Annotated in this window: 116 protein-coding genes and 2 tRNA genes (2 of these 118 cut by a window edge); 38 read left to right on the forward strand and 80 right to left on the reverse strand. The window is 34.8% G+C overall.

Features of this window, described 5'->3' with window-relative positions:
• The 4 genes from KBF89_00315 to KBF89_00330 form a co-directional block, all read left to right on the forward strand.
• Positions 1-327: the end of a MerR family transcriptional regulator gene (locus KBF89_00315; GenBank protein MBP9114771.1), read on the forward strand. Its footprint begins 753 nt before the window's first position; only the last 327 of its 1,080 coding nucleotides appear in the window; the start codon falls outside the window, past its left edge; its stop codon occupies positions 325-327.
• Between the two features lie 41 nt (positions 328-368).
• On the forward strand, positions 369-887 hold the full coding sequence (locus KBF89_00320) for a bifunctional nuclease family protein (protein ID MBP9114772.1): 519 nt from the start codon (positions 369-371) through the stop codon (positions 885-887).
• Between the two features lie 88 nt (positions 888-975).
• Positions 976-1,437 (forward strand): MerR family transcriptional regulator, encoded by a 462-nt coding sequence (locus KBF89_00325; protein MBP9114773.1) that lies wholly within the window; start codon positions 976-978, stop codon positions 1,435-1,437.
• 6 nt (positions 1,438-1,443) lie between these two features.
• Positions 1,444-1,875 (forward strand): hypothetical protein, encoded by a 432-nt coding sequence (locus tag KBF89_00330; GenBank protein ID MBP9114774.1) that lies wholly within the window; start codon positions 1,444-1,446, stop codon positions 1,873-1,875.
• Here KBF89_00330 and KBF89_00335 read toward each other — a convergent pair.
• Complete coding sequence (locus KBF89_00335) at positions 1,865-3,493, reverse strand: DEAD/DEAH box helicase (protein ID MBP9114775.1); 1,629 nt, start codon at positions 3,491-3,493, stop codon at positions 1,865-1,867. The genes KBF89_00330 and KBF89_00335 overlap by 11 nt on opposite strands.
• 134 nt (positions 3,494-3,627) lie before the next feature.
• On the opposite strand from KBF89_00335, the gene KBF89_00340 reads away from it, so the two are divergent.
• Positions 3,628-3,966, forward strand: coding sequence for a hypothetical protein (locus KBF89_00340; protein ID MBP9114776.1), 339 nt, complete (start codon positions 3,628-3,630; stop codon positions 3,964-3,966).
• Positions 3,967-4,132: 166 nt separating this feature from the next.
• Here KBF89_00340 and KBF89_00345 read toward each other — a convergent pair whose 3' ends face one another.
• The 10 genes from KBF89_00345 to KBF89_00390 all read right to left on the reverse strand — a co-directional run bounded on the left by KBF89_00345 (position 4,133) and on the right by KBF89_00390 (position 14,071).
• Positions 4,133-4,513 (reverse strand): hypothetical protein, encoded by a 381-nt coding sequence (locus KBF89_00345; protein MBP9114777.1) that lies wholly within the window; start codon positions 4,511-4,513, stop codon positions 4,133-4,135.
• A gap of 94 nt (positions 4,514-4,607) precedes the next feature.
• Positions 4,608-5,177 carry a hypothetical protein gene (locus KBF89_00350; protein ID MBP9114778.1) on the reverse strand — a complete coding sequence of 190 codons (570 nt, stop codon included), beginning with the start codon at positions 5,175-5,177 and terminating at the stop codon, positions 4,608-4,610.
• Positions 5,159-6,658: an apolipoprotein N-acyltransferase gene (gene lnt / locus KBF89_00355; protein ID MBP9114779.1), complete on the reverse strand. Its 1,500-nt coding sequence runs from the start codon at positions 6,656-6,658 to the stop codon at positions 5,159-5,161. Before lnt ends, KBF89_00350 begins: the two co-directional genes overlap by 19 nt.
• Positions 6,659-6,760: 102 nt before the next feature.
• Positions 6,761-7,210 carry a DUF4193 family protein gene (locus tag KBF89_00360; protein ID MBP9114780.1) on the reverse strand — a complete coding sequence of 150 codons (450 nt, stop codon included), beginning with the start codon at positions 7,208-7,210 and terminating at the stop codon, positions 6,761-6,763.
• 365 nt (positions 7,211-7,575) lie between these two features.
• Positions 7,576-9,189: an FAD-dependent thymidylate synthase gene (locus KBF89_00365; protein MBP9114781.1), complete on the reverse strand. Its 1,614-nt coding sequence runs from the start codon at positions 9,187-9,189 to the stop codon at positions 7,576-7,578.
• A gap of 86 nt (positions 9,190-9,275) precedes the next feature.
• Positions 9,276-11,831: a DEAD/DEAH box helicase gene (locus tag KBF89_00370; protein MBP9114782.1), complete on the reverse strand. Its 2,556-nt coding sequence runs from the start codon at positions 11,829-11,831 to the stop codon at positions 9,276-9,278.
• 26 nt (positions 11,832-11,857) lie between these two features.
• Positions 11,858-12,538, reverse strand: coding sequence for a hypothetical protein (locus tag KBF89_00375; protein MBP9114783.1), 681 nt, complete (start codon positions 12,536-12,538; stop codon positions 11,858-11,860).
• Positions 12,535-13,293 (reverse strand): twin-arginine translocase subunit TatC, encoded by a 759-nt coding sequence (gene tatC, locus KBF89_00380; GenBank protein MBP9114784.1) that lies wholly within the window; start codon positions 13,291-13,293, stop codon positions 12,535-12,537. The genes KBF89_00375 and tatC overlap by 4 nt, the downstream gene beginning before the upstream one ends.
• Before the next feature lie 2 nt (positions 13,294-13,295).
• Positions 13,296-13,625 carry a twin-arginine translocase TatA/TatE family subunit gene (locus KBF89_00385; protein MBP9114785.1) on the reverse strand — a complete coding sequence of 110 codons (330 nt, stop codon included), beginning with the start codon at positions 13,623-13,625 and terminating at the stop codon, positions 13,296-13,298.
• An 89-nt stretch (positions 13,626-13,714) separates the two neighbouring features.
• Positions 13,715-14,071, reverse strand: a complete 357-nt coding sequence (locus KBF89_00390) for a hypothetical protein (GenBank protein MBP9114786.1) — start codon at positions 14,069-14,071, stop codon at positions 13,715-13,717.
• 171 nt (positions 14,072-14,242) lie between these two features.
• On the opposite strand from KBF89_00390, the gene KBF89_00395 reads away from it, so the two are divergent.
• Entirely contained in the window at positions 14,243-14,764 is a 522-nt protein-coding gene (locus KBF89_00395) for a hypothetical protein (GenBank protein ID MBP9114787.1), read from the forward strand.
• Here KBF89_00395 and lepB read toward each other — a convergent pair.
• From lepB to KBF89_00460, 13 genes are all read right to left on the reverse strand, one after another.
• Positions 14,761-15,360, reverse strand: coding sequence for a signal peptidase I (gene lepB / locus KBF89_00400; protein MBP9114788.1), 600 nt, complete (start codon positions 15,358-15,360; stop codon positions 14,761-14,763). The genes KBF89_00395 and lepB overlap by 4 nt on opposite strands.
• Before the next feature lie 71 nt (positions 15,361-15,431).
• On the reverse strand, positions 15,432-16,376 hold the full coding sequence (locus KBF89_00405; GenBank protein ID MBP9114789.1) for a WYL domain-containing protein: 945 nt from the start codon (positions 16,374-16,376) through the stop codon (positions 15,432-15,434).
• A 2-nt stretch (positions 16,377-16,378) separates the two neighbouring features.
• On the reverse strand, positions 16,379-17,269 hold the full coding sequence (locus KBF89_00410; GenBank protein MBP9114790.1) for a WYL domain-containing protein: 891 nt from the start codon (positions 17,267-17,269) through the stop codon (positions 16,379-16,381).
• Positions 17,270-17,278: 9 nt separating this feature from the next.
• Positions 17,279-18,331 (reverse strand): DUF3866 family protein, encoded by a 1,053-nt coding sequence (locus KBF89_00415; GenBank protein MBP9114791.1) that lies wholly within the window; start codon positions 18,329-18,331, stop codon positions 17,279-17,281.
• A 142-nt stretch (positions 18,332-18,473) separates the two neighbouring features.
• A complete protein-coding gene (locus KBF89_00420) occupies positions 18,474-19,856 on the reverse strand; it encodes an alpha/beta hydrolase (GenBank protein ID MBP9114792.1) in 1,383 nt (460 codons plus the stop codon).
• A gap of 102 nt (positions 19,857-19,958) precedes the next feature.
• Positions 19,959-20,624, reverse strand: a complete 666-nt coding sequence (locus tag KBF89_00425; protein ID MBP9114793.1) for a hypothetical protein — start codon at positions 20,622-20,624, stop codon at positions 19,959-19,961.
• A complete protein-coding gene (locus KBF89_00430) occupies positions 20,618-21,016 on the reverse strand; it encodes a hypothetical protein (GenBank protein MBP9114794.1) in 399 nt (132 codons plus the stop codon). Before KBF89_00430 ends, KBF89_00425 begins: the two co-directional genes overlap by 7 nt.
• Before the next feature lie 91 nt (positions 21,017-21,107).
• Positions 21,108-22,466, reverse strand: a complete 1,359-nt coding sequence (gene pafA / locus KBF89_00435) for a Pup--protein ligase (protein ID MBP9114795.1) — start codon at positions 22,464-22,466, stop codon at positions 21,108-21,110.
• A gap of 74 nt (positions 22,467-22,540) precedes the next feature.
• Entirely contained in the window at positions 22,541-23,224 is a 684-nt protein-coding gene (gene prcA / locus KBF89_00440; GenBank protein ID MBP9114796.1) for a proteasome subunit alpha, read from the reverse strand.
• Positions 23,224-24,033, reverse strand: a complete 810-nt coding sequence (gene prcB / locus KBF89_00445) for a proteasome subunit beta (GenBank protein ID MBP9114797.1) — start codon at positions 24,031-24,033, stop codon at positions 23,224-23,226. Before prcB ends, prcA begins: the two co-directional genes overlap by 1 nt.
• A 5-nt stretch (positions 24,034-24,038) precedes the next feature.
• Complete coding sequence (locus KBF89_00450) at positions 24,039-24,893, reverse strand: hypothetical protein (GenBank protein ID MBP9114798.1); 855 nt, start codon at positions 24,891-24,893, stop codon at positions 24,039-24,041.
• 8 nt (positions 24,894-24,901) lie between these two features.
• Entirely contained in the window at positions 24,902-25,102 is a 201-nt protein-coding gene (locus KBF89_00455) for a ubiquitin-like protein Pup (protein MBP9114799.1), read from the reverse strand.
• 138 nt (positions 25,103-25,240) lie between these two features.
• Positions 25,241-26,740, reverse strand: a complete 1,500-nt coding sequence (locus KBF89_00460) for a proteasome accessory factor PafA2 (GenBank protein ID MBP9114800.1) — start codon at positions 26,738-26,740, stop codon at positions 25,241-25,243.
• 201 nt (positions 26,741-26,941) lie between these two features.
• On the opposite strand from KBF89_00460, the gene KBF89_00465 reads away from it, so the two are divergent.
• Genes KBF89_00465 through KBF89_00475 form a run of 3 tightly spaced genes read left to right on the forward strand, consistent with a single transcriptional unit; the run spans position 26,942 to position 30,489 of the window.
• The gene (locus KBF89_00465; protein ID MBP9114801.1) at positions 26,942-28,174 is read left to right on the forward strand and encodes an argininosuccinate synthase; all 1,233 of its coding nucleotides are present in this window, start codon (positions 26,942-26,944) and stop codon (positions 28,172-28,174) included.
• A 13-nt stretch (positions 28,175-28,187) separates the two neighbouring features.
• Entirely contained in the window at positions 28,188-29,675 is a 1,488-nt protein-coding gene (gene argH, locus KBF89_00470; GenBank protein MBP9114802.1) for an argininosuccinate lyase, read from the forward strand.
• Positions 29,668-30,489, forward strand: a complete 822-nt coding sequence (locus KBF89_00475) for a hypothetical protein (protein ID MBP9114803.1) — start codon at positions 29,668-29,670, stop codon at positions 30,487-30,489. The genes argH and KBF89_00475 overlap by 8 nt, the downstream gene beginning before the upstream one ends.
• 5 nt (positions 30,490-30,494) lie before the next feature.
• Here the strand turns inward: KBF89_00475 and arc are convergent, their stop codons facing one another.
• Positions 30,495-32,297: a proteasome ATPase gene (arc, locus tag KBF89_00480; GenBank protein ID MBP9114804.1), complete on the reverse strand. Its 1,803-nt coding sequence runs from the start codon at positions 32,295-32,297 to the stop codon at positions 30,495-30,497.
• A 167-nt stretch (positions 32,298-32,464) separates the two neighbouring features.
• Here arc and KBF89_00485 point away from each other — a divergent pair, with 167 nt between their 5' ends.
• Positions 32,465-32,695: a ferredoxin gene (locus KBF89_00485; protein MBP9114805.1), complete on the forward strand. Its 231-nt coding sequence runs from the start codon at positions 32,465-32,467 to the stop codon at positions 32,693-32,695.
• A gap of 210 nt (positions 32,696-32,905) precedes the next feature.
• Here KBF89_00485 and KBF89_00490 read toward each other — a convergent pair whose 3' ends face one another.
• From KBF89_00490 to KBF89_00515, 6 genes are all read right to left on the reverse strand, one after another.
• Complete coding sequence (locus KBF89_00490; GenBank protein ID MBP9114806.1) at positions 32,906-34,210, reverse strand: L,D-transpeptidase; 1,305 nt, start codon at positions 34,208-34,210, stop codon at positions 32,906-32,908.
• Between the two features lie 144 nt (positions 34,211-34,354).
• A complete protein-coding gene (locus KBF89_00495) occupies positions 34,355-35,125 on the reverse strand; it encodes a tRNA (adenine-N1)-methyltransferase (GenBank protein ID MBP9114807.1) in 771 nt (256 codons plus the stop codon).
• A 6-nt stretch (positions 35,126-35,131) separates the two neighbouring features.
• Positions 35,132-35,338: a hypothetical protein gene (locus tag KBF89_00500; protein MBP9114808.1), complete on the reverse strand. Its 207-nt coding sequence runs from the start codon at positions 35,336-35,338 to the stop codon at positions 35,132-35,134.
• Position 35,339: 1 nt separating this feature from the next.
• The gene (locus KBF89_00505; protein ID MBP9114809.1) at positions 35,340-35,585 is read right to left on the reverse strand and encodes a hypothetical protein; all 246 of its coding nucleotides are present in this window, start codon (positions 35,583-35,585) and stop codon (positions 35,340-35,342) included.
• Entirely contained in the window at positions 35,585-35,899 is a 315-nt protein-coding gene (locus KBF89_00510) for a hypothetical protein (GenBank protein MBP9114810.1), read from the reverse strand. The genes KBF89_00505 and KBF89_00510 overlap by 1 nt, the downstream gene beginning before the upstream one ends.
• Positions 35,900-35,940: 41 nt before the next feature.
• A complete protein-coding gene (locus tag KBF89_00515) occupies positions 35,941-37,308 on the reverse strand; it encodes a D-alanyl-D-alanine carboxypeptidase (protein ID MBP9114811.1) in 1,368 nt (455 codons plus the stop codon).
• A 107-nt stretch (positions 37,309-37,415) separates the two neighbouring features.
• On the opposite strand from KBF89_00515, the gene KBF89_00520 reads away from it, so the two are divergent.
• The 7 genes from KBF89_00520 to KBF89_00550 all read left to right on the forward strand — a co-directional run bounded on the left by KBF89_00520 (position 37,416) and on the right by KBF89_00550 (position 45,070).
• Positions 37,416-38,162, forward strand: coding sequence for a glycosyltransferase family 2 protein (locus tag KBF89_00520; protein ID MBP9114812.1), 747 nt, complete (start codon positions 37,416-37,418; stop codon positions 38,160-38,162).
• Complete coding sequence (locus KBF89_00525) at positions 38,163-38,537, forward strand: hypothetical protein (protein ID MBP9114813.1); 375 nt, start codon at positions 38,163-38,165, stop codon at positions 38,535-38,537.
• A gap of 19 nt (positions 38,538-38,556) precedes the next feature.
• Positions 38,557-40,590, forward strand: coding sequence for a transketolase (gene tkt / locus KBF89_00530; GenBank protein ID MBP9114814.1), 2,034 nt, complete (start codon positions 38,557-38,559; stop codon positions 40,588-40,590).
• 13 nt (positions 40,591-40,603) lie between these two features.
• A complete protein-coding gene (gene tal / locus KBF89_00535) occupies positions 40,604-41,677 on the forward strand; it encodes a transaldolase (protein MBP9114815.1) in 1,074 nt (357 codons plus the stop codon).
• Between the two features lie 13 nt (positions 41,678-41,690).
• Positions 41,691-42,902, forward strand: a complete 1,212-nt coding sequence (gene cofG, locus KBF89_00540) for a 7,8-didemethyl-8-hydroxy-5-deazariboflavin synthase CofG (GenBank protein ID MBP9114816.1) — start codon at positions 41,691-41,693, stop codon at positions 42,900-42,902.
• Positions 42,903-42,919: 17 nt separating this feature from the next.
• Positions 42,920-43,903 carry an adenosine kinase gene (locus KBF89_00545; GenBank protein MBP9114817.1) on the forward strand — a complete coding sequence of 328 codons (984 nt, stop codon included), beginning with the start codon at positions 42,920-42,922 and terminating at the stop codon, positions 43,901-43,903.
• 129 nt (positions 43,904-44,032) lie between these two features.
• A complete protein-coding gene (locus KBF89_00550; protein MBP9114818.1) occupies positions 44,033-45,070 on the forward strand; it encodes a TIGR00730 family Rossman fold protein in 1,038 nt (345 codons plus the stop codon).
• Here KBF89_00550 and KBF89_00555 read toward each other — a convergent pair whose 3' ends face one another.
• Together KBF89_00555 and KBF89_00560 are read right to left on the reverse strand one after the other, a co-directional pair.
• Positions 45,071-45,289, reverse strand: a complete 219-nt coding sequence (locus KBF89_00555; protein ID MBP9114819.1) for a hypothetical protein — start codon at positions 45,287-45,289, stop codon at positions 45,071-45,073.
• A gap of 76 nt (positions 45,290-45,365) precedes the next feature.
• Positions 45,366-45,719, reverse strand: coding sequence for a co-chaperone GroES (locus tag KBF89_00560; protein ID MBP9114820.1), 354 nt, complete (start codon positions 45,717-45,719; stop codon positions 45,366-45,368).
• Positions 45,720-45,773: 54 nt separating this feature from the next.
• On the opposite strand from KBF89_00560, the gene KBF89_00565 reads away from it, so the two are divergent.
• Both KBF89_00565 and KBF89_00570 read left to right on the forward strand, forming a co-directional pair.
• Positions 45,774-46,718, forward strand: coding sequence for a heme o synthase (locus tag KBF89_00565; protein MBP9114821.1), 945 nt, complete (start codon positions 45,774-45,776; stop codon positions 46,716-46,718).
• Positions 46,719-46,725: 7 nt separating this feature from the next.
• Complete coding sequence (locus KBF89_00570; protein ID MBP9114822.1) at positions 46,726-47,244, forward strand: TlpA family protein disulfide reductase; 519 nt, start codon at positions 46,726-46,728, stop codon at positions 47,242-47,244.
• A 15-nt stretch (positions 47,245-47,259) separates the two neighbouring features.
• On the opposite strand, the gene KBF89_00575 is transcribed toward KBF89_00570, so the two are convergent.
• The gene (locus KBF89_00575; GenBank protein MBP9114823.1) at positions 47,260-47,976 is read right to left on the reverse strand and encodes an ABC transporter permease; all 717 of its coding nucleotides are present in this window, start codon (positions 47,974-47,976) and stop codon (positions 47,260-47,262) included.
• Positions 47,966-48,874, reverse strand: coding sequence for an ABC transporter ATP-binding protein (locus tag KBF89_00580; GenBank protein MBP9114824.1), 909 nt, complete (start codon positions 48,872-48,874; stop codon positions 47,966-47,968). The genes KBF89_00575 and KBF89_00580 overlap by 11 nt, the downstream gene beginning before the upstream one ends.
• Before the next feature lie 78 nt (positions 48,875-48,952).
• On the opposite strand from KBF89_00580, the gene KBF89_00585 reads away from it, so the two are divergent.
• Both KBF89_00585 and KBF89_00590 read left to right on the forward strand, forming a co-directional pair.
• Positions 48,953-49,651: a lycopene cyclase domain-containing protein gene (locus KBF89_00585; GenBank protein ID MBP9114825.1), complete on the forward strand. Its 699-nt coding sequence runs from the start codon at positions 48,953-48,955 to the stop codon at positions 49,649-49,651.
• A gap of 35 nt (positions 49,652-49,686) precedes the next feature.
• A complete protein-coding gene (locus KBF89_00590; GenBank protein MBP9114826.1) occupies positions 49,687-50,130 on the forward strand; it encodes a hypothetical protein in 444 nt (147 codons plus the stop codon).
• 48 nt (positions 50,131-50,178) lie between these two features.
• On the opposite strand, the gene KBF89_00595 is transcribed toward KBF89_00590, so the two are convergent.
• From KBF89_00595 to KBF89_00605, 3 genes are read right to left on the reverse strand one after another with little or no spacing between them, the layout of a single operon-like run.
• Positions 50,179-51,090 carry a phytoene/squalene synthase family protein gene (locus KBF89_00595; GenBank protein ID MBP9114827.1) on the reverse strand — a complete coding sequence of 304 codons (912 nt, stop codon included), beginning with the start codon at positions 51,088-51,090 and terminating at the stop codon, positions 50,179-50,181.
• Positions 51,083-52,567, reverse strand: coding sequence for a phytoene desaturase (crtI, locus tag KBF89_00600; GenBank protein ID MBP9114828.1), 1,485 nt, complete (start codon positions 52,565-52,567; stop codon positions 51,083-51,085). Before crtI ends, KBF89_00595 begins: the two co-directional genes overlap by 8 nt.
• A complete protein-coding gene (locus KBF89_00605; protein MBP9114829.1) occupies positions 52,564-53,634 on the reverse strand; it encodes a polyprenyl synthetase family protein in 1,071 nt (356 codons plus the stop codon). Before KBF89_00605 ends, crtI begins: the two co-directional genes overlap by 4 nt.
• A 22-nt stretch (positions 53,635-53,656) precedes the next feature.
• Here KBF89_00605 and KBF89_00610 point away from each other — a divergent pair, with 22 nt between their 5' ends.
• Positions 53,657-53,923 (forward strand): hypothetical protein, encoded by a 267-nt coding sequence (locus tag KBF89_00610; protein MBP9114830.1) that lies wholly within the window; start codon positions 53,657-53,659, stop codon positions 53,921-53,923.
• Here KBF89_00610 and KBF89_00615 read toward each other — a convergent pair.
• From KBF89_00615 to KBF89_00625, 3 genes are read right to left on the reverse strand one after another with little or no spacing between them, the layout of a single operon-like run.
• Positions 53,906-54,754, reverse strand: coding sequence for a transglutaminase family protein (locus tag KBF89_00615; GenBank protein MBP9114831.1), 849 nt, complete (start codon positions 54,752-54,754; stop codon positions 53,906-53,908). The two genes, KBF89_00610 and KBF89_00615, sit on opposite strands and share 18 nt — an antisense overlap.
• Positions 54,754-55,683, reverse strand: a complete 930-nt coding sequence (locus KBF89_00620; GenBank protein MBP9114832.1) for an alpha-E domain-containing protein — start codon at positions 55,681-55,683, stop codon at positions 54,754-54,756. Before KBF89_00620 ends, KBF89_00615 begins: the two co-directional genes overlap by 1 nt.
• A gap of 9 nt (positions 55,684-55,692) precedes the next feature.
• Positions 55,693-57,228, reverse strand: a complete 1,536-nt coding sequence (locus KBF89_00625; protein MBP9114833.1) for a circularly permuted type 2 ATP-grasp protein — start codon at positions 57,226-57,228, stop codon at positions 55,693-55,695.
• 165 nt (positions 57,229-57,393) lie between these two features.
• Between KBF89_00625 and KBF89_00630 the strand changes: the two genes are divergently transcribed.
• Together KBF89_00630 and KBF89_00635 are read left to right on the forward strand one after the other, a co-directional pair.
• A complete protein-coding gene (locus tag KBF89_00630; GenBank protein MBP9114834.1) occupies positions 57,394-58,431 on the forward strand; it encodes a TerC family protein in 1,038 nt (345 codons plus the stop codon).
• Positions 58,432-58,520: 89 nt separating this feature from the next.
• The gene (locus KBF89_00635; protein MBP9114835.1) at positions 58,521-60,053 is read left to right on the forward strand and encodes an AAA family ATPase; all 1,533 of its coding nucleotides are present in this window, start codon (positions 58,521-58,523) and stop codon (positions 60,051-60,053) included.
• Between the two features lie 141 nt (positions 60,054-60,194).
• Here the strand turns inward: KBF89_00635 and KBF89_00640 are convergent, their stop codons facing one another.
• From KBF89_00640 to KBF89_00655, 4 genes are read right to left on the reverse strand one after another with little or no spacing between them, the layout of a single operon-like run.
• Entirely contained in the window at positions 60,195-61,067 is an 873-nt protein-coding gene (locus KBF89_00640) for a heme A synthase (protein MBP9114836.1), read from the reverse strand.
• Between the two features lie 21 nt (positions 61,068-61,088).
• The gene (gene msrB, locus KBF89_00645) at positions 61,089-61,490 is read right to left on the reverse strand and encodes a peptide-methionine (R)-S-oxide reductase MsrB (protein ID MBP9114837.1); all 402 of its coding nucleotides are present in this window, start codon (positions 61,488-61,490) and stop codon (positions 61,089-61,091) included.
• Between the two features lie 59 nt (positions 61,491-61,549).
• Positions 61,550-61,912 carry a cytidine deaminase gene (locus tag KBF89_00650; protein MBP9114838.1) on the reverse strand — a complete coding sequence of 121 codons (363 nt, stop codon included), beginning with the start codon at positions 61,910-61,912 and terminating at the stop codon, positions 61,550-61,552.
• 30 nt (positions 61,913-61,942) lie between these two features.
• Positions 61,943-63,394: a glycine hydroxymethyltransferase gene (locus KBF89_00655; GenBank protein ID MBP9114839.1), complete on the reverse strand. Its 1,452-nt coding sequence runs from the start codon at positions 63,392-63,394 to the stop codon at positions 61,943-61,945.
• Between the two features lie 107 nt (positions 63,395-63,501).
• On the opposite strand from KBF89_00655, the gene lysS reads away from it, so the two are divergent.
• Complete coding sequence (lysS, locus tag KBF89_00660; GenBank protein MBP9114840.1) at positions 63,502-65,046, forward strand: lysine--tRNA ligase; 1,545 nt, start codon at positions 63,502-63,504, stop codon at positions 65,044-65,046.
• A gap of 46 nt (positions 65,047-65,092) precedes the next feature.
• Here the strand turns inward: lysS and KBF89_00665 are convergent, their stop codons facing one another.
• Positions 65,093-65,881 carry a hypothetical protein gene (locus KBF89_00665; protein ID MBP9114841.1) on the reverse strand — a complete coding sequence of 263 codons (789 nt, stop codon included), beginning with the start codon at positions 65,879-65,881 and terminating at the stop codon, positions 65,093-65,095.
• 20 nt (positions 65,882-65,901) lie between these two features.
• Here KBF89_00665 and KBF89_00670 point away from each other — a divergent pair, with 20 nt between their 5' ends.
• Positions 65,902-66,372, forward strand: a complete 471-nt coding sequence (locus KBF89_00670; protein MBP9114842.1) for a hypothetical protein — start codon at positions 65,902-65,904, stop codon at positions 66,370-66,372.
• Between the two features lie 46 nt (positions 66,373-66,418).
• On the opposite strand, the gene KBF89_00675 is transcribed toward KBF89_00670, so the two are convergent.
• The 8 genes from KBF89_00675 to KBF89_00710 all read right to left on the reverse strand — a co-directional run bounded on the left by KBF89_00675 (position 66,419) and on the right by KBF89_00710 (position 74,798).
• The gene (locus KBF89_00675) at positions 66,419-68,065 is read right to left on the reverse strand and encodes an alpha-amylase (protein ID MBP9114843.1); all 1,647 of its coding nucleotides are present in this window, start codon (positions 68,063-68,065) and stop codon (positions 66,419-66,421) included.
• A gap of 67 nt (positions 68,066-68,132) precedes the next feature.
• Complete coding sequence (locus KBF89_00680) at positions 68,133-69,140, reverse strand: glycosyltransferase family 4 protein (protein MBP9114844.1); 1,008 nt, start codon at positions 69,138-69,140, stop codon at positions 68,133-68,135.
• 427 nt (positions 69,141-69,567) lie between these two features.
• Positions 69,568-70,230, reverse strand: coding sequence for an arylsulfatase (locus KBF89_00685; protein MBP9114845.1), 663 nt, complete (start codon positions 70,228-70,230; stop codon positions 69,568-69,570).
• A gap of 252 nt (positions 70,231-70,482) precedes the next feature.
• Complete coding sequence (locus KBF89_00690) at positions 70,483-71,580, reverse strand: DUF2971 domain-containing protein (protein MBP9114846.1); 1,098 nt, start codon at positions 71,578-71,580, stop codon at positions 70,483-70,485.
• 48 nt (positions 71,581-71,628) lie between these two features.
• The gene (locus KBF89_00695; GenBank protein MBP9114847.1) at positions 71,629-73,371 is read right to left on the reverse strand and encodes an HNH endonuclease; all 1,743 of its coding nucleotides are present in this window, start codon (positions 73,369-73,371) and stop codon (positions 71,629-71,631) included.
• 71 nt (positions 73,372-73,442) lie between these two features.
• Complete coding sequence (locus tag KBF89_00700; GenBank protein MBP9114848.1) at positions 73,443-73,937, reverse strand: hypothetical protein; 495 nt, start codon at positions 73,935-73,937, stop codon at positions 73,443-73,445.
• Positions 73,912-74,577 carry a hypothetical protein gene (locus KBF89_00705; protein ID MBP9114849.1) on the reverse strand — a complete coding sequence of 222 codons (666 nt, stop codon included), beginning with the start codon at positions 74,575-74,577 and terminating at the stop codon, positions 73,912-73,914. Before KBF89_00705 ends, KBF89_00700 begins: the two co-directional genes overlap by 26 nt.
• 38 nt (positions 74,578-74,615) lie before the next feature.
• On the reverse strand, positions 74,616-74,798 hold the full coding sequence (locus KBF89_00710) for a helix-turn-helix domain-containing protein (protein ID MBP9114850.1): 183 nt from the start codon (positions 74,796-74,798) through the stop codon (positions 74,616-74,618).
• A gap of 72 nt (positions 74,799-74,870) precedes the next feature.
• On the opposite strand from KBF89_00710, the gene KBF89_00715 reads away from it, so the two are divergent.
• From KBF89_00715 to KBF89_00735, 5 genes are read left to right on the forward strand one after another with little or no spacing between them, the layout of a single operon-like run.
• On the forward strand, positions 74,871-75,812 hold the full coding sequence (locus tag KBF89_00715; protein MBP9114851.1) for a hypothetical protein: 942 nt from the start codon (positions 74,871-74,873) through the stop codon (positions 75,810-75,812).
• Between the two features lie 9 nt (positions 75,813-75,821).
• Positions 75,822-76,991, forward strand: coding sequence for a site-specific integrase (locus tag KBF89_00720; GenBank protein MBP9114852.1), 1,170 nt, complete (start codon positions 75,822-75,824; stop codon positions 76,989-76,991).
• 52 nt (positions 76,992-77,043) lie between these two features.
• Complete coding sequence (locus KBF89_00725) at positions 77,044-78,732, forward strand: copper resistance protein CopC/CopD (protein MBP9114853.1); 1,689 nt, start codon at positions 77,044-77,046, stop codon at positions 78,730-78,732.
• A 51-nt stretch (positions 78,733-78,783) separates the two neighbouring features.
• Positions 78,784-79,776, forward strand: a complete 993-nt coding sequence (locus tag KBF89_00730; protein MBP9114854.1) for a cation transporter — start codon at positions 78,784-78,786, stop codon at positions 79,774-79,776.
• Between the two features lie 2 nt (positions 79,777-79,778).
• Positions 79,779-80,393 (forward strand): cation transporter, encoded by a 615-nt coding sequence (locus tag KBF89_00735; protein ID MBP9114855.1) that lies wholly within the window; start codon positions 79,779-79,781, stop codon positions 80,391-80,393.
• Here KBF89_00735 and KBF89_00740 read toward each other — a convergent pair whose 3' ends face one another.
• From KBF89_00740 to uvrC, 16 genes are all read right to left on the reverse strand, one after another.
• Positions 80,394-80,876 carry a hypothetical protein gene (locus tag KBF89_00740; GenBank protein ID MBP9114856.1) on the reverse strand — a complete coding sequence of 161 codons (483 nt, stop codon included), beginning with the start codon at positions 80,874-80,876 and terminating at the stop codon, positions 80,394-80,396.
• Positions 80,877-80,899: 23 nt separating this feature from the next.
• The gene (locus tag KBF89_00745; GenBank protein MBP9114857.1) at positions 80,900-81,349 is read right to left on the reverse strand and encodes a hypothetical protein; all 450 of its coding nucleotides are present in this window, start codon (positions 81,347-81,349) and stop codon (positions 80,900-80,902) included.
• Positions 81,350-81,520: 171 nt separating this feature from the next.
• Positions 81,521-81,604, reverse strand: a tRNA-Leu gene (locus tag KBF89_00750).
• 59 nt (positions 81,605-81,663) lie between these two features.
• Positions 81,664-83,202 (reverse strand): hypothetical protein, encoded by a 1,539-nt coding sequence (locus KBF89_00755; protein MBP9114858.1) that lies wholly within the window; start codon positions 83,200-83,202, stop codon positions 81,664-81,666.
• A gap of 75 nt (positions 83,203-83,277) precedes the next feature.
• A complete protein-coding gene (locus KBF89_00760) occupies positions 83,278-84,327 on the reverse strand; it encodes an ATP-binding cassette domain-containing protein (GenBank protein MBP9114859.1) in 1,050 nt (349 codons plus the stop codon).
• Positions 84,320-85,345, reverse strand: coding sequence for an ABC transporter ATP-binding protein (locus KBF89_00765; protein ID MBP9114860.1), 1,026 nt, complete (start codon positions 85,343-85,345; stop codon positions 84,320-84,322). The genes KBF89_00760 and KBF89_00765 overlap by 8 nt, the downstream gene beginning before the upstream one ends.
• On the reverse strand, positions 85,342-86,241 hold the full coding sequence (locus KBF89_00770; protein MBP9114861.1) for an ABC transporter permease: 900 nt from the start codon (positions 86,239-86,241) through the stop codon (positions 85,342-85,344). Before KBF89_00770 ends, KBF89_00765 begins: the two co-directional genes overlap by 4 nt.
• The gene (locus KBF89_00775) at positions 86,238-87,284 is read right to left on the reverse strand and encodes an ABC transporter permease (protein ID MBP9114862.1); all 1,047 of its coding nucleotides are present in this window, start codon (positions 87,282-87,284) and stop codon (positions 86,238-86,240) included. Before KBF89_00775 ends, KBF89_00770 begins: the two co-directional genes overlap by 4 nt.
• Positions 87,285-87,365: 81 nt before the next feature.
• Positions 87,366-89,072, reverse strand: a complete 1,707-nt coding sequence (locus tag KBF89_00780) for a peptide ABC transporter substrate-binding protein (protein MBP9114863.1) — start codon at positions 89,070-89,072, stop codon at positions 87,366-87,368.
• Positions 89,073-89,106: 34 nt separating this feature from the next.
• Positions 89,107-89,346 carry a preprotein translocase subunit SecG gene (secG, locus tag KBF89_00785; protein ID MBP9114864.1) on the reverse strand — a complete coding sequence of 80 codons (240 nt, stop codon included), beginning with the start codon at positions 89,344-89,346 and terminating at the stop codon, positions 89,107-89,109.
• 74 nt (positions 89,347-89,420) lie between these two features.
• Entirely contained in the window at positions 89,421-90,191 is a 771-nt protein-coding gene (locus KBF89_00790) for a triose-phosphate isomerase (protein ID MBP9114865.1), read from the reverse strand.
• A gap of 32 nt (positions 90,192-90,223) precedes the next feature.
• Positions 90,224-91,414, reverse strand: coding sequence for a phosphoglycerate kinase (locus KBF89_00795; protein MBP9114866.1), 1,191 nt, complete (start codon positions 91,412-91,414; stop codon positions 90,224-90,226).
• 85 nt (positions 91,415-91,499) lie between these two features.
• Positions 91,500-92,537 carry a type I glyceraldehyde-3-phosphate dehydrogenase gene (gene gap, locus KBF89_00800; protein MBP9114867.1) on the reverse strand — a complete coding sequence of 346 codons (1,038 nt, stop codon included), beginning with the start codon at positions 92,535-92,537 and terminating at the stop codon, positions 91,500-91,502.
• A 97-nt stretch (positions 92,538-92,634) separates the two neighbouring features.
• Entirely contained in the window at positions 92,635-93,513 is an 879-nt protein-coding gene (locus tag KBF89_00805) for a YvcK family protein (protein ID MBP9114868.1), read from the reverse strand.
• Positions 93,513-94,394, reverse strand: coding sequence for an RNase adapter RapZ (rapZ, locus tag KBF89_00810; GenBank protein MBP9114869.1), 882 nt, complete (start codon positions 94,392-94,394; stop codon positions 93,513-93,515). Before rapZ ends, KBF89_00805 begins: the two co-directional genes overlap by 1 nt.
• 8 nt (positions 94,395-94,402) lie before the next feature.
• Positions 94,403-96,238 carry an excinuclease ABC subunit UvrC gene (gene uvrC, locus KBF89_00815; protein ID MBP9114870.1) on the reverse strand — a complete coding sequence of 612 codons (1,836 nt, stop codon included), beginning with the start codon at positions 96,236-96,238 and terminating at the stop codon, positions 94,403-94,405.
• 28 nt (positions 96,239-96,266) lie between these two features.
• Here uvrC and nadA point away from each other — a divergent pair, with 28 nt between their 5' ends.
• Positions 96,267-97,385, forward strand: a complete 1,119-nt coding sequence (gene nadA, locus KBF89_00820) for a quinolinate synthase NadA (protein MBP9114871.1) — start codon at positions 96,267-96,269, stop codon at positions 97,383-97,385.
• A gap of 28 nt (positions 97,386-97,413) precedes the next feature.
• On the opposite strand, the gene KBF89_00825 is transcribed toward nadA, so the two are convergent.
• From KBF89_00825 to coaE, 4 genes are all read right to left on the reverse strand, one after another.
• Complete coding sequence (locus KBF89_00825; protein MBP9114872.1) at positions 97,414-98,322, reverse strand: DUF2510 domain-containing protein; 909 nt, start codon at positions 98,320-98,322, stop codon at positions 97,414-97,416.
• 21 nt (positions 98,323-98,343) lie between these two features.
• On the reverse strand, positions 98,344-101,214 hold the full coding sequence (uvrA, locus tag KBF89_00830; protein MBP9114873.1) for an excinuclease ABC subunit UvrA: 2,871 nt from the start codon (positions 101,212-101,214) through the stop codon (positions 98,344-98,346).
• A gap of 85 nt (positions 101,215-101,299) precedes the next feature.
• Positions 101,300-103,303 carry an excinuclease ABC subunit UvrB gene (uvrB, locus tag KBF89_00835; GenBank protein ID MBP9114874.1) on the reverse strand — a complete coding sequence of 668 codons (2,004 nt, stop codon included), beginning with the start codon at positions 103,301-103,303 and terminating at the stop codon, positions 101,300-101,302.
• The gene (gene coaE / locus KBF89_00840) at positions 103,300-103,899 is read right to left on the reverse strand and encodes a dephospho-CoA kinase (protein ID MBP9114875.1); all 600 of its coding nucleotides are present in this window, start codon (positions 103,897-103,899) and stop codon (positions 103,300-103,302) included. Before coaE ends, uvrB begins: the two co-directional genes overlap by 4 nt.
• Positions 103,900-103,962: 63 nt before the next feature.
• Between coaE and KBF89_00845 the strand changes: the two genes are divergently transcribed.
• Both KBF89_00845 and KBF89_00850 read left to right on the forward strand, forming a co-directional pair.
• The gene (locus KBF89_00845; protein MBP9114876.1) at positions 103,963-105,624 is read left to right on the forward strand and encodes a GAF domain-containing sensor histidine kinase; all 1,662 of its coding nucleotides are present in this window, start codon (positions 103,963-103,965) and stop codon (positions 105,622-105,624) included.
• A complete protein-coding gene (locus KBF89_00850; protein ID MBP9114877.1) occupies positions 105,621-106,289 on the forward strand; it encodes a response regulator transcription factor in 669 nt (222 codons plus the stop codon). Before KBF89_00845 ends, KBF89_00850 begins: the two co-directional genes overlap by 4 nt.
• 104 nt (positions 106,290-106,393) lie before the next feature.
• On the opposite strand, the gene rpsA is transcribed toward KBF89_00850, so the two are convergent.
• The 3 genes from rpsA to KBF89_00865 all read right to left on the reverse strand — a co-directional run bounded on the left by rpsA (position 106,394) and on the right by KBF89_00865 (position 111,147).
• A complete protein-coding gene (rpsA, locus tag KBF89_00855) occupies positions 106,394-107,611 on the reverse strand; it encodes a 30S ribosomal protein S1 (GenBank protein MBP9114878.1) in 1,218 nt (405 codons plus the stop codon).
• A 282-nt stretch (positions 107,612-107,893) separates the two neighbouring features.
• Positions 107,894-110,566 (reverse strand): DNA polymerase I, encoded by a 2,673-nt coding sequence (gene polA, locus KBF89_00860; GenBank protein ID MBP9114879.1) that lies wholly within the window; start codon positions 110,564-110,566, stop codon positions 107,894-107,896.
• A gap of 5 nt (positions 110,567-110,571) precedes the next feature.
• The gene (locus KBF89_00865) at positions 110,572-111,147 is read right to left on the reverse strand and encodes a response regulator (GenBank protein MBP9114880.1); all 576 of its coding nucleotides are present in this window, start codon (positions 111,145-111,147) and stop codon (positions 110,572-110,574) included.
• Positions 111,148-111,328: 181 nt separating this feature from the next.
• On the opposite strand from KBF89_00865, the gene KBF89_00870 reads away from it, so the two are divergent.
• Positions 111,329-112,489: a peptidoglycan DD-metalloendopeptidase family protein gene (locus KBF89_00870; GenBank protein MBP9114881.1), complete on the forward strand. Its 1,161-nt coding sequence runs from the start codon at positions 111,329-111,331 to the stop codon at positions 112,487-112,489.
• Here KBF89_00870 and KBF89_00875 read toward each other — a convergent pair.
• From KBF89_00875 to fabZ, 3 genes are all read right to left on the reverse strand, one after another.
• Entirely contained in the window at positions 112,466-113,083 is a 618-nt protein-coding gene (locus KBF89_00875) for a Type 1 glutamine amidotransferase-like domain-containing protein (GenBank protein MBP9114882.1), read from the reverse strand. The two genes, KBF89_00870 and KBF89_00875, sit on opposite strands and share 24 nt — an antisense overlap.
• A 281-nt stretch (positions 113,084-113,364) precedes the next feature.
• A tRNA-Leu gene (locus tag KBF89_00880) sits at positions 113,365-113,448 on the reverse strand.
• A 37-nt stretch (positions 113,449-113,485) separates the two neighbouring features.
• The gene (gene fabZ / locus KBF89_00885) at positions 113,486-113,938 is read right to left on the reverse strand and encodes a 3-hydroxyacyl-ACP dehydratase FabZ (protein ID MBP9114883.1); all 453 of its coding nucleotides are present in this window, start codon (positions 113,936-113,938) and stop codon (positions 113,486-113,488) included.
• A 94-nt stretch (positions 113,939-114,032) separates the two neighbouring features.
• Between fabZ and KBF89_00890 the strand changes: the two genes are divergently transcribed.
• The 3 genes in view from KBF89_00890 to KBF89_00900 are tightly spaced (at most 21 nt apart) and all read left to right on the forward strand, a layout consistent with a single transcriptional unit that may run on beyond the window.
• Positions 114,033-114,938, forward strand: a complete 906-nt coding sequence (locus KBF89_00890) for an ACP S-malonyltransferase (protein MBP9114884.1) — start codon at positions 114,033-114,035, stop codon at positions 114,936-114,938.
• Between the two features lie 2 nt (positions 114,939-114,940).
• Positions 114,941-115,201, forward strand: coding sequence for a hypothetical protein (locus tag KBF89_00895; protein ID MBP9114885.1), 261 nt, complete (start codon positions 114,941-114,943; stop codon positions 115,199-115,201).
• A gap of 21 nt (positions 115,202-115,222) precedes the next feature.
• Positions 115,223-115,343 carry the 5' portion of a hypothetical protein gene (locus KBF89_00900; protein ID MBP9114886.1) on the forward strand. 197 nt of this gene lie beyond the right edge of the window, so 121 of the gene's 318 nt are visible here — the first part of the coding sequence; it begins with the start codon at positions 115,223-115,225; its stop codon lies off the right edge, out of view.

Below are 115,343 nucleotides of genomic sequence, written 5' to 3' on the forward strand. Positions count from 1 at the left end.
CCAATACTTAAAGAACTTGTTAGGTTCTCAATATTGGATGCGACGGGTGAAGGTAATTCAATGGTTTTCGATAAAAGTCAGATAGATATAGCTGAAGTTGCATCAAAACTAATGGGATTAGGAATAGAACCTAGATTATTAAAAACATATGTATTATTTGCTGGTCGAGAAGTGGGATATTTAGAACACGTAATACAAGATGATCTTAGAAAACGTAATCCAGGGGCTAGCGAAATCGCAAAAGAAAAAGCTATTGAATTTATTAGACAATCAGCAGCATTAAAAGAATTAATGTTACTTCGTGCTTATGAGAATGATACCCTATAATTGTTCTATAGATAATATCCATTACATAAAAGATTTGAGCTATGCCTGAAGAAAATAAGGATATAAACTTACCAAGTATTGAAGTTGATTTTGTTGGTATTCGTATTGAAGTACCAAGCAATATTCCGATGCTCTTGTTTAAAGAAAATGGTACTAATAAATATCTTCCAATATCTATAGGTATGCCTGAAGCTACATCGATTATGACGATATTGCAAAATCAAATATTGCTAAGACCACTCACACATGACCTTTTTAATGATTTCTTGAATATATCAGGTTATGGTATTTCTAAACTGAATATTACAAATATAGACAATGGGACTTTTTATGCAGACATAGTTTTTATAGAGAGAAATATTGATAAGGAAATTGTTATGTCATGTCGACCTAGTGATGGAGTAGCACTTGCGATAAGAAACGATACTCCTGTTAAAATTTTTATAAATAGAGAACTTTTTGAAGAAAATTATATAGAACTCGACGCAGATAATGCAGAAGAAGAAATAGAACAATTCAAATCATTCCTAGATGAAATATCACCAGAAGATTTTGTTTAAAAAATAAATTAAAAACCTAACAACCTGGTAGATCGAATTATTTATTTAATGTTTGTTATTCTTAACATTTTAGTTGTATCCTGTTGATGTGCAAAATCAACAATCATTTTCTTCGAAAGAAACATGTAAATTAGTTTCTATAACTTATCGCCAACTTGATTATTGGGCAAGAGAAAACATATTCGTACCGACAGTTGAAGCAAAAGGATCTGGGTCTTCACGTGAATATTCATTCACAGATTTAGTTGAGCTGAGAGTAATTAAAAAAATGTTAGATTCAGGAATGAAACTAAGTGAAGTTCGTAGGGCAACAGATTATTTACATGAAGAAGGTCTAAGTCTTTCACAAGCTGATCTTGTCATGACCTCAGATTCAGTATTTCTAAATGATCCTTCAAATCCAAAATTATTGATAGATATAATTAAAGGTGGTCAAGGTGTATTTACAATTGTTGCTTTAAGTCAAGCTGCAGACGAAGTTCGTAAAAAGATTAACAACAATACAAGTGGTGCAGATGCGTCGGTTGAATCTAACTTTGCGATAGCATAAATGTTAATGAAAAAAACTGAGAAAAAAAAGGGTAAAACTGTTGTCTATTTCGTATTATCTTTCATACTCATAATTTCATCTTTATTATTGCTTAGATGGCATGTAAATGAACAAAGTTATAGGGCTCGAATCAAACAAAACGGTGTCAAAATTCGTGCGTTAGTAATTTCTCGCAGTCAAGTACAATACCCGACGTCTGAGGGTATAGTTAAAATAACGCCCATAGTTTCGCCATCGCAAGGTACCTTAAAACGTTTTAGTGAAGTTACGGTTTATTACGATAAGTCAAATGTTAGGAATGCTGTATTGGATCAAGATGATGGTGCTTTTAACATTACAATATTTGTAGTTTGTGTAAAACTTTTCGTTGTTGGTGTTCTGCTACTTTATTTTGGTCTCAACCGTACAAGAAAATATTCAAATAAAGTTAAGTCCTAATCTTTTTCATTAGTTTATTTGCGTGATTTAATCGCTCTTCTAGTTGTTCAATACTTGCTTTAGTAATCGATGTGATCCCGACAAGTTTATTTAGATTTGAGTTAATCTGGGCATACTGTTCTCCGGAGTATGTAGCTAAAGTTCTTACTCGTTCTGTATTTAAATCCCTTAAAGCTTTTTTGGTTCTACGTATTTTTCTTAAATCTATATCATTATGCTTAACTTTAATATTTGAGTAGGGTAGAGGTGGTAGTTCAATTTCAATACCTTCAAAAACACTCTGAGTCAAAATAGAATTTAATTTCTTAGACATTGGTGAATCTAAAATGTCATCTTGTGAATGTATTGGTGTAGAACTTAGTACTTGGAACATTGAAAGTTGTTCATCGTCTTTCCAGGTTTGTTCTTTTTTTTCTTCGTCGAATAATATTGAATCTGTGTCATCGTCGTCATTTCTTTTTAGGTTGTGGACTCTTGACTCAGCCATACTTTGAGCGTGAGCGACTATACGAGGATCATTAGGTATAAACATCATTGCTTCTTCGCCATGATTTCTCAAACGCACAAATCTACCAACTGCCTGACGAAAAAATAATTCTGTAGTGGTATTAGTTGCAAAAACTCCAACACGTAATCTTGGTATGTCTACTCCTTCAGAGACCATACGAACGGCCACCAACCACTCACTATTACCATTTGCAAAATCAGCTATTTTATCTGATGCATTTGAATCATCACTCAGAACTGTTGTTGGCTCTACACCTAACTTTCTCAATAATGAGGAAACTGTTTTCGCGTGTTCATGATCAATGCAAATTACTAATGCGCCAGCACTAGGATCAATCTTTCTTAGTTTTTTTAAATATCGATTAGCACGTGATAATGAATTTGATAAAAAGGCACCATCCTTATTAAGTGCAACATTTAATCTTTGCTGAATACGTTTAGTGTCGATCGCTTGAGCAAATGAAAATGAATTAAATTCGCCATCAGTATCGATCCATTCCATATGCCCATCTAGCCTTGTAAAATTTATCGGTCGTACAACACCACCGTCTTTTAGTGCTTGTTCGTATCCATATTCAAAATCCACTTGTAATTCATCATTAACATATTTTACAAATGGGATAGCATTTTCATCTGACCTAAAAGGGGTACCAGAAAGTAATAGGCGAGTGGTTGCCCTGCTAAAAGCTATTCGTAATGAATCTCCCCAGGTCTTATCATCTCCAGCATGATGAATTTCATCTAATATAATCATCGCATTTTCTGAAATTTCTGAAAAAGATTTTGTATTTGCTGCTACACCTTGATAAGTTGTTATTACGCCAAAGCTATCTTGTGATAGTTCTTTTATATTTGTGTCGAATAGGATCCCTAGTTCAGCGCCAGCATCTGCCCATTGTTCTTTAAGATGCGCAGACGGCACTACTATGATTATTTTGTTAACTTTACTAGTACTCAATAATTGTCGCGCACAAACTAAAGCAAATGTTGTTTTTCCGGCACCGGGAGTGGCCACACATAAAAAGTTTGATTCACCACCTTGGGTTATTTTATTGTCAAATTCCTTTATAGCTTTATCTTGCCATAACCTCACGTTGTATTTAGATTTCATTAATAGATTTGTATTTCATCTTGATTAGTTTTAGTTGTTAGAGTTTAGTCTCAATTTTTCAATTCGCCTGTTACCAATTTAATTTGTTAATATTTATCTCCAACAAAAGATCTAATTTGATATGAGAGATGAAGATGAGTAAAAGAACAACGGCAGTCAAAGTACTCCTACTCGCTGGAGCAGTAAGAGGAATATTTTTTGGTGCAGATGCTTATGCTGAACATCAATTAAATAATGATGGTGATCAAGAAGATTTAACAGCTCAGATAATTGAAACTGTACCAGGTGCTAAAAATATTGAAATTGATGGCAAGAAAGGTATCGGAACATTTGAAGCTAATGGGAAACAGTGCCTGGCTGCATTAAAAGAGACACATGGAAACGGATTTACTGACTCTCGTTGGGTATTAGCTCAAATAGGTGATATTACAATAAATGGACCGGTTAGTGGTCCAAACCCGACTTGTCTGTAAATATTCAGATATATTTGTGATCTTAATAATATAAAGGCAACCGTGTATACTCATACTTTTCTAAGTTAACATTAAGATATGGAGTGTCACATTCCTTGCTTTACATAACATATATTATGGGCAAACGGGAAAGAGGTATAGTTTAAATAAGTTTGGCAGTAAATGGTTATTGTTCAGTTTTCGCTTCAGTTATAATACCCTGGACAATTAGCTCACGGGTCTTGCCGGCATGTTGCTCAAAAAAGTTTTTTGCATTTCTATCACCAGGTAATACTTGCGATTCAAATGTTTTTGCATCTTTATAAATATTATGCGATAAAATTGAGTTAAATAAATAATCTCCGATCCCAATTTCTCTAAAACCAGCATCAACAATAAATATTGGAATCTTAATTACATCATCTTTTAAATAAGACCACGACAACCCACAAGCTATACTATCGCTAAATGCAAGAAGATAAAGCTGATTTGTTAATTCAGATGAGCCAGAAAGCTCTTTAATCTCGTTTAGAAGCTCTTTGTAGCCTCTAAGGTGTAATCTATCCATAAAATAGCTTTGAGCTCTCTCAAAGAAATCAGTGGTCTGTTTTGGAGTTGTTTCAACAACTTTAAAATTTAAAATCTTATTTATGCTCAAAATATTAAGATTGCCTTGAATTCAATTGGTAATTGGCTGCATGGATGATAGTTTTTCGATCACGAAAATTCTTTTCAAAATCTACAATGATTTTTAGATCATCATGACTTAACATATCTAATTTACCAATAATTTCAGGTGCACTTAATATCTCATAATGATTGATGATTCCATTAATTCCACTTGCAGCAAATGCATGCTCGACATCTTGCTTAGTAATTTTTGATTCATCAAATGCAACGCGAACTTCATCTTCAGTGATTTTATGAGCAGCATCATTTTGTTCAATGTCCGAAATGTCTATTTGGTCGGCAAGATTACGAATTGAGCTTTCTACAAAATCGATCACTTTCATAGCACCAACTACAACTTGGCCAGCAACTTCTTCCCCGCGTGCTTGAACTTCTTGTGCTACTTTTTCATCTGGAATTAAATTTGTATTAGATGCATCTCTTTTTCCGCGATTCACAAACATTGTGAAAAATGTTGGAGCATTATCTTTGACGAATCCGAATGCACCTAGTGGTGCGTAAATGAATAGATCTTTAGCTTTTTCTATATTCGTTTTTTCCATTTTGACTCCTTAGCCTTTAATACTACTGACCATAGTACAACTATTAAACATAGAAAAGAAAACCAGTCGTGATATTGTGAGAAAAAAGAACGCGAAATAGACGTATTAACGCTACCTTCAATGAGTTTGTTCTTGAACATTTCAGACTGTGCAATCAATTCCCCGTCTTTACCAATTATTGCCGATTTACCAGAAACCGATGCGTGAATTACTGGTATTGAAAACTCTATAGCTCGCAATTTTGATTGCGCTAGATGTTGCTTAGAATTTCCCGAGAGACGATATGATCTATTGTTAGTAGTTATCACCATTAACTTCGTAGATGGTGTTATGGCTCTGTAGAAATCGTCTGTAAAAGTTGATTCAAAGCAGATTAATGATGTTATACCTTTTAGTGTTAAATCTTTTTTTCCAGGTGAAAAACCTTCACCAATATTTTTAAATACAGACCATTTTCCAATAACATTTTTTAAAGGAACATATTCTCCGAATGGGACTAGCCTCTTTTTAGAATATTTTCCTATATATTTCATGTTCGAATTATAAAAGATATTTGTATTGTAATAGTTAGCACCTTGATACGTATTAGAATTTATTATCATTAGAGATTTTGCTTTTTTCGCTATAGGTTTTAAATCTTGCACAAGCCTATTGCTCTTATCAAATGGGTCTACATTAAAAGCAGATTCTGGAAAAACTATTAAATCTGGATTCGTATCTATATTTTTTGCTAAATCAATGTGTGAGTTTCGAAGATAGTCGTTGTCAATCTCATCTTTGGTTAAATATCGATTTATGTCATTTCCTTGAACAATAGTTATTTTATAATTAGGCTTAGTGTCATCTAAGACATTATTTCCTAGAAAAAATGTAATTAGTAGAAAAGAAATTAATACTACATTAATAATATTTTGATTTTTTGTTAATACTTTTAGATTAAAACTAAAGATCTTTCTTTTGCTAAAAACCAACTCACTAAATTTTGCACTTATAAGAACGAATATAAAAGTAAGCAGTGCTCCCCCACCAGCGCGAATGAAATTATGCAAGTAGCTTATATTTATAGGAATTGTTGATATGTTTAACCAAGTAAATGAAAGTGTTGGTATGTGGCCCAGGATAAATTCAAAAGTACAAAATGAAATAGCAAAATAAATTGTAGGTACAGATTTTATTGAAAACTTAGATCCCAAATAAATAAATATAAAAGCAAATATACCTTGTAACATAATAAAAGCAATTGTTGCAAAACTTGAAAAATAACTAAGCCAATTGCAAACTATATTCGCATAGGTCACCCAACATATAACAAAATACAAGACATAATCTTTTCTTTTATAAGTTATATATTGTTGCCAGCAATAAAAAAGGTATCCAATGAATAAAATACCTAAAGGCCAGCTGCGATAAGGCTCTTGTGCAAGAGCCCCGAATATTCCAAAAATTAAAGCAGCGATGATATGTGAAAATTTATTTATCATCGCTTAATCGTTTTAAATTCCTCGACATTATTCGGGGTGATGTTTTTACTTTAATGATCACATCTTCATTTTGATTTGAAACTAAAAATGATAATTGGTATCTTAAACGCAATCGCGGCAAAGCATTTTCTTTTTGTCGGCAAGCATATGGTTTGGCAAAACCAAGAAACATGAAGAACAGTGAAATTCACTTTCGCGACGTGGTACAACTTTAGTAGTTCCACTATCACCTATCAAAGGTGCTTCATCATCCTCTTCATCTTCTAATGCACCTGCAGTGACTCTTTCTGCAAGAAGCGCATCCAGTGGTGCTTCTACATCATCTGGATGTAGTTCTTCTTCTAGATCAAGAACATCTTCGTCTTCAGCCGAATCATCTTCTGGTACTACACCAGTTTTATCTTCGTCATCTTCGTCTTCTTCATCTATAAGTTTGCCGGTGTCTACTTCTAAATCGTCGGACAACAGATCATCATCGTCATCTTCTAATTCATCATCGTCATCAACATCATCTTCAAAATCGTCATCAACATCATCTTCAAAATCACTCATGGATTCTCCTTTTTTACGCGGGTGAGTATAACCCGATTTTCATTAGAAATTCGTAATTTCGGCGTAATCTTCTAATATTTTTTGTAAATTGTCAAGAAAAATAATGCATTTAGTACAAAAAGAAATAAGCAAATGTTTCAATATGCATAAAAAGAAGCCTCATTCGCTTTTGGTGCCAAGCACGAATGCAAGTTGTCTACTCAGCGAAGAGACTTCAATTAACTCCCCCCACGTAATTCAACAATTAATTTTGGTGACTCACGTTTATAGGAATAATACATTTAACAAAAAAAGATGTGCTCTTGTCAACTCGAAGCAATTTGTTTTTTGGTATAAAATACTGCTAGTGAAATAAGATTTTAAGATTATTTACTGTTTGCAAGTTGACGTTTTTTTTCTGCAGCTCTTTCAGAATCCAAACGTTCAAGTTCGTATTCTCCATAATCAACATATTTCATTGATTGCGCTATTGCTTTATGACCTGCAACATCTCGTATTAGAGTATGCATGTCTTGGGCAACTTCACGATAAGCAATATGGCCTTGGGGAGCTGAACGAAGTTCACACATGTGCATTGCTTCACGAGCATTCATTTGCATCACATAACGAATCTTATATTGTAAGGCAACAGCATATGATGCACCTACAGGAAAACGTTCACTCAACGAATCATGTAAATTTTTTGAAGTCTCTAAAATATCTTCAAACTCTTTTTGAACGCCCGCCTCAATAACAGCCTCAGGTATATCATAACCGTGGTGAGGTGTAAGTTGTTGCCATTCAATAGTGAGCATACGATGTCGTTGTAGGTCACGGAAGGCTCCGTAATCACTTAAAACATCAAATCTATAGTCTGTCCTCTCGAATGCCCTGCCTGGCTTGTGGCGTCGATTCTTGCGGTCTCCGACGTAAGCATTTAAAATAGCTAGCTTCTCATCGTGGGTTAATTTTTCAACATCTCTAATTAATTCAGATTCACTTTTATGAGAATGACTATACAAAATTGCAGCAACCACTTTATTTTCACCATCAGGATCAAAGTCTGTTAAAGTCACATTTGCTGGTTCAATTTTTGCTTCTGTCAGATCTGATTCAAATAGTCTTTCAATTTCACCAGAAACATCTTCCTGTGTCTGTGTGAAATAATTAGACCATTCGCCACCACGATCAGGACGGTCTACACGAGCCAAAAATGAAGGAATAACTTTTCGCAATTCGATCAACATCAAATGTGCATATTCACGCATTTCTATTAGCGGATGCGCATTCATTCTTAACAATAGAGCTTCGTATGCTTGACCTGTTCCGTACATACCAACATTGGATAATGTTGCAGCAGGAAGCAAACCCCTTACAGAGTCACATGCTTTTGCTTTGATTGTCATTTTGTAGACGAAATCAGAATCACTAGGTGATTTTGGGTAGCGTTGTTTTGCCCAATCAGAAAGCTTTGGTAGTAAGGCTGAATAACCATCAAAAATAGAATCAATATCACCAATATATCTTGCTCCTAAAGGCGAATCCAATATATCGCTAGGTCGTGCATAACGATAGCGACCACCTAGTCGTGTGTCGTAAGGTATGTAACGAGTAGATTGCTCGAGGTATGCCATCAATCTTCCCCACTCTAAAACTTTTGTGAGGATATTACTTGCTTGTTCGCAAGCTAAATGAACGCCACCAAGCTGGGCTACAGAATCATCACCGTATTCGAAGAATATTTTTTGATATAGATTTTGAGCATGTTCTAAACCTACTGTTGCATCTAAAGTCACATCACCAGATGTATCTAGTTCACCAACAAACTCATCGAGAAATAAACGTCGCAAACTTTTATCACTTCTCGAGTATCTAGCAAATAAGGCTCCGCGTACCACTTCTGGTAAATTGGTCAGTGCAAAGACTGGTCCTTCTAGGTTTGTAAAATATGGAGTTAAAGCTTTTATCTCTTCATCATTGAAAGTTTCATGTGCATACATCATATGTATTATTCTACGTCGAAATGCTTAGTAATACTGTTAATCTAATCGGAAATATCGGACATTTATATTTGTCGGTTGGACTCTTAAGAAGAAATGCGAACAATATCGCGAAAGCACATCTCAATTGTGTCTTCACATAGATTTTTTAGCTTAGTTGTTGGTGCAACATTAGAAATTTGTCTAGATAGATCAAGAACAGATTTAAGCGCACGGACAAAATCGCCACCAGTTAATTCACTTTGTTCTAAAATAGACATTAAGGTTTTACCTTGTGCCCAACGATATGCAGAACGTACCATTGCATAATCTGGTCCTCGAGTCTCATTTAAGCCAGCATCACGCTCATCTTGATTTAGACGTTTTAAAAATTTCTCGGCCATATTAAAAATTCTCGTAGTCTCTTTTGTCAGTGAAGTACTAGTAACTTCATCTTTTGATCTAGCTTCAAATACAAAAGCAGAAAGTACACCAGTAAACTCTGGGACAGTTAATTCATCTAGTAAACCACTAGAAATTAAATAAGCTATTACTAAATCAGCCTCAGCATTAATTCCAGAAAGTACTAGACCACGATCAGTCAGACTCCAATCATCAACAAATTTATAATCTTCGAGTAATACAAGTATGCGTTCAAGTTGGCGAGCTAAGGTTTGACCTCGGGATTTAACCTTCTTCGTTAGTTTTTTTATATCATTTTCTAAAATGGAATAATGATTAAGTAGCTTCGACTCGTCTAATAATTTCTTCGCATTGTGATTTTCATTTGGTTTTTTAGATTTTAAATCAGAATTTTTAAGAAATTTTCTTAACATTATTGAAGTTCCAAGTTTAAAATGTTTAGTTCGCGGTGCATAAGGTGCTGGTAACTCAATGTGGCCAATAACATTTACTTCATCATCAAAATGTTCTGGAGTTAGAAGTTGTACACGTGCATTTAAATCAACAACTCTTAATGTGGCTTCATAACTTGATGCTACTTTTTGGATAACAACACAAGAAGAACCATGTCTATATGTGTCTATTATATCGCCGGCATGTATGCCAGCAAAAATAGATCTCTGTCGCATATCAGAATTTTTCGTTTTAAATTCCTTTTTCTTCGTAATCGATTCTTTATAAACTTTTGCGTCAAACTGTCTATCAGTTATTTCAAAACTGTTTCTAATGTCTTGTTGTTGTCTTTTCTTTAGCGATAAGGTTCTCTCTATAGAAACAATTGCATCATCACTTTGGAACTGAGCTAAAGATAAGTTAAGAATATGTCTAGCATTCGCTGGTGTATAATTTTTTATTAAATTCATTGCCATGTTATATGTTGGACGAAATAGAGATTTCAATGCATATGATCTTGTAGATGCAAGAGTAGCAGCTTGTTCGAAATCAACAAAACGATTCCAACAAACTATAGTATTTCCAAATTTATCAATTCCTCTCCTACCAGCTCTACCAGTAAGTTGAGTAAATTCACCTGGAGTCATAATGTCGTGATGCATACCATTAAATTTCGTTAACTTTTCAACTACAACTGTTTTAGCTGGCATATTTACACCAACAGCTAATGTTTCTGTAGCGAAAACAACCTTTATTAATCCTGCAATAAAGGCTTCTTCCACAGCTTCTCGAAGTGGTGGAATTAAACCAGCATGGTGAGGCGCAATTCCACGTTCCATTGAATAAACAACATCATCACAACCTAGAACATCAAATTCATTATCACTTAATTCTCCTAAATGACGATCACATATCTCTCTTATACTTTGTTTCTCATCGTGTGAAGTTAATGAAATATTTGCACGGGTACATTCTTCAATAGCATTGTCACAACCATTGCGTGAAAAAATGAAAAAAATTGCTGGAAGCCAGTTTTTACCTTCTAAATAATCAATTAAATCAAAACGTGATGGTATTAATATATTATTTTGTATTTTTGAATGTTTATTAGGTTTTAGTATGTGTGTAAGATCAGGATGTACAACAGAATTATTTTCTTTAGAGTTCAAAAGTGGCATTACCTGCATACCTTGACGTTTTATTCGAAATGAATACCAGTAAGTTAAAGGAACTGGACGTATCTCGTGAATAATAACTTTTGTTGCACCTCTAACTGTAGTTAGCCAATCACCCACTTCTTCAGCATTAGAAACAGTTGCACTTAGACAAACTAAATCAATTTCAAAAGGAAGCTGGATAATGATTTCTTCCCATACAGCTCCTCGTGTTCTATCGGATATATAGTGAACTTCATCTAAAACTACATGTGTAACATTTTTTAAAGAAGTTATATCTGCATAAATCATGTTTCGCAAAACTTCAGTTGTCATGATCGTGATTGATGCTCGGGGATTGATAGAACGATCACCAGTTGCAAGTCCAACATTTTCTTTACCGTAAAGCTCAATGAAATCTAAATATTTTTGATTTGATAAGGCTTTGATAGGAGTTGTATAAATAATTTTTGTTTTATTCTGTATTGCTAGATAAGCTGAGAAGTCTGCGATTATTGTCTTACCAGAGCCTGTAGGTGCAGCGACCAAAACGCTCAAACCATCTTCTAAAGCAATACATGACTCAATTTGGAATTCATCTAATGTGAGTCCACGCTCATCACTAAATTTTTCTATTAAGTCTGATTCTTTCATAATTTGTTATGACTATATTACGGCTTTTAGGAAACTGGTGTTGTATCAATAGGAATTGAAGTTATAAGTGGTTCAATGCTTGAATTAGTACTTTGAGAAGGATCTAGACCTGGGTTTAATGCAGGATCAGTATTTGGATCGCTTGGTACAGGCACATTATTGACAGGTGTAGCTGGCGTCCTATATTCAAGTAATGCCCCACCACTTATAGCTTTATCCAAATAAACATAACCAACTGTACCTATAAATAAAGCACATACTAAAGCAAAAATTAATTGATGCAAAATATTACTTCGAGATTTATAAGACATTTTTTTACGATAGAAAATCATAGCTTCACTTAAAAGTGTTGCACTTAAGCTAAATGTTAAAGCAAAAAGTAATCCTTTAAAACCCCAGTGTTTTGACTTATCATCTGTAAAAAAGTAAAAGCCCACCATACCAATTGCAAATACAATATTTGAACTCCAAGCTAAAACTCTAGATATATAACCCAATGGTGGACGTTTAAGAAAAGTAAATGCAGTAAAGCCAATAATTAAGCTGTATGCGAAAACAAAAGTCATACGAGGTTGGCGCATGATTAAGCCGCCAGGTCTTGCATAATAAACAATTAATGCAGCTGAAGCCACAATCAGTATTGATATCAATACTGAAACTGTAATATCTTTCCTAGTTTTAGAGATTGGTAATGATTGAGTTGTCACCTTTTTATTATCCTTCCGAAAATAATTGAAGCCTCGTAAAATATATACATAGGCACAGCCATCAAGAATAGCGAATATGGATCCTGAGATGGTGTTATTACCGCTGCAAATATAACAATTATTAAAATAGCGGCTCTTCTCCAGCTACTTAGCTGTTTCGTTTTGATCACTCTTGCAATTAATAGGAAGCAAAGCAACACTGGAAATTCAAAAGAAAGACCGAATGCTATAAACATTAATACAACAAAAGTCACATAACCTGAAGCATTAATAACTTGATTATAATCAACGCCACCTGAGGTAAGTAAAAAATCTAATGCTTTAGTTAGAGTAAATATTGATACTGCCCCACCAAAAAGAAATAATAGAATTGAAGTTAAAATAAATGGTATAACATACCTTTTCTCTTTTCGTTTTAAACCTGGTGTAATAAATCGCCAAAGTTGATAGAGCCATACCGGACTTGCAAAAATTAATCCACCATATGTTGCTACTTTTATTCTTAGTAAGAATCCATCTAAAACAGCAGTTTGAGATAATTTTGCACCTTTTTGTTTTGAAGCATGTGTATAAAACTCTGCTATCCACTTAATGATATTCGGTGCAAATATATATGCAACACAAGCACCAAGTATCACAGCTATAAAACAAATGAATACTCTTTTTCTCAATTCAGCGAAATGGGACAGAAATGGCATCGTGGAATCATTTGATTCGTTAGCTTTTGTGGTATTACTTTTAAGTTGTAATTTCATTATTATTTAGGCTCATCATCAATTATTGGCATTACTTTTTCTATATGAGTCTTATTGGATTTGTCATCTTTTGTTATCTCTTGATCATTATTAGTAATTTTAGATTGCTCTGGACGAATATTAGATGTTTCAATATGCGAAGAAGAATCCTTACTATCGGAAGATGCCATATTAATTGCTTTATCGATTTCTGATTTTGCTATATTCTGATATTTTTTTAGTTCGGCAACAGTTTGGCCTACTGTTTTCATCATTGAAGGCAATTTATCAGGACCAAATACAAGTAGCGCAATGAAAAATATTACTAATATTTCTGGTCCACCAAGACTCATAACACTCCTATATAAAGAATTTTATATAATACTAGTTCGCAAAAATGCGGAAAATATAACTTATCTAAAATTGGATGAGTAATAACTGTTTATAAGATCTCGCGGTCTTGGTTATTGCTAGATCTAACTTGAAGATTTAATTTTTCAAACCAAGACTCGTCTTGTAATAATAAGTGAAAATCTAAGAGATCATCTGCATTTATTGTTGGTCCAATTTTAGTTTCAAATAGCTCAGACGGTGCTTTAAATACTGAAATAGTTACTCCAGTTGATATTAAAAGATCAATGATTCGTTTAGATGCATCTTTTGCTACAGCTCTGGCACAGCTAGGACAGGTAAATGAGTAACTACCATGATCTTGACCAGGTATAGTTCTAACCGTCAAATCTTGTGCTCTAAGTTGTACGTCTCCACAGTGGGGGCAGTTGGCTCTTATAGTAGTCATTTCGAGCACCTTCCTATTTTGTAAATCTATTTTTTAATAGATCTTTTTCATATATATACTTTCGGTCAGTCTTGGCCATGCCTTTATGATAAGTTTCCGAAATGTCCTGATTTTGTTACCATGCGTGGTGGATAAAAATGTGGCAGAATACTAGGCGTGATAATTTATAAATTGGCCAATTTTAAACATATTAATAATCAAGATTTCAATATAGAAGATTTTATTGATAAAGTCCTGGTAGTTGATCTAAAAGATGTATCAAAATCATCGAGTGAATCTATTAAAAATGTTTTAAGAAAATTGAATGACAATATTGCCCTCTCGCTCGTTCCATCAAAGAAAATCATTAAAAACGAACAATTTTTACATATTCTGGAAAAAACACTGAGAAATATAGATACTTTATTTGTAGATGAGGCATATTTAAACGAGAAACTAGTAGATATATTAGAAATATCAAAAACTAAGTATATAACTTTGTCTCCGAAAACTAAGTCTAAAGATTATGAATTGTTGTTTTACAAATATTCAATTTCTGGTATAACTGGGATCAATTTTGATATAGATACAGTTAGCAAAGGCCACATTGCTTTATGTTCTAAATTCGGATTACAAAGTTGTGTTCATTCGATTTCATTTGAAAGACAAATGGAAAAAGCAAATTCATTAAATGTAGATGCTTTGTTTCTTTAAAGAAGTCCTGCCCGTCTGATAGGCCATATGCGAAAGAAAGCACGTCCTATTATTTTATCTGTATTAACAGGTCCAAACACTCGCCCATCAGATGAGTTCGCTCGGTTATCTCCGAGTAATAATACGGAGTTATTAGGAACAGCTATTGCATCAAATGGAGCATATGACGTATAAAAGGGGTCGTTACTAAGGTAAGGTTCCTTTAGTAGTTGTGGCATTCCACCAGGTTTAGTTATATAGATCTTTACCTTACACTTATTAACACCGTCAGAACATTTACCTTCAATTGTCTCCCCAGGCAGCCCAACTATTCTCTTAATTAAATCTTTTATTTCCTCATTGTTTTGACTGACGCTTTCAGGTGCAACTAGAACTACGATATCGCCACGTTCAATACTATTAAATTGATACGACATTTTATTTACAAATACATTGTCATTAATCTGTAAAGTTGGCTCCATGGATCCAGAGGGTATATAAAAAAGTTGTAATAAGAAAAACCTGACTACAATTGCAACCAAAATAGCTACTACAACCAAAAATATCGTTTCAATAATTGGTTTAGATCTAACAGATCCTATTTGCATGAGATTCACAATTTCTAATTCTAGTAGTTTTTCAATGTTATATCTCGCATAAAGATATATGAAAACAGATGACAAACCGTTTAATTGTAAGTATTAGATATCCTTGATTTAATTGTCTTAATTGATTCTAATATACTTACTAAATCAAGCGTACCACTAATATATTTTAATGAACCACTTGCTTTGAGGAATAATCTAGCAGCTACAAACGGGTTCGAGATTTCTAGCTTATATTCATTATTTTTTAAGTTTATTATTTCATGAGGATATGTATCTAATATCCAAGCTAAATCTTTATCAATTTCTAAGATGATATAGTCTTTGACCGAAGAAACAAAAGGTGTTTGGCTTTGACTATTGATTTCTAAAGTTGTATCACCAATATCAGATTCGCTCATATGATCTGTGAGTTCAACTCTGGATATTCGATCTGTACGAAATAGTTTCATTGTTTTATCTCTGTGGCAATAAGCATGTATATAACTTGTTGATGCTGTTGTTAATATCTTTTTAGGATCAATTTCACGCTCATCTAAATTACCAGAATTTAATGAAAGATAGACAATTTTGACAGATAGATTTTTATCGATAGCTTTTTGAAATAAATCAATATATTCTGATGAATTATCTATTTTTATAGATTGTTTCTTCGAAGAATTAAGTAGAAGAAGTATTTCATCTATTTGTTTTTTTTCTTCGAGGTTTGTCTTTTCTCTGAGTCTTGTCAGAGCAATAGTCGCATTTGTTCGTTCTGAATTATTTAGCTTCAATGGTGCTATAAAAACGTCGTTATAAAACATTGAAACGAAGCCATCTTCTATAGAAATATCAAAAAGTTGATCTGGTGAATATGGTGGCAGGCCACAATACATTAATTGATTCAAATCTTCTTCTATCTGTTGAGTATTTACATTGAATCGTTCTTCAAGTTCATCTAACGCAATTTCATCACGCGTTGTCAATAAATATGCTATAGATATTAGTCTTTCTATATGTCCGCCATCTTTTGTGCTTTTGGGTGGCATGATCATACCATTTTCATTGAATCGAGAACTTTTGCAATTATTTTTTCAACTTCAATCTTTAATTCTATAGGTTCTACAATTTTCACATAGCCTACATAGTCAAAATACCTCATTGTAAAAATATCGATTCTTGGTATTGTAAATTTGAATAATCCCTTTTCTGTTTTCGTGGTATTCCATTCTCTAATAAAGATCGGTTCTAAGTCCTTGTGAACTTCCACCACTATCTCAACTTCACTCTCAATCTCTTCTGCAATTTCATTATTGTCACCATTTTCTTCAGTAGTCATTTGGGATACATCTATTACTGCAATATCTGATAATCTATCTATCCTGAAATTCCTAAGTTCTTTCTTATCTAAATCAAAACACTCAAGATACCAGTACCCACCTTTTGCTAAGAGTTTTTTTGTTTTGACTCGTCGGAAACTATCTCTATATTTAAAAGATATAGTCGAAGAATTATCGCAAAGTCGATAAAGTACATCTACATTTTCTGGCAGACTTAATGAAATCACTGAATTCAATTCGTTTTCAGGGTTTGTGCCACCTAATTTCGTTAAAGATTTAGATGTAAGCGATTCATTGGAGCTATACATTGCAATTGCACATTGAACAATATTTCTCTGTTGAGCAGTTAATGATACAGAGTAAAAAGTATTATCTTTATTTATTTTGTAGCCATAATCACCCATTGGTGTAGGAGTCGAAGAAATATCAAAACCTAAATTACGCAATTCATCTTTATCTCGTTCAAAAGTTCGACGCGAAGTTGCTTTAGTATTTAAATTGTACCCCGGTACAGTGTTAACAATTTCATGTTGGGTAAGTGGCCGCATTGTATCGCTAAGAATTGCAATTAAATTGATCAATCTCTCAACTTTTGTAGTCATAAGTATTTTTTAATTCTCTAAATCAGCGATTGCTAGCTGTGCACTAGCACATGCAGATTCGAAAAATAGCTCATCTTGATCAGCTGGTCTTCCCATTGAGGAAACTTCTAGTTGAATATCTTGCATCATTTTTATTATTCCAATACTTTGAACTTCAACTACATTATGGGAAGAATAGATTCGTGCTTTTTCAAGTTGATCTCTCATGATTTTAGTGTATTTTTCGTCATTGTCAATAAGGCCAAGATTATGTTTCTCATGAGTTGCTTTAGAAAACGTAGTAATTGAATGGTGTGATATTCCTTGATGGCGTTCACGAGGATCAGCGCTAGATGCACGTAAAACTCCATAAGTTTTAGCCTCGAGAGATTTAGCACTATCTAGATGATAAGCAACATCAATCCCACTATATCCAAATTGTGTACCAGTGCCAACAATACCGGGGCCCATTGTCACGATGACTATATCGGCATTTGCGATATGGCGTGCGCTAAGTAATGCTGTAAAAATGTTAATAGCTTCAATGTCACCACCGTATGCTTGACCAAAAGTTATAGAAGTATCAACTAAATCTAGTTCTTTTAATCTAATCATTAAGTCCGAGATAGCTAGAGGAAGACTTGCTGAATCTGAAATAGCAAGCGCAATTTTTAGCTTTGAGTTCTTGTTTTTAATAAATGTGGCAATGGGTGCTACTTGAGAAAATAATGGTGCTGCTATAACAGAACAACCTGAAATATTATCTTGAGTAGTATAACCATTGAATTCTTCTGCTACTCCCGATTCAAATTGAAGCGCACTATATCGTAGTTTCATTATGTGACCAGAGGACTTGGTCGAGAGTGAATCGTATTTTAGATTCCACAAAACAAAATGCCATCCGCCTGTCCCAAGATTAAGATCGACTGCAGTGGTATTTACTATCACTTCGTCGCCTATAGCCACTTCACCACAGTTTTGGATTATGTTATATGCACGTGAACCATCACTTAGGCGAATCTTTGTTAAGCCCTCACGGTTTTCGATTATTGAAGCTACCTTATGTTTTGAATAATTTGCCATTACTCAAGTTTACAAGAGCTCAGACCTCCAAGAGGTAGTTAGGCACCAAATACGGGACCTTCTGCATCAAATTATCTTGTGCTGACAGCTCCGATAAATAGATGATCTGGTGGACCTGTTCTAACTAGTGTATCTAGTTGATCTAAAGATGAGCCCACGGTAGCTCTACGTGAACGACTACACCAGATGTCTTTGTTCCGTCAGCACCGATAAATAGATGATCTGGTGGACCTGTTCTAACTAGTGCATCTAGTTGATCTAAAGATGAGCCCACGGAAGCACTACTTGGTGTATTGCTATTATCGATTCGCGTCGTTGGTGCTATGCCGTGTGGTCTTCCATGATTAGGATCCAACTCTGGGATTTCATAAGTACCCGTTAAGACCCTTCGCAAAAATGCTCTAAATACATCCCGACCATTTGGCGTGAGTTCTAAAAGTTCTAAAATTTTACTTTGTGGATCTATAGAATAGGTCCTTCCAGCTGTATCTGTTGATATGAAATCGAATTCAGCTTTACACCTAGCTATATCCTCAGGTGTTGCAAGAATTGAGGATATATCATCAGGAAGTTCACCTTGGTTTCCATGAATGATTAGGTGTTCTATCAATTTGGCGATAGATGGATCCGTAATCATACTCATATGGGCATTAGGTACAGCTAAGCCTAAATAACCTTCATTATCTGGTGGTATACAAGAGAAGGGATTTACTATTCCATCACCATATTTTTTTTGACTACCTACGCCATATATAGCAGTATATTGTATTCCAAGTGGTGCTAGGAACTCCTCGGGTATCAGGCTATTAAGCAAATTTTCATCCATAAATGGCACTATTGCCTCCATGATATTTGCAGCAAAACCTACATTTGTAGATGTTCTTGCAGTGTTAAGATCAAATTGACAAGGTGAACCTACCGCAATTACATGTTCAATATATTCTGGACCTAGTGCTCGTGCGAGTATAAGTCCATACATTCCACCTAATGAATGCCCTACAATTGTAATTGGACTACCAGTACGTTCAACAAGATCAATTATCTTTTTTATTTCATCGTGTATAATCCAAGGGGTTGGGCCAATATTAGGCTTATAAGTAGACCAACCCTCTGCAAAAATATCACCACTAGCATTGGTGTTATATCTTGTTCCACGGTTTGATGCAGCATATTCTGAGTTGCCTGAAACAATACGGTTTAACAACATTATTAAAGAAGCACCAGGTGCGCCTGTGCCGGGTATAAAATATACGCTTTTTTTAGTGTTCTCAATGTTTGGGTTAGGAATAACATAATTAAAATCACGAGGATGACGAAGGGCACGTAGTATTTCTCTACCCTCTGCTCGTAATGCCAGCATAGATGGTCTGTTAAAATTGCCAGTTAAGCTATTGATTGCATCTTGAAATACACGCGCAGCTTCTTCTTGCTGATCTGCATTCAATGGGTGCACGAATTTAGGGTTTAAGATACTAGGAGGTCGATGAAGAGTTACAGTATTTCTTCGTTTTGAATCTGGTGGCATTATCTTCTCCCTATTTTAATATGATTAGGTAATGCTCAGTATAGCCATGCTATGTCCTATTTGTAAAATATTTTTGATAATTACTATTTCTCTAGTTAACGCCTAGTTGACTAATGGCGAATTCGTTAGTGCTATGGGAGGAACTAGATCTCGATTCGGAGTATTTGTTCTTCTTGTAAATGAACCGAAAGACCCTAGTAGAGCGTCTACCCTCTTTTGTAAATCGAATACAGGAATATTAGGCAGAGACGTAAGTACAAATTGTGACATAACTTCTCTTGCAGTCTTTGACGGTAGACCCTGCATCTCTGTAATCGGCAATATTAGTTTTTGGAGTTCTATTGGTAATGGAGTATCGATTGGCTTACTTGCTAAATACCTTATTATCGGAACAGCATTAGCAAATACGTCGGCGTGATCACCAGGAAGAACATGTCCTTTAAACCTTGCATCGGGCTCTGGCAACATACTGAAAGGAATATTAGGATTTTCATGTAAAATTGCTAAAAAGTCACTTTGTCGCTCACTTAAACAAGCACGTCCAAGTACAGTAGTATCAGTTGCGCCAGCAAAAGAAAGTACATCAATACCATTCATTATTTCTTTAAATCTTTGGACCTCGTCGCATGGATCATTATTGCGAAAACGTTCCCATAGAGAAATCGTGTCATGGCTAATATATCTTCTAAATACACGGTTAGTCATTGGCCCAATAAATGGTGCAATATTTGTATGTGCTTTTAGAGTGTCTGGGTTAAGTGTTAACAAATGTGGAGATGCAGTAAGTATGAGTCGTTGTACGACTCTGGGTTTGAATATGCGGCAAAATGTGCTAAAAAACCACCGAGGGAATTGCCATGTACATATATTGGTCCACCAAAATCCTGACTTAAAGCATCTATACAGTTAGATACATGTTGGATTATATTATTTGTAAACCCTATATCTAAGAGCTCTCCCCAGTCTATATAAACAATCCCATCTTGGTTGAGCCCATCAATTCCTGGTTTAAGAGCAGCATTGGTGCATAAAAAACCAGGTATACCAAGAATCACTACCCGAGTATCTTCAGGAATATGAAACTTAGGTATTTTCGAGACAAATAAATTTGCACATTTTTCTCTAATGGTAGGTTCATGCGACGTGGTCGTTATAGACATCTAACCTCCAATAAATTGCGTATTGACCTATATGGTATATTATAATAAATAAATAATGCAACTTTGTGGATGACTTTTAATATAGAAACTCCTAGAGTGAAGCTATTAAACGCTCTACCCTATCATCGTGACTCAAAAAAGGATCTTTACAAATTACAGTACGTTGTGCCTGATCATTGAGCTTTAGATGCACCCAATCAACTGTATAATCTCGCTTTTTCTCTTTAGCAACTTTAATAAATTCACCTCTAAGTCGAGCACGAGTAGTTTGAGGAGCAAGCGTCATTGCTTCACAAATTGTCTCATCATCAGTTATTCTCTCAACTCTATTATTTCTTTCTAAAAGATAGTACAAACCACGATTACGATTTACATCATGATATTGCAAATCTAATAACTGTATTTTTGGGTGCGATAACTCCAGTTTATGTTTCTTGGCGTAAGTCTGTATAAGATTATGTTTTATTACCCAATCAACTTCGGTTGATAAGGAAAATGGATCTTTCTCAAATTTAGTCATAACATGTTCCCACATGTTTAATGCTTTTTGTTCTTCTTTTGGAAGACCTCTGCGTGAAGCAAAACGTAAAGCTCGCGTTAGATACTCGCTTTGTACATCAAACGCACTTACATCGCGTGCATTTGAAAGTCGTTGAGGTTTCTTTCCTGAAGTGTCTAAAGAAATATCTCTAATTGCTCTAATAGGATTTTCAAATGTCAAATCTCTCCAAGGTGCAGGATCTTCTTCGAGCATTCTTAAAATAATTGCTGTAGTACCAACTCTAAGAAATGTCGTATACTCGCTCATAGTTGAATCACCAACAATTACATGTAAACGTCTGTATTTTTCTGCATCAGCATGAGGTTCATCTCTTGTATTAATTATTGGACGTGATCGTGTGGTTGCGCTAGAAACGCCTTCCCAAATATGTTCGGCTCGCTGACTCATAGAATATATAGAGCCTTTAGGAGTCTGGATGATTTTTCCAGCCCCTGTATAAATTTGTCGAGTGACCAAAAATGGTATTAAAACATTGGTAACTTTTTCAAAATCTGCCTCTCTTCGTAAAAGATAATTCTCGTGACTACCATAACTATTGCCCGCTGAATCAGTATTATTTTTGAAAAGATAAATCTCTCCTCGTATACCTTCTTCACGTAAACGTTTCTCTGCAGATTGCACTAAACCTTCTAGTATACGCTCACCAGCTTTATCATGAGCAACAAGATCGCTTAAATTATCGCATTCCGGTGTTGCATATTCGGGGTGAGAACCTACGTCTAAATATAGTCGTGAACCGTTTTCTAAAAATACGTTTGAAGATCTACCCCAAGAGACAACTCTCCTAAAAAGATAACGCGCAACTTCGTCTGGACTTAAACGACGTTGGCCTTTAAATGTGCAAGTAACTCCGTATTCATTCTCGATACCGTAGATTCTTTTTTTCAAATCAAGTTTTCTTTTCTTAGAGTGATGGATATTTTATCCACCAAAATGTTAAATAGGCCATCTATTGCAGAAATTTATTTAGCGAATATTTTTTCAATTTCGCTTCTTTTCATTCGTCTAAAACAACGGTGTTCTTTAGTTCTATCTAGATAGCCAACTTCTAAAGTTGATGGATCGAGTTGATCTTCGTCACCAGGTTTTAAAACTTTTGCACCAAGTTTTATAGCATCATCCAAGCTCATATTTTCTGCGTAATCAGCTTCAAGTTGAGTTTCGATGTCATTAGCATTTCCGCCTAATACACAAAATCTTGATTCATCCATAACTGTTCCATCATACAAAACATGAAACATCTCATTTGGTTTTTTTCCAGAACCAATTTGAGCAATTAGAACTTCTACTTCAAATGGTTTCATCTCGTGAGTAAAAACCTGTCCTAACGACTGTGCGTATGTGTTTGCCAATTCGTTAGCTACAACATCTTCGCGCGAATATGCATAACCTTTTTGATCAGCTAGACGTACACCTGCATCTCGCAACATTTGAAATTCGTTGTACTTTCCAACTCCAGCAAAAGCAATACGATCATATATTTCAGAAATTTTGTGTAAAGACTTAGAAGGGTTTTCAGCAACCATGACAATTCCTAAATCATACTCAATTGCAACAAGTGATCTACCACGTGCAATACCTTTTCGTGCATAATCAGCACGATCTTTCATGACTTGTTCTGGTGATACATAATAGGGATTAGTCATTATTTAGTTCCTCCCTGTTCAGGGCCTGAAAGTAAAGCAGTAGCTCTTTTCGCTATATCGGCATCACTCAAAAAATTAATTCCGTCTTTATCTATTGTTGCGACAGTTGGAAATATCTTTCTTACTAAGTCCGGACCGCCAGTTCCTGCATCTTCATCTGCTGCAGCAAAAAGTGATCGTATAGCTATATCGATTGCAGCCTTTGCGCTCAACGTTGTGTTAAAAGAAGCTTTGATCCAGTTTCTTGCATGTACAGAGCCAGAACCTGACGCTGTAAAATCGAATTCTTCGTATCTTCCACCAGTTGCATCGTAACTAAAAACTCTGCCTTGTTCTTTTAGTAGATCGTACCCAGCAAATAACGGTACAACCATTAGCCCCTGCATTGCCATTGGGAGATTATTTCTAATCATAAAAGAAAGTTGATTAGCTTTACCTTCAAAACTTAAAGGTTCTCCTGCCATTTTTTCGTAATGTTCTAGTTGTACTTGAAAAAGCCTTACAAGTTCCATTGCAATACCAGCGGTACCTGCAATTGTAATACCTGAATGAGAATCTGCTGGCATAACTTTATCCATCATTCGATTAGCGATTGTCAATCCTGCAGTAGCTCTGCGATCTCCTGCCATTACAACGCCGTCTTTATATCTTAAAGCTACAGTTGTGGTGGCATGTGGAAGATTCGATATTTCTTCTGCAATTGCATTGGAAAATTCTTGATTCTGAGGTAGCAAGTCGGGTTGATTCTGATTTAGAAATTCTATAAAAGACGTACCTGGACTAGAAGTGTTTGTGTATTGTATTTTCATAACTCCTAAGAGTGTAATGAAGTTTCTTGCTCAATTTGTGGATTTGATTTTTTAAATAGCCACTTACCCATTGTCGCACCTGCAAAGTTGCTACGATCTATATCAAAAAAGTCGGCGATACTCGGGCCTATATCACATAGAAGCCTAAGTCCAAGATCATTAGTTTGTCCTGAAGGTGTGTAGAAAAACATCGGCAATAATTCGTTTCTAAAATTATTTTCTGTATTATTCTCATTATTTTCAATGGATGCATCTATGGCTGTTGAAGAAAAAGCCATTAATGCGTCTTCATTGCCAAGTTCTATTATACATTTTTCTATTAAACAAGAGAACTGAGATAAACATGCTGTTGCGAATGTCGGATTCTTTTCTAGAGCTGACTGACGATAATCATTTAGCGTGGCAACTATTAATTCGTTCCTTGTTAAAGGTGCGCTTAGGTATTCTAAAATTGTGGATACTGCTTCCCCATCGCTTTGTACATCAACGAATTCACTTGTAGGCAAAAGAGTATCATCATTACAGATTGATATCAGACTAAGGTTTTCAAGCTGACCCCAGATCCCCATATTGTCTTTATCTCCACCGCCAATTTCTATGTATGCTGAAAAATCATCTTCACCATGAATAGTTTTAGCAGCCAGCATTGCTGTTGTAGAAACCTTACGAGCTATAGGGCTTGCAAATTTAACAAAAGCACCTAGCCCGATTGTTTCTAATCCCGCTAGATTTGGTTTTAAATCTTTAGTGTAAGCGTATTTTAATAACTTTTCTAGAGAATGTTCACTTGATGATGTGTTGCGGATATTTCCTACACCTAATCCAGGACAATTTATTAATATGAATCTTTTAAACATCATTTAGAGCTCTATTGCCCACCTTTTTGAACATAGTTTTTTACAAATTCTTCGGCATTGGTCTCTAATACACCATCGATCTCATCTAGTAGATCATCAAGATCTTCTTTTATCTCTTCCGATTTTTTTTCATCACTTTTAAGTTCTACATCATCTACTTCGGTATCTTTAGATTTGGAAGTTGGTTTAGATTTACGTTGTTGCTCAGCCATTATGCGTACTCCTTAAGCTTTCGTATAACCCTAACAGAAATCTTACCTAAGTGAAATTTCTAGCTCCTCATAGTGTTATCTTATAACACTATTAGTATCGTATCTAATCCGTAAATGCTTGAATTTATTTTGCGAATACTATTCTTCTAATTTATTGATAAGTTCAATAGGTGTATCGCAACTATCTAAAAGACCTTGAACACTATCTTTATTGCCTCTCGTGGGTTCCATCATTGGAATTCTTTTTAAAGTGGAAGAACCAATATCTAAAGTTACGCTATCCCAATTTGCACTATGGACGTTTTTAGCGAACTTCTTTAAAACACTTCCTCTAAAATACGCTCTTGTTGTTTCTGGAGGGTTATCAACACTGTTTACTATTTCTTTATCGCTAACCAATGCTTCAATCTCACCACGAATACGCATTTTATCGAAAAGCTTACCTTTTCTAATATCATGATATTGAACATCTATGCCACAAAGTTTTGGATCATTAGCTTCTAAATTATCTCTTAATTTAAAGCCATCAATAATTTTCTTTTTTGTTATCCAATCAACTTGACCACTTAAACTTTCAGGATTGGTTTCAAGTTTCGCAAGAACATCCTCCCATCTTTTTAAAATTTCATGCGCTATATTTCCACCTATAAGTTCTATTTGCTCAGATGTACAGGAAGAGATATATTTTTTAGCGGAATCAAGTATTGATTTTTGTATATCTAATGCTGTCATGAAACCTTTATTAGTTTCTACTTTTACTTTTAAAGTTGTATCGTGACTAATTTCTTTTATTGATTTAACAGGTTCTACTAATACGCATAGATTGTTATTGAAGTCTTCAAAATCATCTTCAATCATGGCTAAAATAATTGCAGTTGTTCCTAGCTTTAAAAAAGTTGAAACATCGCACATGTTTGCATCCCCAACAATAATGTGTAATCTTCTATATTTACTAGCATCGCTATGTGGTTCATCACGAGTATTTACTATTGGCCTCTTCATCGTAGTTTCAAGTCCAACTGGTTCTTCCATAAAATCTGCACGCTGACTTATTTGAAAATCCACCTTATTATTAGATGCATGTAATTCTGAACCAACTTTACCAGCACCACAAAATATTTGTCTAGAAACGAAATGTGATGTTAACGAATTTACAAGTGTTGTAAAAGGAACGTTACGCTGTACAAGATATCCCTCATGTGTGCCGTAGGAGTTACCTTTTGAATCAGTATTGTTCTTATATACAATAATTTCTCCATCAATAATATTTTTGGCTTCTAACATTGATCGTCGCAAAATTTCTTCTCCTGCGCGATCATACAATACAGCTTCTAGAGCATTGCTTACTTCTGGTGATGCATATTCAGGATGGGCATGATCGACATAATATCTTGCACCATTGGTAAGCATTGCATTAATTAAATGTGTTTCAGGAAATATAGACGGAGGTTCATTAACTTCAATACGTGCATCTTGTGCTGGTGTTTCATCAGCGAAATCAAATTCTGTACGCGAACCATGCAAATAAGCATTAATTAATAAACCAGATGAAGTCATAGGGTTTTGATATTGAGAATCAGTACCATTAGACATAATTCCGTATTCAGTTTCAATACCCATAATTTTTGCAATAGCCATAACCATAAGGTTAGCGCGTTTAAATCTATAAATAAGGCTAAATCAGATTATCCAGCGTTGATGTCATATTTAAATTTCGAAAAAGAAGATATTTCGTTATATCTAGCTTCTAAAATTACTACTTATCAATTATTACTAGAAAATAGAGTTTAACTATATAGTTTTTGGTATATGTCTAGGTCTATTTGTTAGAATTAATAAATGGAAAAAACCAAATTAGTATTAGCATTTTCAGGTGGACTAGATACCTCTCGATGCTTAGTTGATCTATCAAAAGAATACGATGTATATACATGTACAGTCGATACTGGGGCATTAACTGAACAAGATAGAATTGAGATTGCTAATAAATCTAAATTACTTGGTGCTGTTTCACACAAGTTAATAGATGCTAAACAAGTATATTTCCAAGAAGTAATTCAATATTTAATAAAAGGAAATGTGCTTAAAGGTGGTGTATATCCCCTGTCGGTTGGTGCTGAAAGAGGATTTCAGGCCATTTTAACAACGCAATACGCTAAAGAAATTAACGCTCAGGTAATTGCGCATGGTTCAACTGGAGCTGGTAATGATCAATTTAGGTTTGATATGGCAATTCAAGTTCTTGCTCCAGAAATAGAAATAAAAGTTCCGGTACGTGAATTTAACTGGAGCAGACAAAATCACATAGATGCACTTAGAAGTTATAATATGCCAATACCAGAAAAGCCTTTGTACTCAATTAATGCAGGCCTTTGGGGAACAACTATTGGTGGAGTCGAAACTCAAGCAGATTTTATAGAAGAAAATGGAGAAAAAATATATACAGGCTCATGGAATTATCTACCAGATGAGGCCTTTGAAGCTGCAGGTCATAATATCAATATTGAAACAAACCCTCAAGAAATAGTAATTGGTTTTGCCTCAGGTGTTCCAATTTCATTAAATTCCAAAGAACAGAATGCTGTAGATCTCATAGAAGCATTAAATTTATTAGGTGACGAATATGGTATTGGCAGGGCTATTCATACAGGTTCAACGGTATTGGGTTCGAAGGGTCGCGTAGGAGTTGCTGCACCAGCACCAATACTTTTAATAGAAGCACACAGAGAATTAGAAAAATCTATTTTAACTAAGTCGCAACTTTATCTATCTAAAATAATATCTGCTGAATATGAAAGATTAATTCATGAAGGTCTGTATCTTGACCCAAGTATCGATGATATAAAATCATATTTTGATTCTTGTCAAAGTGATATTACTGGTGAAGTCAGAATTAAGCTTGTAGCAAATAATTTTGTGGTCATGGGTTATAAGTCGACTAATAGTATTTTAGGATATGGAGCTAGTTATGGTGAACAATCACTTTCATTTACTGGCAAAGACGCAGAGGGTTTTTCAAAAATCTATGCTTTAGAATCAAAAATAAAAAACCAAGTAACAAAACTATATTAAAGAAAGATTACCCATGGAGCAAAAGTCATCATCATGGATTCACATGGGTCAAGGCGAAAAATTTAATCCTGCAGTTTCAAAATTATTGTTAGGCGGTTCTCCCGATAGGCTCATACTCCCATTTGATATTATTGGTACTAGAGCTCACATCAGGGCAATAGCACGTGCGGGGATTATAAATTCTTCAGAAAAGGTCAAGTTGCTATCTGTACTAGAAAAGGCTGGAGAATATTTTGAGGCTAACGATTGGGCATACGATGAATTAGCTGAAGATTGCCATATGGCGCTTGAAGCAAAAATAAGTGAATTGTGTGATGACAAGACTTTAGCCAGCAAAGTTCATACGGGTCGCAGCAGGAATGATCAAGTGGTAACAGCACTAACTTTATATGCAAAGAGTATGTTGATTGAATTAAAAATTCAATTATTAAACTATCTTGAATCTTTAATAAAATTAAGTGAAAAAGCTTTTAATAAAAAATTGATAATACCAGGTTATACTCACTTACAACGTGGACAACCAGTCCTTTTAGCACACCATCTTTTAGCACACGCATGGCCTATCAAAAGAGATCTCGCAACATTGGACTTTGTGATTGATTCGTTGAACGAATCCCCATTAGGAGCAGGAGCCGTTGCTGGTTCGACATTTTTATTAGATGAAAAAGAAACAGCTAAAGAGCTAGGTTTTGAAGAACAATTCAACAACTCTATTGATGTTGTGGCAAATAGAGATTTTATATTAGATATTCTTTTTGTAACTTCAAAAATAGCAACTCATTTATGCAGGTTTGCAAACGAAGTTGTAATTTGGTGCTCTAGCGAATTTTCATATATTACCCTGGGCTACGAAGTTTCTTCCACATCTTCAATGATGCCTCAAAAGAAGAATCCAGATACTGCGGAAATAGTTAGAGGTAGATCATCATTAGCTATATCTAACTTATTAACTGGCTTTATGGTCTTAAAAGATTTACCATATTCTTATTCTCGAGATTTATCAGTGACTAAAAAACCAATGTATGATTCATTTGAAAAAATGTTTTCAATGTTGCCAGCATTAACTTCTCTAGTTGAAAGTATTGAATTCAATGATGTAAGTATTGCTAAGAGTTGCGAAGATGAGCTTCTAGCTATAACGGATTTTTCTGACCAGTTTGTATTCGAAGGCTTACCATTTCGTAAAGCACATCAATTTTTAGGTGCATTAGTTAGGTATTCACGTGAGAAGAGTATTTTAGTTAGTGTCTTAATTAAAGATATTGAGCAAGATGACGATCTCAAGTCTTTCATGGTAGCTAAATTACAAAACGAGGAACTTGTTGCACAGGCAATTGAAATATTAGCCAAACCGGCATTTAAAACAAAAATTCTTTCAATGCTAAATGAACCAGGGATATCATGTGTAAATTCTAAAGTAGGATACGGCTCTACGAGTATTGACTCAGTAAACGAACAAATTAAGAATTTGAAAAATGTGATTAGGGATAACAATGGATAAGATCTATGCTTATACGGCTTCTACCAATTTAAGCTCGATCCCTGAAAAAGTTTTAGGTAGAGATGTCCAAGCGATTAATGCTTCTGATCCAAAAGATATGCGTACAGGAATTTTGTTACGTGCAATGAATATGGCTCTTTACGGTGATTATATGGGAATGCCTGGTTGGGTTTTTGTAGACTGTTGTTTATTTCCTTCAGCTTTTGTTATGATTCGTGATCTCGGAGGAAATATACCTGCTGAGATTAAGAATGCATTAAATACAAGACTTGATTATATGAGGAAAGAAAATACCATATCGGGGGTCGAAGATAATTTCGAACATATTCAAGATGATGAATTGATTCCGACGGCATCTTATTTAGCTATACCAAGTGCGAGTAATCAGATTGTTGGTTTTAGTTTTACTTCTATGGTAAAAGGTAATGGAAAAAAAATTAAAGCTTATGCTTATTCTTTCTATCGACAAATGCTTGGTTGTCACGCTCAAATAGGTATAGCTCAGTATTTTGATAAATCAGTTGCAACTCATACAAAATTCGGTGATTTAAAGATAATAAATGCATTGGAAGCACATCATTCCATACCTCTAAAAACTTTTTCATATACCTGTCAACTTCCTTCAGATTTAGAACTACAGGAAATAATTGATAAAGATGTAGATAGAGATTTTAGTAATTGTATCGAGGTTAGAAGAGATGATCTAGATGAAATCATAAGTGAAATACAACTAGCAAAAGAAGACTATTTCATTGTAGGCCAAGATAATAAAAAACAAATAATGTATTTAAGAAGCGAAAAGAAAACCTTTTAAGCTGACTATAGATACTGTCCTGTAGCAACACGTTCAACTTCTTTGCCGCCTGTTGTTTCATCGCCTTTTTGAATCAAAGTACGAATATAAATAATACGTTCGCCTTTCTTGCCGGATATCTTTGCCCAATCATCAGGATTAGTTGTGTTAGGTAAATCTTCTTGCTCTCTAAATTCTTGATGTATAGAATCAATCAGATCTTGGGTGCTTATACCTTTTGGCCCGTCAGCAATATTTCGTTTTATAGCTAACTTCTTTGCACGTCTTACAACATTTTCTATCATTGCACCTGAAGAAAAATCTTTAAAATGCAATATTTCTTTTTCGCCATTTTGATATGTGACTTCTAAGAATTGTGTTGCTTCAGACTCTTCATACATTATGCTGGCAGCTTCTGATACCATACTTTGTATTGTCTTTTCTCTGTCGTTATCAAATTTCTTAAGCTCGTCTTCTGCAATTGGCAATGACGAAGTTAGATACTGAGCATATATTTCTTTAGCAGCCTCTTGGGTTGGACGCTCTATCTTTATTTTCACGTCTAAACGGCCTGGACGCAAAATTGCTGGGTCGATAAGGTCTTCTCTATTTGATGCTCCAATTACGATTACGTTATTTAATATTTCAACACCATCTAACTCACTTAAAAGCTGAGGGACAATTGTTGATTCCATATCGGATGAAATCCCAGTACCACGAGTTCTAAATAGTGAGTCCATCTCATCGAAAAATACTACGACTGGAACTCCTTCTGAAGCTTTTTCGCGAGCACGTTCAAAGATTAAACGTATTTGACGTTCTGTTTCACCCACATATTTATTTAAAAGTTCAGGACCTTTAACATTTATGAAATAAGCATTCTTCTTCTTTTCCCCAGTTTTTTCAGCAACACGTTTTGATAATGAATTAGCAACCGCTTTGGCTATTAGAGTTTTACCGCAACCTGGAGGGCCATATAATAAAATTCCTTTAGGAGCTTCAAGTTCGTGCTCTTTAAATAGGTCTCCATAAATATATGGGAGTTCTACAGCATCTTGAATCATTTCTATTTGTGCATCTAAACCACCAATATCTTCGTAAGAAATATCAGGTACTTCTTCAAGTAAAAGTTGTTCAACTTCTGGGCGTGCAATTCTTTCAACTAAAAGATTAGAACGTGTGTCTAAAAGTAAATGTTCACCAACTCGTAATTTCTTTTCTTTAATAGAATCAGCAAGCTCACAGACTCTTTCTTCATCACCACGACACATTACTAATGCACGATTTCCATCTTCCATAACTTCACGTAGTATTACTAATTCGCCTTGCTTATCACTTGAGCGAGATAGAATTACACTTAGCGAATCATTTAATACAACGTCATCGCCGATTTTTAAGCTTTCTATATCTATATCTGGATGAATACTCACACGCATTTTACGACCAGCACTAATTACATCAACAGTATCGTCTTCGTTAATACCTAGAAATGTACCATATGCAGCAGGAGGTAAAGTTAGTTTTTCTACTTCTTCACGCAATGCTGCGATATGCTCTCTTGCTTCTTTCAATGTAGCGCTTAATCTTTCATTCCTTCTTGATGAATCAGAAAGTTCTGCTTTAAGCGAAATAAGTTTTTCTTCTAATGTACGAATGCGCTTAGGCGCATCAACTAATTTTTTTTGTAAAATATCAATCTCGGCTTTTAGAGTCTGTGCGTCTTGTTTCATTGTATTGTTTCTAGATTCTTCGTATGACGAATTCGCTGATGTATCGTCAGCCGTATCTTCGTTGTCATTTGTTTCATTATCTGATATAAAATTACTCATTAATATTCCTCACTAGGGCTTATTCTAAGACTAATACGATTTCGGTCAAGTTTTGTGGAATCTTTAACGATATAGTTATAAGAATATTATTTTTGGAATAGAATCCGCATGTTAGTGTTATACGGTTATATAATATTTATAAGATTTATAGATTGAAAGAAGATAACATGAAGGTTTGGATTGATCAGGATTTATGTACTGGTGATGGGCTATGCGAAGAAATCGCACCTAAGGTTTTTAAATTATTAGATGATGGTTTAGCATACGTTGTTGAGGGTGATAAAGTTTTCAACCCTGGTGGGCCTACGGGTCTTGCTAATTTTGATGATGATCAATTAGACGGTGTTGTAGAGGCTGCTGAGGAATGTCCTGGAGAATGTATCTATATTGAGCCTTGATTTTTAGATTTTTCCACATTAGGTAATCTTGTATCTACTTCATTACCTTTTGCACTTTTTCGAAAACTCATTATATACAATTTTTTCATTAACAAATAAAAGTTTATACCAAAATAGACAAATAGTTAATATAGCGTAAATACCCCTATAATTCAAATAAGGATAACTATAAAATTTCCACTATAAACTTTTTATACTTTAAACTATAAACTACCGTTTCACTATAACTTGTGTGCCAATAGTTGCCCAATTATAAACATAACTTGTAACTGAAGGTGGCATGTTTACACAACCGTGAGATCCTCCACGTTCAAATCCTCCAACACCAAAAGATCGTCTCCATGATGCATCATGTAATCCATAACCTCTATAAAATGGCATCCAATACGAAACAAATGACCTATAGCCAGGTCCGACTAGATAAGTATTTCTTTGTTTCGCGTAAATAGAGAATGCCCCAGTTGGTGTTCCAAAACCTATGCCTTCAGCTCCAGTAGTTATAGGAGTATTTAAATATTCTGTTCCAAACTCACATGCCCATAAATGTTGTAGATTAATGCTGACAATAATTTTCTTAGCTACTATATTCCCTGTGCAACCATTTTGAGGTGGAGGTGGACAAGAGGTGCTATGTCCGGGTCCAAAATTGGAGAATTGTGAATCTGCTGTAATTGTGTAATAACCACTGTCGTTAGTTGCAGTATTAATGCCAACAGTTGGAGCACCTAAGCAATCGCCGCTTGTAGCTCCATAAAATTGTGAGTCACCAAAGTTAAAAATTCCACCATCGCTTGCAACTAATGTGTATCCCCTACCGCTTACAGTTTTTGTCATTGCAACTATTGGCTTATTAAGTCGTATACTGCCAGTTGATCCGTAGAACTGTGCATCACCAAAAGCAAATATACCGCCGTCACTTGCAGCTAACCAATATCCTCTACCTGATGGAGTCGAAGTCATTGCAACTATTGGCTTATTAAGTCGTATACTGCCAGTTGATCCGTAGAACTGTGCATCACCAAAAGCAAATATACCGCCGTCACTTGCAGCTAACCAATATCCTCTACCTGATGGAGTCGAAGTCATTGAAACTATTGGTCTATTAAGTCGTATACTGCCAGTTGATCCGTAGAACTGTGCATCACCAAATGTAAATACTCCACCATCGCTTGCTACAAGCCAATATCCTCTTCCAGTTGGAGTAGAAGCAATTGAAACTATTGGTCTATTAAGACGCTGACTACCTGTTGATCCGTAGAACTGTGCTGCGCCATATGTGAATACTCCACCATCATTCGCTACAAGCCAGTAACCATCACTACCTGGCGTAGATGCCATTGCAAGTATTGGATTATTTGAGACACCTATCTTGGCTATGGATTTTTTATTATCTAATGCAAAAGAAACAGTAGTAACAATCATGGCTAGTGTTAATATTAGAAAGAATGAGAATTTAGAGATTATCGAAAATTTATTTATTCGATTATTTTTCATATTGATAATGTGCGATTTCATTTAATACCCCAGTTAAATAATTAAGTATAGACTAACAAAAACATATGCTAACACTGTGTATATAAATGATAAAAACGAGAATAAAAGTTTTATTTGTATAATTTAATATGTCTGAGCAGAAAAATGATCAATAAATGCTATGCACTAATATGTCAATAGCCGTGCGACAGTAAGAAAGCCTGTATGTGCAACCATCCTATGATCTGGACGGGCAATCTGGCCTTCAATTTTCCAAGTACGCAATAAGGTCTCAAAAGTGGATTCAAAAGCAAATTTCGAATTACTAAGAGCTTCTCTCAATCTAACAGCTTGTGTTATCTGAGGTACATAAGATATAAATATTCCACCTGGTGTTAATGCTTTTTCGGCGTGTTCAACAACGTTCCAAGGTTCAGGTAGATCTAAAACAATTCGATCTAGGTTTGTATCGTCGATACCTTTATAAATATCTTTTACAACTACTTTCCAAGGCACATCATCACCCATATACTTATATACATTTCTTTTTGCTTGTTCGGCAAAATCTTCACGAATGTCATAACCAATTAATTCACCAGTATTTCCTATTGCTCGTAATAGAGAGATACTTAATGCTCCAGAACCAACACCAGATTCTAATACGCGTGCTCCAGGGAAAATATCTGCATAAGTGATAATTGTTCCATGGTCTTTAGGGTATATAACTTGTGCACCTCTGGGCATTTTTAGAATGTAGTCAGACATAGTTGGGGTTAACACAATAAAAACATGATCTTTAGAGTTTCTTACTTGTGAACCAGAATCTTTTTCAAGAATATCATTATGGTACAAAATACCTGCATGGGTATGGAATTCTCCATCAGCTACTAATGAAAACAAATATCGTTTTCTCTTATTATCTACTACTAAGGCTAAATCCCCTATTGAAAATGGCATATACTTTTACATCTCTATCGTTTTAGAATCTTGAACTTTTATTTTGTACTCGCCAGGTTCTAAATCTATTTGTTGAACTATCTTTGGTGTTGGTTTAGCAAAAACCCACTTCAGTATTTTTTTTGCGATTGATCCATAAAATAATAACTTCCAAAAGAAACCATCTTTTTTCGATGTATTTTTAAGAACTTTTTTGATGATCTTTTTAGGCATATTATCTTGTTTTCACTATGTTTATTAAAGTTTTAGGTCTCATAGCACGTCTTCTACCAGAAAAGAAAGCAATTCCTACAAGCAACCCAATACCTATAATCGCAACAACCTTTATTGTATCGGTAGAACTAGATTTTATCTCGTCTATCACGACATTTATTTCACCCATTTTATTTTTAATATCATCACGAGATACATTTTTATTATCTATTAATTTTTTATTTAATTTTTTATTAGATTTTATCATTACTTTTCTCGAATCAATGTAGGTCTTGTAGCTACAAAAAATATTATTCCTAGCAAACAAATATCAACAACCGCTAAAATTACATAAGGTAGAAAAGACAGACTTGAATCAAATACATCTAGAGTTTGTAAATATCGTAATATTCCTAAGCTCACAAAAATTGCACCATTAGTCATAAATAAAGAACCTACAATACCCAAACCAAGGTATCGACCAAGCCTTTTTAGCGGAACTAATGTTTGGCTTTTAACATAGCTAATAATAATATTAATTAACTCGCTAACCATAGCTATCATGTCATTTGGACTTTTCATATATTGATTCTATAACAAAATCTAATTAGAAATCGAAAATGTTATATTTTCAAGTTGTTGATTGAAGGAAATTGTTTTAATAGAGCAACGGTTTTCTCTTGGTATATATGGCCTTTAGCATCATTGAATTGTCCATTAACCAATAACGAAAAATGAATTTTATCAATATTACCTATTAATGCAGTAACTCCATCTAAAGTCCCTGTTTTTGCTTGAAGAATATTTTTATACTCAGCAAATCGATTAGCTAAGGTACCGTCAATTCCGGCTTTAGAAGTCAATGAAATTATATTTATCCCTTTTTTTGAAACGCTTGAAATAATACTCATTAATTCTGAACAAGTAATTGTAGAAGAATATGAAAAACCAGAACCATTTAAAAATTTGAGACCATCTGTATTCGGGACGAGCTTATTAAGCTGAGTATTTGCAAAATTCATCAGTGATTCAATATCCACTCTCCCTATTGATTTATGCGCTGATGCTATTAGGAGTTGTTCAGCATAAATATTATTAGAATTTTTGAGCATATCAGTAACTAATTTTTCTATAGAAGCACTTTGAATAGAAGCTAATAAATTCTCTTTTGTTGTTAACTTTGGGTCTAATTGTTTCTTAGAAAACTCTATAGTGCCAATAGTTACAAATTTAGATAAAAACATTTCTTTTAAAATATTAGATGCGTATATTTGTGGTTCTAAAGATACACTATTTTGCTCGTATCCTTCATCAACTAATAATGCTCCCATTGCACCAACTTGATTTTTTTTCGATTCCCATTCTTTATTGTATGAAGGAATATTGAACCATGAAGTATCTATTACTAACTTTTTAATATTCTTAATATTTAAAACTGATAGTTTATTAGCTAAATCTGAAAATGTATGTGTATATTTATTTTCTATATAATCTTGTCTACCTAAATTTGGAGGATTATTAGAAATGAAACTAGGATCACCACTTATTGTCATTGAAGCTGTTTCTACAACACCATTTGTTGCTTGCCCATATATAGTTGTATCTAAAGTCTCGTCCTTTTTGAAATTAGAGAAAACTATTGCTGCAGTTGCAATTTTTAATGCTGAACCAGGAACTAAAGCCTTATTTGGATTTAAATCCACTATTTCCTTATCTGAATTTGACCATTCTCCTATAAGGCAAAAATCAGCTGGTAATAGCTCAACAATACTCTTAGATAATGATATTTTTGATAGTTCTACTTCTAAACTATGCTTAAAGTTACTTGGTTTTACATTTGATACATCTTTTTTGTTTAAAAGTAATTGACCCTTTGAATTATCTGACACATTTGTTGATTTTGAAAATAATAATAAGGAATTACCGTATGAAAATAAAATCAATGAAGTTAGAAGAAAGGCAATAATTATTGTATTTTTAGTATTTTTCACTTTACATATACCCTTCCAACGAATAATAATGTTAGTGTTTATATACAATTTTTATAGGAATCTGATTTTATACTTGAGTTATAGGGAAAATGGGACGAAAGATAAGTATGATTTCGGTTGTACTACCTGCTTTTAATGAGTCAGAGACTCTAGAGAACACTACTAAAGATATTTTTGCGTACTTAAAATCTCGTAAAGAAGTATTTGAAATTATTATTGTAGAAAATGGCTCAAGTGATAATACGCGAGACATTGGAAAAAGACTTTCAGATGAAATCAAAAATGTTAAATTCTTCTCCGAAGTATTGCCTGACTATGGTGCAGCATTGCGCAGAGGACTTAGAGAAGCATGTGGAGATATAATAGTTAATTTTGATGTAGATTTTTATGATTTTGACTTTTTAGAACGTTCAGTTCAAATAATTAGAGAGCATAGTGATCATCGACCAGCAATTGTTGTTGGATCTAAAAGGACTGAAGGAGCAAATGATAACAGGCCAGTACTAAGAAGATTTGCTACATTTATTTTTTCCAGTATATTAAAATTTGGTTTTGGGCTCGGGGTTTCGGATACTCATGGCATAAAAGCTATGCATCGATCTAGCGTTATTGATGTAGAAAGACTTTGTAAATTCACCGTTGATCTATTTGATACTGAACTTATTTTGCGCTGTGAACGTTCAGGAATAATAGTTAGCGAAATACCTGTTTCCGTTGAAGAGTCTCGTCCAGCAAGATCAAATCTGATTTCTCGTATACCAAGAACTCTTTTTGGTTTGGCAAAGATGAGATTTGTCTTCTTTTTTGAGTCTATTTTTCGTCGTGGGGAGTTGAAACCTGCAAAACTAAAGTGAATGAAGTTTGTAGCAGGTTTATACGTAGAAAATATTAATTTTAGAACCGAGGAAGGACCATCAACTCGTATTGATATTCAGGGTGCTTTCTTCTCTTATAAACCGCCATCTTATCCCGATCTGTTTACACCTCATTTAGTATTGCTAATAAGTGCAATAGATTCTGAAATTTCAAATGACACACTAGTTTGTGAATTTAAAAGAGGCGATGAAATAGTTGCAAGAAATGTACAAGCATGTCCTATCGAATCTGGAAAGTTTGGTTATCGATTAGTAAGACCTGAAATTGAGTTTACGAAACCGGAAACAATAATCGTAACTTGTACACTAACTGAATCAAAAACATCAATAGAAGTCCCAATGACTTCACTTTAAATTTATCCTTGGAGGATTAATGTCGCAAACTGTAATAAAAAGTAGTGAATCTATTGATGCGAAATGTGTAAATACAATACGCGCATTATCGCTTGATTGTGTAGAGAAGGCAAAATCTGGACATCAAGGTACAGCTATGGCTCTAGCTCCCCTTGCTCATGTTTTATATACAAGAGTATTGCGTCATGACCCGCATAAGCCTAAAACATTTAATCGCGATCGTCTTGTACTTAGTGCAGGTCACGCTAGCGCATTACTTTATTCGACACTACATCTATGTGGTTACGAAATTACACTAGATGATCTCAAAGAATTTCGTCAATCTGACTCGCTTACGCCTGGGCATCCAGAATTTAATCATACCGATGGTGTAGAAGTTACCACTGGTCCTTTAGGTCAAGGATTCGCAAATGCTGTTGGAATGGCTATGGCTGAAAAGAATCTTCAAGCTAGATTTGGAAATGAATTAATCGATCATAATATTTTTGTAATATGCGGTGATGGTGACTTAATGGAAGGCGTTTCATATGAGGCTGCTTCTTTTGCAGGTCATAACAAGCTTGATAATTTAATAGTGATATATGATGATAATAAAATTACTATTGATGGTAAAACAGATTTAACTTTTTCAGAAGATGTTGCTAAACGCTTTGCATCACAAGGCTGGAATGTAATTGAGCCAGGAGAAATTTCAGAAGACCTAGACGCAATCGAATCCGTTATTAATGAAGCTAAAGTAAATACCGGAGCACCCACTATAATTATTTTGCCAACTGAATGCGGTTTCCCTTCGCCTAAATTGACTGGCTCGCATTTGGCTCATGGTAATCCGTTTGATTCACAAGAAATTATCGCTACAAAACAAGCTATGGGTTCTAGTACCGACAGTTTTGTTGTTGATAAAGATGTATATGAATTCTATGAGAATGCTGTAGCTCATCAAAGCGAGAAGTTATTTGACCATGCATTAAATGTTGCTACACAAATTAAAGAAGGTAGTAGCAATAGCTTTAAAGTTAAAGAATTAACATCTATAATTTCAGGTAATAATAGTGGTGTACAAGGATTATCTAAAAGTGATTTGCAAGAATATTTCAACGATAAACCAAAGATATCTGACCAAATAGCAACACGTGTAAGTTGTGCAAATGTATTATCTAAAATTGGTGAAGTTCTTCCCTCTTTAATTGGAGGATCGGCGGACTTGACAGGAAATACTGGGACAAAAATAAATGGTTTTGAACCGTTTTCTCCAAATAACTTTTCTGGAAGACAGATACATTTCGGTATTCGTGAACATGCAATGGCAGCGATTGCTGTTGGAATGTGCGCTGGTTATGGGCTACATACTTTTACTGGAACATTTTTTGTATTTAGCGACTATATGAGGCCTTCAATTAGGCTTGCAGCATTAAGTAATATTCCAGTATTATTTGTTTTTTCTCAAGATTCGATTGGCGTTGGCGAAGATGGTCCTACGCATCAACCAGTTGAACAATTGGCTTCATTACGTGCGATGCCAAACTTGAATGTAGTTAGGCCAGCTGATGCTTTCGAAACCGCTGCCGCTATTGAAAACCATTTCTTAAACCCTAATGGACCTACAGTTTTAGTTACTTCAAGACAAAATGTTGAGGTTTTAGAAAATACTCAAACTAGGTCTCGTTCCGGTATTTTAAAAGGTGGATATACTTTAAATGATTACGATAACCCTGATATAACATTAGTAGGATCTGGTTCTGAGACGCAATTATGTGTACAAGCAGCAGAAGAATTGATGAGAGAACATAAAGTTAAGGCTCGCGTAGTGTCTATGATATCAATGAACAGTTTCCTAAAACTCAGTAAAGATGAACAACAAAATATATTAGGTAGAGATATTCCAATATTGAGTATAGAAGCAGCTTCCACATTTGGATGGTCAACTATTGCTGATGATTCAATTGGCATAGATCGATTCGGTGCTTCCGCTCCTGCAGGTACCATATACGAAAAACTAAATATATCTACTAAAGAATTAGTCTCTCGTGCATTAAAGTTAACTTCAAAATAATAGATAGGTAAAAATGCGTAGCTTGAAAAAAATGTTAGAACGTGGACAAAGTCCATGGTACGATAATTTGTCACGTAAACTAATTGAATCTGGTGAACTAGAAACTTTTATTGAAGAAGGAATTGTTGGGATCACATCTAATCCAACAATATTTGATAATTCAATTTCAAAAACTAATGATTATGATGATGCATTGAAAATTAATGCAAATAAAAATATAACTCCAGAAGATACATATTGGGATCTAGTTTGTGAAGATATTTCAAATGCTGCAGATATTATCCGACCAGTTTTTGATGATTCAAAAGGCGTCGATGGATTTGTCAGCGTTGAAGTTTCTCCACTTTTAGCGAATGACACAGTGGAAACTATTGTTCAGGCTAATGAATTATTTGCACGAATATCAAAAGATAATGTCATGATTAAAATTCCAGCAACAAAAGAAGGCCTTGGAGCTATAGAAGCTGTGATAGCTAATAATATTCCAGTAAATGTAACTTTAATTTTTTCTATTGAACGTTATGAAGAAGTTATCCAAGCATATAAAAAAGGTATAAGAGCTTTACGAGATAAAGGTATTTCTGATACTCCAGCTTCTGTTGCATCGTTCTTTATATCAAGATTAGACACCAAGTTAGATCCGCAGTTACCAGAAGGTTCTAATTTAATTGGAAAAGCTGCTATTGCTAACGCAAGTGGAGCATATGAATTATTTAAAACAGAATTTAAAGAATATTTGGATCAGCCACAATCTTTAATGAGACCTTTGTGGGCATCGACTTCGACAAAAAATCCTACTTTTTCTCAGACTTTATATGTTGATGAATTATTAGCAAAAAATACAGTTAATACTTTACCATACAGCACAATTGAGGCTATAAGAGCAGGTAAAGACGATTTTCCTTTAGTTGACCTTGAACATGATGCGGAACAACTTAGTAAATATATGGCTGAGATTGAAAATATACTTGATGTTAATAAAATTATGGAAGAATTAGAGGCAGAGGGTGTAGAGTCTTTCAAGAATTCTTATATTTCATGCCTAAAATCAATTGAGGCCCGTTTGGCACAATTTACTGATAAGTAATAGAATATCTATAATGCTATCAAAAGACGAAGCCTTCAAATTAACTAAGTATACCTACAATGACCTTCAAGCTTCTGCAGCCGCTATAAGAGATGAAGTTTATGGTAAGAGAATAACTTATTCGCCGAATATATATTTACCTATAACACAATTGTGTAGAGATAATTGTGCCTATTGTGCTTTTGCACAATCACCTGAAAATGCGGATTCAATTTACATGAGCATTGATGATGTGGGAAAAGAGTGTGTAAAAGCAATTGAATCAAAATATTGTGAAGCACTTTTAAGTTTGGGTGAATTTCCAGAAGATAAATATATTGAAGCTAGAAATTGGTTAGATGAAAATGGCTATGAGCGTACAATTGATTACATTTTTAATGTTGCTAGTTATATATTAAATAATCATGGTTTGCTCCCCCACATTAATGCCGGTGCAAGCTCAGCAAAGGATTTAGCTAGATTAAAAAAAGTATCAGCATCTCAGGGAATGTATCTTGAAACAGTTGCTGGACGATTATCTGAACCCGGTGGACCTCATTATAATTGCCCTGACAAGCAGCCAGCATTAAGACTTTCAACGCTTGAAGCTGCTGGACGTGCTAAAATCCCTTTTACAACAGGAATTTTAGTAGGTATTGGAGAAACTAGAGAAGAACGTATTGCCACTTTGTTAGCAATCCGAGATTTGCATTTGAGATTTAATCATATCCAAGAAGTAGTTATCCAAAATTTCGTTCCTAAATTAAACACAGCAATGTTTAATGCAACGCCTGCTGGGACAGATGAATATTTATGGTCTATATCTGCCGCAAGATTAATTTTTAAAGATTCAACTCATATCCAAGCAACTAGTATTAACCACTCCATAGATAACCTTTTAGATGCAGGTGTCGATGATCTAGGTGCAATAAAACCTATAACAAGAGCGGAGAAATATCCTACAAATTTGAAAGAGCATTTGGCAATGCTACGTATCCAATTAAGTGAATTTAACAAAGATCTTACTGCAAGAGCTTGTATTTACCCAGAATATATTGATAGAAAAGACTTTGTAGATGATGCTGTACTTCCATTTATCAAAGATAAAGTAAATAGTTCAGGTTTACTAAAGATTGATCCTTCACACATCAATTGGGATACAGGTGAAGTATTAGATCTGACTGAACTAGAAAATCAAATTGAAAAAAAACGTGATAGAAACTTCCCCATAAAAAATAAGCAATAATTTATTTGAGGAAAAATATGAATGATGTTTTAGGTATCGGTAATGCCCTTGTTGACATCTTGGCTTCTGTAAATGATACTTTTTTGGATGAGCATGATCTGAACAAATCTACAATGCATTTAACAGAAAATGACAAACAAGAATTGATTTTACGAGATTTAAAAAAAACAACTATCGCAAGTGGCGGTTCAGTCGCGAATACAATTGCAACTTTAGGTCAATTAGGCTGCGATGCTGCATTTATTGGACAAATAACTGATGATAAATGGGGAGTTTTTTTTGAACAAGATATGCAAGATCTTGGTATTGAAACAAAATTAAATATTCTAAAAAGTGATGAAGAAAGAGTTAGTGGGACTTCAGTTATTTTAATCACACCAGATGGCGAACGCACCATGAATACCAATTTGGGTGTTTCATCTTTAATAAATAAAAGTTGTTTAGATAATGATATTATAAATAATTCTAAGATGCTTTATTTGGAAGGCTATCTTTATGATTCTTTAGAGGCTAAAGAAACAATCAATTTATCGGTTTTGATGGCTAAAAAGCAATCTTCTAAAATCGCTTTATCTTTAAGTGACGCATTTTGTGTAGATAGACACAGAGTTGCATTCAAAGATCTTATTTCTAATATCGATATTTTATTAGCTAATGAATCTGAAATATGTTCTTTATTCGAAATAGATAATCAACATTTGAATATCGAAATGATTAGTGAATTTAAAAATGAACTACCTCCAATGGTTGCAATAACTCAATCTGAGCGTGGTGCTACAATTATTGAAAATAATGAAATATTTTGCATACCGACAGTTCCAGTAATATCACCTATTGATCTAACAGGTGCAGGAGATCAATTTGCAGCTGGATTTCTATTCGGTCTAATAAATGGCTTTAACTCAAAAAAATCCGGTGATATTGGAATTCATCTAGCATTAGAGATTATCTCTCGAATTGGACCTCGATTTGCGACAGATGAAATTATTAAAACGTCTTAACTTATCCTTCTCACCTGTCGATCTTATAAAAAGTAAAACTAGTTCATTCACGGTGTATTACAAAGAATCAAAATACATCGCGTCACATGGGATGACTACTAGAATTTTGTTTTAAAAATTAGGAGAGAAATGGCTCGATTAAGTAGGTATCGTATTGGCGAAGAAGATATTGATAATGCAATATCAGAATTGGTTGAAATGGCCAAAGGACGAGAAATCAATACGGATCTAGTCCAAGAAATGATTACATCATCAATCAGGATGTTAAGAGAAAGTAATGATAGAGGAGATCTAAAAATTGCTAATGCTGCATTAAAGGAAATGAGGTATTCATTTAATGTTTTTGAATCTTATAGAGGTCAGAAGAAAGCATCAATTTTTGGTTCAGCAAGGACGCCCGAGGATCATCCTCTTTATGAATTGACACGCAAACTAGGTGCTGGACTGGCAAAAGAAGATTGGATGGTCATAACTGGTGCCGGACCTGGAATTATGACAGCTGGAATTGAGGGTGCGGGTTCAGAAATGTCATTTGGCGTAGGTATAAAATTACCTTTTGAATCTACAACTTCACAGTTTATTTCTGGTGATCCAAAACTAGTTAATTTCAGATATTTCTTTACAAGAAAATTAATGTTCATGAAAGAATCTTCTGGATTCATTTTGATGCCTGGTGGATTTGGAACAATGGACGAAGGCTTTGAACTATTGACGCTAATGCAAACAGGTAAAATGATGAGTACTCCTGTAGTTTTTCTTGATGAACCAAATGGTACTTATTGGGAGCGCTTCGATGAATTTATACGGGGAACTTTAATCCAAGACAATTATGTTGGAGAAAATGATTTAAATCTCTATCTTCTTGCCAAAACAGCAGAAGAAGCTATTGAAGAATTAAAACATTTTTATGCGAATTATCTCTCGCAAAGGTTTGTCGATGGCATCATGGTATTGAGAATGAAAAGACCGATTTCAGATACGGCTTTAAGTTCCATTAATAGGGAATTTTCTGACATTATTACACGTGGTGAAATAGAGCGTTGTGAAATATCAAAAGATGAACTAGCGGATAAAGATAATTTAAATTCTCATAGGTTGCGATTCAACTTCGATAAGAGACATTGGGCAAGTTTGAGACAAATTATAAATCAGATCAATGATTTTTAGCTAGTCTTGAAAATATTCATCAGTAGAATTTGTTGATATTTTAGTTAAAATATCAAGCTCGTGTATTGCCTTGTCAATCGCACGTGAAATCTTCGCACACTGACGTTCTAACAGTTTTGCATCTCCATCTCCGCGATATACCGCATCTGATAATAATTTTAATGAATGGTCTCTACTAAGATCGCGGGCAGATTCCAAGTGATTTCTTATATCGTCCATTAAAATATTCTAGCTTGGATTAACGCTAGTATAAACAAAATTCACCTTATTTTATATTTACCGTATTAAAGTTATTTTATAAATAAAGACCTGGCTCTGTCGCTTCATCGCTTTCAGAAACAGCTTGGATATCTCTCTCGCGCAATAATAAATAATTTTCGCCAGATATCTCACACGTAAATCCAGCATCTGGAGCATAAAGGATTCTATCGTGTATTTTTACGTGATGAGCATTTCGACCTATGCTCACAACTTCGCCCCACCTTAACCTTCTATCATCATTAGCTGTAGCTGGTATTAGAAGGCCACCTCGCGTTGCTCGTTCCCCTTCTTCATTAGATGGGACAACTAATACTCGGTCGTTCATCATACGCAACTCGGGTGTGCGAATCGGGGTTTTAGCTAGATTTTCTGTTTTGGATGATTTCATTAGATAATAATCTAGTTTCTTTTCAACTTAAATTGCTATTGGAAACTACCATATATGTATATGTCAAATGATAATACGCCAGATGTCAATATAGATGTAAGTACCGGTAGAAATAATGCAAAGATGAAGAGGACAATTTTTCAGGAAATTGTTGCATTATCTAAACCTCGAGTTATTGAATTATTGATTACTACTGCCCTTCCTGCCATGTTTTTTGCTGCTGGAGGGTTACCAGATGGTTTTAAAGTAATTGGTGTATTAGTTGGCGGCTATTTAAGTGCTGGATCTTCAAATGCGATTAATTCAATAATTGAAGCAAATACAGATAAAAAAATGGTGCGAACTAGAAATCGACCTATGGCCCAACAACGATTAACCAAAAAAACAGCTTGGATTGCTGCTATTACAGCACAATCAGCTTCACTTATTATTATGATCTTATTATGTAATGTATTAAGCGCATTATTAACATTATTTGCATCTTTTTTTTACGTAGTGATTTATACAATTTGGTTAAAACCACGTACAGAACAAAATATTGTAATTGGAGGAGCTGCTGGTGCACTGCCAGTATTAATTGGTTATAGCGCGGTTACCTCTAATGTTTCTTGGGGAGCATTTATAATGTTCTTACTTGTTTTTCTATGGACACCACCACATTTTTGGGCCTTAGCAACCTATCATGAAGATGATTATAGAAATGCTGGATTCCCTATGCTTCCTGTTACGCATACAAAGAAATCGACTACATTTCAAATGATGCTATACACCGTACTTACAGTAATTTCATCATTCGTTTTAATCGCAACAAAAAACTTAGGTATTCTGTATATGATTGCAAGTATTGTTTTAGGCCTATGGTTTATATATTGTTCTATAATTTTATATGTTAAAGCTGATTCAATATTAAGAAAAAAGTTTTATAACTTTTTTCATTTGTCCAATGGCTATTTAGCTCTACTATTTATAGTTATTGCTATTGACTCAACAATTTCTTAGAGGAAAAATGAAGAAAAAATATTATTTAGGATTATCAATAGTTATTATATTAACGATGGTTATTCTTAGCTTAGGGTATTCATCGGTTTTAAATAAATCAACAGATACTTTAAAATTAGCAATGGTTAATACAAATATTAATAATTTTGAGACAACAACTTTAAATGAAACTCCATATACTCAAAAAGATTTTCCTAAGGGCATAGTAGTTGTTGAGGTATTCGCATCATGGTGTATACCTTGTCGTACTTCTTACCCAGAAATTGTCAAATTTTCTAAGAAAAACGTTGATAAAAATATTTCTGTTATTGGTATTGCCTATGAAGATGTGTCCTTTGAAATCGAGAACTTTGAAAAGCAATATGGAAAGTTAGATACTGTAATCATGACAAATGTGAAAGTAAAAGATGCCTTCTCTCTTCGTTCTGTACCTCAGACTTTAATAGTAAAGGATAAAAAGGTTAGATATAAAATCTATGGATCACCAAAAAGTTCAGATATCGATAAGGTAATAAATCTATTATAAATATTTGTTTATACTTTATTCATCGAACTTAAATGTCTGTATGGCATAGTAAGCTAAAAGAGCTCCTAGAACAATTAATGAAATAAAACTAGTTAATGAAAATGAATTTAAACCAAAACTATATCTAATTAAATAGTGAAGGGCACTTGAAGGAAATATCTTTGCAAAAATGAGGTATTCGCTTGATTTAACATTTGATACAAGTGCAATAGCTGAAATTGCTACAAATAGAAAATATGTCAAATTTTGAACACCAAGATTTGTCTCCGCTTTAAGATTTGAGGCAATTATTAATGCAATACTTGAAAATGCAATTGATGCTAGCCAGCAAAAGGGGAATACCAAAAGAATTGTTACTGAAGGCTTGTAACCTAGTGCCATACCTACTGCACCAATTAATACTAACTGCATCGTCTCTAAAACAAAAACATATATTATCTTTGATATAACTATACCTTTTTTGCCTATTGGCGTTGTGCCCAGTCGTACTAATACTCTGTATCGTCTATCAAAACCAGTTGATATTCCTAAACTTAATAAAGAACTTGCTAAGCAAGATTGAATAAAAACAAATGGCAAGTATTTTTCCAAGCCACCTTTGCTGAAAGATAGACCAATCAAAACAACAATTGGAAGTACTACAGTAACTAATAGACTTTCACTTCTTCTAATGGCTATTTTTAAATCTGATTTCGTGAGGCTTAATGATTTTGAAAGAGTACTATTTGCCATCTTTTTCCTCTGTAAGTTCAATAAATACTTCTTCTAAAGTTTTAGAAAGAGAAGAATATTGTGTTATTAAAATATTGTTTTTTAATGCAAACTCTGTTAAATCATATAAAAATTTTGGATTAGCAACGACACTCAATTTATAATGGGATTCATCTATTTTTATGCAATTTGATTCATCGACACCATCCATCTTAAAAATATCTATATCTTTTTCAAAAACAATATCCAATGAATCTTGATGTGAATCCATAATTTCTTGCGTTTTACCTTGTGTTACAACTTTTCCGTTAGAAACTATAGCTATATCAGTACATAATAATTGAGCTTCATCCATAAGATGCGTAGTTATAATGACTGTTGTCCCTTTTGATTGTAACTCTTTTATTATTTCCCAAGTACTACGTCTTGCTTTAGGATCCATACCAGCAGTTGGTTCATCTAAAAAAACAAGTTTAGGTTGACCAATTAAAGCTAGTGCTAAAGAAAGCGATTGTTTTTGGCCACCGGATAGCCGTCTAACCATCGTTTTTACACCAGTGAGATTAACACGTTGAATAATTTCATCTATATCTAAGGGGTTTGAATAAAAAGAAGCATATAAACTCACAGCTTCTTTAGGTGTTAACCCTGGATTAATTCCACCTTCTTGGAGCATTGCGCCTATAGAGTCAGATATTAAATCAAATTCAATCTCTGGGTCTTTTGAAAGTACAGCTAGCTCGCCTTCATCACGTTTACGTAAACCCAACATAATTTCTATCGCCGTTGTTTTTCCCGCACCATTAGGACCTAATAAACCAAATATAGTATTTTTTGGTACTTGAAGTGAAAAATCAACTAACGCAGATTTTGATGCGTAATTTTTATATATATGTTTCGCATCTATTACTAATTCCATAAGCGATTAATATATTACTAGAAGAAAGGCTTGTAACTGATGTGGTACGTAAGCAGCTATGCTTTTATTTTAATATTGGTGGTAGCTATCACTCTTCCCTTGGAATTATTAGTTAAATTTGGTATATATAGAAGACCATTATTAACTTTTAAGGCAATTTCTTTTCCTTTTGTTGCATACTTATTGTGGGATATATTATTTTCATATTTTGACCTATGGAACTTTAAAAGTCAACATACCTATAGCTTTAGATTTTTTGGCTTACCAATAGAAGAAATATTATTTTTTATAATAATACCTTTAGCTGGTTTATTAACATATGGTGCTGTATCGTCACTTAGATCTAAAAAATTCGATAAAAACAGTTGGACTAAATTGCTGGTATTTGGTATTTGCTATTTTCTATTAGGTTTGATCTCGTATCAGTTCAGGTTGAGTTTTTTTAATCTAACAGTACCGAAGCGGATTTTTCCATATTACACACTATCCATAATATTTATTCTAGCGATATTTATTTTATGGGTATGGGGAGAAAAAGAAAGGTTGGATTTTCTAAAATCTAGTAACTACTTCTATACCATATTGATATGTTTATTTTTTATGGTGATTGTTAATGGTTATCTTACAAAACTTAGTGACCCAGTTGTTACTTATAGAGCTAATCTAGGATCCCGTATATTTTATGATATGCCATTCGAAGATGTTATATATGGATTTGTTTTGTTAACATGGATATTAATTAGATTTAATATACCAAAGAAACCGGTAGAACAATGAGAAATATATTAATAGTATTGATAGTTTTTATATTAATGGAACCATTTACGACATTTATCCATCGTTATGTAATGCATTTATTTGGATGGGTCTGGCATAAGTCACATCACACACGTTTTGCAAAGCCATTTGAACTCAATGACCTCTACCCTGTTGTATTCTCATTTCTAACTATCTATTTATTCGTATTAGGTATGGAAAATAGTATTTATACAGCAGTTGGAATTGGTATTACTTTATATGGAATAGTTTATTTTATTGTTCATGAAATTATTATTCATTCGCGGTTTATTGCAATAAAAAATAATAACAGGCTTTTTAATTATTGGAGGTTTGGACATAATGTACATCATCAGTTTCAAAAAGCACCCTACGGTTTTATTATCCCTGTTACACCTAAAGTTTTACGCATTAAAGCTGTAGAGAATTACCGTGACTTACTCAATCGATTTCATAATAATAAAGATATTGCTAACTGAATGTGAAATAGCTAAAACAGTATGTACAAGATCAATTTTTATATTTGCTTAAGAAGTCTTATATTTACGATAGATGAAATAGTCTTTAGATAGCGAACTATTATTTATTCGTATTAATTCACGTAGCATAATACTTAGTTTTCTATATTTCGGGACCCTAACTCTTTTTTTAAGTATCTTATAGTCAGCTTTTTGTACTTCCTCCAAAATTCCACCGTAAAGCCTATAGGCTGTACGCACGCATGCTCCGCGTCTCCCTTTTAGTTTTATGACACCTCCATAAGAAGATTCATAGAATTTCATATTTACCGATATCTCATATTTTAAGAATTCTTTAAAAGCATCATTTTCAACGATACCATCAGGATTTACCCCAAATTCTTCAAAATCATCTAATGGTAGGTATGTACGTCCTCTTATTAAATCCTCTCCTATATCACGTATAAAATTAGTTAGCTGAAAAGCATCTCCTAGATTTCTTGCAGATTGCCTTATATCGTCATGAGGAATATCAGGAGCAATTACTGGCAATACCATTTCTCCAATAACTGCAGCACTACCGTCAGTATATTTTTGTAATTCTTTTAATGTCTTATAAGAATTTACAGATAAATCCATTCTCATTGATAGAAAGAATTTATCTAATAGAGAATTTTTAAGCTTTAGTTCATTCCAAGTTTTCGATATTGCACCAAATAAATTATTACCCTGATATTTTGTTGCTATTGATTCATTAACTCTTTGCTCAAATTCAATCAAGTTTTTTTTAGCATTTAACGATGTTCCTGGTTTACCATCATTTACGTCTACAAGATCATCAGCATAACGACAAAGAGAATATAAAGCATAAATATGGTTCCTCTCAGACTTTGTTAACAATAAAGCTGAATAAAAATATGATGTTCCATATTTTTTAGTAAGTAAATAACTTTCTGTATAAAGATCATTTTGATTAGACATTTTTATTCTCAAAATAGTCTTTAACTTTAATGGCGCTTAATCTACCGCTTTCAATAACCATTGGGACACCAACACCAGGAGTCGTAGCCGTTCCGGCAAAAAATACACCTGGTAATTCTTTAGCATAATTCTTTAATCTAAATGGACCTGATTGTAAGAAAGTATGACTCAAAGAAAATGGCGTACCTTTGTACATTTTTTGTTCTTCCCAATCAGTCGGATCTAGCATTATCTCACAATCGATTTGCTCAATATTATAGCCACCATCAATAAGATGTTTTCTCATTCTATTAGTATGGATATCCCTATTCGCTTTAAAATCCTCTTGACTTTCAAGGTTTGGACATGGCTCTAATACATAAAATATATTACTACCATCTTTGCACAATGTATCATCAGTGACTGATGGAATCGATACTAAGTATGAAGGATCATCCATCATCATTTTTTTATCCACTAAATCACTGAATGCCGAATTAGTCGAAGATGAAAAATGAATATTATGGTGAGCTGTATTTTTAGATAATTTTGATTTAGCACCTATTACGTAGAGCAAACATGAAGGAGAATATTTGCCTTTTGAAGCCTTTTTTGGCGGCTCTATACCGAATATTTCAGGGTATGCCATTGGTAAATCAGCATTACATACAATTGCATCAAACATTTCAGAAGATCCATTAGAAAGTACTTCATATTTATCATTTTTTTTATGGATTGAATTTACCTTTTGGTCATAGTGAATTTTTGCACCACTTTCAATACATGCAGTAGCTAAAGCTTCAGGATATGCACTCATACCACCTTGTGGTGCGTATACACCTTCAATAAGATCCATATAAGAAATAACACAATAAACACCTAATGCTTGTTTTGGCGTAACACCAGCATATAAGGACTGGAAAGAACATAAATCTATAAGACGGCTATCTGTCAAGTGCCTGTTAACGACCTTATCCATTTTAGAAAAAGCACCCATTGATAGCAAAGCATATAATTCTTTTATATTTTTTGCCATATTTAAAGGTGAAGTAAAATTTCTAGCTATAAAAGTATCAAATTCAACGTCAACTAACTTTTTTAACCACTTTACATAAATATCAAATCTATCTGCTTCTTCTTCAGAACTAAATGTTGATATCGTTTCATGTATATTATTTCTATTATGTGGCCAAAGTATTTCAGTTTTATCTCTAAAGACTGCTCGATAGCTAGGATCGACTTTTAACATATTTACATTTTGAGATAAAGTTTGATCCAATGACTCAAATGGTTGATTTGCAATATCGAGCATTGTAAATACAGTAGGGCCACATTCTAAAGGATAAATTATTCCATTATTTTCTTTTAAGATTCTTCTAGCACGACCTCCAGGACTCGAATAACTTTCAAAAACAGTCACATCAAAACCTAATGATATTAGATTAGCGCTAGCTGATAAACCACCTAGACCAGCACCTATTACCGCTACCTTTTTCAAGAGTCTCTCCAACATACATATTTAGCTAATGATAAAGCAAGTTTATTTGCATCTTGGTTCGTTTCAATAGAGTCTAATGCTATCAGTGCTTCGTCATATAGAGAAGATATTCTTTTTTCAACATACTCTAAAGCACCATTTTCTATAATTATAGTAACTATGTCGTCAATACTCTTTTGTGAAATGTTTGAAGAACCACGTAGGTCTAAAATTTCTTTTTCCTTTTCATTGGCATTCTCTACTGCATAAGCCATTAAAAGAGTATATTTACCCTCACGTATATCATCACCTACAGGTTTACCAGTTTTATCGTGATCACCAAATATTCCTAAAATATCGTCACGTAATTGAAATGCTTCACCCAATGGGGATCCAAAGTTTGACAATTTCTCTAGTGGTGCATTTTCGTTTGTAATTAACGCACCCATATGGATTGGTCTTTCAATAGTGTATTTTCCAGATTTATATTGTGCTATTTTTGAAATCAGATCTTTTGATACCTTCTTCCTGTAACCCGCATCAATATCCATTTGTTGGCCAGCAAATAATTCTACTTTTAAGATTCCATATATATCTAGGCATCTTTTCGGTAAATCACGTGCAAAAGTATCAGCATAAGTAAATGCGAAGTCGCCAGCTAGTATTGCTACGCTAGCAGCAAAATGTTCAATATCACCACGATAATCAAGTTCGCTATAATAATTTTGTAAAAATTTATGAACTGTGGGGGCGCCCCGTCTAGTATCGGATTTATCCATGAAGTCATCATGAACTAACGCAAAATTGTGTAATAATTCTAAGGCACATGCTGCATTTAGTAAAAGTCCATCATTATCTTTTGTTCCCATCAGCTTTGCTCCTAAATAGCAAAATGCCGGCCTGAGCCTTTTTCCGCCATTAGAAATAAAATTTGATAATGCCAGTAATGGTGGCAAGATGGAATCATCAATTTTCCGCCATCTCTCAATTTCTTCACTTATAAATGAATCTATTTTTAAAGCAAAAGTAGAAGTAAATTCTTTTAAATCTATAAGATCATCATTATTTCCGATTGTATCATTCATCACGTATATAGATTAGTCTTAAAGGATGACAAAAAGCCCTTCAGATCAATCTAGTACTATATCTATTATTGTCATAGATGCCCCTGAGAATAATTTTAACGTTAATATACAAGTAAAAACTGAGACCAATTCATCTAATGAGTGCACAATTAAAATGAATAATCGTGCATTTAAAAAACTAATGGATGGTGAAACTACATTTGAAATTGAAGCTGGTAATGATAATATTGAGATTTCAGGAAATACAAATCTATTACGTCATTTTGGTAAATCATTAAGAAATTCTAATTAGCTTCACACTTACATCCATTTCGCAATCTGGATTTCCATTTATAACACCTTTTACAGGTGCAACATCTTGGTAGTCTCGACCCCATCCTACTAATACGTGTCTTTCTGCAACTGCTATGTTATTTGTTGGATCTAATCCATACCAATCACCAAGCCATACTTGAGCCCATGCATGGGACTCACCAACAACAACTTCGCCTATTGTATTTAGATCTCCAGGATATAAATATCCTGATACATATCTACAAGGTATACCTAAAGTTCTAAGGATTGCAAGCGTTAAATGTACAAAATCTTGACAAACTCCAGATCTGCTCACCATGGTTGATGAAGCAATAGTTCTAACATCTGTAGTTCCTGGAATATATGAAACATTTTCTCTAATCCAATTCATTAAAAATTCAACAGCCAATCCTGGCTTATCAAATTTTTTAAGTTTTTCAATTAACCAATCATATTGTTCTGAAGAATCCACATAAGATGTATATGATAAGTATTCACAATACTTATCAAGAATTGAATCACTAGATAAAGCACCCCAAGTTATTGGAGCTTTACCATGATATGCAGCACCTTTTGTTGTCTCGACTAACGAATGGCTATTTATAGACAATGAATTGTGAACACCTGGTATTGAAAAATATTCAACTCGAGTACCAAAATAGTCTTTATAGCGATTTATATTAACTGCTGGGTCAATTGTTATATTGTGTTCTAACGTAAACTGACTATTAGTATCGCGCGGTGCCATTCTTAATTCATTATGTTGAGACCCAACATCCTCTTTATAAATATATTTAGTCTCGTGATCTACACTAATTCTCCATGACATTATTGCCTCCAATTTATTGCGTTTGAAGCTTGAAAATATGTTTTACTAATTGAATCACTAATAGAGTTAGCAGCAACTGCTAATTTATTTAGTTCAACATCTAAATTATTTGCAACATTTTCAATTGATGTAAACTCTATTTCGGCACAGAACCTACCGAGTATAAATTTAGGATCATTTTCATTTGAAAAATCGTTATTTGTAGGATCATCTGTCAATTTCTGAATAGAACTTAATGCATTTGATGCACTAGATAAGATCGATCTTGGAAAATTGATATTTCGTAATAGAAACTCAATTATAGAGTTCGTATCTGAAAGATCACCACTAACTCTCATGAATCCTTCAAAAGCACCACAACTTCTAAGCATTGTTATCCAAGCAGACGAATCATCTGCCATTGCACATCGAATGTTAACCATTCTTGCTGTCATGTCAATTCTCTCGATACACCTACCTATGTTTAAAAAATGGTAGCTATCATCACGTACTAGTGATGCATCAATAATACCGTGTATCATCATTGTTCTATTACGAACCCATGTATATAAAGAATGAATTGATGTTTTGTGATCAATTATCTTTTCATTTAGGGCTTTATTCGTAGCGTAGATCACTTCAAATAATTCTGTAGGTATAGTGTCTTGAACTGCTTTAGCATTTATTGCTAGTCCTGAGATACTCGTCTCAATTGATCCAGGAAAATCCGCATTAAAACCAATGTAATACATTGCGTCTTCAATATTATTAAATCTTTCATTTGGATCGACTCCCATTACTTCAGCTAAGTGACTTGCTAATCTTTGTGATTCACTTGGGTGGCTTTGTAAAAGGTTATGGTAATGTACATCTAATAGCCGTGCACTGTAATCTGCACGTTCAACCAAATGGCCGATCCAATAACATGATTCTGCAATTCTTGATAACATTATAATTCCTTATTGTTGCTGTTGTGCTTGTTGTTGTACTTGATCGTTATTTTCGACTTGTGCTACTTTTCGAGCCTTGTTTTGAATTTCATTAAATGATTCTTCTTTAGTCGATTCTTCTTCGAGCACCCATGTATCTTTAGAGCCACCACCTTGTGACGAATTAACTACAAGTGAATTCTTTACAAGTGCTACACGTGTTAGTCCACCTGGAACTGCCCACAATTTCCCACCATCATTTACGACGAATGGTCTTAAATCAACATGTCTGGGAGAAATTGATTCACCATCATATGTAGGTGATGTAGACAGTTGAATAACTGGTTGTGCAATAAAATCACGAGGATTCTCTTCAACCTTTAATGCTATTTCAAATAATTCTTCATCACTAGCGTGAGGTCCGATTACTAAACCATATCCTCCACTTGCATCTACGGGTTTAAATACTAAATTCTCTCTATTGTCTAATGCATATTTTCTAACATCTGGATCATCAAGCCTAAGAGTATCAACATTCTTAATTTTAGGTTCTTCACCTAAATAGTATTTTATAAAATCAGGTACGTACGAATATATAAGTTTGTCATCACCGACACCATTGCCTACTGCATTTGCTATAGCTACATTTCCAGATCGAGCTGCATTAACGATTCCTGCCACACCTAGTATTGATCCTTTTTCAAAATGTAAAGGATCAACAAAATCATCATCAACGCGTTTGTAGATAACATCTACCTTTTTAAATTGACCAGTTGTTTTCATGAATACTTTATTATCTTCAACAATTAAATCTCGTCCTTCAACTAGCTCTACTCCCATATGTCTAGCTAGAAAAGCGTGTTCAAAATAGGCTGAATTATGTACACCTGGAGTTAATATAACAACAGTTGGTTCACTGATATCTCGAGGTGCTGAAGATATTAAAGCATTTAGTAATCTTTGTGGATATTCACTTACTGATGCTATTTGTTTAGATTTAAATAACTCAGGAAATAGATGAGATGTTGCACTGCGGTTTTCTAATACATATGAAATTCCAGATGGACAACGTAAGTTATCCTCTAAAATTCTAAATTCTCCATTTATATCGCGTATCAAATCTATGCCGGCTACATGTATACGCACATTATTTGTTGGAGAAAGACCATGTACTTCTCTATGGAAATGTTTTGATGAAACAACAACACTTCTTGGTAATATTCCGTCTTCAAGAATATTTTGATCATTATATATATCTTCGAGGAACATTTCTAATGCTTTTACTCTTTGAAATAGTCCTTGTTCAATAGTTGTCCACTCAGTATTTGTAATTATTCTAGGTATTAGATCTAAAGGCCAAGGACGTTCTTCACCAGAATAAGAAAATGTAATACCTTGATCAATAAATGATTTGTCTCTTATTAAGCCTCTTGAATCAAATTCATTCATACCCATTGATTTAAATACACTAAATATTTCTTTGTAGGACTCTCTAACCTTACCCGTTGAATCAAACATCTCATCGTATGCTTTGCTTGTATCGTAATTATGTGAAAAGTCAGTCATAGTCATTTCTATTCCTTTTAGAATTTGTTTAATTGTTTTCGGACGATTCTCAAAAAAGACTTAATTTAAAAATGAGCAATACCACTTAGAGTGCTAAATGTGCTCACAATATAATGCTTAACAAATAATAAATAATGCTAGAATGACCTTATGACCAATCTTTTAATGCTTGCTTCAACAAAGGTTGACCCTTCAAGAGCCAATTATCATGTTTCTGGACTGCTTTGGTCAACTGTGTTTATAGTGCTAATTATTGCTTTATGTCTAGATCTATTCGTATTTAACCGCCATGAACATGAAGTATCTATGAAAGAGGCGGCTTTAGCCTCATGTCTTTGGATCGCACTAGGTATAGCTTTTGGCATTCATGTATATTTCGATATTTCCAGCCAAGCAGCTGGACAATATTTTGCAGCATATGTTCTAGAGAAAAGTTTAAGTGTAGATAATCTATTCGTTATTGCGTTGCTATTTAGTTATTTTGCCGTACCGAAAATATATCAACATCGTGTTCTGTATTGGGGTGTAATTGGCGCCTTAGTACTAAGAGGTATTTTTATTGCTCTTGGCGCCGTACTTATTGCAAGGTTTGAATTTGTACTAGCCATATTCGGGATTATTCTTTTATTAAGCGCATATAAGATGTCCTTTTCATCGCACGATGCTGTTGATCCAGAAAAGAATCCATTGTTAAAACTAATGCGTAAACGTATGAAGATGACTAAGCATTACCAAGGTAAGAAATTTTTCATAGTATCGAAAGGTATCAGGTATGCCACTCCACTTTTTGCTGTATTGCTAATCGTAGAGACGACTGACGTAGTTTTTGCATTTGATTCGATTCCTGCTGTTTTTGGTATTTCTAGTGATCCATTTATTGTATTCTCTTCTAACGCATTCGCAATTTTAGGTTTGAGATCTTTATATTTTTTAATTGCTGGACTTTTAGGTAAATTTGAGTCTTTGAAATATGGACTCTCTTTTATTCTCGCTTTCATAGGCGTCAAATTGATGGCAGGATATTTGTTCGACTGGCATCCACCTGAGTGGCTTTCTTTGGGTGTCATTGCAGTTTCTTTAGGTGTATCAATAACATATTCCATACTTGTACCATCAAAATCTGTAGAAATTGATGAACATTTAGGTGAAGGATTAGTTGATTTAGACGAAGCATTTGACGATGCTCCAGAAGAAGAACTGTAATTTGAGGTAAGAATATATTAGTGGCTTTATATTAGTAGCCCTAATATAGGCTCTTTAAAAAACTAGAGTTGTTCGACTAGAATGCTTAAATGGATCAAAAATTAGCACTCGAGATAATGCTTTCAGGCGAAAGCGTATTGTTGACAGGTTCAGCAGGCTCTGGGAAAACTTATATATTAAATCAATTTATAAAGTCTTCACGTGCAGAAGGAAAAAATGTATCTGTTACTGCAACAACTGGGTTAGCTGCAACGCACTTAAATGGTAATACAATACATTCATGGGCCGGTATTGGTATTAATAATTCATTGCATAAGAATTTTTTTGATAATTTGCTAAAAGGACGTCGTGATACAATTAAAAATACGGACGTATTAATAATTGATGAGATATCTATGTTGCATGACTATCGTTTAGACATGATTGAGATGGTCACTAGAACCGTAAGAGAAAATGACAAGCCTTTTGGGGGTATTCAACTAATACTTTGTGGAGATTTCTTTCAATTACCACCAGTAAGTAGGTCCGATGAGCCAGATAGTTCTTTTGTCGTAAATTCTCAAAGTTTTAAAGAGCTTGATCCCGTAATTTGTTATCTAGATGAACAACATAGACAAGATGATGGAGAATTTTTAGATATATTAAATGCTATCCGTTCTGGTGACGTAAGAAAACGACATGCAGGTTTACTAATGACACGTCAAGATGCAGAATTAGATGAAGATGAAGTTACAGAATTACATACAGTAAACGTAAACGTAGATGCTATTAACTCAAAAAAATTAAAAGAATTGCCAGGCGAAGAACATAATTTTCAAACTGTGACAACTGGTAAAGAGAATTATGTAGAGACTTTAAAACGTTCATGTTTAGCATTAGACGAATTAATACTCAAAAAAGATGCATTGGTTATGTGTATAAAAAATAGTAACGAGAAAAAATACGTAAATGGTTCACTAGGTATTATTATCGATTTTGAAGATGGCACTGGATACCCAATAGTCAAATTACACAACGGAAAAATATTAACGATTGCTCCCGACACATGGGAATTACATGATGGAGACAAAAAACGTGCAGGCTTAGAACAGATACCTTTGCGTCTTGCCTGGGCTATAACTGTTCATAAAAGTCAGGGTATGACCTTAGATTCAGCTCGAATCGATTTACGGAAGACATTTGTGCCTGGAATGGGATATGTTGCATTATCGCGTGTGCGTAATCTAGAGTCCTTGAGCCTAATGGGAGCAAACAGAATGGCCTTTGCTGTAAGCGAAGAAGCACTAATGATTGAAGAGACGCTACAAAATCAGACAAAAGCAGACGAGAAAAGATTTGTACATTTACTAGAAGTTGCAAAAAAGCGTAAACCAATAGAAGATGAGAAAAAGAAAAAATCCGATAGTGGCTGGAATGAAAAACTTACAAAAATGAGAGATACTTATCCTAATGCTTACAAAAAATGGACAAAAGCTGATGATGCATTATTACAAAAGCTTTTCGGCGAGAATCGTGATATAGCTATAAAAACACTTTCCGACAAATTAGGTCGCCACGAAGGATCAATTCGTATTCGTATAGAGAAACTTTTTGAACCTAACGCTGATCAGAGTTTGACTTAAATATTATCAAATTAACTCTTTCTTAATGCTGTGCTAACTTAACTAGCTCATAGAATAATTTTATTCAAAGTTAAACAAACATCCGCAACCTCGCACCCAAAGTACAAAGCTGCGGACAGAGAGTGCCACATATGTGAAGAATTATTTTGTCGAATTTAACCAATTTAAAGTAGCAAATAAGTACAACATCGCAGCTAAGAATACGTGGAAGATAACCATCCATGCAGGAATACCGTTAAAGTATTGTGAATAGCCCCAGGCTATTTGTAAAAGTGTTATTAGAAATAAAGATTTTAATTGCCATGAATGATTTTTAAATTTGAAATATAAAAATAACATTAAAATTGTAAAACACCATGCGAAAAAACTATGTATTCTAGCAACTGTCTCTATATTTGCATCGAGCCGTACAGTGTCTTGACCTCCAGCATGAGGTCCTGCTGCAGTAACGACAATACCAGCGACTACCACTAAATTTGTAACAATAAATAATAATAGATTAAATGTTGGTTTAAAAAGATTCTTTAACGATAAGTCAACTCTAGATTTCGCACAATAACATAGAATTACAGCATTAGATAATATTGCCATTGAAACTAGCATATGTGAACCAACAGCAAGAGGATGAAGTTTTACCAATACTGTTATTCCACCTAAAACTATTTGAATTAGTATTCCTATGACTAAACCTACTGAAAGCCAAGTTAGTCTTTTATTAAATGGCTTGAGAATTAAAGATCCTAGTATTGCTAAAATCACAGATGCAGATACAGCACCAGTAAAAAGACGATTACCAAACTCTATTAATGAATGTGATGATTCTGCTTTTGTTGGTGTGAAAGAACCACTTGAACATTTTGGCCAAGTAGGGCAACCGAGGCCAGATCCAGTTAAGCGGACAGCTGCTCCAGTTACGATGATAGCTGCAATAAAAAAACATGCAATGACCGTTAAATAGAAATATGTTTTTTTAGATATATTAATTCTAGGGAATATGCTTTGAAATTTGATCACAAACCATTTTCTCAAATGTTATTACTCAGTATCGAATTTGAGAGAAATACTATTAGTACAATATCGTAGACCAGTACTATCACGGGGACCATCTGGAAAAACATGACCAATGTGACCACCACAATTAGCACAGCTTATTTCAGTACGTAACATACCAAAACTATGGTCTTGTGTTTCAATAATTGCATCATCACTAATTGGTTCATCAAAGCTTGGCCAACCACAACCTGATTTAAACTTATTTTCTGAGTTAAATAACTTTGAATGACATCCAGCACAATAATATATGCCATCGTCAAACTTATCTACATATTCGCCAGTAAATCTCCTTTCTGTACCTTTCTCACGTAAAGAACGAAATTGTTCATCAGTTAGATTCTCTCGCCAGTCTTTTTCAGACATATCTTTAAATACATTTTCCATTTTCAACTCCTAAAAGAATGATCTATTTAAATACGAAACTGGTTCTTACATTGGACTAATTATTGAGCGTTATAATCAAATATATTTGGAAGTAGTTCAACTATGGATTTAATTATTGGCTTAGATTTCTCAGCAACAACCACGTTTATATCAGGATAATAATCAAATAATATTTGACGGCATTTCCCACATGGAGAGAGTATACCTCTACCTCTATCTCCTACTGCAACAATTAGCATAGGATCAATGTTCTCTGATGCAGATAAATTTGCCAATGCTGAAATCTCAGCATCTGGGCCTCCTGTGAAATGGGCGAGATTTAAACCAGTAACTATTCTGCCATCACCATTTAGAATTGCTGCAGCTACGGTGTGGTTTTGACCATCACCAAATTTATCAATTACAGATTGAGCAGCTTCTATTAAAGTTTCTATACCAACCATTTTTAAGCGTTAAGCAATTTCAATGCTTGGATAAAGAGGGAATCTAGATAAAAGATCGCTGATTTGGGTTCGCATTTTCTCAGCAAAATCTTTATCGAGCTCATATTTAGCTAATGATTTCTTGCCATCTTTAACTATTGGCTTAGTTGCTTTAAGAACTTCATCAATCATACGAGCAATTTCACGGAAATCATCTTCCTTCATACCTCGTGTTGTTAAAGCTGGAGTTCCTATACGCACGCCAGAGGTGTACCAAGCTCCATTAGGATCATTAGGTATAGTATTACGATTAGTTACTATACCTGACTCTTGTAATGCCTCGTCAGCTTGACGACCTGTAAGGCCATAAGAATTACAATCAAGAACCATAAGATGGTTATCAGTACCATTAGAAGTCAGTTTCGCTCCACAACGCATTAATTCTTCAGCCAATGCTTTCGCATTGACAACTACTTGATTTGAATATTCTTGGAATTCTGGTTCTAATGCCTTAATAAAAGCTACGGCCTTTGCTGCCATCATGTTCGGAATTGGTCCACCTAAGATTAATGGACATCCACGAAGCACAAAGTCATTCATCCAATCTTTACAAAGAACCATACCTCCACGAGGACCCCGCAGAGTCTTATGAGTAGTTGTGGTAACAACATCAGCATAAGCAACGGGATTAGATTCTCCTGTGAAAACTTTACCCGCAACTAGGCCCGCAAAATGAGCCATGTCTACCATGAATACTGCTCCAACTTCGTCAGCAATTTCCTTCATGATTTTAAAATTTATAGCACGAGGATAAGCACTATATCCTGCTACAAGAATTAATGGCTTTACCTTGTGTGCTTGTTTACGAATTTGGTCATAATCTAACATTCCAGTTTCTGGATCTACATTATATGAATATTGATCGAACATTTTTCCAGAAATATTTGGACGAAAACCATGTGTAAGATGTCCACCAGATTCTAAACCAAGTCCCATAAGTTTTTGATTACCAAAACTATGACGTAATTCATTCCAATCAGAATCACTCATCTCGTTAACATTTTTATACCCGCCTTTGAGCAAAGCTGGTGCCTCGACTTTTGCGGCGAGGATTGCCCAGTATGCAACTAAGTTCGCATCTATGCCTGAATGTGGTTGAACATAAGCATTTTCAGCACCAAAAAGCTCACAGGCTTTTTCGCTAGCAATTCTTTCTGCATTATCAACATTTTGACAACCTGCATAAAAACGGTGACCTATTGAGCCCTCTGCGTATTTATCAGTCATCCAATTTCCCATTGTAAGTAGTGTTTCGACTTCACAATAATTCTCTGAAGCAATAAGTTTTAATGATTTTCTTTGATCTCTGAGTTCTTGTACTATGGTTTCAGAAATCTCAGGAGAAGTTTGCGCTATTACATCGAGTGCGGAAGTAAAAGATAATGTTTCTTTGTTTAAAGAATCTATTGTTTCTTTAGGAATAGATTTTGATTGAAGATATTTTTCTAGATATGACACTAAAGTCTCCCCTTTTAGTAAATGCTTGATATTGTAAGGATTATTCTAGCTTACCGAAGTAATATATTCAGATGGAAAACAACAAAAATAACGATTCTTCAATCGATGGTGCAGATCAGGTTTCTACATCCTCCGATACCCAGATACGAGAGTTAAGGTTAGAAAAAGTAGTTAAGTTGCGTGAAAGTGGTCGAAACCCTTACCCTTCTAATGGTAAACGTAGCGATATGGCTAATGATTTACATTCTCAATTTGATGGCAAGTTAGAAGCCGGCGAACATACTGACAAAATCGTTTCTGTTGCTGGGCGTATTATGTTAAAACGCGATATGGGTAAATTGACTTTTGCTACATTACGAGATGGCAGTGGTGAAATTCAACTTTTTGTTTCAAAGGGAGATTTGGGTGACGATTCTTTCGCTGAATTTGTTGATCTAGATCTTGGAGACTGGATAAGTGTTACAGGCGAAGTAATAATGACGAAAAAAGCTGAACTATCTGTTAAAGCTGAATCATTTGATTTATTATCGAAAAATCTTCGACCTTTACCAGACAAATTTAAAGGCATGACTGATATCGAACAAATATATCGACAACGCGAATTAGATCTTATTATGAATGAAGACTCTAGGAAAAGATTTGATATTCGCCATAAAGTTATTGCTTCTATCCGTAAAACATTTGCTGATCAGAACTATGTTGAAGTAGAGGGCCCAGTCCTACATGTAACTCCTGGTGGTGCTGCTGCTCGACCGTTTTTAACTCATCATAATACTTTGGATTTAAAATTAAATTTAAGGATTGCACTTGAGCTTCATCTAAAACGTTTGATCGTTGGCGGATACGACCGTGTATTTGAGATTGGAAGAGTTTTTCGTAATGAAGGCCTTTCGACTCGTCATAATCCTGAATTTACCATGATGGAAAGTTATGAAGCTATGGCTGATTATGAGCGCATGATGGAATTAACTGAACAGTTAGTATCGAATGCTGCCATGGATTCAATAGGACGATATGAAGTTAATATTGGTACAGAAGATGAGCCAGAAATGATTTCTTTAAAACCATCTTTTGCTCGCATAAGTATGATTGATTTAGTTGAAAAAACTATTGGCGAGAAAATGCATCCTTCGATGGATATTAATAAAGCACGAGATATTGCTAAAGCAAATGGCGTTGATCCTAAAATTTATTGGGGTGTTGGAAAAATAATTGGTGAAATATACGATGAGGTTTGTGAACGTAACTTAACTGAACCTACATTTGTCACAGAACATCCTGTAGAAATATCTCCTTTGTCAAAAGTGCATCGTGATGACCCACATTTAACTGAACGTTTTGAACTGGTTATCGCTAAACGTGAGCTTGCTAATGCTTTTAGTGAGCTTAACGATCCTATAGATCAACGAGCACGTTTCGAAGCTGGTCAAAAGTCTAAAGAAGCTGGAGACGAAGAAGCCAGTGTTGTAGATGAAGAATATCTACGTGCTCTAGAATATGGATTGCCTCCAACTGGTGGCTTAGGAATTGGTATAGACCGTCTTGTAATGTTGTTGGCAGAGACCTCTACAATACGAGATGTAATTCTATTCCCGACTTTGCGTCCTGAAAACTAGAGCCATAAGGTAGATACACCTTTTAGTTCTAGTTAATTAGCACAATTCAAGAATGTACATGAATGTCGGTGAGTTCATCACCTTGTAATGATCTCCAGATTGAAGTTGCAAAATAATATGCTAACCAGGCAACAATGACTAATTTGCCATAACCATTGTGGTGCTCCCCATCCAAAAATATCATTAATACCATTACTATAATCATAATGCTCGTAATAGAAATCGTTGTTTTGCGTAATTGTAGCGAACCAAGTATATGAAAGAATTTAACAGACGGTGTCATAGTCAAAATAATGAATACTATTGATGTGATCATGTTTACTAAATGGCCAAAATCACATAGCCAGAGTGCCGTAACTACCATATTCCAACCTGCTGGAAATCCACGAAACCACATATCGTTAGTTTCAATGTCTTTACGCGAAAACCACAGCACTGATGAAATCATTATTAAGCTCGTCATAATTAATTCGAAACCACGTGGGAACATAGCGAAATGTAATATAAACAAAACTGGAACTACTACACATGTCATATAATCGATAACCAAATCTAAAACATTACCATCTATTACTGGAACGAATTTTTTGACATCAACAGATCGAGCCATTGGGCCATCAAGACCATCTATTATTTGTGCTATTACAAGCCATATAAGAGCACGTGCAGGACGGTCATTAAATATATCTACAATTCCATATAGTGCACATAATACGCCAGTCGTTGTAAAAATATGAACTAGCCAGGAAGCATACAATTTGCGTGCAAGAAAATTCTTTTCTGCTTTACATAATTCTGATTTATTTGTTGCAGGTATCTCAGTGTGTTCAGCCATTGCATCTATAATAGTTGATAGTGAACCATCGTCTCCGTCTACAGAATTATTTAACACCTGCAAAACGGAAACATCTATCTAAATTTTGGTTTGCCGGAACACTTGTTTATGACGGTATTAGAGCATTAATTGTTTCTAAAACTTTTTCAAAATATGGAATTAATGGTCATTACTATTTTGGATTTGAACTATTCATATCTGTATTCTTTTCAATGGCATCATTAAGGTTGGTATTGGCGTTGGTCGATGGTAATCGTAAAAAAGCAACAATATTCTCTGTACTCACGGGCTTGTTATTTTTTGCACCAGAAATATATATCATTACTGCTGGTAATCATATCCCAAGTGGTACTTTTGTTATCTTAGGCGTTTATCTGACTATTACTTTTACAATTTCTATATTATTGGTTTTAAATGATGTTAGAAAAAAACGCAAAGAAGCGAAGAAAATTACGGAACAAGTTTTACATGACTCTTTTGAAGACGATTAATTCATTCAACACTATAATCAGGATCAGCTACACAATTATAAAAAGCTTAAAACTTTAAACTTTCAACTAATTTTCGCTCTATAAGTAGCCCTTCAAAAGGCATTAATTCTATTTTTTGAGAAATAGCGACTGACCGATCACGCTCATGTGTTGATAATATTAATGCACCATTTACTTCAGGTGAATCAATTTTTACTTTTTTATTAGAAAAGCTCAGTACAACTACACAATCATTATCATTTTCGTCAGCTTCTCTTACAAAAGAGAAAACTTTTGGATGAGTATCAAATGAATGATAACCTCCAGTTCTCAATGGCTCGAGTGTTTTTCTAGCAGCAATCATCTCACGGAAAAACGTCAAACTTGACCCAGGCATATTATTTTGAATTTTTACATTAATCGTTTCGGCATCAGTTGACAAAGGAAGCCAAGGTTGACCTAGTGAAAATCCTGCGCCTTCAGTATTATCCCACTGCATAGGTGTGCGGTAAGGATCTCGTCCATTTCCTTCACCAGGTACTCGTAACTCGAATGGGTCTTGTATAGCATTTAAAGGTATATTAACATCTTTCATTCCAATCTCATCACCGTAATACATTAAAGGTACTCCTGGAAGAGTCAATGTCATCATTGAGATTATTCTTGCACCGGCATAACCATACCGTGTTGCGATTCTAGATTGATCGTGATTTCCTGTTGAATAAATTGGAACATAACCTGGCTTTAAAGACCTTTGATAGTGATCAACAAATTTTCTAATTTTTTTAGCTTTAAATTCCATATATATCATTGCAAAATTTAATGGTGCACAAACGACTGGGTTTATTTTCTCATAAAATTTCATATAAGGTCCTGGTTTTTTGATTTTCTCAGGATAAGCTTCTGTAACCATGAACTTGTCAGAATACGTCGCAAGTATTTCTGACATACCATTTAAGTAGTTATATAAATTAGGACCATCTTGACAACGAGCATTTGTCAAACTTGAATGAGGACCATCAATGTCAGGATTATATTTCGGATTCGGTAATTCGTCACGAAGTTCAGGATCTTTTGAAATTGCTGCAACCCAATCAGCTCTAAAACCATCGACACCCATGTCGAGCCAAAATCGCATTACATTATGCATTGCTTCTCTAACATTGGGGTTATCCCAATTTAAATCTGGTTGTTTTTCAAGAAAACTATGTAGATAATATTGTTGCGATGATTCATCATAAGCCCAAGCTGATCCACCGAAATGACTAAGCCAATTATTTGGTGGAGATCCATCTGGTTTAGGGTCTCTCCAAGTGTACCAATCTCTATATGGATTAGTTTTCGAACTTCGAGATTCTTTAAACCAAATATGCTCATCCGACGAATGGTTTGGCACAAGATCTATTAAAACTCGTATGCCTCTTTGGTGTGCTTGCTCAAGTAGATTTTTGAAATCAGCTAAATCTCCAAATATTGGATCGATATCACAATAATCTGATACATCGTAACCAAAATCGGCCATGGGTGAAGGGTAAAAAGGTGAGATCCAAATCGAAGTTACACCTAGTGAATCTTTTTTTCCATTTAAATAATCAAGTTTGTTAATGATACCTTTGAGGTCGCCAATACCATCACCATTTGAATCGGCAAAACTTCGGGGATAAATTTGATATAAAACTGAGTTTTGGAACCAATGCTCAGGAATATTTGCCACTTTTTAAGCCTATCATAATATATCAATTGATGAAGCAGACGTTATAAATTATATAAGTTTAAAAATATTATTGATCCAAAATTTTCAAAAGGTTTTTTGCTGATTGGTTTCTTGTAAAGAATTGACTTCGAGCCGCTTGCTGTTCTGCAGTTATTTGATTACCTTGCGCTACTCTATGGATTGTCTCCGCCAAATCTCTTGAATTTCCAGGTTCAAAAAGCGTTAATCCGCCACAATCAGTCTCAGGAAGACCACCGTCATTACTTGCTATGACTTCACATCCAGCATGTTGTGCTTCTACAGAAAGCATTCCAAAGCCCTCATGCCAAAAGAAACTATTTGATGGCATTACAAGAATACGATTTTCAGCTAATAATTCGGCCATTTCTCTTGGATTGTGTTTTGCATTTATTAGATTTATTTTTGAATCGTTTTTCAAGCTTTCTTCAATTTTTTTACCGTCAAAAGTCTGATTTCCTGCAGTAGTAGCACTAAATATATATCCAGATTCCAATACATCATGATGCATGGATTCTAGATACAGGTATATACCTTTTTCAATTACTAATCTACCTGCAAAAAGCACAGTTGTTATATCAGTCTCAGTTGTTGTTCTAGTTGCTTTAGCAAAATGTGGATCTGCAAAGGGATAAGCTACATGTATTGAATCTTTTGGTAATCCAAGATAGTTTGACCAAAGATTTTGCATATATTTACTTGCAACAATTGCCGTTTTGTTTTCCATTGCTGCCTTGTATTCAGCACGCAAGTGAATTGGTAATCGAGGTGGACAATGAAATATGCAGAAGGATCTATTTTTAGTTTCAATTGGAAATGGTACATTAACGAATATGATCGTATCGTCTAATTTTTCAAGATCATTTATAGTTGGAACATTCCAAAAGCTGATGTCAGTAAATTGTGAGCTGCTATTTTCTAAATGTTGCCCGACTGTTATTACCCGAGCGTCAATACCCATAATCGTAAGTTCTCGAATTTGGCCAGCAGTAAAATTCTCAGTACCACCACGACCCGAATACATGGGATTTTGATCCGTCCATATGAATGAAATCATTGCTTCACAGTACTTTCTTAGCTTGTTAGCTTGACTAATTATCATATCACATTTGCATAAATCCATGATTTTGTCATAAATTTTATCAAAATAATGGACAAATAAGATAAAAATACTGGCCTTAAAGCCGTTGTCGGTAAATTGTAAATTGCTTTAATTAACAATTAACAGAACTTCAAAAGAAAATCAAGCATAATAGAATTGAATGTCTAGCAGAAGAAGTCGAGAATAAGTCGTTAGAGGAAAGATTTAAGGCTTAGTAGATTTAGGATCGTTTATTAATCTATCCTTGAAATTTATAATATTCTTCAAAGAGTTAATAGTGGTTCAACTCTTGACTAACTTGAATTACGAAAATGCATGACAATAAAGTTCGTTTGATATTTTTTATTCGAAATATTACTCTACATAAAATATATAACAAGGTTCAGCACAATAATGCTAACTTTACAGCTCTCTTTACCCCTAAAACAGGACTGGCTAATACGGGAATATCAAGATCCGCACATAAATCAGCAGCTTTGGCCATTGTCCCTTGAGCAAGCAAAATGACATCTACTTCACTTGCAATTTCTCTGATTGTTTTAACAACTTCATCTAGATATCCCACATTGTCTCCAGCTTGTTTCTTTTCCCAAGCTGTCTCTGCAACGAATTCTTTAAGATCAATTGATTTATTCATGTCATTTGCCACTTGTAATAACAATTCTCGTGTTGGTACTAACGTGCTCGAAGCTGCTGCCACTATTCCGATTCGCTTTCCAATCTGAACTGCAAATTCCGCCATCGGACGATCGATACGAATAGCTTTTATATTCAATTCTTTTCCTATTTCTTCCGCTAACCCACCATAGGTTGAACAGCTACATAAAATAACAGAATCTGCATTATCAATTTTACTAAACGCAGAGCGAACTTCTTCTCTCAATTCATCTGTAATCCCAGCTATTGCACGATCTAACAAATCAGGAATAATTAAATTTTCTGATTTCACGTTCTTTGGCAGTAGTTCCAGTAGCAAGTTATCTAGCGTTTCAACCATATATGGGGATGGATGGAATACAACAATACTTTTTAATATAGAAGACATATCATAATCCTACTATTTGTTCTACTCTATTTTTTACACTTAAATTTCAACACAATTCCTACCTTCAATGCGGTTGAAACCTATCAAATAATGGTGTCGAAGGGGGGACTTGAACTATTACTAACTTGATTTTAGACAGTTTGATCTAAACCGATTTGATCCTATTTAGTAATAATTATCTTAGACTTTGTGTTATTTAGTAGCAAACAGTTTAGTCCTGTTATTTATATTCCGGTAGAAAAAGGGTAGATATTATTTGAATGTAGTGATGTCCGGATAACCACGTTCCCAATTAAGTTTGTAAACAGAATCCTGTATTTCGAATTCTGAAATAAATCTCTGAATTAGCCCGTCATTTTCATCTTTGTAACACGGTCCGAGAATAAGACCTTCAAATGAAAGGTTATCTAGTGGTACATCTATATTTTCACTTGTTTCGTCATTCAATAAATATCGAAATTCAACTTCATCTTTCCAATCATCGTGTTTTTTGAAGAAGGATTCGCCAAACGAATTCATCAAAGCGTCAGTACTAACTTCCTTTTTCGAAAAACTGTAATTAAGCGTACCTAAATTCAATGTTTGATTTCTTGGGTAGTACGTGATTGGTTTTGGAATAAGTTCAATATTTGGGGAGCAAAACGTTTCAAACATTGAAGTCAAAGTTGATTTTTTAAAAACCAAACATGCACCTTGGCATGCATTTGCATACTGTCCCCACATCCTTGGCCGGGTAAAACCTCTGTGAGACCGAATGTCCTCGGCGTATGTTCGAGCTGATTCGATTATAAACTCGTTTCGGCATGATTCAGGTATTCGATCACGAACAAACGAAGCGAACTTTAGATTCCTTCTAAATTCATTTATTCGAGAATCAAGATCGGTTCGAATATTATTTGGAGATTCGAGGATCTCTTTTTCGTCTACTTCAGAACTTTTATTTATGATCCTTAAATCATAATTAGCAACCATCATTGATTCTTGTGGGTCATTTTTTTTCCAGAATGGAGTTATTCGCCAAGTTTTTTCTTCAAGTATTCCTCTGATTCCACCAATATCTAAATAATTATAAAGGTACTCATCAGGAAAAGGTACATTAAAAATACCAACGATTTTCGCATAATCTAACTCACGATCTCGCTTGCCCAAATTTATATCTGCATTATCTAGTATTGAATGCGCGGCTAACAATTTAGATCGCTTTTGTTCGAGCGGGACTGAAGTTAGGTTTCCTGAATCATCTTCTGATTCTAATAACGCAACACGCTCTAAATAATTTTGAAGTAGTTTTACTCCATGAGAATTTGGTAAAGATTTCTCTTCCTCAAAACGCAGATGATACTGAGTCATATAACTTCTTAATATCAATCATATTTGGAGAGTTCTTAATCGGTGACATTAGTCGACCTCATCATCATAAATCATCTCAGATGCTGCAAGTATTTGAGATGTCAGTTCACTAATCTTGTCTTCATATTTATCCGATGACGGTCTAGTCTGTGGCTCAATATCAGGATATTTTTCGTGAGCAATTTCGATAACTTTCTCAATTGGATACCAATTAGGAATCTCCATACGCGTTCTATATTCTTGTCTGAAAATATCTTCACCACCGTAGGTTGTGCTTCGAGATTCGACCCAAGGAGCTAAATTGCGCAGTAACATTGGGTAAAGTTCTTCATTTTCAGCAAGTACGCTATCAAGTAATTGTTTAGTTTTTTCCGGCGAAGTTGCTTTTTGATAAATCTGAATCAAGTTATCGATTTGAAATCCGTTTTCATCCCACCACTCCATTGTCTTCCAGTTGCCAGAAGTGGCAACTTCCTGATATTGGGTACGCAATTGATCAACAAGATTCAATCGTTCGTTTTCTTCCATAAATCGGCATACTCTCAATATGAATGTTGCCTCAACAACTTCTGGTTTAGTACCTTGTATCTCATCAGCTAACGCTAAAATTTCCTCATCAGTTGCATTCCTAGTCACATACGAAGCAATTCCTAATGTAGCTGAGAAATCATTACCGAGATAGCTTACGACCTTAGGCAAGTAAACCAATTCTTTGGCGTCTTCAATAAGTTCGAGAATTGTTGCACGATGGTATGGAAGTTTTTCACCGCGGACATATCTTCTAGCTTTATCTAATCTCTCATTTCGTTTCTGCCACCATTCTCTCAACTGTTTATCTTCTTCTGAAGGTTCAGGAGGAGGTTCAGGCAGTTCAGGTTCTAATAAACCTGTAGCATCCTCAAACAACCAACCACGTTCGAGAAGGTTATAACTTCTTTGAATATTTTCAATAGCTATTTCAAATTCATCAGGATCAAAAAATGGCGGCTTTTTTGGCCGATCATTGATTGCTGTCATGAGAGCACGTATACAATTTTCAAGCAGTTCACATATTTGTCGTAGGTCTTGGCGGACAATCTTCAGTGCTGCAATATCAGCCAGTAAATCTGTGACAAGTCCTTCAAGATCCCTTTTAACTTCATCCAGTTGAGTCGCAGTTAGTCTTCGATGAGCTTCTGCATCATTGTAAGAAGGCTCAGCGTAATAACGCTTTCCAGTGTCAGGATCATAACTTGAAAAACCATAATTGGCTTTGGCTACCATAGCTTCCCACTCGACAATTAACCCTTTGAGATTATTTAATCTTGAGATCGATGATTCAACTAATTTAACCACGTTACGAGTCACACTTAGTAAAGTTTGTTCTGTTGTTTCAGTTGAATAAGGAAAAGAAACTTCAAGGACTTCTTTTACTTCTTGATCGGTCAGTTCCCAATGTAAATGTGCATCTACATAATTCTTCAACTGGTTTTCTTTCCATTGTCTTAGCAGCTCAGCAGGATACTTTTTTTCTAATGCTTTGTTATCGATTTCAGAATGATGTTCGTCACAAAGAAGTATGAGGTTGTCAAACCCTCTATTTTCTTCTGGGGGCATTTCGATCCAACGAGGACCACCTTGGCTTTTTGCATGAATATGTGCAACGACACTATTGCGGATGCGGACATCGTCTACAACTTTAATTAATGGCTTATCGCATCCCGGGAATGCACATTTGTAGGCTTGACCATACAGAAGACTAATCGTTGATTCTTTTGGCCGATCATTAGACTGGTTATTACTGGTTGACACGTGTTAATTATACCTCAAACTAGACCACTTTTACCCTGTGACCATCCTTCAATTCTGACTGTTCTTATTATTTAATCTGTATATTTTGAAGCAGCTAGCATTAGATCAGCTATTGACAGATACTTCCCTTCATTTTCATCTGTACTCGTCTGATTAGGTTTAGCAGAGTCAGGATCAATAAATTGAAACCATAACCGAACACGAGCCGGATCACCGTAATCCATTATTCCTTCATAGAGTGCGAATACTACATCCTTCGTCAGAGTTTTGGCCCATGTTCTCCAATCAAGGTGTGCATATTCTGAAGGAATTGGTTGATTGTTCCATTCAGTTAACGTACTTTGATGTAATCCGAAGCGTTTAGCAAAATCACTTTGAGTTTTAATTCCAATGAGTTGCTCTACCTCGCACTGATCTATTGTCATCTCTTCAGCGATTCGCTCGCAATTTATCGCATTAATTGGAAGTGCTTTCCAGACCATATACAGTCTGTACTCGTTCGGTTTATACGGCGAAAATTCGGATTGTTTCGGATTTACTTCATCTGATTCTTGGTTCGAACTCAAAACGGCCTCCCCCCACAAATCCATAATCATCCTGAATGCATACAATGTTGTTTAAACCTAAGTCACATTTAAGTATCGAAACTGGATCTTGATTATCAACTTCCATAATTTGTCGTATTGGTTTAAAACCTATACCAGTCGTGAAGCCTCTCTTACCTTGCATTAAATTATCAGAGAATGTTTTAGTTAGATATTTAGAAATAAACTCAGAACTTGTTCTTGGAAAGCGATGTATATCGACAAAACCTTTGTTCCAGGTACTTGCAATTTGATAATAAGGAGCTAGCGGTAATACTGCATGTATATGGAGTCGCTCGTCGTCAGGTATGCCTTCTAGAACTTTTACGTATGGAAAGGAATCTATGAAGACATGTTTTCGGAGTTTGCGAATCCAGTAGTTTGACATTTTTATACCTTCCTCAAAACTCACATCTACTTCGAATGTGTTCGTAACCAATAGTGGCATCCAATTAGCTTTAATATATCGTCGAATTGTAGTAGTTGCTCGTGATCTTTTTTCTTTTGCCAGATCAGATTCGTAACTGCGTGGTGTAATTCGTTCACGTATTGGTCTCCTAATCGCTGTAATCGCCTCTCCGGCTTGCGGATAAATAATCAAAGCATGTTCTTTATAGTTCATAACAAATGTCTACGAGTTATGCCATGTAATCAAGATTCTTAAACTTGATCGGTTGTACCCGAAAGAAGAGCGTTCAATGCTATTGCCGGAACAACTATTCTTCGACCCAATTTGAGGTGAGGTATTGAATTGGTCTTAATACCTTCATAGGCAGTATTTCGACTAACGCCGAGTATTACGGCAACCTCGTCGACTGTGTATACCTGTTTATCATTTAACATAATTATTCCTTCCGCGTTATAGCTTGCTATGAGTTAGCATATCATCTAGGCTCATTAGATAGGAGGTAGTTTATGTCACAATTAGATATAACGCTTTGGCCCAATGATCATCAGAACACTGACATGATCACTAAATCATTAACGACCATGCGGTGGAAATTTGATGGTAAAGAGAAAACAATTGCTCAATTCAATCTCTTTCCTGCATTGATGATGAGACGCGAAGAGAAGGAACTGCTTATAAAGGAATTAAAGAAATATCGCTTACCTGAATCAACTGACTTCGAAAAATTAAGTAAACGTAGATTTAATATTGGGACGTTCGAAGCTGAGCCTCAATTTTCGCTCCATGTAATACCAGACATAGAAACAGATGATTTTGAGGCATTTCAAGAGTTCACCGATCAATACGGAGGAATGTTTCTTAAGTCATACCCAAGCTACGGTATTGATCTAAATAAAATCACATTCAAACTTGAACACAAAGCCATTAAGTTAAAAGACCAAATCGATCAGATAGGAACGGTTCAAATTTATTCAGAATCTCTAGCTCTTTTATTTCTACGTGATTTAAAAGCGATGTCTCGCCATATCATTGCTTTGTCGAATGGGGAAGATGAAACGAAACCATGGAAAGAAGCTGGTTACGACATTCCAAAAGGTAAAGATGGTCTGGTTCATATACGAACACTGCTCAAAACGCGATTAGATTTGGGTTTAAGTCAATTCAGCATGTTCTCCGTGTTTCAAGATCGAATTGGAAATGAGCAAGACGAATTTGATCAAAGAGGGCTTGTAAGTTCAAGCATATATTCAATTATTTGCTACCAATTGTACACATACCATCAACAACATCGTCCAATATCGAGGTGTGCATTTGAATCTTGCGGGATGTATTTTTCAACAACGGAAGGTTATGGTTCAGTCAGATCAAATCGATCAAATACAAAATTTTGTTCACAACGATGTGCGCGTAATGCAAGCCAAAAAAGATATAGAGAGCGTAAGAAATAAGGAGATTGTATGAAAGGCTCAGTAATAAAAAAAGGAACTAAATGGTATGTGATAGTCGAACTGATGCGAGACCCCATAACCAATAAACGAAACCGCTCATGGAGCAAAGGTTTCGATACAAAGCGTGAAGCTGAATCCGCCAGAATAGAAATGCTTAACCAAATCCAGCGAAATGAATTTTCAAAACCTAGTTCTTTGAGCTTAAAAGAATTTCTTATTGATTGGCTCGAGAACTCACAAACGCAATATAAACCGGGTACTCATTCAGTAATGAGCCGACATCTAAAGAATCATGTGATAAACAAAATAGGTTCAGTAAAGCTTCAAGAGTTAAGAACTGCTCATTTAAATAAGCTCTATAAGGAACTTTCATTAAATGGTAATCTAACAAGTGGCGAGGGTCTATCGATTAAAACGATTAAAGGTGTTCACGCATACTTACGCAAGGCGTTAAGTGATGCTGAGAAGTGGGATTTTATATCGAAAAACCCAGCAAGTAATGCTGAAATTCCCAAAGACTTCGAGATTAAATCTGCTGGGCATAGTATATGGACAAACGATGAGTTAACCACTTTCCTAAATACGAGTAGACAAGCAGATGACAAGTACTTTCCTCTCTGGTTTTTCTATGCAACCACAGGAGTACGCAGAGGAGAAGCATTAGGTCTCGAATGGAAAGATATTGATCTTATAAAAGGAAAATGTAACATACGACAAACAATTGGCTGCGTAGACCATAAAGCCGTTTTTCAAACACCGAAAACAAAATCAAGTCGCCGAACAATTGCTTTGCCATCAGTTTTAGTGATTGAACTGAAAAAATTAAAAAAACGTCAAATTGCATTTCGCTTACAATATCCTGGATTGTGGAATGAAGAATACGATTTAGTGTTTACTCATGAAGATGGTCGAATGTTGCACCCAGAAAGAGTTTTCAAAGAATTTCAAAGAAGATCAACTCGTTATGGTGTCAAGTTAACAACCCTTCACTCGTTACGACATGGTTGGGCAACCAATGCAGGAAGATCAGGTGTATCTCCAAATGTGATGAAAGAACATCTTGGTCATTCAAGTATCACAATCACTATGGATACATACAGCCATGTATTGGCTGAACAAGACGAAGCTGCAGCCGAATTAGTAACAGATGCTATTTTTGCAAACCAGCAGTTAGGTTAAATGCTGCACCCTTAATAAGATTTATACGTTACTATTTTCCTAACATGGAAAAATGAATTTAGCTACTAAAACAGAACTAACTAAATCAAAGAGGAAACTACCCAAATATTTTTTAGTTATTTTTCTATGTACAATTGCTTTCTTATTTTCATCCGCTACTCCTGCATCAGCCCATGCCGCTTTGGTTTCTACGAGCCCTGCAAATCAGTCAATACTTGAAGTATCACCGGCAACGATAGATATAACTTTTACAGAAGGTGCGCGACTGTCACAAGGACTTGTTGAACTCTACAATGACAAAGGTGAACGCATTGTCACACCTGTGAACGATCAGGCAGCTTCAAATGTAATTAGTATTACTCCCCCTAAATTAAAAAAAGGGACGTATCTTGTAACGTGGAGTGTAGTTTCTGGCGATTCGCATCCTATCAATGGCACTTTTAGTTTTACTATCAATGCTCCCGCTGAAAAAGACTTTACGAGTAAGCCAGAAATCGCAAAAATAATTAACGAAACAAAAACTTTTAAAGAACTAAAAATAATTGCTTCTATATCTCGTTTCTTTGTATTTGCTTTCATTTTTCTATTAATAGCATTGATTGTTGTTAAAATTTACTTAGTACAAGAACCTCTAAAACGTAATATACAAAAAATATTTAAAGCATCACTCCTTCTTTTATCTTTATTTAGTTTGCTTTCAATAGGTATTCAATCTTTAATCGTTTATAAATATCCCTTAAGCAAAATAAGCGAATATTCAGTTTGGCAAGCTGAACTTGAGACGAGATTTGGCAAAGTTAATCTAATCAGAATATTTCTATGTTTATGTATCTATGTCACCTGGAAATATTGTAAAAGGGCTTTACAAAAATTCATCTTATTACTATTAGGAATATCTCTTGCTATAACCCCAGCATTAATTGGGCATGCTTCTGACGGAAAAGTTATACCAATTGCATTTACATTTGATGTACTACATGTTCTTGCTGGAAGTGTTTGGTTGGGTTGTCTCCTACTCTTACCATTTCTAATAAAAAACAATACAGAACAAGTTTCGATATTGAAAAAATTTAGTAAGTTAGCACCGATTTGTGCAACAACAATTCTTGTTACAGGTGCATTTGCTTGGTGGAGACAAATAGGGTCGTACTCAGTGAGTACCTCTACGTGGTTTGGTCAATTGATAAATGCAAAGGTCATGATTTTCCTAGGAGTAATTTGTATTGCAATATATACAAGAAGACGCGCACTTAATATTGTCGACGCTGATAATTTAAAAAATTCTAAATCTACGAAAATTGTTTCTCTCTTAATTGTAGAATCAGTTTTGCTCCTCATTGCACTAGTGCTCAGTACCGTTGCGGTGAATGCAATTCCTGGTAGAACTGCTTACAGTGCTCCTGTAGTTCAAAAACTATCTGCGCAAAGTTTGAACATAGAAATTAGTGTTGAGCCACCAAAAGCTGGGCCGATAATTGTTCATGTGTACGTGTATGAGAAAAATGGAACGCCAAAAGCAATTCAAGATACTAATTTACAAAAGTCTTCTATTACAGCTATATGGACTAATGACGATGGCAAATCTAAATCTATTAAAATGTTGATGCGTTTTGAAGGCCTTAACCATTTTTCAGGGTATGGTACTTTAATACCAGCACCAGGCAAATGGAAATTATCACTTGATATTAAGGTTTCAAAGTCCCAAAGTATTAAAGGTGATAGTACATTTACGTTCCGATAGTAAGGCTTTTCCAATATACTAATTATCGTACGCATAAACTAGATTTGATATATGGAACATAATCACTCATACGATCACGAAGAGACATCTCATTTAGGCTTGAACGATAACTCTGAGCTAAATAAAAAGAGAGAAAAGAAGTTAGGTATATCACTCGCACTTAACTTAGTAATTGTTATTTTACAAGCAGTCTTCGGATTTATTGCTCACTCTATTGGTCTGATTGCTGATGCAGGTCATAATTTGACCGACGTAGGAGCTATAGCATTATCACTCATTGCCGTGCGATTACTTCGTCGTCAAGCAACTAAATCTCGTTCATATGGTTTTCATCGTGCAGGAGTTCTTGCTGCACAAGCAAATGCAGCAACCATCCTTCTGGTAACCGGCTTTATCACATACGAAGCTATTCGTAGATTCTTTGAACCAGAAGTAGTAAACGGAGGGCTCGTAGTTATTGTTGCTGCGCTTGGCGCATTAATAAATTTTGGTTGCGCGATTGCTCTTAGAGAAGGGCACGCTGGACATGATCATACTTCATCATCGAAACATTCTGAGGATATGAATATTCGTTCAGCTACACTTCATCTACTTGGTGATGGAGCTGCATCGCTGGGAGTTGTCATTGCTGGTTTGGTGATAATGCTAACTGATAGCTGGTATTGGCTTGATCCTGCGATTTCATTGGTGATTGGTGCTTTGATTGCCTATCAAGCATTTAAATTATTAAAAGAGGCTAATAACGTTCTATTAGAGTCTGCTCCGAAAAACCTGGATATTGATCTGCTCATATCGTCTGTAGAAGATATGGAAGAAATCGAAGCGATGCACGATCTCCATATATGGAGTCTCTCATCAGAGTTTCACGCATTATCGGCTCATGTCGTTTTAAATGGTCACCCTACTCTTGAAGAGGCTCAAGTTGTTGGTAGCAAAGTAAAAAAATTGCTATCTGATAAATTCTCGGTATCTCATGCAACTTTAGACCTTGAATGTGAACCATGTGTGGATGACATAGGCACTTTCTCTGTATCTGACAAATAAAAATGAACTTGCAAATACCTACTTATAAGCCTAACGATTCATTCAAGAAGAAGGCATTATTGCTCGCCTATGCAACAATTGCATGGAATGTAATTGAATGTATCGTGGCTGTTGGGTCAGGTTTAGCAGCTTCTTCAAAAGCGTTGGTGGGCTTTGGGCTCGATTCAGCGGTTGAGGTACTTTCAGCATTTGTTATTGTATGGCAACTTCGTGGAGAACTTACCCATGATCGAGAACAAAGAGCACTTAAATTAATAGCGATTAGCTTTTTTGTTCTTGCATTCTATGTCTCGATTACTTCAGTACTTGGTCTATTAAATCAATCAAAATCGGAAACTTCCTATGTTGGAATAGGTCTTGCTATTGCTTCACTAATTGTTATGCCAAGTATTGCTATTTTGAAAAAACGGACTGGTAAAGCAATGAACAGTCAGTCAGTAGTTTCGGATTCTAAACAGACATTGTTATGTAGCTATTTATCTCTAGTGCTCTTAATAGGCCTTGTATTAGATGCAACGCTCAATTGGTGGTGGGCAGACCCTGTAGCAGCGATATTGATCGCTCTGTTAGCCTTGAAAGAAGGCAGAGAAGCTTGGAAAGGCGATAATTGCTGTTAGCTACTTGGTGACTCTTTGGGTCACTGTAATTGAGCCCCACTGACCTTTTCCTGGGTAACCATGAAAATGGCAATGATATGGAAATTTACCAACTTTATCAAAAAGTGCAACGTTAATATCGCCAGTACCCATGGTCTTACTTGAAAAGTCTTTATTTTTTAAATCAGCTTTTATGTCGCCACCAATGTGGTCGCTAGCTGGAGCATTATCCCAACGCACATCATGAAGCATATTTCCTTTATTGGTCCAAATGACAATAGTTCCTTCTTCTACTGTTGCTTCCTTTGGCGAGAAGAAGTTGTCACCAATTTCAATTTCTAGTTCTTTATATTGTTTGGTAGCTCTAAGCTTTTCTAATTTTGCTTTCTGCGAATCTTGGTCCTTTTTTGTTGACGGGCTCGTACAACCCATAACTAAGAAAGCGACTGATATTAATAATATTATTGAAATACATTTGGTGGATTTATTGTATTTGTGCTTCAAATTAGTGTCCTTAAATGTAAAACTTAACTTTTTATGGCTAAACGAGTACTATTCCTGATCATATATGAAGCGACTAATATCGCCAAAAAATGTAGACCTGTGACAAATAATGTCAAATCAAGTAAATAAGAATGAATTTCGAGAGTTTGATGAGCAATCTTGCTAACGTCGAAAACTAAACCAATACAAGAAAACAATATAATTGCATACAGAACTTGGACACGATTTTTATTGATTATTAATGCAGCAAAAAGAACAGCAACCGAAATCACCGATATTGCCATAATCCATGAGTTTGAACTTGACCCTAAAGCTTTTACCAATGCATTTCTTGATTCAAGTATGTTTTGTAAATTGCTCTCTTTATGATTTTGATTCTGCTCTATTCTTGAGCCTAAGAAAAATAGTACCGCAGAGCCTAGAACTGAAATTGCAAGTATGAACTTCAAATTTTTATTTAGTAACAAAAACATTTAAGCAACTTTCTTCGATGATTATTATCAGTTTAGTTTTTGGTCTCATTAGTTCACATATCGATGAACTTTTAGTGATAATCGACTCAGATTACATAAAAAGGTTGAAGAATGGTTGAAATGCAGGTAAGACCAGATTTAAATATCTTTTCTTACCTGCATTAATAAGTGTGTCGAAGGGGGGACTTGAACCCCCACGCCCTTGCGGGCACAAGCACCTTAAGCTTGCGCGTCTGCCAATTCCGCCACTTCGACATACTTATTAGCTTTACTAATAAGAAGTTAAGATCTTAGCGTAAAGCCATTGTAAGAAGTTAATTTTTAGTCTTTGCGAGTGAGATTTTGTTTATATTTAGACGACCATAGCAATCAAAGTCCGGTATATTTATTCGATTATATACCGAAACACCAGCTACGTATTGTGCAATAGGTTTAGATAAATACAAGTCTTTAATTCGTTCTTGTAAGGTCTTTGAAGATTTTAGCTTGTTATCAAAGTTAGTCGAAGTCTCGTAATTTTCTATGTCATTTTCAAGTTTAGTATCTACGACACCAGATAGATTATCCGATGAGCTAGCTTTAAAATTGTCAACCAAGCTGTCTGATGAGACAGGAATTTCAGAGACCCAACCAAATCTAAATAGTGAAATTTCTCCTCGTGCAATGACATTAGCCCAATCAGCTGGCTCATGAACTGAAATAGTTGTTGGAATTCCAACGTCCGCTAACTCTTTTTTAGCTGATGCCGCCAAAACTTTTTGTAATTCAGAATCTTCAATATCTATGGGAACATTCGGTATATTGCCATCAGGAAAAAGTTTTTTTATCATTTTTTTTGCTTCGACAACGTTACCCTTACAGTTCGGTGAACAAAGTACAGAATCTACAGTAATACCTGAAAAATTTATTGCTTTAATAGCTTTACTGCCATAAGCGTCAATGTACGATTCTGTATTTAGTGCTAATAATATTGCCTCTCTAAATTTCACATCTGCCAGTGGTGAATCTCCATTTTTAACATATATGTTCCAAGATGCACTAGCTAATATAGGAATGTTTATTCTCGTAAACTTACTAGCAGTTGAAGCTTGCCCAAAAACAATATCTACATTACTTTTAGCATCTGCAACATTAATTTGATCTTGTGTTTTTACAAGAATATTAAACGTTTGTAATGACTTATCACGTGGTATAAAAACGGTTGCATCATTTGTTGTCTGCGCATCAATTTTAATAGTATATGAACCGCTACCCACATCTGATACTATTTCATTTTTCTCATTCAATGCACTTGTAGGAATAATGCCAGTATTTGGTTGAGCTAAAGAATAAAGAAAAAACGGATTAGGTGTAATTAGATTAAACGTTATCTTATTTTTTGATGTAGTTATACCGAAGAAATCTAGACCACTCTTAGCTTCCCCACTACCTTTAATATTTCTTGTAAATTTAGAGTATTTTGAATCTAAAATATTTAATCTTGAAATGGTTCGTTTAATATCATTTGGAGTTATTTTTGAACCATCGGTGAAAGTTCTTGTTTCATCAAGTGTGATTGAAATTTTAGTACCATTTTTTGAAATATTATAAGATTTTGCAATATTAGGTATTAGTTTATTTTTTGCATCCAAAAGGAAAAGTGGTTCATACAACAATGAAACTTGAAAATTTTGAGATTCATTTAATGCAAGATTAGGGTCTCTTACAATTGAACTCATAGACCAAACAGTTACAACATCAGGTTTAGGTAAATTACTTTCATTAACACTTTCTTCTTTTAATAGCATCCAACCACCAAAGAATAAACTAATCGTGATAATTAGCAATACCATTTTATTAAATATAAATCTCATTTACTTAAAGCTTTCATTGTTTAAATTATCGTCAAATCAATACAAATATAAACCATTTTTTATGCGAATAGAGGTTCATTCTGGGAAATGGCAAGAAATTAATCTACCATCATTCATTTTTGCTAGAGGCGGTTTGACATTGCATTTATCTGTTGCTTTATCACACCTTGTTTTAAAAGGACATCCCTCTGGTGGATTGGTTGGGCTAGGCAATTCACCTTCAATTAGGTGCATCTTTGGTAAATCCGACGTCAATTCATCTTTTGACATTACCGAATCAACTAAATCAAAATTATTAGTAGGAATAGCTCCAATTAATGCACGTGTATATGGATGTCTTGGATGCGAAAAAAGCTGTTTAGTAGTTGCTTCTTCCATAATCTGGCCAAGATACATAACGACCACCCTGTCGCACAAATGACGAACGACACGGAGATCATGGCTGATAAAAAGCATCGATAAAGTGCGATCTTTTCTAAGTTGTTTAAGTAAATTGATGATTCCTGCTTGTACCGAAACATCAAGGGCACTAACAGGTTCATCAAGTATCAACAGATCAGGATCAGTAGCAAGAGCCCTTGCGACACCAATACGTTGTCTTTGGCCACCAGAAAATTCAAATGGATATCTATCTAACCATTCTCTTCGTAGCTTTACTGAGTCCATCAATTCATTACAGAGATCGTTTTTCTTCTTTTTAAACATATTACGTGTATATGCTTTATCACCTTCATCATTTTTTAATCCAGATTTTAATAAATGCATCGGCTCTTTTATTATTGCTTTAATAGTCATGCGAGGATTAAGCGAAGCGTAAGGATCTTGAAATACCATCGATATCTTTTTGCGTAAATTAGTATCATAGGTTAATTTTTTTGATTCATAAGTCAATGCACCTCGAGTGGGTTCATCTAAACCTGCAATTATTCTTGCTAATGTCGTTTTGCCGCAACCAGACTCTCCAACAATTGCTACAGCTTCTCCTTTATGTAAGGAAAAGGTTACTCCCCTTAGTGCATATGTCGTTATTTTTTTACCGTGTGATCTGGTATAGAAATTTTTGTATAAATCGTCAACTCTTAGTAGTACTTCTGGTGTCGTTCCATCAATATGCAAATTAACCATTATTAACCTTTGCTAATTGCTTTACAGGATTGACACATGCTAATTTATGAACCATTCTTGGTTTGTTAGGATTGTCGCTTATATTTTTGAGCGGTGGCATTCGTAAATCACATTCTTCGCTATGAGCTTCACAACGAGGCCCAAAAGGACATTTCTCGAATATATGGTCTAACTGTGGAGGTGATCCTGGAATTGTGTATAACTCATCTTTTGCATCAACCATATCTGGCATTGCTTTTATTAATGCATTTGTATAGTGATGTTGGGCGTTTTGAATTATTTCAATAGTAGGGGCTGATTCTATAATTTTCCCACCATACATAACTTGAGTTCTATTTGCCATATTCCCGATAACACCTAAGTCATGAGTTACTAATATGACTGACATTTCTAATTCGTTTTGCAGTCGTTTAATTGTGTGTAAAATCTGTGCTTGTACGGTTACATCTAATGCTGTGGTTGGTTCGTCACAAATTAAGACATTTGGTTTATTGGCTAATGCCATGGCTATCATCACACGTTGACGCATACCACCAGAACATTCGTGAGGATATTGACGGAATCTAAGATCAACATTTGGGATCTCAACAAGATCTAAAAGTACTTTTGCTTCTTTACGAGCATCTTTTTTGCTCATTGACTTTTTTACATAAATAGCTTCAGCTACTTGCTCGCCTATACGTTTAAGAGGATTTAAAGATGCTAATGAATCTTGAAAAACCATTGCTAGTTGGGATCCACGTATTTTTCGCCACTGAGCATATTTAATTTTTGACAAATCATAGTTGGTTCCACATAGAGAAAATGTGCCTGTAATTTCAGCCGTTTTATCTAGCAAGCCCATTAAAGCTAAAACTGATGTAGATTTTCCACAACCTGATTCGCCAACAATTCCTAAAGTCTCACCCTTGTAAAGATCAAATGACAAATCTTGTACTACATATGTTCTTTCTTTTGGTTTGCCAAAAGAAATATTTAAATTTTTAACTTCTAAGATAATTTCATTATTATCGCTCATGATTTTTCCGATCCTGGATCTAAAGCATCACGTAAGCCATCACTAATAAAGTTAACTGCTAATACTATGAGAAAAATAGCCATACCAGGTGCATAAAATAAATAGGCTCGATCACCAGTTGTATTGCCTCTTGCCGCATTAAGCATTAGACCAAGAGATGTTCTAGGAGGTTTAACACCAAAACCCAAGAAAGACACAGTAGATTCAAGAATGATAGAAGTTGAAATTGTGATAGCAGTACTTATTGCAATTATTGAAACGGAATTTCTAATCAGATGTATAAATGTTATATAAAAGAAACCACGACCACTTATTTTTGCAGCATCAACATATTCACGTTCTCTAATACTCAATACTTGTGATCTAACTAGACGCGCAATATACATCCACATTGTTAAAGATACAATGAGTATTAAAGGGATGTCACCAGATGTCCCAAATCTATTTAAACCAATAGCTAATACAACAACTTGAGGCACCATTAAAAATAAGTCAGTCGATCTCATTAATAGTGAATCAATCCAACCTCCTGCATATGCTGCAATCGAGCCAATTAAAGTTCCTATTACCGTAGAGACAATAGCAACACCAACAGCTATTCGCAAAGTTATTTGCATTGCATATAGCAGTTCCGTAAACATGTCCCTACCAAGAATATCTGTACCCAACCAATGAGAACCCGAAGGTAATTGTCTAGCATCGCTAAGTAATTGACTATTCTGTTCGTAACCAGATATTAGAGATGGGAAAGCACATAATGCAATACAAAAAATCATGAATATTAAAGAAATTAAAGCTGGTTTATTTTTAGAAAATCTTTTTAATGCACGATAACGTTTCTGAGGGATAACTTCATCGATCATCTTCAATTCTTCAATTTTAGTTAATTCGCTCATGTTCGTATCCTCGGATCGATAACTGTATATAACAAATCTGCAAAGAAATTAGCACTTACTACGAAAAGTGCCACGAGCATTGTCCACCCAGTTAGAGTTGTAGCATCACCTGCACTCAAGGCATTTATAAATACGAACCCCATACCTTTGAGTGAAAAAATGAATTCCGTAACGATCAAACCACCCATTAATGCACCTAGATCTAAGGCTATTATAGTTATCATTGGCAACTGAGCATTTCTAAATGCATGCTTCATATAGACTCTTTTTTTGCTCATTCCTTTGGCTAGGGCTGTTCTATTGTAATCACTTTGTAAAGCCTCAATCATAGATGAGCGTTGATACCTAGACCACGTAGATATAAGCTGTATTGCTAAAACCATAACAGGCATGGTTAAATTCCTTATATATGTGATGAAACTATCTAGAGTAAAAGAACCATCTGAAGCTCTACCAAAATGTCCACCAATATTTGAATCAATCTTAAATCTTGCATTACCAGGCGAACCAAATATATTCGAAATAGATGATAAAAAATGCGGAAGATGATTTGTAAATAGATCGGGTAAATATGTAGTAAAAATATCTATAAGAACATATCCAAAAAAGAATGTTGGTAATGCCGCTCCTAAGAATGAAAATCCAGAGAATGTGAAGTCCCAAAAATTATTTCTATTTATAGCTGCAATCACACCAAAAGCAATTCCAAGTAAACCAGCAACAATCATTCCCCAAATCACTAATTCAAAAGTATTTTTTATACCACGAGATAATTTTGTAGTCACTAATTCACGATCTATATCGCCTTTACCTAAATTAAAGCTTTTTAATTCACCTACCCATCTACCGTATTGTTTAAAAATATTCTCATTTAAATGAAGTCTTATTTTTTCTCTAGGAACAGCATTTTGATCTTTTGAAGTTCGTAATCTAGCTGTAGGGTCAACAGATGCTCTGATTCCAGCGAACACAACAAACGAAGCAATCACTAGCAATAATAATGAAATTAAAGCTCTCTTTAATAAGAATTTTGTAGCTACCATTAAACTATTAGGTTAGTTTCATTTACATAAAAAAGTGGGGATGCACTAGGCATCCCCACTAAAAATTAGTTTAATAAATTTTTATTTTCTGATACCCCATTGATTCAAATTCCAGAATGGTCCTTGAATTGGATTTTCATCGATTTGACCAACAATACTCTTTTTCCATAAAAGAATATTTGGGAGTGGGTCTAATGGGAATGATGTTGCATCATCTGCTAATGCCTTCTCTGCTTTTTGACTAGCCTCAATACGTTTTGCAACATCAAGTTCCTTATCTACTGTTTGAAGGAATCCATCTGCTTTTACATCACGTGTTCTAGTCCAGTTTTGACCTGAATCATCATTCTCAGGACCAGGAATTTGAGCCAAACAAAATAAGTTACAGTTTGTAGGGTTCAAAGTAGTAAGAACCTGAGCATACAGTGCAACCTGGAAGTTTCCTTCTGGAGCTGCTGAACCAAATAGATCCGCTGCAGTCAAAGGTGCAATTGCTACTTTCCAACCAGCATCTTTAAGTTGACTTTGGATATTTTCCATCATTAACTTTCGACGTTCGTTACCTTCTGTAGAATTGATAGTAAATTCTAATAATTTACCATCTTTTGCATAAATTCCATCAGAATTCTTTTCCCAACCTTCACCTGTTAACAATTTATCTGCTTTTTTAAGATCAAGTTTGTAAACAGAGAATCCTTCTTTATCTGCATATTCATTTAATACTGGAGGGACGAAGCTATTTACAGCTTTGGTCACGCCAATTTCTCCAAATAATGCATTCACTGTTGCATCACGGTCAATTGAATATCCAAATGCTTGACGTACAGCTTTAGAGTCGAAAGGAGCACGATCGTTATTAATCCATATAGCTTCTGTTGAGCCTGTTGTTTTATTCACAATCTGATTTGCATCTTTTAGACCCTTATTGATTGAATCAATAACATCTATTTGTGGTTGAGGATATATTGCACTTACTTCACCATTATTAAATGATTTAAATTGTGTAACAGTATCTGAAACAAATTTAAATATAACTTTATCAACAATTGGCTTGTCACCCCAATATTTATCATTAGGAACAAGTGTTATATTTTCTGTCTTATTCCATTTTTCCAATTTAAAAGGTCCACCAGAAAAAGTATAACCATCAGCCATCTCAGCTGCACGGTCTTTGCCTTCAAGAATATGTGAAGGCAAAACTCCATAATTACCACCAAATAAGTCTTTCCAACCAGCGTATACTTTTGCCATTGATACAATAACTTTATGATTATCGTTTTTATCAACAGTTACGCTTTTTACATCTTGGTATCCTGATTTATCGTATACATCTTCACCATTAGCAATTTGGTCCCAAGTGTAAACGAAGTCTTGACCAGTGATATCTACACCGTCAGACCATACTGCTTTAGGGTTAATTTGATAAGTGATTTTTTGTATAGGATCAGTTTCCAGTTTTGGTTCTGAAGCTAAAAGATCTGTTCTTTTAATTTCCCATTGATCTTTATCTCCAACACGTTCCGCAGAGAAAGCACGAGGAAGTGTATTAACTGCTACAGTCCAGAAACCCCACGATGCTCCAGAGCATGAACCCACGAAGTCCAAACAATCTGGTTCTTGTTCAGCGCCAATTGTTATTGTTCCACCCTTTTTAGCAAGGTCCTTCGATTCCGCTTTATCGTTATTTGTTGCTGACTTACTTGAAGAGCTACAAGCTCCGACAAGCATGGCTACAATCAATATAAATGCAAAAAGCATTTTGTATTTATTTAATGGTTTATTCACCATTACCCCCTTTTACTTTCTTCTCTGTTGAGATTTTTTATTTAAGTTGTATAGATAAAATAATAGTAGTAAAAATAAACACTGTAGATGCAGCAATTGTTAATCTGTCCAAGTTTTTTTCAACTATAGTTGCACCCGCCATTGCGCCTGATCCAGCACCACCACCAAAAAGATCTGATAAACCGCCACCTTTTCCAGAGTGAAGTAATATTAAAAATATTAATAGTAATGTTGCACTAACATGTATAGCTATAAGTGAAGTTGTAAGTATGCCCATATCAATAGACTAGTCGGTTCAGAATAGTTGCCATAGCATTTAGCTGTAATTTGTCCTAAATGGACAATTAATTTTTAATTTTTAATCGCCGATATAACTAAACGTGAAAAATCATCCGCATTTAAACTTGCACCGCCAACCAACAAACCGTCTATACCTTCTTGATCCATAAAATTTCTTGCATTTAATGGATCCACACTTGCCCCATATATAACTCTTGTGGCATCGCTAGAACCCTTATGCATAGCAAATATTACAGATCGGATTTTGGAAATCATCTCATTGGCCTGTACAATCGTTGCTGGTGTTCCAGCTCCAATAGCCCAAACCGGTTCATATGCGATGATCACATTTTCTATCTCTGATTTTGATATTTTACTTAAACCTATAGAAATTTGTTCTTCTACAATATCAAATGATTGGTCATTCTCTCTCTGTTCTTTTGTTTCACCAACACATAGAATTGGTGTCATAGCAAATTTTAAAACAGATTTTACTTTTTCAGCTATTATGTCATTTGTCTCATTAAAATATTGGCGTCTCTCACTATGACCGGCTATTACATAACTAGTACCGAACTTAGCAAGCATTGGTGCTGAAATCTCTCCAGTGAAAGCACCTTTTTCAGATTGATGGACATTTTGCGCACCAAGTTTGAATTCCATCTTATCTGAGTCAATAGTTGTTTGGACACTTCGTAAATCTGTGAAAGGAGGACAGAGCACTACCTCTGCATTTTCTAATAAATATTTATCAATTTGATAGGAAAGTTTTTGTGTAAGCGCTATAGCTTCTAAATGATTTAGGTTCATTTTCCAGTTTGCAACAATTATTGGTGTTCGCATAATTTCCTTTATTTTTCTATTTTTTGATTGACTTATTTTTGAGATCTATGAATTATCGAATCTTGTAGAGCCTTAATGCCAACTAAAGTTCCTTGTTCTATATATTCAAGTGTTGCTCCTCCACCAGTAGAAACATGGTCAATCGTACTTTCTAATTTCATTTGTCTAATTGCTGAGACAGAATCTCCGCCTCCGACGACGCTATAAGCTTTTGCATTTGCAACTAATTCGCCTATTGACTGTGTTCCTGTTGCAAATTGTTCTTTTTCGAAAACTCCCATTGGTCCATTCCATAAAATAGTATTTGAGCTATCAATGATTTTGCCAAATGTTTCAATGGTTTCTGGCCCAATATCAAAACCTGCTTGTGAAGCTTCGATATTTGATGATATTGACGTTTCGGTCGAATCGATACTATCTGCCAGAACAAAATCTGTAGGAATGATTATTTTTGTTGTATCTAACCATTTCTTTGCAACATCTAAATAATTATCTTCACAAAGAGACTTCCCTATTTCTTTACCTTGTGATTTAAGAAAAGTAAATGCCATGGCACCGCCAATGAGTATCTGATCACAACGGTCTAGCAATTTTTCAATAACTTTCATTTTGTCAGAAACCTTCGCACCACCAATAATTGCGACCACTGGATCTTTACCGTTCGATAAAACATTTTCCAGAGCATCTATTTCTTTTATGAGACAAAGACCGGCATACGAAGGTAAATAGTTTGTTATTGCACAAATAGATGCTTGTTTACGATGGCTTTGCCCAAACGCATCATTTACATAATATTTAGCCAATCCAGATAATTCTTTAGCAAATATTTCGTCGTTACTTTCTTCACCAACATAAAACCGGAGATTTTCTAAAATCACACCATCTCCAGGCCCTGCAATAGTGTCAATACTATTTGGTTCTATTGTCGATGGGTTATCAGATAGATATTTATAACTTCCTGATAATTTATTATTGAAATATTCTGCAATAGGTTTGGTAACTAAAGCAGAATCATATTTACCTTTTGGTCTACCAATAGCTCCAGCAATAATTGCTATCGCACCTGCATCACTTATATATTCCAATGTTGGCAAAACTGAAGATAAACGAAAGTCGTCTTCTATTTGGCCATTTTCGCTAAGCGGAACATTACAATCGATACGAATAAAAACCTTATCACCAGGCTTCATATTCAAATCGGAAATTAAAGGTAGTTTATCCATTTATGTGTTTCCTCGATTTTACTAAAGCTTGTGTTATTTCAATATTTTTGTAGCAATGTTTTTGCATTACTAGTAACACTTATCTTTAAACTCCGCATTCTTCAAGAAACAATGCAAGATCAAGAAGTCGATTTGAATAACCCCATTCGTTGTCATACCATCCAAGAATTTTGACTGTATTACCCTGAACCATAGTGTCTACACTAGAAAAAATACATGAGGAAGGATTTCCAACAATATCACTAGATACTAGATCTTCATTTGAATATTCTAGAACGCCGCGGAACTTTTTATCGTTCGAAGCTTTTTCAAAAGCAGCATTAACTTGTTCAACAGTTACTTCTTTTGATACCTGAACAGTTAAATCAGTAATAGAACCTACTGGAGTAGGAACACGTAAAGCCATACCAGCTAGCTTTCCTTCAAGATTAGGTAAAACAACACCAATAGCTTTTGCAGCACCAGTCGAACTTGGAATGATTGATAGAGCAGCTGCGCGCATGCGTCGTAAATCAGCTTTACCTGAACGAGATGCAGTAGCCATATCTTGAAGTTGTTGATCAGAAGTATATGCATGAACTGTAGTCATAAAACCTGAAGTAATACTAAATGCATCGTCTAAAACTTTTGCCATTGGCGCTAAACAGTTGGTAGTACAAGAAGCATTAGAAATAACATCCATATCAGCTCGCGAATATACTTCATGGTTTACACCAATACATATAGTTGCATCAGCATCACCACTAGGCGCAGAAATAATAACCTTTTTAGCACCACCGACTAAATGTGCAGCAGCTGCTTCTCTTGATGTGAACAGACCTGTAGATTCAATAACAATATCTACACCAGCACTTTTCCAATCAATTTTTGAAGGATCCTTTTCTTCAAATTTCGTAACGCTGAAACCATCTATATCAATACCTTTAGAAGTTGCAGTTATATGGTGTGGCAGTGTGCCACCAACACTATCGTGCTTTAATAAGAATGCCATTGATTCGCTGTCACCAAATGGGTCATTAATTGCAACAATGGTTATGTCATCCATTAGACCTCTGGCTAATATTGCTCTTGTAAAACTGCGACCAATTCTTCCAAATCCATTAATTCCTATTTTGAGCGACATATTGTACCTTTCATAAATTATATAATAATTGGATTCTAGCGAATCTTTGTCTGTCATCCTGAATGAAGTAAACATTATTACTTTGGCTGTGAATGAACTATATATCAAAAACTTTAGACAAATAGGCTCCTAAGAGTTGTTCATCATGAACTTCACCATTTAAACGAATATTTTCAGTTGCAACTTTAATACCTTTGCGATTTTTTGATATGAAAAACGAGTTTTTGTCGCACAATACACTATCTACTCTTACACCATGATTTATTAACGCATCTAAATGGTCATCACCATCCATGCCTTCGGTATCTGGACCTTTAGTACCGAGGTTCATAATCATAAGAATTTTTGCGATGGTTTTATTTAATGCTATCTGGATATCTTTAATCAATAAGGAAGGTAAAACAGACGAATATAGTGATCCAGGAGCATAGATTATATGATTCGCATCTAGAATTGCATCGACAACACCATCTAATGGCAATACATCTTTTGGATCTAAAAAAACATTATTAATGTCTGGTGTATTTTCAACGTTAACTTGTCCACGTATTAACCCAGACTTAGAGTTTGCGCATAAGATAACTTCGCTAATTGAAGCTGGCAATACTTTTCCTCTTACATTTAATAATTCACTAGCTTTTTCAACGGCTTTTTCAAAACTTCCAAGTTGACGTGTTAAAGCTACAAGGATCAAGTTACCCAAACTGTGTCCATCGAGCTCTCCTTCATCAAATCTAAATGCAAATAAATCTTGTAAGCTAGAACCATAAAGTACTGAAGGCGACGATAAAGCCAACGCACAAAGCCTTAAGTCTCCAGGCGGTGTTATCTCTATATCTTTTCTAATCCGTCCAGAACTGCCTCCATCATCTACAACATTAACGATTGCAGTTAAATCAAGATCGTATTTGTCCAAAGTTCGAAGTAACATAGATAGACCGTGACCACCGCCAATTGCAACAATTTTTTTTGACATTATCTTCCTTGTTCAGAATTTTCATCTAATTCTCTATGTATAGTGATAACTCTATAGCCCTCTTTTGAAAATAATTTAGTTAACAATTCTGCAATAGTTACGCTTCGATGCTTGCCGCCAGTACAACCAAAATATATTGATACGTATCCCTTTTGCAAAACTATAAATTCATCTATTGCAATTTTTAGTGATTCATAAGTTGTATTTAAATATTTATCAAAATCTTTAAAATCACAGACGTATTCTTGTATCATTTCATTTAAGCCATTAAATTCTTTCAAACTTGGTTCCCAATGTGGATTGGGTAAGAACCTAACATCAAATACAAAATTTGAATCTCTAGGTGCACCAAATTTAAACCCAAATGAATTAATTATAATTGTAGTTTTATTTGTTTTCTCTCCAAAATATAATTGTAACTTAGCTGCTAACTGAGTTGGGTTGGTTGATGTTGTGTCAATGTGTACGTCGCAACCTTCTAGAACAGCATTTAAAAATTCACGTTCTTGTTCTATACCTTTAGTTAGAACCCCAGCAGAAATATATGGATGCGGTCTTCTTGTCTGGTCAAAACGTCTAATAATAGTTTCATCAGCAGCATCAATAAATAAAACATCTGCCGAATCGGTCTCGAATTCAAATTTATTTCTTAAAGAATCTCTCAAATTAAATAGTTCAGATATGTCTTGATCAGTTCTTAACTCTGTAGAAATAACTATTCTATTATTAGATTCATTGGTCTGATCTAGCTGTTCAATTACATCTTTAACAATTGAAATAGGCAAATGCTCCATTACTCTATAGCCAAGATCTTCAAATACATCAGCAGCTGTTGTAATACCGGCACCAGAAAGCCCAGAAAGCAATATTATGTTTGACAATTTAATCCCTACAATTCTTCATGTAACTTATCATATAACTCTAACGCTACCTTTTCGGGTAGATACGGTATAGACATAAGTGTTTCTTTTGACTGTTCCCTGAGTTTCTTGATAGAACCGAATGAGTGAAATAACTGCTTTCTTCTAGATTCACCCAATCCTCTCACGTCATCAAGAACGCTAAGAGTCATCGACTTTGACCTTTTAGCGCGATGATGAGTTATTGCGAATCTATGAGATTCATCTCTGATAAGCCGTAGTAACATTAGTGCCAATGAATTTCTAGGTATCATTACAGATTCTGATTGCCCTTTTATAAAAACTTCTTCTTCTTTTTTCGCAAGTGACACAACATCAAATCTATTAGATAAATTTAATGACTTTAGTGCTCTCATTGTTGAGCTCAATTGACCTTTACCACCATCAATAACTAAAAGATCTGGAAGAATTGAAAACGAAACATCATCTGAATCATAATTTTTAAATCTTCTAGTAATCGCTTCTTCCATTGACAGGAAATCATTATTACCCTGATCATGATTTATTACAAAATGACGATAATCATTTTTCTTGGGTAGACCATCGTCTAAGACAACCATTGACGCTACAGTGTTAGTTCCTTGAATATGGGAAATATCAAAACATTCAATACGCATTGGCACTCTATCTAAGTTGAGTTGTGTGCGTAGTTCATTTAGCGCATTTGTTCGTTGTTCAATATCATTAATTCGGGTTTTAATCCTAGAATCTAAAGCATGCTGCGCATTTTCTATAGCAATATTTAATAGATTCTTTTTTGAACCTTTTATTGGTTCTACTAATTTCACATTATCATTACGCAAATTCGATAATAGTTTCTCATATGATTCTTTTGATTTTGGTAGTTCTTGTAAAAGTATTTTATTTGGTAATACTTCAGGTAATTGATTTTCGTAGAGTCTAAGTAGGACTTGTTCAATTAGAGGGTCATCGGCTAATACTTCGCCAGGTTCTAGAATGAATTTCCTGTTACCCATTACTCTGCCACTTCTGATTCTAAGCACTTCAACACATATTTCAATTCCATCACTAGCATATGCAACGACATCGAAATTATCTCTTTGTGCGCCGTAAATTTGTTGTCTTTCTACGATAGTGTCCAACATGGAGATACGATCACGTAATGTTGCGGCTTTTTCATATAATTGCTTTTCAACGGATTGATTCATTTCATCGATCATTGATTGTTTTACATCATTAGTTTCCCCATTAAGGAATTTGATTAAACCGTCAATATATAGATCATATTGTTCTTTAGTAATTGTATCAACACATGGAGCAGAACATTTTCCAATATCGTATAATAAACAACCCCTACCTCTTCGTTTATAATCATTAAATTTCGCAGTGTTACAAGTTCTCACAGGAAAAATATTTATTAAAGTATCTAGAATCTCCCTTATTGCATATACAGAAGTATATGGACCAAAATATTTTACGCCTTTACGTTGTTTACCTCTATACATAAATGCTTTAGGCCATTTTTCGTTTAATGTAATCGCTAACCAGGGATAACTTTTATCATCTTTAAGTCTCACATTATATCTAGGTTTATGTTGTTGTATATAGGAATACTCTAAAAGTAAGGCTTGAGTTTCATTTTCTACACTGATCCATTCAACTCTATTGGCGATTTCTACCATTTGATTAATTCGAGGATTAGATTTTGGTCCATCCTTAAAATAAGAGGAAACACGATTTCTTAAATTTTTAGCTTTACCAACGTATAATATTTCATTATCATTCGAAAAAAACTGGTAGCAACCAGGTGATGTTGGAATTTCTTTTGAGTCTATTGCATCCATAAGTATTGTTTTACCTAGAATAGTTTATATGACTGTTAGTAATACTGCTGAATTAAGAATACAAGCGCCTTTACCCGAACGATATCTGAATGCTACATTCGATGAATTGGGGTCTATGATTGAAAAAGCTAAAAAAACCTTAGGTTCTAACCTGTTGATACTTGGTCATCATTATCAAAGAGATGAAGTTATTGAATATGCAGACATACGTGGTGATTCATTTAAATTAGCTGCATATGCGGCTGAGAATGCACATACTAAAAATATAATTTTTTGTGGCGTTCATTTTATGGCTGAATCTGCTGATGTATTAACCGAGATTGATCAACATGTTTATTTGCCTGATATAAATGCAGGATGTTCTATGGCAGATATGGCTGATGAACAATCAGTAATTCAAGCTTGGGATAAATTAAGTAAAATTGTAAATGAAGATGACATAATTCCTATAACATATATGAATTCTTCTGCAGCTATAAAATCTTTTGTAGGTGAACACGGAGGCGCAGTTTGCACTTCTAGCAATGCAATAAAGATTTTAGAATGGGCGCTTGAAAAAGGCAAACATATTTTATTTATTCCAGACCAACATTTAGGAAGAAACACTGCATTAGCAATGGGATACTCATTAGAAGATACTATGTTGTACGATCCTCGCATGTCTTTCGCCCTTAATAAAAAAGAAGTTGAATCATCAACATTTTGGTTATGGAAAGGTCACTGTACAACTCACAAAAGATTTAGTGTGGATCAAATTAATAAATTTAGAAACGAATACCCATCTGGAAAAGTTATTGTCCATCCAGAATGTCCATATGAGACTGTAGGCGTCTCAGATCTATCGGGTTCGACTGAAAAAATCATTCAATATGTTGAAAATTCTGAACCCGGTTCAATAATAGGAATCGGTACTGAAATCCACTTGGTAAATAGATTGGCAAAGGAAAATACAGATAAAACTATTGTATCTTTAGATCCACTTTATTGTCCTTGTTCAACAATGTTTCGTATAGATAGACCTCATTTAGCGTGGACTATTGAGAATATTGTTAATGCTACACCAGTGAATGAAATTCGAGTGGACGAACGAACACGCGAATACTCAAGAATTTCACTTCAAAGAATGTTAGATATAACGAATAAATAAATAAATATATAAATAAATATTGAATATATTATTTATTCTGTTTTAAAATTAAATCTACTGCCAATGATGACGCTAAGACTAGAGAATGAATAGGGTCCTCTAGTTTCTCATGTATTTGTACAACATAATTATCGGCATTGGTAAACATAGCTTTTGCTAGTCCTTCCCAAGTTTTAGTTATTGAAGCAACTTGATGATCTTGCCCAGTAACTATTTTAAAATTCCATGCACGGAAATTTTCAGCAAAGATCATACCTACTTGTTCAGTTCCAATAAGCAGCTTTATTTGAGCTTTACCAATTCTAAGTTTTATTTGTAATTCACCTATCAGCGTACCATCACCACGCTCTACAATAACTTTTGGTTTTAATAATGCTCTTGGTTTAGTAATTCTTAATAGTACTTCACCACTCATATTGGTAATTTCCATGGTATGTGTCATCAAGGAATCTAAATTTGTAAGAGCACGTGCTACCTTTTTGGCCGCAGATTGTCCCACTTCTCGAACAGCACCTATTTGTATACCATCAGCATCATAGATACGAAATTCATTTGTAAGTTCAATCAATTTAGCTTTTTGATTAACTACTAAAATATTTTCAGTAAATATAGATTTAACTGTTGAAGCATGAGTAGGTGTCTCAGTATATTCAGGTAGTTGCTCTAAGGCCTCTGGTATAGATTCTTCACCAACAATTGCTCTGGTAACCTGGTTCTTAACTGATTCCTCTGATGGCGATTTAAACATTACTTCACCATCTATAAAGGTACTTGATTCTTGCACTTCGCCTCTATTTGACATAAGGGCACCATGATCATCTATTGCTGGTGTACCATTCGTCGACACATTATCAGTCCATTGAACTCCATCCCAATAACGATGTTCATGTCTTCTAGAAGGATCTGGATACCAATCTGGTGGTGTAAGTGTAGTCATAACATCATTCTATACGATAGTTTACTTCGATCTTGACTTTATTAATTCTTTCAAGAACATCCCTGTATGAGAGCTTTTCAGCTTAGCTATTTGTTCTGGTGTACCCGTTCCTATTAGCATTCCACCACCATCTCCACCCTCAGGTCCTAGCTCTATTACCCAGTCTGAACTATAGACAACATCTAAATTATGTTCAATTACTAATACAGAATTACCACCATCTACTAATCGATGCAGAACTGCCAATAAACGTTTAACGTCATCAAAATGTAAACCTGTGGTTGGTTCATCTAAAACGTATAACGTTTTTCCAGTTGAACGTTTTGCTAGCTCACTAGAAAGTTTTACACGCTGTGCTTCACCTCCAGATAATGTTGGTGCTGACTGACCTAATCGAACATATCCAAGTCCAACATCTACAAGAGTTTGTAAATGTCTTTTGATAACCGGATGCTTTGCAAAAAACTCATTTGCTTCTTCGATAGACATATTGAGTACGTCTGCAATATTTTTTCCCCTATAGGTAACATCTAAAGTATCGCGGTTATATCTATCGCCTTTACAAATTTCACAAGGCACATAAACGTCGGGCAAAAAATGCATTTCAATTTTTATTGTTCCATCACCTGAACACGCTTCACATCTACCACCTTTTACATTAAATGAGAAACGCCCATCTTTATAACCACGAACTTTCGCTTCTTCAGTTTGTGCAAATAATGATCTTATTTTACCAAAGACACCAGTATATGTTGCAGGATTAGATCTAGGTGTACGTCCTATTGGACTTTGGTCAATTGCTATAACTTTATCTATATGCTCAAATCCAGTTATCTTTTTATGTTTACCTGGTACGTCTTTGGAACGATACACTTTTTTCATTAATGATTTTAAAACAATGTCATTTACTAAGGTAGATTTTCCACTTCCACTTACGCCAGCAACTGTAACAAAACTTGAAAGAGGAAAGGATACATCAATATTTTGTAAATTGTTTTCTTTAGCTCCAAAAACATCGATTGATAAACCAGAGCCCTTTCGACGATCTCTTTTTTCAACAACTTGTTTTTTACCTGACAAATATTGACCTGTTATAGATTTCTTATTTTTTAATAGTGATGCAACACTGCCCGCATGAACTATCTCTCCACCATGTTCACCGGCTCCGGGACCAACATCAACAACGTAATCAGCGGACATGATTGTTTCTTCATCGTGTTCAACAACAAGTACAGTATTTCCAATATCACGTAAACGCGTCATCGTTTTTAATAAACGTGCATTGTCACGTTGGTGTAAACCTATAGAAGGTTCATCTAATACGTATAAAACACCGACGAGTCCTGAGCCTATTTGTGATGCTAAACGTATACGCTGAGCTTCTCCTCCAGACAATGTAGATGCTTTACGATTAATTGATAGATACTGAAGACCTACATCGTTGAGAAAGTTTAATCTAGCTACTATTTCCTTAATGATTTCACTTGCTATGGTATTTTCTCTTTCAGATAATACTAAAGAGCTAAAAAAGTCGTAACATTTTTGAATAGGTATATTTCCCACATCGAAAATATTGTGTTTATCTATAGTCACATTCAGAGATACAGGATTCAATCTTGCACCTTTACATTTAGTGCAAGCTATCTCACGCATATAGCCTTCAATGACTTCACGGGCACGGTCACTTTCTGATTCGCTATGTCGTCTTTTTAGCCAAGGGATAATTCCTTCATATTTAGCATTAAAAGACCTAGATCTACCATAACGATTTTTAAATGTAACATTAATTTTGTTGCCACCTAAGCCTTCAAGTATTATTTTTTGCGATTTTTTAGGAATCCTTTTCCAAGGCATATCTATGTCGATATTATTTTCTTCACATACAGAAGATAAAACCTTTAGATAGTAATCACCTTTAAAGCCTCCCCATGGAGCAATTGTACCTTGCGATATTGATAAATCTTCATCCGAAATCACTAAATCAGGATCCACCTCAAAACTAGTCCCCAACCCATCACATTTTGTACATGCACCGTAAGGAGAATTAAACGAAAAATTTCTAGGTGCTAATTCATCATATGAAGTTCCACAATGGTTGCATGCAAGATGCTCTGAGAAAGTAAGAATGTTAGAGTTCTCTTCAAGAGTCTGTTCATCTTTTTCACCATTAGGAATAATTTCAATTTCAACAATACCTTCAGCTAACGATAATGCAGTTTCTAAAGAATCTGTTAAACGCCTTTTTATCGATGGCTTTATTATTAATCTATCTATTACAGCTTTAATTGTATGTTGTTCATAACGAGCTAAATCCATCGGATCGACTTCACTCAATTCAAAAAGTTCTGAATCTATATACGCTCTTGTAAAGCCTTGAGATATTAATTGTTTTATTAAATTCTCATATTGTCCTTTGCGACCACGAACGACTGGTGCTAATACTTGAAATTTTGTTCCCTGATCCATTTTCATTATACGATCAACAATTTCTTGAGGAGTTTGTCTAGCTATTGGACGGCCACAAGTTGGACAATGAGGATGGCCAATTCGTGCGAATAATAATCTTAAGTAATCATATACTTCAGTAATAGTTCCAACTGTTGAACGTGGATTTCGAGAAGCTGATTTTTGATCGATGGAGATTGCAGGTGATAAGCCCTCTATAAGGTCGACATCAGGTTTCTCCATTTGCCCTAAAAACTGGCGTGCATAAGCACTTAAAGATTCAACATAACGTCGTTGTCCTTCAGCGTAAATAGTATCAAAAGCCAATGAAGATTTACCTGAGCCAGATAGCCCTGTTAATACCGTTAATGAATCTCGTGGAATATCAATATCTACATTTTTTAAATTGTGTTCACGTGCACCACGTACCGATATAGAGGAAGCCATATTTCTATTATAGTCGATGGAAACTAGTACACCAGTTCGTATCGAAATATTTTATTCTTTTATAATACTTTTTAAATAATATGAACTATACAAGACCTATCATTTCCTTTAGTTCCTTCTTTATATGTTTAACTTCATCTCTCAAACGTGCAGCTTCTTCAAAATCTAAAGTTTTTGCGGCTTCATGCATTTCTTCTTCGAGTGATGCTATTAAAAGCTTTATTTTTTCTGGACCTAACTCAGCAAGATCAGCAACATCGACCTTTCGTAGCGTACTTGATGTTTCCCCACCACGTAACATCGACAAAATGTCAGTTACTGCTTTTACAATAGGTGTTGGGTCAATATTATTCTTCTTGTTATATTCAGTTTGCAGTACACGTCGTCTGTTAGTTTCTGAAATTGCATATCTCATCGAATCTGTAATTCTATCTGCATACATAATTACTCGCCCATTTACATTTCGTGCAGCCCTACCAATAGTTTGTATAAGTGATGTCTGGGATCGTAAAAATCCTTCTTTATCGGCATCTAAAATAGCTACAAGTCCGACTTCTGGCAAATCGAGTCCTTCACGCAATAAGTTAATACCAACTATTACATCACACTCCCCTAAGCGTAAATCTCTTAGAATTTCGACACGTTCTATAGTGTCTATATCAGAATGCAAGTATCTTATCTTAATTTGTGCATCAGCAAAATAGTTCGATAAATCTTCAGCCATTCTTTTCGTAAGTGTTGTAACAAGTACCCTTTCGCCTTTTTTAATCGCATCTTGTATTTCATCAAGCAAGTCATCAACTTGCCCTTTAGTAGTCCGTACTTCAACTTTTGGATCTAATAAACCAGTTGGTCTGATTAATTGTTCAACAACCTGATCTGAATTTTCACGCTCAAATGCACCTGGAGTAGCTGACATGAAAATAACTTTATTAAGTTTTTCAATGGTTTCATCAAATGTTAAAGGGCGATTATCTCTTGCACTAGGTAGACGAAAACCATACTCAACAAGATTATTTTTTCTAGATAAATCACCAGCCTGTTGACCACGTATTTGAGGCACTGTTACATGGGATTCATCAATAATACATACGAAATCGTCAGGAAAATAATCTATTAAGGTATAAGGAGGTTGGCCGGGTTTACGACCATCTAAATACAATGAATAATTCTCAATACCAGAACATACACCTATTTCACGAAGCATTTCTAAATCGTGTTCTGTGCGACTTTGCAACCTTTGAGCCTCAACAAGTTTATTCTCTTTTTTAAAAAGATCTAATTGAATATCTAAATCACGTTCTACTTCTCTAATCGTCCTGTTGATAGATTCACGATCAGAAACATAATGCGATGCTGGAAATATCGCTACGGTATCAGTATCCTGAAAAATCTCTCCAGTCAATGTATCGATTAATGAGATACGCTCAATTTCATCACCGAACATTTCAATACGAATGGCTCTTTCTTCATAAGCTGGAAAAATATCTATAGTATCTCCACGTACACGAAATTTATTGCGGATAAATTCAATATCATTACGATCATATTGGAGCTCTACTAGTCTTTTTAATAATGCTCTTTGATCGTATGTTTCTCCCTTAGATATAAAAAGCATATTTTTCTTGTAGCTTTCAGGTGAACCTAAACCATATATTGCAGACACGGATGCAACTATGATGACATCACGTCTACTGAGAAGTGCAGAAGTTGCAGCATGGCGTAGACGATCAATCTCATCATTTATTGAAGAATCCTTTTCAATAAATGTATCAGTGGTTGCTATATAAGCCTCAGGTTGATAGTAATCATAATAAGAAACAAAATATTCGACTCTATTGTTTGGAAAATAACCACGAAATTCGCTAGCAAGTTGGGCAGCTAAAGATTTGTTTGGCGCTAACACTAAAGCTGGCCTATTTAATTTTGCGATTGTTGAAGCTATAGTATAAGATTTTCCTGAACCAGTTATTCCCAAAAGAGTTTGGAATTTTAAATCATCTTCGACGCCTTTACTTAATGCTTCGATAGCTTTTGGTTGGTCACCACTAGGTTCATAATCACTTTTAAAATCAAACACTATCTTTATTTGCTTTCACAAATTGTTTTTATAATATCGGTCATAGAAATTTCAAGTTCATTTATAGAACTAGAATTTTGTATTTCTTTTGTAGCTAATTCACTATACCGACAATGTAATTCCTGGTATTGATTACGAGCATCAAAATCTTCTATTTCCATACCTCTGTTCAAACATCTATCTCTTCTAATATTTACCGGAGAAACAATCATTAATAATTCATCAAATTGGTTTGCTATCGATTCACTTGGTGCACTAACTTCTACAAAACAAATTTCTTCTTCTTTCGATTCACATTCTAAAAAGAATGCAGTAGCTAGTTGCCAAACATGCGGATGAATCAAATCTTCTAAAGTTCTTAATTTCTCTGGATTCGAAAAAACAAACTCTCCCAATTTATGTCTATCAATTTTACCAAAACTACCAGATATAGAAAAATCTTTACCAAACTCTTCAAGGATCGCATCATGCGCAGCTCCAGGCAATTCCATCAGTAGTCGTGCGATATGATCTGAAGAGATCGTCGGAAGGTCCATATCGGAACATATGCGCAATACTTCCGATTTACCGCTTCCTATTGGTCCAATTATAGCTACTTTCTTCATAATATTAAGTTTACGCGTTTTTACTTTACATAGCATGATTATTGGACGAAGAGTATTAAGAATATGGAAAATAAAGAGAATATATATAAAACATCGGATGACGATAACTTAGATACCTTTGGTTCTCTACGTGCTATTATCTTTGTTCGTTGGATAACACTTTTTTTTGGTGTATTTTTATTATTTTCAAATGAAGATCCAAACTATGTCAAAGAAAACTATTTAGCTATAGCCTTGATTATACTACTCAATATATTCAGATCTTTTAGTCCCATCAATGTAACAAAAAATACAAAAACTAGAATTAATAATTTTGTACTTGATTTATTGATCTTAGTATTTGCTATTTCATTGACTCATCAATTTAAGAGTCCTTTTATATTTACATTAATCCCTGTATTATTACTATTAGGAGTGTCAGAAGGAATTTTAAAATCGACTTTAGCTTCATTACTAGTAGTTGGTGTTCTAGTTGAATATATATTTCTAAGAGATATCCACAATGGCCAATCTATACAATTAATTTTGCAAAATACAATTATATTTATGAGTTCGACAGCTATAGGTACTGCCATAGGTGAATACATAAGAAATAGCAATCAAAGATCACAAATAGTTGCTGACGAAATGAAAAGAATGGGTAAAGCAAATTCTTTACTTCTTGCTTTGCATGATATCGCACAAACAATGCCAGCATCACTTGATTTAGGTGAAGTTCTAGCAACCAGTAGAAATAGATTTAACGATTTATATGATTATGAATATCTTTCATTTTTAGTTGCAGACTCAACTTATAATACATTCAGGGTTGAACTAACTCAAGGTGTAAGGCTTGATTCTCCAATCTCAGTTGAAGAATTACCTGCTCCCCTTCGACAAACATTGAATGCACAGTCTGCAGTACTGCATAGAACTTTAGATGGAGTTTTTGTTGGATGTTCTGATCAAGCAAAATCAGGTATGTATATAGCTTTGAGAGCAAGAGGTAAAGTTGTCGGTATTGTTAGCATTGAACATAGTGAAGCTAATAGATATTCTGAACGCGATCGTGCACTTTTAACAGAGCTGTGTGAACCATTAGCCCTCGCTATTGACAATGGTCTGTGGTTCGCTCGTTTGAAAAATTTAGGTGCACAAGAAGAACGTAACAGAATAGCAAGAGATCTCCATGATAGACTTGCTCAATCATTAGCATATGTAGCATTCGAATTAGAAAGATTAATTGGAATTAGACCACAAGAAACTGAATTGGTCGAAATACGCGATATTGTTAGAGAAGTAGTCGGAGATTTACGAGAAACACTTTACGAGCTTCGAACTGATATTGATGCTACACGTCCATTTCATATTTTAGCCCATGAATATATTCCTAGATTTGGTGATAGAACAGGATTAGATATTCAATTCTCAACAAATATTTCTAAGGCTGTACTGCCGGTTCAAATTGAACGCGAGATGTGGAGAATTACACAAGAAGCGCTAAATAATGTAAATAAACACGCAAAAGCTATTCATGTATGGGTTTCATGGATGTTAGAAAAAGATCATGTAATTTTAAAAATTCGTGATGATGGAACTGGGTTTGACTTGATCAATAGAAAAAAAGAAAGTTTTGGACTTATAGGGATTCGAGAACGTGCCGATACAATTCATGCTCAGTTAAAAATTGATACTAGCTCTGGGAAAGGCACTACTATAACAACTGAAGTTGAGGTACCTAAATGAAAAATATTTTATTGGTAGATGACCATAGGTTATTGCGTCAAGCCGTGAAGCGAGCACTTATCGAAGCTGGTTTTAATATTGTGGGAGAAGCCAGTGACGGCGAAGAAGGCGTGAACCTAGTTAATGAATTATCACCAGAAATTGTAATATTAGATATTACAATGCCAGTAATGGATGGACTGACAGCATTAAAGATCATAAAAAAATCTAAGCCTGACACAAAAGTCATTATGTTAACAATGCATGGTGAGTCTAGTGTTGTAAGCCAAGCAATCTCATTAGGAGCATCTGGTTTTATCACAAAAGATGTACCGATGTCAGAGGTAATCGATTTAGTAGCACGAATTGCAGATGGACAAATAATGTCTAGTGAAATAGCACAACGATTGCTAGAAAGTTCTAAGGTTACGGATGATGCTGTAATCTATAATGTTGGTAGTCAATCAAATGAAAATATTGACAACGATCTATTGACAAAACGCGAGATAGAAATATTACAACTTGTAGCAGATGGTCGTGGCACAAATGAAATAGCGGAAGATTTATTTATCTCAGCTAAAACAGTAAAAAATCATTTAGCTTCTATTTACGAAAAATTAGATGCAAGAGACAGAACACAAGCTGTTTTAACAGGCATAAAATCAGGAATAATAGAAATTAATTAATTAAACTTTCAATTTAGGTCATTATGAAAAATAGCAAAAATTTTAGCCCAATTTAATAATTGAGCTAATAAATTTTCCTAAAAACAGACCTCAGTAAACAAGTATTATGCTTGTTCCGGTGTTTGCTCAGTTGATATATCTGCTTCTGTGTTTGATTCTTCTAAACGATCAGCTTCTACATCGCCTTCAACCATTGCGTCTTCGCCAATAAAATTTCCATCTGCATCATATGCATGCTCACCATAAACATCAGCATACTCAGCAGCAACAACGCCACCTTCCGCAGCTTGCTTTATAGATAAAGATATTCTTCGACGTTCGTTATCAATTTCAATGATTTTAACCCAAAGTTCTTCGCCTTCATTAACAACCTGTTCAGCTGAGTCGACATGGTGTGTAGCCATTTCAGAAATATGAACTAAACCTTCTATTCCATCACCAATTTGAATGAAAGAACCAAATGGAACTACTTTAGATACTTTTCCATAAACTAATTCGCCTAATTGATGAGTCTCAGCAAACTCAGTCCAAGGATCACGTTCAGTTGCTTTAAGTGAAAGTGAAATTCTCTCACGATCGTTATCTATTTCGAGAACCTTTACACGAACTGGATCTCCTACTTTTACTACTTGACCTGGAGAGTCGATATGTTTCCAGCTAAGTTCACTTACATGAATAAGTCCGTCCATACCACCAAGGTCAACGAATGCGCCAAAAGGAACCAGAGAAGAAATATGTCCTTCTTTTATTTCTCCTACTTGAAGAGTGGTCAAGAAATTATCACGTGAACCTTTTTGGTTCTCTTCAAGAAATGCTCGACGTGAAAGAACAACATTGTTACGTTGACGATCAAGCTCAAGAATTTTACATTCGATTTCAGTACCGACTAGCGAAGCTAGGTCGCGTATACGACGAGTGTCGACAAGAGAAGCTGGTAAGAATCCGCGTAAACCAATGTCAACAATAACTCCACCTTTGACAACTTCGATTGCTAAACCTTTAACAACACCATCAGTAGCTTTAATTGCTTCAATATTTGCCCAAGCTTTTTCATATTGTGCTCGTTTTTTAGAAAGAATTAATCGACCATCTTTATCTTCTTTAGTCAGTACTAGAACTTCAATCTCTTCACCAAGTGTGACTATATCTTTTGGATCAACATCCATACGAATAGATAATTCTTTTAATGGTATAACACCTTCTGATTTAAAACCAATATCGACAAGTACTTCATCTTTATCAATTTTTACTACAGTACCTTTTATTAAATCACCATCATCAAATTCTACGATTGTAGACTCAATTGCTTCTGCAAAACTCATTCCTAAATCATTAACCGCAATCGGTTTTTCGTCTTCAATTACACCAGCTACAGGTTTATCATTAATTTCTTCTGTTGCAGTATTAATTTGTGTGGTTGCATTTTCGTCGACAGCTTCTGTTGATTCTTTTGAATCTACTTGAGCAGTATCGCTTGTTGAGTTTTCAGACACGAGGTCTCCTATAATATTTATTTGTTATGGTACGGAAATTTTCCGGCACAGAAGGTTGATCTATGCTCGAATATTATAGCGCTTTATTACCCTTGGTAGCACAAAAGAGCGCTATTTCGCTTCTGCCCAATTTGATCCTACGCCAACATCCACTGTGAGTGGAACATCCAAATTAACAACATTTTCCATAGCATCAACTAAATTTTTAGTTACTTGATCAATTAATTCAGTTTTAACTTCAAATACTAATTCATCGTGAACCGTAAGGATCATTGCCACATCTTTACCATATTTCTCTATTTCTTTTGCTGCAAGAATCATTGATAATTTAAAGATATCGGCTGCTGTACCTTGCACAGGAGCATTAGTGGCGGCTCTTTCTTCTGCCATTCTAATTCTTCCATTCGAAGAAGAAATGCCAGGAAAATATCTTCGTCTTCCATAAAGTGTTTCGGTAAAACCGTTAATTTGCGTTTCTTTAATGACGTTATTTAGGTATTTTTTTATATTAGAAAAGTTTTTCCAATAATCTTCCAATATTTCTTTAGCTTCGCCAGGTTCTATTTCTAATCGCTGGCTTAACCCATAGCTTTCCATACCATAAGCTATTCCGTAATTTATTGTTTTAGCAAAACGGCGATCATTTGAGTCAACATCTTTTAACTCCTTATTAAATAAATGTGAAGCTGTGATTGCGTGCACATCTTCCCCGTCTTTAAATCCTTGAATTAATGTTTTTTCTTTCGCTAAATGTGCCAATATCCTTAACTCAATCTGAGAATAATCAAACGAAACCAATTTAAACCCTTTTGGTGCAACGAACATGGTTCGTAAGGTTTTCCCGATGTCAGACCTTATTGGAATGTTTTGTAGATTAGGATCAGTACTCGAGAGCCTTCCTGTAGCAGCCTGATTTTGACCGAATGAGCCATGTATTCTTTTATCTTTTGCAATTAATGGTTTTAGGCCATCGATATAAGTACTACGGAGTTTTTCGACTTCACGATAATTCAATATGGCTGGTATTATTGGATGATCATTAATTAGTGCATGTAAGGTTTGTGCATCTGTTGAAGCACCTGTTTTTGTTTTCTTTTTAGGGGTGAGCCCAAGGTCATCAAACAGAACCTTTTGCATTTGTTTAGTCGAATTTACATTAAATTCTTGTCCAGAATACCCAAATATTTCTTCTCTATATTTATCGCATTTTTCCCGTATATCTTTACCAATTTCATCTAAAAGTTTTTCGTCAAGTAATACACCATTTACTTCCAATTCCCCAAGGACACTAATTAATGGTTTCTCAATATTTTCATATATAGATTCCATTTCTTTTTCTTTAAGTCGATTATTCAAATCATCATCTAAGCTAAGAATATTCTTAATGTTTGATATGGCAACGACATCGTTCTCGGATTCTTGTTCTTTACCTAATTCAAGTTGTAATTCTTTTTCTGCTTCTATATAAATGCCTAAATATGTTCCTAGTGTTTGTACAAACGATTTCTTGCCACGCGAGTTATCATCTATAGATGCCTTTATCATTATATCGTCAAATACGGGTATATCTAATTTAAAATAAGCAAAATAAGAAGACCAAGTCTTTACATCGTAACCAACTATTTTATCTGAAATTTCAGAAAATAGAATTAATAAATCTTTTAAATCTTCATCAACAGATATTTTGCTAAACACACATTTATTCTGTATTTCTGCAAATATCTTTATACTATCTGGGAATCCTTGCACATACTGATTAGGTTTTACACTAGGTAAAAATAATCCAACCTTAGTTTTACTTAATTTTAAAAGTTTCGAAAAGTTCAATGGTGTAACTTCTTTTAAAACTAATGGCGTCTCTTCATTATTCTTAGATTCATTTTGCTCTTCGGATGTTAAAGGTGTAATTGAACTACATGTAATTATTTTTTTTGACAAAGTATTAAATTTTAGCTTGTCGCATAATTCATTGATTTGTTTGTTATCACCATTTACACGTAAAAACTTATCCAAACCTGGTAAGTCATCTACATCGGATTTAAGAGTCATTATTTCACGATTCAGAAAGACTCTTTCTTTATAAAGTCCAAAATTCTCTATTTGTTTTGGTTTTAGTTTTTCAACATTATTATAAATACCTTCGAGGTGTTCGTACTCTTGTAATAATTTAGACGCAGTTTTTTCACCGATTCCAGGTACGCCTGGTAAATTATCGCTTGGATCGCCACGCATTGATGCATAATCGACATATTGATCAGCACGGATACCAGTGCGTTGTAGTATTCCTGCTTCATCATATAAAACAGTATCGCTAACACCTCTTCGGACATAAAGTACTTTAATATGTGGATCTTTGACTAGTTGAAAATAATCTCTATCGCCTGTAATAGCTACAACATCCATCTTTTGCTCTAAAGCTTTTCTAGCGTAGGTACAAATAATATCGTCAGCTTCTATAGTATCTTGCGATACATGAACGATATTCATAGCATTAAGCATTTCCATTATCAGAGCGGTTTGTGGAATAAATAACTCGGGTGTTTCACCTCTTTGTGCTTTATAAGCAACATCAATTTTTGTACGAAATGTGGGTCCAGCGCTATCAAATGCAACTACTAAATGGCTTGGTTTATACTTTGCTACCAAATTAGTTAACATAGAAAAAAATCCATAAACAGCATTCGTAGGTGTACCATCTTTTGCTGCCATATCTGGCGGCAAAGCGTAAAATGCGCGAAATGCCATCGAATGGCCATCGACAGCTAAGAGCAGATCGTTTTTCACAGGTATTATTTTGATACTGGAACTAATTTACCATCAGTAATTTGTGTCAAAACCTTACTAGCATCATCCGTTGAATTTAGATGTTCATCGATAAATGTCCATGCATCTTTTTCATTCATTGAGTGTTCGTCCATCAATAGGGCTTTAGCATAGCCATAAGATTTCTTTATACTTGCTGGATCTTCATCTCCAATTGAATCTAAAAAATGCTTTTCTTTAAATCGAGCATATGCTGTTTCTATGGCAGGGACTAACTCTGATTTATGAAATGGCTTAACCAAATATCCTTGGGCACCAGCACTTTGCGCTTGATCAATTAAATCTTGTTGTGAAAATGCGGAAAGAATAAGAATTGCTGTAGTTTGCATATCAGTAATTTTGCTTGTTGCAGCTATACCATCTAATCCTGGCATTTTAATATCCAAAACTATTAGATCCGGTTTATGCTCTTCTACTAAAGCTACAGCGTCGTCTCCTCTTCCGGTCTGAGCAACTACATCGAAGCCTGATTCTTCAAGTAATTCAACTAAATCAATACGTATAATAGCTTCATCTTCTGCAACAACTAATTTAAGTGACATTTTTCTCCTTAATTCTTGGGTACATCATAGTTCTATGTGGTGAATATTTCCGCTATTGTCATACATTTAAGCCAAAATTTAGGTCACTCTCCGTCATATAGTTAAGATTTCGCCATCAATTAGACGATAGATGATTCAACAAACGAACCGGCTGACATATATAGATGGATGAGAAAATAAGATGAAAAATAATATTTTGAAGAAAATACTTATAACACTATTTATTGTGACACTATTTTTAATGCCATCCTATTCATATGGCGATAATTCAACGACAACTACTACTGTGGTGACTACGTTGCCGGTTTCAACAACGATTCCTATTCCCGACGTTCCGCCTCAACTTGATGATCCTCTTCCTACTGAAACAGCACCTAAAGAAAAAGTTATAACACCTTCAGATCTTGCAGCTAAAGAAAAGGCAAAAATAGCAACTAAAAGCTTAGATAAAGCTACTCAGAATTTATTAGATACTCAACTAAAGATAGAACAGACATCGCTTCAAATTCAAGAGCTAGTTGCAAAATTAGCAACTTTAAATGATCAGATTGAAAATAATTCTGCAATCTTAGCAATTAATGAAATGCCCACTGCTCAACTTAAAAGCGAAATACAATATAGAGCAATCAAACTTTATCAAGATAGTTCAGGAGAACCATCAGATGACTTAGCAGAATTATATAAACGTCGTGTTTCTACCCTTGCAAACTCTATACAGTCATCATCTTCGATATTATTTTCAAATTTTCAAAAACGCATAGATGAACTTTCTAAAATTGAATCAGATTTAGAAACACAGAAAGCACAATCATTAACATTACAAACAGAACTAGAATCTCAAAATACACAACTAGCTGATGATTTCGAAAAAGCAAAAATAGAATATGAAAAGCAATCAAAAACTTTTCTTGATGCTTCTGGTTCGATAAGCGCACGTTTACCGGTTGATGGAAAAGTATGCCCTATAGCTGGGCCTTTAACACACGTAGATGACTTTGGTAACAATAGGTCGGGTGGACGTTCTCATAAAGGTAACGATATTTTTAACGCTAGCGGAACTCCTAATGTCGCTATAGTTGGTGGAACAACACAGTTCTTAGACGGCGGTCTAGGTGGCACAGGTATATTTTTACATGGTGATGATGGAAATATTTATTACTATGCTCACTTATTATCTAGAGTCGGAGAACCTCGTCGCGTTGCGATAGGAGAATTGATTGCATACACAGGAGCCACAGGTAATGCTGCCGGCGGAGCTCCACATACTCACTTCGAAATTAGACTTGGTGGAACGGTTCATGTGAATCCGTACCCGATATTAAGAATTATTTGTGGGGTTTGATTCGGATATATCTATATATGATTCTGTATTAGAAATAGTTTTAACGGTACAATATTTAGCCATTTCGTCTCTACACTTTTTTAGCGAATCGTAATACTCAATCATTCCCCAATGTGGAATTATTCCATATTTTATTAATCCAAGACCATCCCAATAAACTTTAGATGCAGTATTTGGGTCGTCAGCAAATTCAACACCATGTAAAGTTTTACCTGCTACTACTGCCCCAGCACTTTCACCACCATAGACTAAACCGTTGTCTAATAAATCACAGATAAATAAATGCAATCCAGATTTTTCAATACAGTAATTTAATACAAAGGTGTTACCACCCATAAACCAAACTGCGCTATGTCGACTTAGGCTATCTTTAAGTTCCTCTTTATCTAGTTCATTTAAATCAATTAGCGTGTATCTAAATCCTAATTTATTAAATAAATTTTTAGTAGCTTCCAATTCAATGACTTTTCGAAATTCAGTATATTCAGATTGCGCGTTTTGAATTAGTGCCACAGATAGGTTGTCTGTAGTTTCAAAAAGAGACATAAAAATATCTTTATCGGGTATACCAATTGAAGATAGAAATAGTTTCATAATATACTTTACATTAGAAGGTATAGAGTATTAATTATTTGGATTCCTACTTCTCAGTATTTCCAACAACTTCTCTGTTGTATTCTAATTTCGTATAGTAATTGATTTATAAAATGGATAAATTCAAACTATCTAACAATGAATATATGAAGGTTGATGGTAAGTAATTTTAAAAAACGTATTTCGCGATTAGGATTTACATTAATATTTAGATGGCCGAATCAATATGGGATTCTATTCTGTGCCCATGAAGTTTGGCTTCATGAGAAAATTCATATATGTGCCCGGGGGGGGACTTGAACCCCCACGATGTTACCACCAACAGATTTTGAGTCTGCCGCGTCTGCCAATTCCGCCACCCGGGCTTGAGTGTGAATGAAGATTATATTATAAACGTTTACTTTATTTATCAGCCAATGCGAAAAATATTCTTGCATCACAAGTTACTTCTCCATTAACTGAAGCTTGAGCCTGACCCCAACCACCGCGTGAGCCTACTCTTTCTAATACCATAGAGAGATTTAGCGTTTCGCCAGGTTTTACGATCCTTCGCCATCGAACTTTCTCTGCTCCACCGAATAATGGTAGCTTTCCAGCAAATCTTTCTTGTGACAATAATGCGATAGCCCCTGCCTGCGCCAATGCTTCTAATTGCAATACACCAGGCATAATTGGGTTCCCAGGGAAATGACCTTCAAAGAATTTTTCATTACCCGTAACATCGTATGAACATAATATTGATACATTTTCTATTAATTCGTGAACTCGAGTTACAAACAAAAATGGATCTGCATGTGGAAGTGTCGCTATCAATTCTTTCGAATTGTTTAATACTGTTTGATTTGATTCTGTCATAGTTATCATCTTAGTAAACGAAATCTCGTAAAAAGGAAACTTATGCAAGCACTATAAATCGAATATTTTGACTAATTCATGAGAAAATCCATTAATGCAGAAAGTCGCTTATCTATTTCCTGGCCAAGGTTCACAATCAGTTGGTATGGGTAAAGTATTTCAATCAACTGAACATTTCCATATCGCACAAGACGCAGGTATTCTTCTTGATATAGATGTAGTAGAACTTCTGTGTTCAGACAATGCGGAAATATTGAACACAACGCATAATGCACAGTTAGCAATATTGATAACTTCGCTTATGGCTTTTGAGTCAATTGATAAATCTAGATTAAAACCGATTTTTTTTGCTGGACATTCTTTGGGTCAAGTTAGTGCTCTTATATGCTCAGAAACAATTTCTTTTGAAGAAGGCATTGAATTTGCGAGCGTACGCGCATTGGAAACACAAAAATGCGCTGATACAAAGGGCGGCAAAATGGCAGCCCTCTTAGGCATTGACTTCGACGGTGTAGTAAAACTAATACGTGAAGTCGATGGTATATATTTGGCAAATGATAATGCCCCAGGTCAAATAGTTATAGCTGGGGATGAAAATTCCATATTACATGCTGTAGAAATCTGTAAAGATTTTGGTGCAAAAAAAGGAGTACTACTTCCAGTGAATGGTGCTTTTCATACACCTTTAATGGAACAGGCTTCACGTATTTTGACTTCCACTCTTTCGTCTATGGCCTTTAGCGACCCTATTGCACCTGTAGTTTCAAATGATGATGCAAATGCATATAAAGACGGTGAAGTTTTTAGAAAAAAATCTGATCAACATGTTTCTCATTCTGTTAGATGGAGAGAGACAATGGATACAATCAATGCTGGACAAATAGATTTTGCAATCGAAGTAGGAAATGGTTCTTCACTTGCTGGTCTAGCAAAGCGATGCACACCAGATTTAGTAATAAAACATTACACTGATTTAATTAGAGTAGAAAAGAGTATTTAATAATGGAAGGCGAAAGAATACTTATACCGGAGCGAATGATTGTTTCACCAGCTGATGGAGTATTTAGATCAGCTGATGATAGTGAAGATATAATTGGAAGAAATATTAAGGTAAATGATATTATTGGATATGTTGATACGGTAAGTAAATCTGTACCGATACTTTCACCTTTTACAGGTACACTAAGAGGTTTGATCGCTCATAGTGGTGAACGACTTCGTCAACACGAGCCAGTTGCATGGCTTCGAATGCACGCCAGCTAAATTATAAGCAAGGAGGTAGATATGAATAAAAAGATTAAATCAGTATTAATTGCCATTGCTATAGTTGTTGTATCTATAATTGCAATTAATGTTACGACGAATCACCAACCTTATGAAAACAGGTCTACTTGTGACTATAAAG

The organism is Acidimicrobiia bacterium (assembly GCA_018057765.1).
In the GTDB taxonomy this organism is placed as follows: domain Bacteria; phylum Actinomycetota; class Acidimicrobiia; order IMCC26256; family JAGPDB01; genus JAGPDB01.

What these genes read in the sequence shown, in the direction of transcription:
- KBF89_00320 (MBP9114772.1), top strand. Translation starts at nt 369, where the DNA reads ATGCCTGAAGAAAATAAGGATATAAACTTACCAAGTATTGAAGTTGAT.
- KBF89_00330 (MBP9114774.1), top strand. Translation starts at nt 1,444, where the DNA reads ATGAAAAAAACTGAGAAAAAAAAGGGTAAAACTGTTGTCTATTTCGTA.
- KBF89_00335 (MBP9114775.1), bottom strand. Translation starts at nt 3,493, where the DNA reads ATGAAATCTAAATACAACGTGAGGTTATGGCAAGATAAAGCTATAAAG.
- KBF89_00340 (MBP9114776.1), top strand. Translation starts at nt 3,628, where the DNA reads ATGAGTAAAAGAACAACGGCAGTCAAAGTACTCCTACTCGCTGGAGCA.
- KBF89_00345 (MBP9114777.1), bottom strand. Translation starts at nt 4,513, where the DNA reads ATGGATAGATTACACCTTAGAGGCTACAAAGAGCTTCTAAACGAGATT.
- KBF89_00350 (MBP9114778.1), bottom strand. Translation starts at nt 5,177, where the DNA reads ATGGAAAAAACGAATATAGAAAAAGCTAAAGATCTATTCATTTACGCA.
- lnt (MBP9114779.1), bottom strand. Translation starts at nt 6,658, where the DNA reads ATGATAAATAAATTTTCACATATCATCGCTGCTTTAATTTTTGGAATA.
- KBF89_00360 (MBP9114780.1), bottom strand. Translation starts at nt 7,210, where the DNA reads ATGAGTGATTTTGAAGATGATGTTGATGACGATTTTGAAGATGATGTT.
- KBF89_00365 (MBP9114781.1), bottom strand. Translation starts at nt 9,189, where the DNA reads ATGTATGCACATGAAACTTTCAATGATGAAGAGATAAAAGCTTTAACT.
- KBF89_00370 (MBP9114782.1), bottom strand. Translation starts at nt 11,831, where the DNA reads ATGAAAGAATCAGACTTAATAGAAAAATTTAGTGATGAGCGTGGACTC.
- tatC (MBP9114784.1), bottom strand. Translation starts at nt 13,293, where the DNA reads ATGAAATTACAACTTAAAAGTAATACCACAAAAGCTAACGAATCAAAT.
- KBF89_00385 (MBP9114785.1), bottom strand. Translation starts at nt 13,625, where the DNA reads ATGAGTCTTGGTGGACCAGAAATATTAGTAATATTTTTCATTGCGCTA.
- KBF89_00390 (MBP9114786.1), bottom strand. Translation starts at nt 14,071, where the DNA reads ATGACTACTATAAGAGCCAACTGCCCCCACTGTGGAGACGTACAACTT.
- KBF89_00405 (MBP9114789.1), bottom strand. Translation starts at nt 16,376, where the DNA reads ATGCCACCCAAAAGCACAAAAGATGGCGGACATATAGAAAGACTAATA.
- KBF89_00410 (MBP9114790.1), bottom strand. Translation starts at nt 17,269, where the DNA reads ATGACTACAAAAGTTGAGAGATTGATCAATTTAATTGCAATTCTTAGC.
- KBF89_00415 (MBP9114791.1), bottom strand. Translation starts at nt 18,331, where the DNA reads ATGGCAAATTATTCAAAACATAAGGTAGCTTCAATAATCGAAAACCGT.
- KBF89_00420 (MBP9114792.1), bottom strand. Translation starts at nt 19,856, where the DNA reads ATGCCACCAGATTCAAAACGAAGAAATACTGTAACTCTTCATCGACCT.
- KBF89_00430 (MBP9114794.1), bottom strand. Translation starts at nt 21,016, where the DNA reads ATGTCTATAACGACCACGTCGCATGAACCTACCATTAGAGAAAAATGT.
- prcA (MBP9114796.1), bottom strand. Translation starts at nt 23,224, where the DNA reads ATGACTAATCCCTATTATGTATCACCAGAACAAGTCATGAAAGATCGT.
- prcB (MBP9114797.1), bottom strand. Translation starts at nt 24,033, where the DNA reads ATGAAAATACAATACACAAACACTTCTAGTCCAGGTACGTCTTTTATA.
- KBF89_00450 (MBP9114798.1), bottom strand. Translation starts at nt 24,893, where the DNA reads ATGATGTTTAAAAGATTCATATTAATAAATTGTCCTGGATTAGGTGTA.
- KBF89_00455 (MBP9114799.1), bottom strand. Translation starts at nt 25,102, where the DNA reads ATGGCTGAGCAACAACGTAAATCTAAACCAACTTCCAAATCTAAAGAT.
- KBF89_00460 (MBP9114800.1), bottom strand. Translation starts at nt 26,740, where the DNA reads ATGGCTATTGCAAAAATTATGGGTATTGAAACTGAATACGGAATTATG.
- KBF89_00465 (MBP9114801.1), top strand. Translation starts at nt 26,942, where the DNA reads ATGGAAAAAACCAAATTAGTATTAGCATTTTCAGGTGGACTAGATACC.
- argH (MBP9114802.1), top strand. Translation starts at nt 28,188, where the DNA reads ATGGAGCAAAAGTCATCATCATGGATTCACATGGGTCAAGGCGAAAAA.
- KBF89_00475 (MBP9114803.1), top strand. Translation starts at nt 29,668, where the DNA reads ATGGATAAGATCTATGCTTATACGGCTTCTACCAATTTAAGCTCGATC.
- arc (MBP9114804.1), bottom strand. Translation starts at nt 32,297, where the DNA reads ATGAGTAATTTTATATCAGATAATGAAACAAATGACAACGAAGATACG.
- KBF89_00485 (MBP9114805.1), top strand. Translation starts at nt 32,465, where the DNA reads ATGAAGGTTTGGATTGATCAGGATTTATGTACTGGTGATGGGCTATGC.
- KBF89_00490 (MBP9114806.1), bottom strand. Translation starts at nt 34,210, where the DNA reads ATGAAATCGCACATTATCAATATGAAAAATAATCGAATAAATAAATTT.
- KBF89_00495 (MBP9114807.1), bottom strand. Translation starts at nt 35,125, where the DNA reads ATGCCATTTTCAATAGGGGATTTAGCCTTAGTAGTAGATAATAAGAGA.
- KBF89_00500 (MBP9114808.1), bottom strand. Translation starts at nt 35,338, where the DNA reads ATGCCTAAAAAGATCATCAAAAAAGTTCTTAAAAATACATCGAAAAAA.
- KBF89_00505 (MBP9114809.1), bottom strand. Translation starts at nt 35,585, where the DNA reads ATGATAAAATCTAATAAAAAATTAAATAAAAAATTAATAGATAATAAA.
- KBF89_00510 (MBP9114810.1), bottom strand. Translation starts at nt 35,899, where the DNA reads ATGAAAAGTCCAAATGACATGATAGCTATGGTTAGCGAGTTAATTAAT.
- KBF89_00520 (MBP9114812.1), top strand. Translation starts at nt 37,416, where the DNA reads ATGATTTCGGTTGTACTACCTGCTTTTAATGAGTCAGAGACTCTAGAG.
- KBF89_00525 (MBP9114813.1), top strand. Translation starts at nt 38,163, where the DNA reads ATGAAGTTTGTAGCAGGTTTATACGTAGAAAATATTAATTTTAGAACC.
- tkt (MBP9114814.1), top strand. Translation starts at nt 38,557, where the DNA reads ATGTCGCAAACTGTAATAAAAAGTAGTGAATCTATTGATGCGAAATGT.
- tal (MBP9114815.1), top strand. Translation starts at nt 40,604, where the DNA reads ATGCGTAGCTTGAAAAAAATGTTAGAACGTGGACAAAGTCCATGGTAC.
- cofG (MBP9114816.1), top strand. Translation starts at nt 41,691, where the DNA reads ATGCTATCAAAAGACGAAGCCTTCAAATTAACTAAGTATACCTACAAT.
- KBF89_00545 (MBP9114817.1), top strand. Translation starts at nt 42,920, where the DNA reads ATGAATGATGTTTTAGGTATCGGTAATGCCCTTGTTGACATCTTGGCT.
- KBF89_00550 (MBP9114818.1), top strand. Translation starts at nt 44,033, where the DNA reads ATGGCTCGATTAAGTAGGTATCGTATTGGCGAAGAAGATATTGATAAT.
- KBF89_00555 (MBP9114819.1), bottom strand. Translation starts at nt 45,289, where the DNA reads ATGGACGATATAAGAAATCACTTGGAATCTGCCCGCGATCTTAGTAGA.
- KBF89_00560 (MBP9114820.1), bottom strand. Translation starts at nt 45,719, where the DNA reads ATGAAATCATCCAAAACAGAAAATCTAGCTAAAACCCCGATTCGCACA.
- KBF89_00565 (MBP9114821.1), top strand. Translation starts at nt 45,774, where the DNA reads ATGTATATGTCAAATGATAATACGCCAGATGTCAATATAGATGTAAGT.
- KBF89_00570 (MBP9114822.1), top strand. Translation starts at nt 46,726, where the DNA reads ATGAAGAAAAAATATTATTTAGGATTATCAATAGTTATTATATTAACG.
- KBF89_00575 (MBP9114823.1), bottom strand. Translation starts at nt 47,976, where the DNA reads ATGGCAAATAGTACTCTTTCAAAATCATTAAGCCTCACGAAATCAGAT.
- KBF89_00580 (MBP9114824.1), bottom strand. Translation starts at nt 48,874, where the DNA reads ATGGAATTAGTAATAGATGCGAAACATATATATAAAAATTACGCATCA.
- KBF89_00590 (MBP9114826.1), top strand. Translation starts at nt 49,687, where the DNA reads ATGGAACCATTTACGACATTTATCCATCGTTATGTAATGCATTTATTT.
- KBF89_00595 (MBP9114827.1), bottom strand. Translation starts at nt 51,090, where the DNA reads ATGTCTAATCAAAATGATCTTTATACAGAAAGTTATTTACTTACTAAA.
- KBF89_00610 (MBP9114830.1), top strand. Translation starts at nt 53,657, where the DNA reads ATGACAAAAAGCCCTTCAGATCAATCTAGTACTATATCTATTATTGTC.
- KBF89_00615 (MBP9114831.1), bottom strand. Translation starts at nt 54,754, where the DNA reads ATGTCATGGAGAATTAGTGTAGATCACGAGACTAAATATATTTATAAA.
- KBF89_00620 (MBP9114832.1), bottom strand. Translation starts at nt 55,683, where the DNA reads ATGTTATCAAGAATTGCAGAATCATGTTATTGGATCGGCCATTTGGTT.
- KBF89_00625 (MBP9114833.1), bottom strand. Translation starts at nt 57,228, where the DNA reads ATGACTGACTTTTCACATAATTACGATACAAGCAAAGCATACGATGAG.
- KBF89_00630 (MBP9114834.1), top strand. Translation starts at nt 57,394, where the DNA reads ATGCTTGCTTCAACAAAGGTTGACCCTTCAAGAGCCAATTATCATGTT.
- KBF89_00635 (MBP9114835.1), top strand. Translation starts at nt 58,521, where the DNA reads ATGGATCAAAAATTAGCACTCGAGATAATGCTTTCAGGCGAAAGCGTA.
- msrB (MBP9114837.1), bottom strand. Translation starts at nt 61,490, where the DNA reads ATGGAAAATGTATTTAAAGATATGTCTGAAAAAGACTGGCGAGAGAAT.
- lysS (MBP9114840.1), top strand. Translation starts at nt 63,502, where the DNA reads ATGGAAAACAACAAAAATAACGATTCTTCAATCGATGGTGCAGATCAG.
- KBF89_00665 (MBP9114841.1), bottom strand. Translation starts at nt 65,881, where the DNA reads ATGGCTGAACACACTGAGATACCTGCAACAAATAAATCAGAATTATGT.
- KBF89_00680 (MBP9114844.1), bottom strand. Translation starts at nt 69,140, where the DNA reads ATGATTTCATTCATATGGACGGATCAAAATCCCATGTATTCGGGTCGT.
- KBF89_00685 (MBP9114845.1), bottom strand. Translation starts at nt 70,230, where the DNA reads ATGTCTTCTATATTAAAAAGTATTGTTGTATTCCATCCATCCCCATAT.
- KBF89_00690 (MBP9114846.1), bottom strand. Translation starts at nt 71,580, where the DNA reads ATGACTCAGTATCATCTGCGTTTTGAGGAAGAGAAATCTTTACCAAAT.
- KBF89_00705 (MBP9114849.1), bottom strand. Translation starts at nt 74,577, where the DNA reads ATGAACTATAAAGAACATGCTTTGATTATTTATCCGCAAGCCGGAGAG.
- KBF89_00710 (MBP9114850.1), bottom strand. Translation starts at nt 74,798, where the DNA reads ATGTTAAATGATAAACAGGTATACACAGTCGACGAGGTTGCCGTAATA.
- KBF89_00715 (MBP9114851.1), top strand. Translation starts at nt 74,871, where the DNA reads ATGTCACAATTAGATATAACGCTTTGGCCCAATGATCATCAGAACACT.
- KBF89_00720 (MBP9114852.1), top strand. Translation starts at nt 75,822, where the DNA reads ATGAAAGGCTCAGTAATAAAAAAAGGAACTAAATGGTATGTGATAGTC.
- KBF89_00725 (MBP9114853.1), top strand. Translation starts at nt 77,044, where the DNA reads ATGAATTTAGCTACTAAAACAGAACTAACTAAATCAAAGAGGAAACTA.
- KBF89_00730 (MBP9114854.1), top strand. Translation starts at nt 78,784, where the DNA reads ATGGAACATAATCACTCATACGATCACGAAGAGACATCTCATTTAGGC.
- KBF89_00735 (MBP9114855.1), top strand. Translation starts at nt 79,779, where the DNA reads ATGAACTTGCAAATACCTACTTATAAGCCTAACGATTCATTCAAGAAG.
- KBF89_00745 (MBP9114857.1), bottom strand. Translation starts at nt 81,349, where the DNA reads ATGTTTTTGTTACTAAATAAAAATTTGAAGTTCATACTTGCAATTTCA.
- KBF89_00755 (MBP9114858.1), bottom strand. Translation starts at nt 83,202, where the DNA reads ATGAGATTTATATTTAATAAAATGGTATTGCTAATTATCACGATTAGT.
- KBF89_00760 (MBP9114859.1), bottom strand. Translation starts at nt 84,327, where the DNA reads ATGGTTAATTTGCATATTGATGGAACGACACCAGAAGTACTACTAAGA.
- KBF89_00765 (MBP9114860.1), bottom strand. Translation starts at nt 85,345, where the DNA reads ATGAGCGATAATAATGAAATTATCTTAGAAGTTAAAAATTTAAATATT.
- KBF89_00770 (MBP9114861.1), bottom strand. Translation starts at nt 86,241, where the DNA reads ATGAGCGAATTAACTAAAATTGAAGAATTGAAGATGATCGATGAAGTT.
- KBF89_00775 (MBP9114862.1), bottom strand. Translation starts at nt 87,284, where the DNA reads ATGGTAGCTACAAAATTCTTATTAAAGAGAGCTTTAATTTCATTATTA.
- KBF89_00780 (MBP9114863.1), bottom strand. Translation starts at nt 89,072, where the DNA reads ATGGTGAATAAACCATTAAATAAATACAAAATGCTTTTTGCATTTATA.
- secG (MBP9114864.1), bottom strand. Translation starts at nt 89,346, where the DNA reads ATGGGCATACTTACAACTTCACTTATAGCTATACATGTTAGTGCAACA.
- KBF89_00790 (MBP9114865.1), bottom strand. Translation starts at nt 90,191, where the DNA reads ATGCGAACACCAATAATTGTTGCAAACTGGAAAATGAACCTAAATCAT.
- KBF89_00795 (MBP9114866.1), bottom strand. Translation starts at nt 91,414, where the DNA reads ATGGATAAACTACCTTTAATTTCCGATTTGAATATGAAGCCTGGTGAT.
- gap (MBP9114867.1), bottom strand. Translation starts at nt 92,537, where the DNA reads ATGTCGCTCAAAATAGGAATTAATGGATTTGGAAGAATTGGTCGCAGT.
- KBF89_00805 (MBP9114868.1), bottom strand. Translation starts at nt 93,513, where the DNA reads ATGTCAAAAAAAATTGTTGCAATTGGCGGTGGTCACGGTCTATCTATG.
- uvrC (MBP9114870.1), bottom strand. Translation starts at nt 96,238, where the DNA reads ATGGATGCAATAGACTCAAAAGAAATTCCAACATCACCTGGTTGCTAC.
- nadA (MBP9114871.1), top strand. Translation starts at nt 96,267, where the DNA reads ATGACTGTTAGTAATACTGCTGAATTAAGAATACAAGCGCCTTTACCC.
- KBF89_00825 (MBP9114872.1), bottom strand. Translation starts at nt 98,322, where the DNA reads ATGACTACACTTACACCACCAGATTGGTATCCAGATCCTTCTAGAAGA.
- uvrA (MBP9114873.1), bottom strand. Translation starts at nt 101,214, where the DNA reads ATGGCTTCCTCTATATCGGTACGTGGTGCACGTGAACACAATTTAAAA.
- coaE (MBP9114875.1), bottom strand. Translation starts at nt 103,899, where the DNA reads ATGAAGAAAGTAGCTATAATTGGACCAATAGGAAGCGGTAAATCGGAA.
- KBF89_00845 (MBP9114876.1), top strand. Translation starts at nt 103,963, where the DNA reads ATGGAAAATAAAGAGAATATATATAAAACATCGGATGACGATAACTTA.
- KBF89_00850 (MBP9114877.1), top strand. Translation starts at nt 105,621, where the DNA reads ATGAAAAATATTTTATTGGTAGATGACCATAGGTTATTGCGTCAAGCC.
- rpsA (MBP9114878.1), bottom strand. Translation starts at nt 107,611, where the DNA reads ATGAGTTTTGCAGAAGCAATTGAGTCTACAATCGTAGAATTTGATGAT.
- KBF89_00865 (MBP9114880.1), bottom strand. Translation starts at nt 111,147, where the DNA reads ATGTCACTTAAATTAGTTGTTGCAGAAGATGAAGCTATTATACGTATT.
- KBF89_00870 (MBP9114881.1), top strand. Translation starts at nt 111,329, where the DNA reads ATGAAAAATAATATTTTGAAGAAAATACTTATAACACTATTTATTGTG.
- KBF89_00875 (MBP9114882.1), bottom strand. Translation starts at nt 113,083, where the DNA reads ATGAAACTATTTCTATCTTCAATTGGTATACCCGATAAAGATATTTTT.
- fabZ (MBP9114883.1), bottom strand. Translation starts at nt 113,938, where the DNA reads ATGACAGAATCAAATCAAACAGTATTAAACAATTCGAAAGAATTGATA.
- KBF89_00890 (MBP9114884.1), top strand. Translation starts at nt 114,033, where the DNA reads ATGCAGAAAGTCGCTTATCTATTTCCTGGCCAAGGTTCACAATCAGTT.
- KBF89_00895 (MBP9114885.1), top strand. Translation starts at nt 114,941, where the DNA reads ATGGAAGGCGAAAGAATACTTATACCGGAGCGAATGATTGTTTCACCA.